Origin of the sequence: Achromobacter kerstersii, from assembly GCF_902859595.1 — a bacterium.
In the GTDB taxonomy this organism is placed as follows: Bacteria; Pseudomonadota; Gammaproteobacteria; order Burkholderiales; family Burkholderiaceae_B; genus Achromobacter; species Achromobacter kerstersii.
In genome coordinates, this window is record NZ_CADIJQ010000012.1 from 114527 (window position 1) to 200914 (window position 86388).

General features: G+C 64.6%; 79 protein-coding genes, 1 tRNA gene and 1 riboswitch (1 of these 81 running past the window's edge). Of the genes, 29 read left to right on the top strand and 51 right to left on the bottom strand.

The features are described from left to right. A protein-coding gene (gene hemA / locus HV765_RS27160) for a glutamyl-tRNA reductase (protein WP_175171567.1) crosses the window boundary here: on the bottom strand, positions 1–163 show its 5' portion. It extends 1112 nt beyond the left edge of the window; 163 of the gene's 1275 nt are visible here — the first part of the coding sequence; the start codon lies at positions 161–163; its stop codon lies beyond the left edge, outside the window. A gap of 294 nt (positions 164–457) precedes the next feature. Here hemA and HV765_RS27165 point away from each other — a divergent pair. The 9 genes from HV765_RS27165 (at position 458) to HV765_RS27205 (ending at position 10732) form a co-directional block, all read left to right on the top strand. Then, positions 458–533, top strand: a tRNA-Phe gene (locus tag HV765_RS27165). Between the two features lie 241 nt (positions 534–774). Beyond that, the gene (locus HV765_RS27170) at positions 775–2109 is read left to right on the top strand and encodes a Fic family protein (protein WP_254600742.1); all 1335 of its coding nucleotides are present in this window, start codon (positions 775–777) and stop codon (positions 2107–2109) included. 41 nt (positions 2110–2150) lie between these two features. Further along, positions 2151–2242: riboswitch (TPP riboswitch) on the top strand. 69 nt (positions 2243–2311) lie between these two features. Beyond that, entirely contained in the window at positions 2312–3394 is a 1083-nt protein-coding gene (locus HV765_RS27175; RefSeq protein WP_175171569.1) for a LuxE/PaaK family acyltransferase, read from the top strand. Continuing rightward, a complete protein-coding gene (locus HV765_RS27180) occupies positions 3391–4851 on the top strand; it encodes an acyl-CoA reductase (RefSeq protein ID WP_175171570.1) in 1461 nt (486 codons plus the stop codon). The genes HV765_RS27175 and HV765_RS27180 overlap by 4 nt, the downstream gene beginning before the upstream one ends. A 14-nt stretch (positions 4852–4865) precedes the next feature. Beyond that, positions 4866–5612 (top strand): ABC transporter ATP-binding protein, encoded by a 747-nt coding sequence (locus HV765_RS27185; protein WP_175171571.1) that lies wholly within the window; start codon positions 4866–4868, stop codon positions 5610–5612. Continuing rightward, entirely contained in the window at positions 5609–6373 is a 765-nt protein-coding gene (locus HV765_RS27190) for an ABC transporter permease (RefSeq protein ID WP_175171572.1), read from the top strand. The genes HV765_RS27185 and HV765_RS27190 overlap by 4 nt, the downstream gene beginning before the upstream one ends. A gap of 20 nt (positions 6374–6393) precedes the next feature. Continuing rightward, positions 6394–7407, top strand: a complete 1014-nt coding sequence (locus HV765_RS27195; protein WP_175171573.1) for an ABC transporter substrate-binding protein — start codon at positions 6394–6396, stop codon at positions 7405–7407. A gap of 1 nt (position 7408) precedes the next feature. Further along, positions 7409–8188: an SDR family oxidoreductase gene (locus HV765_RS27200; protein WP_175171574.1), complete on the top strand. Its 780-nt coding sequence runs from the start codon at positions 7409–7411 to the stop codon at positions 8186–8188. Between the two features lie 45 nt (positions 8189–8233). After that, entirely contained in the window at positions 8234–10732 is a 2499-nt protein-coding gene (locus HV765_RS27205) for a mechanosensitive ion channel family protein (RefSeq protein ID WP_175171575.1), read from the top strand. Here the strand turns inward: HV765_RS27205 and HV765_RS27210 are convergent. Further along, on the bottom strand, positions 10729–11901 hold the full coding sequence (locus HV765_RS27210; RefSeq protein ID WP_175171576.1) for a M20 aminoacylase family protein: 1173 nt from the start codon (positions 11899–11901) through the stop codon (positions 10729–10731). The genes HV765_RS27205 and HV765_RS27210 overlap by 4 nt on opposite strands. A gap of 151 nt (positions 11902–12052) precedes the next feature. Between HV765_RS27210 and HV765_RS27215 the strand changes: the two genes are divergently transcribed. Next, entirely contained in the window at positions 12053–12976 is a 924-nt protein-coding gene (locus HV765_RS27215; protein ID WP_054426999.1) for a LysR family transcriptional regulator, read from the top strand. A gap of 226 nt (positions 12977–13202) precedes the next feature. Beyond that, complete coding sequence (locus tag HV765_RS27220; protein WP_175171577.1) at positions 13203–14210, top strand: Bug family tripartite tricarboxylate transporter substrate binding protein; 1008 nt, start codon at positions 13203–13205, stop codon at positions 14208–14210. A gap of 119 nt (positions 14211–14329) precedes the next feature. On the opposite strand, the gene HV765_RS27225 is transcribed toward HV765_RS27220, so the two are convergent. Next, positions 14330–14794: an Lrp/AsnC family transcriptional regulator gene (locus HV765_RS27225; protein WP_054426997.1), complete on the bottom strand. Its 465-nt coding sequence runs from the start codon at positions 14792–14794 to the stop codon at positions 14330–14332. Positions 14795–15032: 238 nt separating this feature from the next. Between HV765_RS27225 and HV765_RS27230 the strand changes: the two genes are divergently transcribed. Both HV765_RS27230 and HV765_RS27235 read left to right on the top strand, forming a co-directional pair. Next, entirely contained in the window at positions 15033–15677 is a 645-nt protein-coding gene (locus tag HV765_RS27230) for a LysE family translocator (protein WP_082387239.1), read from the top strand. 63 nt (positions 15678–15740) lie between these two features. Then, positions 15741–16679, top strand: coding sequence for an EamA family transporter (locus HV765_RS27235; RefSeq protein WP_054426996.1), 939 nt, complete (start codon positions 15741–15743; stop codon positions 16677–16679). 175 nt (positions 16680–16854) lie between these two features. Here the strand turns inward: HV765_RS27235 and HV765_RS27240 are convergent, their stop codons facing one another. The 10 genes from HV765_RS27240 to HV765_RS27285 all read right to left on the bottom strand — a co-directional run bounded on the left by HV765_RS27240 (position 16855) and on the right by HV765_RS27285 (position 28836). Continuing rightward, a complete protein-coding gene (locus tag HV765_RS27240; protein ID WP_054426995.1) occupies positions 16855–17874 on the bottom strand; it encodes a Bug family tripartite tricarboxylate transporter substrate binding protein in 1020 nt (339 codons plus the stop codon). 36 nt (positions 17875–17910) lie between these two features. Then, positions 17911–18696 carry a 2-oxo-tetronate isomerase gene (otnI, locus tag HV765_RS27245; RefSeq protein WP_054426994.1) on the bottom strand — a complete coding sequence of 262 codons (786 nt, stop codon included), beginning with the start codon at positions 18694–18696 and terminating at the stop codon, positions 17911–17913. Between the two features lie 80 nt (positions 18697–18776). Then, positions 18777–19718: a hydroxymethylglutaryl-CoA lyase gene (locus tag HV765_RS27250; protein ID WP_054426993.1), complete on the bottom strand. Its 942-nt coding sequence runs from the start codon at positions 19716–19718 to the stop codon at positions 18777–18779. Positions 19719–19729: 11 nt separating this feature from the next. Beyond that, the gene (locus HV765_RS27255; protein WP_175171578.1) at positions 19730–20920 is read right to left on the bottom strand and encodes a CaiB/BaiF CoA transferase family protein; all 1191 of its coding nucleotides are present in this window, start codon (positions 20918–20920) and stop codon (positions 19730–19732) included. A gap of 10 nt (positions 20921–20930) precedes the next feature. Continuing rightward, a complete protein-coding gene (locus tag HV765_RS27260; RefSeq protein WP_175171579.1) occupies positions 20931–21653 on the bottom strand; it encodes an ABC transporter ATP-binding protein in 723 nt (240 codons plus the stop codon). Between the two features lie 11 nt (positions 21654–21664). After that, positions 21665–23437 carry a branched-chain amino acid ABC transporter ATP-binding protein/permease gene (locus tag HV765_RS27265; RefSeq protein ID WP_175171580.1) on the bottom strand — a complete coding sequence of 591 codons (1773 nt, stop codon included), beginning with the start codon at positions 23435–23437 and terminating at the stop codon, positions 21665–21667. Then, positions 23434–24348 carry a branched-chain amino acid ABC transporter permease gene (locus HV765_RS27270; protein ID WP_082387238.1) on the bottom strand — a complete coding sequence of 305 codons (915 nt, stop codon included), beginning with the start codon at positions 24346–24348 and terminating at the stop codon, positions 23434–23436. Before HV765_RS27270 ends, HV765_RS27265 begins: the two co-directional genes overlap by 4 nt. Before the next feature lie 121 nt (positions 24349–24469). Next, positions 24470–25672 carry an ABC transporter substrate-binding protein gene (locus HV765_RS27275; RefSeq protein WP_156336971.1) on the bottom strand — a complete coding sequence of 401 codons (1203 nt, stop codon included), beginning with the start codon at positions 25670–25672 and terminating at the stop codon, positions 24470–24472. Between the two features lie 41 nt (positions 25673–25713). Next, a complete protein-coding gene (locus HV765_RS27280) occupies positions 25714–27348 on the bottom strand; it encodes a GMC family oxidoreductase (protein WP_175171581.1) in 1635 nt (544 codons plus the stop codon). Positions 27349–27366: 18 nt separating this feature from the next. Continuing rightward, on the bottom strand, positions 27367–28836 hold the full coding sequence (locus HV765_RS27285; protein WP_175171582.1) for an NAD-dependent succinate-semialdehyde dehydrogenase: 1470 nt from the start codon (positions 28834–28836) through the stop codon (positions 27367–27369). A 187-nt stretch (positions 28837–29023) separates the two neighbouring features. Here HV765_RS27285 and HV765_RS27290 point away from each other — a divergent pair, with 187 nt between their 5' ends. Then, positions 29024–29914 carry a LysR substrate-binding domain-containing protein gene (locus HV765_RS27290; RefSeq protein ID WP_054427090.1) on the top strand — a complete coding sequence of 297 codons (891 nt, stop codon included), beginning with the start codon at positions 29024–29026 and terminating at the stop codon, positions 29912–29914. A 22-nt stretch (positions 29915–29936) separates the two neighbouring features. On the opposite strand, the gene HV765_RS27295 is transcribed toward HV765_RS27290, so the two are convergent. The 9 genes from HV765_RS27295 to HV765_RS27335 form a co-directional block, all read right to left on the bottom strand. Further along, positions 29937–31133: an ABC transporter substrate-binding protein gene (locus tag HV765_RS27295; protein WP_054426986.1), complete on the bottom strand. Its 1197-nt coding sequence runs from the start codon at positions 31131–31133 to the stop codon at positions 29937–29939. 129 nt (positions 31134–31262) lie between these two features. After that, positions 31263–32573 carry a pyruvate dehydrogenase complex dihydrolipoamide acetyltransferase gene (locus HV765_RS27300; RefSeq protein WP_175171583.1) on the bottom strand — a complete coding sequence of 437 codons (1311 nt, stop codon included), beginning with the start codon at positions 32571–32573 and terminating at the stop codon, positions 31263–31265. Positions 32574–32585: 12 nt separating this feature from the next. Beyond that, the gene (locus HV765_RS27305; RefSeq protein ID WP_054426984.1) at positions 32586–33287 is read right to left on the bottom strand and encodes a GntR family transcriptional regulator; all 702 of its coding nucleotides are present in this window, start codon (positions 33285–33287) and stop codon (positions 32586–32588) included. Positions 33288–33299: 12 nt separating this feature from the next. Beyond that, entirely contained in the window at positions 33300–34022 is a 723-nt protein-coding gene (locus HV765_RS27310; protein ID WP_054426983.1) for an SDR family NAD(P)-dependent oxidoreductase, read from the bottom strand. Then, entirely contained in the window at positions 34006–36213 is a 2208-nt protein-coding gene (locus HV765_RS27315) for an alpha-ketoacid dehydrogenase subunit alpha/beta (RefSeq protein WP_175171584.1), read from the bottom strand. Before HV765_RS27315 ends, HV765_RS27310 begins: the two co-directional genes overlap by 17 nt. An 87-nt stretch (positions 36214–36300) precedes the next feature. Then, positions 36301–37071 carry an SDR family NAD(P)-dependent oxidoreductase gene (locus HV765_RS27320; RefSeq protein ID WP_156336969.1) on the bottom strand — a complete coding sequence of 257 codons (771 nt, stop codon included), beginning with the start codon at positions 37069–37071 and terminating at the stop codon, positions 36301–36303. Between the two features lie 238 nt (positions 37072–37309). Continuing rightward, positions 37310–39322, bottom strand: a complete 2013-nt coding sequence (locus tag HV765_RS27325) for a TonB-dependent receptor domain-containing protein (protein WP_156336975.1) — start codon at positions 39320–39322, stop codon at positions 37310–37312. Between the two features lie 220 nt (positions 39323–39542). Beyond that, entirely contained in the window at positions 39543–39830 is a 288-nt protein-coding gene (locus HV765_RS27330) for a type II toxin-antitoxin system RelE/ParE family toxin (RefSeq protein WP_054426979.1), read from the bottom strand. Then, entirely contained in the window at positions 39817–40113 is a 297-nt protein-coding gene (locus HV765_RS27335) for a type II toxin-antitoxin system RelB/DinJ family antitoxin (protein WP_054427089.1), read from the bottom strand. Before HV765_RS27335 ends, HV765_RS27330 begins: the two co-directional genes overlap by 14 nt. A 226-nt stretch (positions 40114–40339) precedes the next feature. Between HV765_RS27335 and HV765_RS27340 the strand changes: the two genes are divergently transcribed. Next, on the top strand, positions 40340–40819 hold the full coding sequence (locus HV765_RS27340) for a VOC family protein (RefSeq protein WP_054426978.1): 480 nt from the start codon (positions 40340–40342) through the stop codon (positions 40817–40819). 273 nt (positions 40820–41092) lie between these two features. On the opposite strand, the gene HV765_RS27345 is transcribed toward HV765_RS27340, so the two are convergent. From HV765_RS27345 to HV765_RS27385, 9 genes are all read right to left on the bottom strand, one after another. Next, positions 41093–42142: an ABC transporter substrate-binding protein gene (locus tag HV765_RS27345; protein ID WP_054426977.1), complete on the bottom strand. Its 1050-nt coding sequence runs from the start codon at positions 42140–42142 to the stop codon at positions 41093–41095. A 92-nt stretch (positions 42143–42234) separates the two neighbouring features. Then, the gene (locus HV765_RS27350; protein ID WP_175171585.1) at positions 42235–43230 is read right to left on the bottom strand and encodes a CobW family GTP-binding protein; all 996 of its coding nucleotides are present in this window, start codon (positions 43228–43230) and stop codon (positions 42235–42237) included. Position 43231: 1 nt separating this feature from the next. Then, complete coding sequence (locus HV765_RS27355; RefSeq protein ID WP_054426975.1) at positions 43232–44902, bottom strand: amidohydrolase family protein; 1671 nt, start codon at positions 44900–44902, stop codon at positions 43232–43234. A 5-nt stretch (positions 44903–44907) separates the two neighbouring features. Next, positions 44908–46155, bottom strand: coding sequence for a metal-dependent hydrolase family protein (locus HV765_RS27360; RefSeq protein ID WP_054426974.1), 1248 nt, complete (start codon positions 46153–46155; stop codon positions 44908–44910). Positions 46156–46180: 25 nt separating this feature from the next. Then, complete coding sequence (locus HV765_RS27365) at positions 46181–47062, bottom strand: ABC transporter permease (protein ID WP_054426973.1); 882 nt, start codon at positions 47060–47062, stop codon at positions 46181–46183. A gap of 8 nt (positions 47063–47070) precedes the next feature. Next, the gene (locus HV765_RS27370) at positions 47071–48117 is read right to left on the bottom strand and encodes an ABC transporter ATP-binding protein (RefSeq protein ID WP_054426972.1); all 1047 of its coding nucleotides are present in this window, start codon (positions 48115–48117) and stop codon (positions 47071–47073) included. A gap of 3 nt (positions 48118–48120) precedes the next feature. Further along, the gene (locus HV765_RS27375) at positions 48121–48984 is read right to left on the bottom strand and encodes an ABC transporter permease (protein ID WP_054426971.1); all 864 of its coding nucleotides are present in this window, start codon (positions 48982–48984) and stop codon (positions 48121–48123) included. Between the two features lie 264 nt (positions 48985–49248). Further along, positions 49249–50346 carry a M14 family metallopeptidase gene (locus tag HV765_RS27380; protein WP_175171586.1) on the bottom strand — a complete coding sequence of 366 codons (1098 nt, stop codon included), beginning with the start codon at positions 50344–50346 and terminating at the stop codon, positions 49249–49251. Next, on the bottom strand, positions 50343–51737 hold the full coding sequence (locus HV765_RS27385; protein WP_175171587.1) for an MFS transporter: 1395 nt from the start codon (positions 51735–51737) through the stop codon (positions 50343–50345). Before HV765_RS27385 ends, HV765_RS27380 begins: the two co-directional genes overlap by 4 nt. A gap of 236 nt (positions 51738–51973) precedes the next feature. Between HV765_RS27385 and HV765_RS27390 the strand changes: the two genes are divergently transcribed. Both HV765_RS27390 and HV765_RS27395 read left to right on the top strand, forming a co-directional pair. After that, positions 51974–52924: a LysR substrate-binding domain-containing protein gene (locus HV765_RS27390; protein WP_175171588.1), complete on the top strand. Its 951-nt coding sequence runs from the start codon at positions 51974–51976 to the stop codon at positions 52922–52924. Between the two features lie 42 nt (positions 52925–52966). Further along, positions 52967–53674, top strand: coding sequence for a FadR/GntR family transcriptional regulator (locus tag HV765_RS27395; RefSeq protein WP_054426967.1), 708 nt, complete (start codon positions 52967–52969; stop codon positions 53672–53674). Here the strand turns inward: HV765_RS27395 and HV765_RS27400 are convergent. From HV765_RS27400 to HV765_RS27465, 14 genes are all read right to left on the bottom strand, one after another. Further along, on the bottom strand, positions 53655–55004 hold the full coding sequence (locus HV765_RS27400) for an amino acid permease (RefSeq protein WP_175171615.1): 1350 nt from the start codon (positions 55002–55004) through the stop codon (positions 53655–53657). The genes HV765_RS27395 and HV765_RS27400 overlap by 20 nt on opposite strands. 115 nt (positions 55005–55119) lie before the next feature. Beyond that, on the bottom strand, positions 55120–56373 hold the full coding sequence (otnK, locus tag HV765_RS27405) for a 3-oxo-tetronate kinase (protein WP_175171589.1): 1254 nt from the start codon (positions 56371–56373) through the stop codon (positions 55120–55122). After that, complete coding sequence (gene ltnD, locus HV765_RS27410) at positions 56370–57278, bottom strand: L-threonate dehydrogenase (protein WP_175171590.1); 909 nt, start codon at positions 57276–57278, stop codon at positions 56370–56372. The genes otnK and ltnD overlap by 4 nt, the downstream gene beginning before the upstream one ends. A 43-nt stretch (positions 57279–57321) precedes the next feature. After that, on the bottom strand, positions 57322–58296 hold the full coding sequence (gene denD / locus HV765_RS27415; RefSeq protein ID WP_175171591.1) for a D-erythronate dehydrogenase: 975 nt from the start codon (positions 58294–58296) through the stop codon (positions 57322–57324). A 10-nt stretch (positions 58297–58306) separates the two neighbouring features. After that, on the bottom strand, positions 58307–59092 hold the full coding sequence (gene otnI, locus HV765_RS27420) for a 2-oxo-tetronate isomerase (RefSeq protein WP_175171592.1): 786 nt from the start codon (positions 59090–59092) through the stop codon (positions 58307–58309). Between the two features lie 25 nt (positions 59093–59117). After that, positions 59118–60449 carry an MFS transporter gene (locus HV765_RS27425; protein WP_175171593.1) on the bottom strand — a complete coding sequence of 444 codons (1332 nt, stop codon included), beginning with the start codon at positions 60447–60449 and terminating at the stop codon, positions 59118–59120. A 107-nt stretch (positions 60450–60556) separates the two neighbouring features. Next, on the bottom strand, positions 60557–61195 hold the full coding sequence (gene otnC / locus HV765_RS27430) for a 3-oxo-tetronate 4-phosphate decarboxylase (RefSeq protein WP_054426960.1): 639 nt from the start codon (positions 61193–61195) through the stop codon (positions 60557–60559). A gap of 144 nt (positions 61196–61339) precedes the next feature. Continuing rightward, a complete protein-coding gene (locus HV765_RS27435; RefSeq protein ID WP_175171594.1) occupies positions 61340–62569 on the bottom strand; it encodes an MFS transporter in 1230 nt (409 codons plus the stop codon). Positions 62570–62601: 32 nt separating this feature from the next. Then, positions 62602–63507, bottom strand: coding sequence for an amidohydrolase family protein (locus HV765_RS27440; protein WP_217483400.1), 906 nt, complete (start codon positions 63505–63507; stop codon positions 62602–62604). Positions 63508–63666: 159 nt separating this feature from the next. Further along, entirely contained in the window at positions 63667–64116 is a 450-nt protein-coding gene (locus HV765_RS27445; RefSeq protein WP_175171595.1) for a hypothetical protein, read from the bottom strand. 189 nt (positions 64117–64305) lie between these two features. Continuing rightward, positions 64306–65229 (bottom strand): glycerophosphodiester phosphodiesterase, encoded by a 924-nt coding sequence (locus HV765_RS27450; protein ID WP_254600743.1) that lies wholly within the window; start codon positions 65227–65229, stop codon positions 64306–64308. 43 nt (positions 65230–65272) lie between these two features. Further along, the gene (locus tag HV765_RS27455) at positions 65273–66877 is read right to left on the bottom strand and encodes a hypothetical protein (RefSeq protein ID WP_175171596.1); all 1605 of its coding nucleotides are present in this window, start codon (positions 66875–66877) and stop codon (positions 65273–65275) included. Position 66878: 1 nt separating this feature from the next. Next, positions 66879–67775 (bottom strand): hypothetical protein, encoded by an 897-nt coding sequence (locus tag HV765_RS27460; protein WP_175171597.1) that lies wholly within the window; start codon positions 67773–67775, stop codon positions 66879–66881. 202 nt (positions 67776–67977) lie between these two features. Then, positions 67978–68439, bottom strand: coding sequence for a hypothetical protein (locus HV765_RS27465; RefSeq protein WP_054426956.1), 462 nt, complete (start codon positions 68437–68439; stop codon positions 67978–67980). Positions 68440–68613: 174 nt separating this feature from the next. On the opposite strand from HV765_RS27465, the gene HV765_RS27470 reads away from it, so the two are divergent. The 5 genes from HV765_RS27470 to HV765_RS27490 all read left to right on the top strand — a co-directional run bounded on the left by HV765_RS27470 (position 68614) and on the right by HV765_RS27490 (position 72605). Next, on the top strand, positions 68614–69204 hold the full coding sequence (locus tag HV765_RS27470) for a hypothetical protein (protein ID WP_175171598.1): 591 nt from the start codon (positions 68614–68616) through the stop codon (positions 69202–69204). 111 nt (positions 69205–69315) lie between these two features. Further along, the gene (locus HV765_RS27475) at positions 69316–69981 is read left to right on the top strand and encodes an RNA polymerase sigma factor (protein WP_054426954.1); all 666 of its coding nucleotides are present in this window, start codon (positions 69316–69318) and stop codon (positions 69979–69981) included. Between the two features lie 2 nt (positions 69982–69983). Continuing rightward, the gene (locus HV765_RS27480) at positions 69984–70592 is read left to right on the top strand and encodes an anti-sigma factor (protein ID WP_175171599.1); all 609 of its coding nucleotides are present in this window, start codon (positions 69984–69986) and stop codon (positions 70590–70592) included. Between the two features lie 8 nt (positions 70593–70600). Further along, positions 70601–72154 carry a caspase family protein gene (locus tag HV765_RS27485; protein ID WP_254600744.1) on the top strand — a complete coding sequence of 518 codons (1554 nt, stop codon included), beginning with the start codon at positions 70601–70603 and terminating at the stop codon, positions 72152–72154. 61 nt (positions 72155–72215) lie between these two features. Next, entirely contained in the window at positions 72216–72605 is a 390-nt protein-coding gene (locus HV765_RS27490; protein ID WP_054426951.1) for a SecDF P1 head subdomain-containing protein, read from the top strand. A gap of 35 nt (positions 72606–72640) precedes the next feature. On the opposite strand, the gene HV765_RS27495 is transcribed toward HV765_RS27490, so the two are convergent. From HV765_RS27495 to HV765_RS27515, 5 genes are read right to left on the bottom strand one after another with little or no spacing between them, the layout of a single operon-like run. After that, entirely contained in the window at positions 72641–73846 is a 1206-nt protein-coding gene (locus HV765_RS27495) for an acetyl-CoA C-acyltransferase (protein WP_054426950.1), read from the bottom strand. Positions 73847–73862: 16 nt separating this feature from the next. Continuing rightward, positions 73863–75440, bottom strand: coding sequence for an aldehyde dehydrogenase family protein (locus HV765_RS27500; protein ID WP_175171600.1), 1578 nt, complete (start codon positions 75438–75440; stop codon positions 73863–73865). A 20-nt stretch (positions 75441–75460) separates the two neighbouring features. Next, positions 75461–75922 carry an acyl-CoA thioesterase gene (locus HV765_RS27505; RefSeq protein ID WP_175171601.1) on the bottom strand — a complete coding sequence of 154 codons (462 nt, stop codon included), beginning with the start codon at positions 75920–75922 and terminating at the stop codon, positions 75461–75463. Next, complete coding sequence (locus HV765_RS27510) at positions 75919–76794, bottom strand: SDR family NAD(P)-dependent oxidoreductase (protein WP_175171602.1); 876 nt, start codon at positions 76792–76794, stop codon at positions 75919–75921. The genes HV765_RS27505 and HV765_RS27510 overlap by 4 nt, the downstream gene beginning before the upstream one ends. Positions 76795–76799: 5 nt before the next feature. Further along, positions 76800–77279 (bottom strand): MaoC family dehydratase, encoded by a 480-nt coding sequence (locus HV765_RS27515; protein ID WP_175171603.1) that lies wholly within the window; start codon positions 77277–77279, stop codon positions 76800–76802. A 214-nt stretch (positions 77280–77493) separates the two neighbouring features. Here HV765_RS27515 and HV765_RS27520 point away from each other — a divergent pair, with 214 nt between their 5' ends. After that, positions 77494–78135 carry a TetR/AcrR family transcriptional regulator gene (locus HV765_RS27520; protein ID WP_054426947.1) on the top strand — a complete coding sequence of 214 codons (642 nt, stop codon included), beginning with the start codon at positions 77494–77496 and terminating at the stop codon, positions 78133–78135. Positions 78136–78274: 139 nt separating this feature from the next. Here HV765_RS27520 and HV765_RS27525 read toward each other — a convergent pair whose 3' ends face one another. After that, positions 78275–79897, bottom strand: coding sequence for an AMP-binding protein (locus tag HV765_RS27525; protein WP_175171604.1), 1623 nt, complete (start codon positions 79895–79897; stop codon positions 78275–78277). Positions 79898–80068: 171 nt separating this feature from the next. Between HV765_RS27525 and HV765_RS27530 the strand changes: the two genes are divergently transcribed. The 6 genes from HV765_RS27530 (at position 80069) to vapC (ending at position 86086) form a co-directional block, all read left to right on the top strand. Beyond that, the gene (locus HV765_RS27530) at positions 80069–80800 is read left to right on the top strand and encodes an enoyl-CoA hydratase/isomerase family protein (RefSeq protein ID WP_175171605.1); all 732 of its coding nucleotides are present in this window, start codon (positions 80069–80071) and stop codon (positions 80798–80800) included. 76 nt (positions 80801–80876) lie between these two features. Further along, positions 80877–82085, top strand: a complete 1209-nt coding sequence (locus tag HV765_RS27535) for an ABC transporter substrate-binding protein (protein ID WP_054426942.1) — start codon at positions 80877–80879, stop codon at positions 82083–82085. 418 nt (positions 82086–82503) lie between these two features. Then, the gene (locus tag HV765_RS27540; protein ID WP_175171606.1) at positions 82504–84603 is read left to right on the top strand and encodes a PhoX family protein; all 2100 of its coding nucleotides are present in this window, start codon (positions 82504–82506) and stop codon (positions 84601–84603) included. A gap of 205 nt (positions 84604–84808) precedes the next feature. Continuing rightward, entirely contained in the window at positions 84809–85309 is a 501-nt protein-coding gene (locus tag HV765_RS27545; RefSeq protein ID WP_175171607.1) for an ankyrin repeat domain-containing protein, read from the top strand. A 148-nt stretch (positions 85310–85457) separates the two neighbouring features. Further along, entirely contained in the window at positions 85458–85688 is a 231-nt protein-coding gene (gene vapB, locus HV765_RS27550) for a type II toxin-antitoxin system VapB family antitoxin (RefSeq protein ID WP_175171608.1), read from the top strand. Beyond that, complete coding sequence (vapC, locus tag HV765_RS27555; protein WP_175171609.1) at positions 85688–86086, top strand: type II toxin-antitoxin system tRNA(fMet)-specific endonuclease VapC; 399 nt, start codon at positions 85688–85690, stop codon at positions 86084–86086. Before vapB ends, vapC begins: the two co-directional genes overlap by 1 nt. Positions 86087–86388: the final 302 nt, after the last annotated feature.

The window sequence follows — 86388 nt, forward strand, 5'->3', positions numbered from 1 at the left end:
TACAGGTGGACAGGATGGCGGCTTCGCGGACGGAACCGCCGAATGCCGAACGCAGACCTTCCAGCGCGGGCTTGACCAGATCGACGGGCATAGACACGCGTTCGCGAACCGAAACCGGCGCGGACGTGTGATTCAGACCGAAGGCAAGGACAGCTACCGACATGAGTTAGCGTTAAGAACTGCCACTAAGAACAAGGCGTTACGTCAGGGCCACCTTAAGCAACCGGGGCGGAACCCGGGCCGGGAATTTTCCGGAAACGTAACAGCGAACTGTCGAAGATTATACCCCTGCGGGTTATCCCCAGGCCAATTCACGCCCCGTCCGCGACCCTGCGTCGCACCCTGGCGTGCCATTCACCCAACACTTTGGCTCTGGCCCCTTAACCAGAAATTGTCGCGATTTTTTCTACTTGGCTGGCACAGGCAGAAAAAATTGTGTATAGTTGCGGACTTCGTTGGCCTGGTAGCTCAGTCGGTAGAGCAGAGGATTGAAAATCCTTGTGTCGGTGGTTCGATTCCGCCCCAGGCCACCAACAGATTCAAGCATTGAGCCCCGCCTTGGCGGGGCTTTTTGCGTTTGGCGCTGCCCTGCTTTCTAGCGCCGTCTTTCTTATCACTACGCCCTAATCTTGTCGAAATCTTATCGAAATCTTGTCAGGTGATAAGATTTGAGCCTTAATCTTGTCACCCTGACAAGATTAGCCCCCTCCATAGGCAAGTCTCGCCCAGATGACCCCACCTAGCCTCGCCAGCCTGTCACTCCGGCATGAAGCCATGCTGCGTCAGATTCTGGCCGCCAGACGACCCATAGAACCTGGCGCACTCGAGCAAATCCTTCAAGCCTCCCGGCCCAGCATCAACCGGACCTTGCGGGACCTCGTGGCCGCCGGCTTTCTGGAAAAACTGGGCGCGGGCCGAGCCACCCGCTACGTGGCCACCGATGCGGGCCAGTCTGCCCTGGCTGCGTTGCCGTCACTCGCAACCGTGCCACCGCTCACTGGCCACCTGCATTGGTCACCGGCAGCCTTGCCATTGGTTCAAGCGCTACGCGCACCTTTGGGAACCCGCACTCCAGTGGGCTACGAAAGGAGCTTCGTCGCTAACTACGTTCCAAATCAGTCCAGCCTGCTGCCACCGACACTCGCCACGGACTTGTACAACGCAGGCCGAAGCCAAGATCAGCAACCGGCGGGAACGTACGCCCGCGAGGTGCTGGAGCAATTGCTTATCGACTTGTCCTGGTCATCGTCGCGCCTGGAGGGCAACAACAAAAGCTTGCTGGACACCAAGGAACTCTTCGAGCTCGGCGAGCAAGCTGGCCCCCTCGACGAAGACGCCCTGATGTTGCTGAACCACAAGAACGCCATTGAGTTCCTTGTCGACGCGGTGCCTACCGAGGGCATCACTGTGCCGGTCATCGTCGACCTGCAGGCCAAGTTGATGAGGGATCTCTTGCGGGACTCACGCGACATCGGCAGCTTCCGTCGACGTCTGGTGAATATAGATGGCTCTGTCTATACACCGAGCAACATTCCCACGTTCCTGGAAGAATCGCTGAATGACATCGTCGACAAGGCCCGCCACATTCACAACCCCGTTGAAGCGGCATTCTTCCTTTGGGTCCACGTGGCTTATCTACAGCCCTTCGCGGACGGCAACAAGCGCACAAGCCGCCTGAGCGCCAACATGCCGCTCTTGCTGCACAACTGCGCGCCCCTGTCTTTCCTGGATGTAGAGCGCACGGACTACGCCGTGGCCATGCTGGGCGTCTATGAACAGCGCAACGTCGCCGCCGCGGTGGAGTTGTTTGAATTCATTTATCGCCGATCCATTCGGAAATACAGCGTACTGCGCGCCTCTCTATCCGTCCCCGACCCGCTTCGAGCCCGGTATCGGCAGAGCCTCAATGAGATCATGCAGTTCGTCGTCTTCTATCGCCGAACGCTGGCGGACGCGTTGCCGGAGGTTTCGGTCCAGTCTGCCGACGTTGAGGCATTGCGCGCCATCGCGAACACGGAACTGGACCACCTCGAGCAATACAACTGCGCCCGCTATAACCTGGCTAGAGGCATGACGCAGAAGTGGATTGACGCTGGGCGGCCACGATAGCCGGCAAGCCCGAAACTTCCACCCCATTGCGGGTTAACATTGCCTCTGCTCCGGGGTGCACGCCAGTGCTGAGAATCAGACCCGCGAACTTGACCCGGTTCATGCCGGCGTAAGAAGAGCATTCGCCTTGACCTGCCGCGCCTTTGCGCCGCTTGCGCAGGCGGGCTTCGGAGCTTCCCTGTACAGGAATCATCGAACGCCCATGAACAACGTCGCACCGCCGGTCGCGGAACTACTCGAATTCATCGCCCAGGACGGCTGCACCGACGAGCAGTTTGATCAGCTCGCGCTGCGGCTTTTTGCCTATCAATATGGGGCCAGCGCGCCCTACCGCAGCTTCTGCCAGCGCCGTGGCGCAACCGTGCGCAATGTGAAGACGTGGAGCGATATTCCGGCCGTGCCGATCGACGCGTTCAAGGCGATGGAGTTGCGCTGTGAACCCGCGCGGCCCGACGAGCGCGTGTTCATGACCAGCGGCACGACGCGCGCCGACATGCGCGGGCGGCACTTCCATCCGCATCTGGCCGTCTACGACCTGTCCATGACGCGCAACTTCGCGGCCCGCGTCATGCAAGGCACGGCGCAACTGCCGATGGGCATCTTGTTTCCAGACGAAGTGGCGATGCCGAATTCGTCGCTGGCGCATTATCTGGCGCTGGCCAAATCCGCCTTTGGCAGCGAAGGCAGCCGCTATTTCATGTCACCGCAGGGTATTGATCTTGACGGTTTGTGGCGCCAGCTGGAAGACGCCGAGCGCAGCGGCGAGCCTTATGCGCTGCTGGGCGCAAGCTTCAGCTTCGTGCATGTGATTGACGCCTTGCGCCGCGAAGGCCGCAAGTTCCGCCTGCCGCCGGGCAGCCGCATTCTGGATACGGGCGGCTACAAGGGCCAATCGCGCGAGCTGCCGCTGGACACGTTCTATGCGGAGCTCTCTGCGCTGCTGGGCGTGCCGCGTTCGCTGTGCATCAACATGTACGGCATGACCGAACTCAGCACGCAGTTCTACGACAACGGCAACGCCGCCGTGCCGTCGGTGAAATCGGGGCCGCACTGGATTCGGTCGCGGCTGGTGGACCCCGCCACGGGCCGCACCGTGCCGGCGGGCGAACGCGGCATCCTCGCGCATTGCGACTTGGGCAACTTCAATTCGGTCAACACCATCCTGACGGAAGACGTGGGCGAACCCGCCGAGGGCGGCTTCCTGCTGCTGGGCCGGGCCGAAGGCGCGCAGGCCAAGGGCTGCTCGCTGGCGGTCGAAGAGTTCATTCAGTCGGCGCGATCATGAACGTGCAACGGGTCGAGGCGGGATACCTGCCGGGGCTCGCCTCGGCTGATGTCCAATGGCATACGCTGCCGTTCGAGCAGGACGGGCAACGCGTGGACGTCGCCGTGCCGGTGCTGACGGCCGCGCAGATGCAAGCGCTTGCCCAGCGCGTCAAACGCGCCAGCGCGCAGCATCTGAAGACGATGACGGTGTCGGAAATCATCACCATCATCGACCGCGCCATCGGCCGCCTGCTCGACCCGAACGACCCGCTGCGCCGCCAGGCCGATACGCTGCTGCCGGTCGTGACCGGCTACGACGCCGACATGGTTCGTCTGGGGCTCACCGGTTTTCTAAAGACATTCCGCGCCCCGCAGCTGCATCGTTTTGTGGCCGAAGACTTCGCCAACCCCAAGGTGCTGGACAGCTTCCAGCCTGCGATCAAAGGCGGCGCCGTGCGCGCATACGGCCCGCAACTACTGGTGCACAGCTGGGCCGGCAACGTGCCCGCACTCGCGTTGTGGAGCTTGATCTGCGGCCTGCTGGTGAAGGCCGGCAACATCGGAAAACTGCCTAGCGCCGAGCCGCTCTTCGCCGGCTGGTTCGCGCGTTTGCTGGCCGACGTGCACCCGCCGCTGGCTGACTGCATGGCGGTCGTCTGGTGGCGTGGCGCAGGCGATGACGACGCGTCGGCGCTGTATGCACAGGCCGATACCGTGGTCGCCTATGGCGGCAACGACGCGCTGCACGCCATCCAGCGCCGCCTGCCGGTCACGACACGCTTTCTGGCGCACGGCCACAAGCTGGGCTTTGGCGTTGTCAGCGCAATGGCGCTGGATACACAGAAAGCCCCTGCGCTGGCGCGCCGCGCGGCGTGGGATGTCATGCGTTATGACCAGCAGGGTTGTTATTCCCCGCATGTGTTTTACGTGCAGCGCGGCGGCCGGGTGTCGCCGCGCCAATTCGCCAGCTATCTGGCGGGCGAACTGTCGAATCTGCAACGCCGCTTTCCCCGGCGCGCGATGGACCTGGAAGAATCCGCTGCCGTGGCGAAGTGGCGGCAGTCGATCGAATGGCAGTTGCCTGCGGATGGCGCCAACGCGCTGATCGGCGACCCCGACACGGCGTGGAGCGTCGCCTATGCCGACGCGGCGCAGCCTCTGATGCCGACCGCCCTGCAACGCAGCATCGTGGTGGCGGGCATCGACACGCTGGACGACGTTGCGCCGCTCGTGGCCGCCCATCACGACTATCTGCAAACGGCGGGCGTCGCGGCGACGCCCGAAGAACTGTACCGGCTGGCCGAGCAACTGGGCGCAGCGGGCGTCACCCGCATCAGCGCCATCGGCTCGATGAGCCTGCCCGAAGCGGGCTGGCATCACGACGGCCGCTTCAATCTGCTGGACCTCGTGCGCATGACGGAAATTGAACAATCCGCCGAAACCGCCGCCGACCCGTTCGCCCCCTACGAGCCATGAGCGCGGACCGGGCCATGCCTTTTCTGAACCTTGAACAGGTGGTGTACACCTACCCCGGCCGGCCGCCCATTGTGGATGGCGTCGACTGGCGGCTGGAGGCCGGTGGCGTGCATTGCCTGGTGGGGCGGAGCGGTTGCGGCAAGACGACACTGCTCAAGCTGGCTGCGGGCCTGCTGGCCCCGCAGTCGGGCCGCGTCCAGCTGTGGGACGGCACGCCCGCCACGCCCGGCCCGCAACTGGGCTATGTGTTTCAGGCGCCGACGTTGCTGGAATGGCGCCGCGTCATCGACAACGTGCTGCTGCCCGTGTCATTGCAACGCCGGCCCCTGCCTGAAGACATCGAACGCGCGCATGCCCTGCTTGCGATGCTGGGCTTGTCCGACTACGCACAGCGCTATCCCCGCCAACTGTCTGGCGGCCAGCAAAGCCGCGTGGCGCTGGCGCGCGCGCTGATTCTTGAGCCCGCGCTGCTGCTGCTCGACGAGCCCTTCGCGGCGCTGGACGCCATTACGCGCGGCGAGCTGCAAGACGACTTGATGCGGCTGTGCCGCCTGCGCAAGACGACCGTGCTGTTCGTCACGCACGACATCAGCGAAGCCGTGTACCTGGGCGACCGCGTCGCCGTCATGCACCAGGGCCGCATGGCTGCCGACCTGCCGATCGGCCTGGCCGCGCCGCGCACGCAATCGATGCGCCACGGCGCCGCCTTCAACGCCTATTGCGCGCAGGTATTTGAATTCATGAACGGAGCGCGCGCATGAAGCCCGCCATCTCCTCCCGCCTGCTGTCGTTGGCGCTGCTGGTGTTGCTGGTGGGCGCATGGGAAGTCACCGTGCGGCAGGCCGGTATCTCGGCACTGGTGCTGCCCGCCCCCTCGGCCGTTGCGAAGACGCTGTGGACGAGTCTTGCCACCGGCTACCTCTGGCCGCACATCGGCGCGACGCTGGCCGAGATGCTGCTGGGCTTGGCGCTGGGCGGCGCCGCCGGCCTGGCGATGGGGGTGGCGCTGGCTGAATCCGCCTTGCTGGACCGCGTGTTCAAGCCCTACGTCATCGTCAGCCAGGTGGTTCCCAAGCTGGCCCTCGCGCCGCTTTTTGTGTTGTGGTTCGGCTTTGGCATGGCGCCCACCATCGTCATGACCGCGCTGATCTGCTTCTTTCCGTTGATGGAAAACACGCTCACCAGTTTGCGCCAGGTGGACCCCAACCGGCTTCAACTGTTTCGCATGCTGGGCGCATCACGCGCACAGACCTTGCTGCGGCTGAAGCTGCCCGCAGGCCTGCCCGGCATCCTGGCCGGCCTGCGCGTGGCGTTGGTGCTGGCGCTGGTGGGCGCCGTCGTCGGCGAATTCATTGGCGCCAGCCGCGGGCTGGGCGCCGTCATCATCGCCGCGCAAGGCATGATGGACACGCCGCTGATGTTCGCCGCGCTCACCGCCATTGCCGCCATCGGGCTGCTGGGCTACCAAGCCACGCTGATGCTCGAACGCCGCCTGCTGCGCCCCTACGCAGATCAATCATGACCCCTATCAGGACCTTACCCATGCTCCCGTCCCCTACCCGCCGCGCGTTGTTGACGGCCGCCGCCGGCCTTGCCGCCACGTCGCTCGTGCCCATGGCGGCGCGCGCCCAAAGCAAGCAAGCCGACCCTGCCACCGGCACGGTCACACTGGCCGGCTGGAGCAAGCCCATCAGCGAAATCACGAACCTGCTGGTCGAACCCGACAAGGGCTTCTTCAAGGCGCAGGGCGTGAACCTCGTCTACCTGCCTGGGGCGGGCGGCGGCGACGCCATCCGCAATATTCTTAGCGGCCAGGCTGACGTGGCCTTCACCGACCCCGGCTCGTTCTTCATGGCGCTGGACAAGGGCGAGAAGCTGCGCGCCATCTACGACATTTATCCGCAGAACGTTTTCAACGTGGTGTCGCTGAAGTCGGCGAACATCACGCGGCCAGCGGACCTGAAAGGCAAGCGCATCGGCGTCTACAGCCTGGCAAGCGGCACGCGCCAGAATCTGCTGGTGATGCTGCATCAAGCCGGCCTGACCGAAGCCGACGTTGAAATCGTCGTGACCGGCGTGCTGAACTTTGCGCCGCTGTTGCAGGGCCAGGTCGACGCCACTGCCGCCACCGACACCGGCCTGCTGGTCGGCCGCCGCCGTGGCCTGGGGGAGGTCAACGTGATGGAAGTGCGCGACACCCTCAACGTATCCAGCGACCTGTTCGTGGTGCGCGAATCGGTCTATCAGCAAAAGCAGCCGCTGCTGCGCGCGTTCCTCAAGGCGTATCGCGACAGCGCCACGTGGATGATCGCCCAGCCGGAAGAAGCCGCCACGCTGGCCGGCAAACGCGCCATCGACGGCACCGACCGCAGCATCAACCTGGACGTGATCCGGCTGCGCAATGCCGCGTCAATATCGCCTGCCGGCCGGCCGCTGGGCGCGTTTGATCTGGATCTGTTGCAGAAGGCCGCTGACGCCTACCGCGCGCTGGGTTTGATTCAGCACCCCATCGATGTCGCCGCCGTCGTCGACGCCAGCCTGTTGCCCGGAGCCTGACATGACCGCCGCCCTGAAGTTTGCAGGCAAGGTGGTGCTGGTGACCGGCGCCAGCCGCGGCATCGGCGCCGAGATCGCGCGCAGCTTTGCGCGGGAAGGCGCCACCGTCGTCGTCAACTACCTGAGCAACACCGAAGCCGCCAACGCCGTCGTGGCGCAGTGCGTGGCCGCGGGCGGCGACGCCTGGGCCGTGCAGGCCGACGTGGGGTCGGCGGACGCCGTGCAAGCCCTGGTTGACGGCATTGTGCAGGACGCCGGCCGGCTTGATATCGTCGTCAACAACGCCCTGCGCCATTACGCGTTTGATCCGCGCACGCGCACGGCGTTCGATGATCTGTCATGGCAGCAGTACCAGTCGCAATTCGACGGCTCGGTCGGTGCGGCGTTCAACGTCTGCCGCGCGGCGCTCCCGCATTTCAAGCAACGCGCGCAAGGGTGCATCGTCAACATCGTCAGCAACCTGGTTGAACATCCGGTCGTGCCGTATCACGACTACACCACCGCGAAGGCCGCGCTGGTGGCGTTCAGCCGCAACCTGGCAGCGGAACTGGGCCCCTTCGGCATCCGGGTGAACTGCGTCGCGCCGGGTCTGGTGTACCCCACCGAAGCCAGCGGCGGCACGCAGGAAGCCTTCCGCGAACAATTGATTGCCGCCACGCCGTTGCGCCGCATCGCCCAGCCGGAAGACGTGGCCGGCCCCGTGCTGTTCCTGGCGTCCGGCTGGAGCAGCTTCATGACGGGGCAAGTCCTGTTCGTGGACGGCGGACTGGTGATGCGCTAGAGTGGGTAGCCCCCCAGCTTCGCAGCATTCCCCCGGAGCCGCCCCATGCGCGTCCGAGCACGAATTTTCGCCTGCCTGTTCGGATTGATCCTTGGCTTGTTGAGCCTGGCCCAGGCACGGCTCGCGCTGGCCGACCCGCCCCCCCCCACAACCGCCCCGCCGCTCGCCGCCATTCAGATGGGCGACATTCCGCTGCGCGCAGACAGCGACACGCGCTACGCCGAAGGCGTGTTGCAGCGCGTCGCCACCGCTGACCCCGAGGCCAAGCTTGGCCCGCTACTGGAAGCAATCGCCAAGTCCGCCGACGAAAAGCTCTACGAATTTCAACCGGCCCAACTTCGCACCCTGCCCATCATGCGGGTCGAGAGCCTGGAGCGGCATTGGATCTTTGACGCTCGCCGGCTGGCGCGCTGGCAGGCGGATCTGCGCCAGGCCACCGCCTGGTACGCCAGCGATGCGGCCGAACTGCTGCGCCGCCGCGATGCCTGGCAGGCCATCAAAAGTTCAGCCTTCGCCGCCAGTCTGCCGCCCGCGCTGGCCGACCGCGTGGATGCCGTTCTGGCGCAGTTGACGGGCGCCGCGCAGGCGCTGTCCGGCCCGCTGTCGCGACAGGCCGACCTTGAACAACGCGCCAACGCCGTCGAAGAACGCATCAAGGCGGGCCAGCGTTCCGTGGCCGAAGCCATCAACGACATCGACGCGCGCCTGATGCGCGTGGATTCACCGCCGCTCTGGGATCTGGGCAAGACGCAAGATACAAGCGAAGACACCATGGCCTTGCTGCACACGGGCGTCGACATCGAAGCCCGCTTCGCGCGCGAATACAGCGCGTCGGGCAGTGGCAACCAACGCGCGCTGCATGTGATTCAGATCGCGCTGCTGGTGCTGATGCTATGGCTGGCCCGGAAGAGCCGCGACGCGATCCGCGCGGGCGTCATGAGTGAAACCGCGGCGGGCGTCCTGGGCCGCCCGTTGTCCACCTGGCTGCTGCTGTCGATGCTGGCCGTGCTGGCGTTGGAACCCGATGCGCCGCTGATGGTGCAGCAAGTGGCGCTGGTGCTGGCGGCGGCGCCGGTGCTGCGTTTGCTGCCGCCTTCTGCGCGCCGGCAACTGGACCTGTGGCCCTACGCCATCACCGCCCTGTTCCTGGCGGAGCGGCTGGGCTTTTTGTTCTTGGCCAACACCTTGTTCTACCGCCTGTCCACCGTGGCGCTGACCGCGGTGTCGCTGGCCGCCATCCTGTGGTTGCTGCGGCGCGGCCGGCGCCAACCCCAGTCGCCCGCTCCCACCCGCCTGGCGGGTATGCTGCGCGGCATTGCCTGGGTCGCGGTTGCGTTGCTATGCGTGTCGCTGGCGTCCAACCTGTTCGGCAATGTCTCGTTGGCGGAAATGTTGACCAGCGCCGTCATCGGTTGCGGCTACTTCGGGTTGGTGCTCTACGCCGGCGTCACCGTCATCATCACACTGGTGCAAGTGTTGTTGGCGCGCCAAGGCATATCGCGTTTCCGGCTGGCGCGCGAACATGCGCCGCCGCTGGTTCAGTTGCTGATCCGCCTGCTGACATTCGCCGCCGTCGTCGGCTGGGCGGTCTACGCGATGGACCGATTCCGCATCCTGCGCGCCACCTATGCATACGCTACCCAGATACTGTCCTACACCCTGACCGTGGGCGAAGTGTCCATCAGCCTGGGCAACGTGCTGCTCTTTCTGATTTCCGTGGTGATTGCATTCTGGGCCGCGCGCACCATCCGCCTGATCCTGCGCGACGAGGTGCTCACGCGTATGGCGCTGCCGCGCGGCGTGGGCAACAGCATCGCGTCGCTTTCGTACTACCTGGTGCTGCTGCTGGGCCTGGGCATCGCGCTGTCGGCAGCGGGCTTTGAGACCAGCCAGTTAACCATCGTGTTCGGCGCGCTGGGCGTGGGCATCGGTTTCGGCCTGCAAGGCGTCGTGAACAACTTCGTGTCCGGCTTGATCCTGATGTTCGAACGTCCGATACAGCCTGGCGACGTGGTGGAAATCAGCGGCACGTCCGGACAGGTTCGCGACATCGGCATGCGCGCCACCCGGATCAAGACGTTCGACGGCGCCGATGTCATCGTGCCCAACGGCACATTGCTGTCCGAAAAGCTGACCAACTGGACGCTGCTGGACCGCAGCCGCCGCATCGAAGTCAGTATCGGCCTGGCCTACGGCACCGAGCCCAACCGGGCGATCGACGTGCTGGATGCCGTGGCCCGGGAAACGGCCGGCGTCGTCACCGAACCGGCGCCCACGGTGCTGTTCATGGGCTTTGGCGCCAGCACGCTGGACTTCAGCATTCGCGCCTGGACCCACGACTTCGACAATTGGATCAACATTCGTAGCGACTTGATGGCGCGCATGTACGACGCGCTGCGCCAGGCCGGCATCGAGATCGCATTTCCGCAGCGCGATCTGCATCTGCGAACGGTGTCGGATGAAGCCAGCGCCGCGCTAGGCGTCGGACGCAGAACCGGCGCGCCCGGTTCCAACGCACCCGAGTCCGACACCCCGGCGCGTTAGACCGGCATCGCCGCCTTCACCAGCTCCACCCAGTAGTGCGCGCCCAACGGCAAGATATCGTCGTTGAAGTCGTAGTACGGGTTATGCACAGGCGGGTTGTCTTGCCCCGGACGCGCCGCGCCAATGAACACATAAGCGCCCGGACGCTGCTCCAGCATGTACGCGAAATCTTCCGACCCCATGCGCGGCGTGCAAGCCGTATCCACCTTGTCTTCACCCACCACGCGCGCGGCGGCGCGAGCGGCCAGCGCTACCTCGGCTTCCGTGTTGACGCATGCCGGATAGCCGCGAAACACCTGCACGTCGATCGCGGCGCCCGACGTCAACGCCACCCCCGCGCACACCTCACGCAAGCGGCGCTCGGCCAGGTCGCGCGTGGCGGCGGTCAGCGTGCGGCAGCTGCCGCGCAACATCACGCTGTTAGGCACCACGTTCCAGGTGTCGCCCGCGTGAATCTGCGTCAGGCTCAACGCCAACGAATCGGTCGGTTTCACGTTGCGGCTGACGATGGTCTGCATGGCCGTCACAAGCTGCGCCGCCGCCACGATGGGGTCCACGCCATGCTCGGGCTGGGCCGCGTGGCAACCCTTGCCGGTGACGTTGATTTCATAGGTGTCGCAGTTGGCCATCACCGTACCCACGCGCGTGGACACCGTGCCGAAGGGCAGATTGGGCGAGTTATGCAGCGCGAACACGGCGTCGCACGGGAACTGATCAAACAGCCCGTCCTGCACCATGGCGAGCCCTCCGCCCGCGTGTTCTTCGGCGGGCTGGAAGATCAGGTGCAAGGTGCCACGCCACCCCGGGTCGGCCGCCAGATGGCGGGCCGCGCCCAGCAACATCGCGGTATGGCCATCGTGCCCGCAGCCGTGCATCTTGCCGGGGATGGTTGAACGGTGCGACGCATCGCCCAATTCCTGCATGTCCAACGCATCCATGTCGGCGCGCAGTCCAATGACGGGCCCGCCGCCGCGCGTCAGCGTGCCGACCACGCCCGTGCGTCCCAAGCCGCGATGCACCGTCGCGCCAGCCCGTTCCAGCTCGCGCGCCACCACGTCGGCGGTGCGAAATTCACAGAAGGCGGTCTCGGGATGGGCGTGCAGGTCGCGGCGCCATTCGCGCATAAGGCGCAGCAATTCCGGGCTGACGGGCGATTCGACGATGGCCATGGCGGTGTCTCCGTAGGGCGGGCTTGGGGGAAATACGCCTATCGACTATAGACAGGCGCGGGTACAAAGCCGATAGCAATGATCACGCCTTATCGATGCGGTTTTTGCAACGATTCAATCCCACGCCACGACCACGGCAAGGAACCCCGTCATGGACGATGTCCTGGAATTCAAGCGCACCTTGTGCCTGCTGCAAGTGATCGAGACCGGCACCTTGCGCGCCGCCGCCGATCAGCTGAACACCGACCCCTCCGCCATCAGCCGCGCCATCGCCCGCCTGGAGGCGGACACGGGGCTGACGCTCTTGGAACGCCGTGGCCGCGGCGTGGTGCCCACGGATGCGGGGCGGCTGGTAGCGCTGTTTGCGCGCCGCCAGCAAGATCTGAACGAGTCTTTCCAGGCTGAGGTCAACAACCTGAAAAGCGCCACGCGCGGCCATGTGGAGCTGGCGCTGGGCGAAGGCTTTGTCGACATGCTGCTGGAACCCGTGCTGCTGACCTTCGTGCGCAAGCACCCGGACATCACCTACAGCATCCACGTGGCCGGCACCAATGAAACCGTGCGGTGCATCGTCGAGGAACGCGCGCAGATCGCCCTGGCGTTCCAGCCCCCTAACGACGTGCGGCTGCGTTCGCATTATTCGCGCCCCGCGCCGATGCGCGTGCATGTACACAAAGACCATCCGCTGGCGCGATCGCGCCGGGCCTTGCGCCTGTCGGACCTGGCGCCTTACGGCTGGGCCGCGATGGACGAATCGTTCGGCGTGCGCCAGCACATCCAAGCCGCCGAACTGGATGAAAACGTCAAGCTCAAGCCCGCGCTGCTGACGAACTCGTTCAAGATCCTGTGGGAATTCGCCAGCCAAGGATTGGGCTATGTGGTGAACCCGTTGTCGATGCCATTGAAGGGCGCGCAGTTTCGCCAGATGGTGTCGCTGCCGCTGGCCAACCCCATTCTTAACAACAGCCGCACGCATGTGATCAGCCTGGCGGGCCGCCATCTGCCGCCGGCCACGGCCAGCATGCTGCGCCATATCCTGAAGACATTTCCCGCGCTGGAATCCCGGCGGGCCTGATCAGGGTTGTTGGGGGGGATGGCGGGTTTGAGGGCGGGGTTGATGGTGAGGTTGATGGTGGGTTTGAGGGCGAGTTTGGACGAGTTTTGCGCCTCCATCGTTGCGGTTTTCACAATGATCCAACCTGCGCCGCGTCATTGATGCGGGCAAACGCCGCTGCCTAGACTGCATGCAGCAGTCACGATATCCGGCTGCTTCACAACAGCAATGACAAGGGAGAAGCAGCATGCGTTGGACCCTACCGCCCCTCCTCGCCCGGGCCGCCGCGCTAGGCGTGTTATGCATTTCCGCGTTCAGCGCCGCGTCGCTGGCGCAGGCCGCGGACTACCCCGCAAAGAAGCCGCTGAGCCTGATCGTTCCCTATCCCGCCGGTGGCGCCAGCGACGCGTCCGCGCGGCAGTTCGGCGTGCACATCGCCCATGCGCTCAAGCAACAAGTGGTGGTGGAAAACGTGGGCGGCGGCGCGGGCATGCTGGGCGCGCGCCGCGTCTTGACCAGCGCGCCTGACGGCTACACGTTCCTGCATGGCTCCGCCAATGAAATCATCCTGAGTCCCTTCCTGAATGCGGCGGCGCATTACAAGCCCGAAGACTTCCGGCTGACGCAACCCATCAGCGAAGCCACTATCGTGCTGCTCGCGCGCGCCGACCTGCCGGTGGACGACGTCGACGCGTTCATCGCCTACGCCAAGCGCCCGGGCGCCAAGCCGCTGACCTTCGGCAGCGTGGGCGTGGGCTCGCTGTACCACATCATGACCGAGTACCTGGGCCGCCGCGTCGGCGCGGAATTTTTGCACGTGCCGTATCGGGGCGCAGCGCCCGCGCTGCAAGACCTGATCGGCCGCCAGGTGGATTTCGCCGTGCTGCCGTACCAGCAAGCCATGGAAGGCATGGCGGCGCAAGGGCAGCTGAAAATCCTGACCAGCTTCTCCGACACGCTGCCCGCCCCGTTGGCAACGCTGCCGCTCATCTCGCGCAGCAAGACCATTCCCGATTTCGTCTACACGATTGCGGGCGGCTACTACGTTCGCCAGGACACGCCTGCGCCCGAAGTCGACACCCTGCGCCGCGCCGTCGGTTATGCGCTGGAGCAGCCCGAGCTACGCACGCGCATGGAGGCCGAAGGGCGCTTGCTGCTGCAACCGATGAGCCAGCAGGATGCCGACGCCTACGCCGTGGCGCAGGTGGCCAAGTATCAGGAAATGATCCAGGCGCTGGGGCTGAAACCGATGTAGCGGCTGCGCGGCCTGTCCCTGCCGAAACATCGGCGGGGGCCTCGTCAGGCCAACGCCGTCGATCCGCTCAAACGCGATGCGTCCCGCAGGGAATGCCAGACCGCGTAGCCCTGCAATGGTTAAACCGGCACCGGAACGGTCAGCCCGTTCTTCACGCGGTTCATCACCACCAGCGTCGAAAACCGTTTGACGTTGGGGTTGCCCCAGAAGTGGCGTTGCGCGAAGACTTCGTATTCCGCCATGTCGGCCATGGTCAGGGTCAGCACAAAATCGACTTCGCCCGTGACCGACAGGCACTGCATGATTTCCGGCGCGCCCTGCATGGCGCGCTTGAAGAGGTCCAGCTTGTCGGCGCGCTCGCTTTCCAGCGACACCAGCACCACCATCATGATTCCGCGCCCCACCGCGGCGGGGTCCACGACCGACACGTCGGCCGTCACCACCTTGGCTTCACGCAGCCGCTTCATGCGGCGCAGGCACGACACGGGCGACAGGTTCACGCGCTGGGCGACGTCCTGGCTGGTGCGCTGGTTGTCTTCTTGCAGGCTTTGCAAGATCTGAAGGTCGAAGTCGTCTAGTTCCATGAGGGTCTCGGAACGCAGGGGAATCAGGCCAGAGGCGAAGCCAAATGGGGGGCAAAGTTCCGGCGAAATGCCGGCAAATGCGGTCACCGGCAGATTCTAATCCTGGCCGCGACGCAACCCGGCCCCATTTCGACGGGAAACTTCATTTCGCCCCCTCCGGACGCAGGAATTCATCAAGCCGCTTGCTTACACTGGGAACCCACCCCCCGCGCTGCGGGATTTCCAGCCGTATCCCGCAATGCCGTCACTCCAGTTGTTCCTGCTTTTCCTCGCCGCCGACGCGGCGCTTAAACTCACGCCCGGCCCCGACATGGCGCTGACGCTGTCGCGGGGCATGACCCAAGGGTTCCGCCCGGCGTTCCACAGCGTGCTTGGCAACGTGGCGGCCGGTTTCATCCAGGTGCCGGCCGTGGTGCTGGGGCTGGCGTCGGTGCTGCAAGCCTTTCCGACGCTGTTCGTGGGCATCAAGGCGGCGGGCGGCCTGTATCTGGGTTACCTGGGCGTGAAAGCCATCATTCGTTGCGCGCAGTCGGCCGACGTGTCGTTGTCGGCCCGCCCCGGCGATGCGCGCGACGCCTTCTGGCAAGGCTTCATGACGAACCTGCTGAACCCGAAGGTGCTGCTCTTCATGATCGCCTTCCTGCCGCAGTTCACCACGCCGGACAACGGGCCGGTGTGGATTCAGATGCTGGTGCTGGGCGTCACCATGAAGGTGCTGAGCCTGCCGTACGGCAGTTGCTTTGCCTACGGCGCGTCGCGCATCCGGGGTTGGGTCGGGCGCAATCCGTGGTTTTTGCGGATGCAGCAAGGCCTGCTGGGCGCCATCATGCTCGGCCTAGCGCTGTATGTGCTTTACTCCACGGCCGCGAACCCCATCCCCTGATCACTGGGCAACGCCCATTTGATCGTTGCACCGCCCCAACGTTTTGAGCTTCACCCCGCTTCCATGACCGCCGCCACCTTGAACTCCGGGCAAAACGCCTCGGCCTCCACCCTGCTCCCCACGCTGTCGCTGATCGGCGCGATGGCGTCTTTGTGCATCGGCACGTCGTTTGCCAAGTCGCTGTTCCCCGAAGTGGGTGCGCAAGGCACGACGGCGTATCGCATCGTCATCGGCGCCATCATCCTGATTGCGTTCTGGCGCCCGTGGCGGTTCCCGCTGACCCGTCAAAACGCCGGCAAGATCGCGCTGTACGGGGTGACGCTGGCATGCATGAACCTGCTCTTCTATATGGCGTTGCAAACGCTGCCGCTGGGGGTGGCCATCGCCATCGAATTCACCGGGCCGCTGACGTTGGCGGTGGTGCTATCGCGGCGCGCGATCGACTTCTTGTGGATCGCCTGTGCGCTGGCCGGCTTGGTGCTGCTGATTCCCACCGGCCAATCCGTCCATGACCTGGACCCCACCGGCATTGCCTATGCCTTGGCTGCGGCGGTGTGTTGGGCGCTGTACATCATCTTTGGCAAGATGGCCGGCAATGTGCACGGCGGCCAGGCGACATCGCTGGGCCTGCTGGCGGCCGCCATGGTCGCGCTGCCCGTCGGCGCGGCGCATGCGGGCATGGCCTTGCTGGACCCGAAGCTGATTTTGGCCGGCATCGGCGTGGGCATCCTGTCCAGCGCGCTGCCGTACTCGCTGGAAATGGTGGCGTTGCGGCGCTTGCCGCAAAAAACGTTTGGTGTGCTGCTCAGCATGGAACCCGCGATGGGCGCGCTGGCCGGCGTCATCGTGTTGAACGAACATCTGAGCCAGACGCAATGGCTGGCCATCTGCGGCATCGTCATTGCATCGGCCGGTTGCGCGGCAACGGCGCAGCGTGGGAAAAAGCGCGCGGCGTCGGCGCAACGCGGGAAGAAACGCGCAGGCGCGACGGCGCGGGATTAAGCGCCGGGGTTTGACGGCTTGGCTTGATCGCTGGACCAGGCGCCGGGGTTTGACGGCTTGGCTTGACCGCTGGACTAGGCGCCGGGGTTTGACGGCTTGGCTTAACTGCCGGACTAGGCGCCGGGGTTGCGCGTCTGGATATCGCGCCAGCGCCACCTGCCGACCAGGCCTGGCGTTACTCCGCCGAAATGCCCTTATGGCGGATCACCGCGCCCCAGCGCTCGTATTCCTCGCGCGTGAACGCCGCGAATTCCCGTGGCGTGCTGCCCGTGGGTTCCATGCCTTGCAGGGTCAGCTGCTTGACCACATCGGGCGACTTCAACGCGGCAACAATCGCGCGGCTGAGCTTGTCGACGATGGGTGCGGGCGTACCGGCCGGCGCCACGACGGCTTGCCACGCCGCAGCTTCAAACGTGTGCCCGCCCGCTTCGGCGAACGTCGGCACGTCGGGTAACTGCGCGGAGCGCTTTGCGGCGGGCACCGCAATCGCACGCAGCTTGCCCGCCTGAATCAACGGACGCGCCGCGGCCAAGTCGGCCATCATCAGCGGCACCACCCCCGAAGCCACATCCTGCAACGCGGGCGGCGTGCCCTTGTACGGAATCGCGGTGGCGCGGCCGCCAATGGATTCCAGAAACAATTCCATCGCCAGATGATGCGGGCTGCCCACGCCCAGAGACGCATAACTGCCCGGCTGCGCGCTGCGCAGATAGTGCATGACGGCGGGCAGATCGGTCAGGTCGGAACCCGGCGACGTCACCAGCACGATCGGCAAGGACACCAGCGTCGAGACCGGTGTGAAATCGCGGCCCGCGGCGTACGGCAGCTGCTTGTACAGCCACGGGTTCAGCGCCAGCGTGCTCATGCCCGCCGTCATCAGCGTGTAGCCATCGGGCGCGGCGCGCGCGGTCTCTTGGGCCGCGACGATGGTGGCCGCACCGGGACGGTTTTCAACGACGATCGGCTGCCCCAGCGATTCGCCCACATGCTTGGCGACGATGCGGGTGGCGATATCGCTGCCGCCGCCCGCACTGAACGGCACCAGCCAACGGATGGGGTGATCGGGATATTCCGCCGCGCAGGCGGCCGCGGCGGCGCCCGTCAACGCAACGGCCATCAAGGCGCGAGACACCGTGCGAGACAAGGCACGGGACAACGCAAGCGCCGCAACGCGCGGCAACAAACTTCGGGTCATGTCAGATTTCCTGGACTTATTTTTTGATGAACCGCATCAGGCGCGCGCGGCGTTCAGCCATCGCAAACCGGCCGAGGTGGAACCGGCCGGCCGGTATTCGCAGCCGATCCAACCGGCGTATTCCAGCTCGCGCAGCACGCTGAACACCCAGCCGTAATCGAGTTCGCCGCGATCCGGTTCCTGACGCTGCGGCACACCCGCAATCTGCAAATGCCCCACGCGGCCGGTCGGCAAATATTCCCGCAGCTTGGTGGTGACATCGCCCTCGACGATCTGGCAATGATAAAGGTCCATCTGCACTTTCAGATTGGACGCGTTCACCGCCTGCACGATCGCATGCGCATCGTCTTGGCGGTTCAGGAAATATCCGGGGATGTCGCGGGTGTTGATGGGTTCGATCAGGACGGTGACGCCCACCGACCGCGCCTGGCGCGCGGCCCAGTCCAGATTCTCGTAGTAGCAATCCAGCAAGGTCTGGCGCGAGGCATCAGCGGGCGCAATGCCCGCCATCACGTGCACATTCGAGCAGGACAGCGTGGTGGCGTACGCCAGCGCCTGCTCAACGCCTGCGCGAAATTCCGACTGCCGTCCCGGCAATGCGGCCAGCCCGCGATCACCCTGGCTTGCCACGCCCGGCGGCGCGTTGAACAGCACCTGCGACACGCCGGCCGCGTCCATGCGTTCACGCACGAAGGCGGCGGGTTCCTCATACGGAAACATGCATTCCACACCGGTATAGCCGTCAGAGGCGGCGGCGGCATAGCGGTCCAGGAACGCGTGTTCCTGATACATCATCGACAGATTGGCGGCGAATTTCAGCATGGCGGGGCTCCGTACCGGGCGGCATTCCGGCAACTTAGCACACCGCCGCGCGGTCCGCGCGCCCTGCGTTACCCCTCGCGCTACGCCGGGGCGTCAGGCGCCGGATGCAAGGTCAGCCGAGGGCCGGCTTTGAGGATCTGGCTGGGAATGTCGTGCCCGACCAATGCGGGCAAGGTCGCCGCGATACCCAGGATGCGCGTCAGGTCCACGCCCGTGTCGTAGCCCATCAGCTCCAGCATGTGCACAAGCTCTTCCGTACACACATTGCCGCTTGCGCCCGGCGCGTAAGGGCAGCCGCCCAGGCCGCCCAAGGACGCATCGAAGCGGTCGATACCCGCCTCCAGCGCCGCCAGCGTATTGGCCAGCGCCATGCCGCGCGTGTTGTGAAAGTGCATGGTGGTTGTCAGGTCGGGGAACAGCTTGCGCACCTCGCGCCCGATCTTGCCGACTTGCGTGGGGTAGGCCATGCCCGTCGTGTCGCACAAGGTCACGCCGTCCACGCCCAGCGCGGCAAAGCGCCCCACCAGCTCCAGCACGTCGAACGCGTTGATGTCGCCTTCCATCGGGCAGCCAAACACCGTGGACAACGACACATTGATCGCCACCCGGCTGCCGCGCACCGCGTTCACTACGTCGCTCAATTGTTCGAACGACTGCTCGCGCGTCATGCGCAGGTTGGCGCGGTTGTGCGTTTCGCTGACCGACATCACCAGATTGACCTCGTCCACGTTGCACTCCAGCGCCCGCTGCGCACCGCGCACATTGGGCACCAGCACCGTGTAGATCACATCCGGATTGCGCTCGATCTCGTGCATGACGACTTCGGCATCGCGCAGCGCGGGAATCGCCTTCGGTGATGTGAACGACGTGGCCTCGATCTTCGCAAAGCCGCTTTGCGACAGCGCGTTGATGAAGTCGATTTTGTCTTGCGTCTCGATGAACTGCTTTTCGTTCTGAAAGCCGTCCCGCGGCGCGACGTCCTGGATGTACAGCTTCTTGCGGTTTGCGCTCGGTTCGTTCATGCCCTTCCTTATCAGATGATGCCGCGTGCGCGCCAATCGGCGCGCTTTGCCTCGTCTACGCCCAACCCGGCCAGCACGTCGTCGGTATCCTGGCCCAGCGCGGGTGCGGCGCTGCGCACTTCGCCCGGCGTCTCGGACAACTTCGGCACAATGCCCGGCAGCTTGATCGGCGTGCCGTCCGGCAGCGCGCCGTCCAGGATCATGCCGCGCGCCTGGTAGTGCGGGTCGGCCGCGATGTCGGCCACGTCGTAGATCTTGCCGGCGGGAATCTGCCCTTCATTCAAGCGCGCCAGCACCACGTCCAGCGGATGCTGGCCCGTCCATTGCGAGATGGCGTCATCCAGCATCACCACGTGCTTCACGCGGCCCGCGTTGTTGGAAAGCTCCGGCGATTCCGCCAGATCCGGCCGGCCGATCACGCCCATCAAGCGCTTGAAGATGCTGTCGCCATTACCGGCCACCAGCACGTACTTGTTGTCCTGGCAGCGGTAGGCATTGCTGGGCGCGATGCCCGGCAGGCTGCTGCCTGCGGGCTGGCGCACCTCGTTGAACACGGCATATTCAGGCAGCAGGCTTTCCATCATGTTGAAGACGGACTCGTACAGCGCCACGTCGATCATCTGGCCCTGGCCGTTCTGATCACGTGCCCGCAGCGCCAGCAGGATGCCAATCACGCCATGCAGCGCCGACAGCGAATCGCCAATCGAAATGCCGACTCGCACGGGCGTGCGGTCTGGCTCGCCGCTCAGGTGGCGCAGGCCACCCATGGCTTCACCAATTGCGCCAAAGCCCGGCAGGTCGCGATATGGCCCGGTCTGGCCGTAACCCGACACGCGCAGCATCACCAGACGCGGATTGATCGCGCGCAGGTCTTCCCAGCCCAGGCCCCAGTTTTCCATCGTGCCCGGCTTGAAGTTCTCGACAACAACGTCGATGTCCTTGACCAGTTCACGGATCAGGTCCTGCGCTTCGGGCTGGCGCAGGTCCAGGCTTACCGACTTCTTGTTGCGCGACTGCACTTGCCACCACACGGACGTGCCGTCGTGGATCAGGCGCCAGTTGCGCAGGGGGTCGCCCTTGCCGGGCGGCTCGATCTTGATCACCTCGGCGCCAAATTCGCCCAGCATCTTGGCGGCGAACGGCCCGGCGATCAGCTGGCCCAACTCCAGCACACGGATACCGCTCAAAGGTTTGGATGACATGATTGCCTCGTCAGCTCTTGTGTTTTCCCAGATAGGCCTCGCGCACGCGCTCGCTGGCCAGCAATTCCTGGCCGGTACCTTCCATCACGATGGAACCCACCTCCAGCACATAGGCGCGGTCTGAAATGGACAGCGCCTGATTGGCCATCTGCTCGACCAGCAAAATCGTCATGCCGCGTTCCTTCAGCGACTTGATGATCTTGAAGATCTCGGCCACGATCAACGGCGCGAGCCCCAGGGAAGGTTCGTCCAGCATCAGGATGCGCGGCTTGCTCATCAGCGCGCGGCAAATGGCCAGCATCTGCTGCTCGCCGCCCGACAACGTGCCAGCGTACTGATCCCGGCGCTCTTTCAGGCGCGGGAACATTGCAAAGCAGCTTTCAATCTCAACGGCCAACTCCGCCGGCGTTTCGCGGCGCAGAAAGGCGCCCAGCATCAGGTTGTCGAACACGGTCTGGTCGGGAAACACCTGGCGCCCTTCCGGCACGTGTGCAATGCCCAGCCCCACGCGCTTGTGCGCGCTCACGCCGCCCAGGTCCTGCCCCGCAAACGCGATGGACCCAGTCGACTTTTCGATGCCCGACAACGCGCGCATCATCGTGCTTTTGCCCGCGCCGTTGCCACCGATGATGGTCACGATTTCGTTCGTGTCCACATGCAGCGACACCTGCTTCAAAGCATTGACGGCGCCGTAGCTCACCGCCAGGTTCTTGATGTCCAGTAATCGGCTCATGGTGGTGTCTCCTATGCGGGCGCGCCCAGGTAGGCTTCGATCACTTTCGGATTCTCCTGGATATGGTTCGGCAGGCCGGAGGCGATCTTCACGCCATAGTCCAGCACAACGATATGGTCCGAAATCGCCATGACCAGGTCCATGTGATGCTCGATCAGCAGGATGGTCAGGCCCATGTTCTTCAACTTCACGATCAGGTCGGTCAGCTGGTCGGTCTCGGCCGGGTTCAGGCCGGCGGCGGGTTCATCCAGCAGCAGCAAGTCCGGCATGGCGGCCACCGCACGGGCAATCTCCAGCCGGCGCTGCAAACCGTACGGCAAGCTGTTGGCCGCGTCGTCCGCATAGCGGTCCAGCTCAAAGAACTTCAGAATCGCAAACGCTTCGCGGCGCATGCGGCGCTCTTCAAGCAAGCTTGCGGGCAGGCCCAACAGGTTCGAGAAGAAGCCTGATTTCTGCACCCGGTAAAAGCCCACCATCACGTTCTCAAGCGCCGTCAGCCCATCGAACAGCTTCAGGTTCTGGAACGTGCGGCCAATGCCCGAGGCCGCGATTTCGTTGGGCGACAGGCCCACCATCTGCTTGCCCTTGAAGCGGATGCTGCCGGCGTCCGGCGCAACCAGACCCGACAACAGATTAAGCGTCGTCGTCTTGCCCGCACCGTTGGGGCCAATCAGCGACACAATAGACCCTTGCGCCAGCGAGAACGACACCTTGTTGGTCGGGATCACGCCGCCGAAGGCTTTGTACAAGTCCTTCACTTCCAGGAAGTCGGAAGCCCCCCGCTGCGCAGACGACGAAGCCGCACGCTCGGGCGTCCATTCGGCCGCCGCCGCGCTACGCGCCAGCGCATCACGCTGACCGCGTTGCGGCAACACCCGGCGCAACAGGCCGGCCAGGCCTTCCGGCATGGCGTACAACGCAAACAGCAGGATCAGGCCATAGGCGAAATGCTGCACTTCAGGCCAACGCGCAAGCATCGCGTCCAGCACCGTCAACACGACGGCGCCCAAGAACGAGCCTACCGGCGTGCGGCCGCCAAACAGCACCAGCACCAGGAAGAACACCGACAGGTTGAAATTGACGAAGTCCGAGTTGATGTATTGGTTCTGCTGCGCCACCAAACCTCCGGCGATGCCGCAGGTGATGGCGCTGATGGCAAACGCCAGAATCTTGAAACGGTAGACGCTGATGCCCACGCTTTCAGCGGCGATCTCGGACGTGCGCACGGCGGCAAAGCCCCGGCCAAAGCGCCCGTTCAACAACAGCGACGTCATCGCATGCAAGGCCAAGCCCAGCACCACCACCACGACCACCCATTGGCGGCTATCCAGCGTGGCGCCGTTGAACGTCAGGCCGGTGATGCCGTAGAAGCCTTCCTGCCCCTTGAACACATCCGTCCATTCGGACACGATCTTTTCAATCAAGAGGCCGAACGCGATGGTGACCATGGCCAGGCTCGGCCCCTTCACCTTCAATGCCGGAATGGCGATGGCCACGCCGAACACCGCTGACACGCCCGCCGCGCACAACAGCGCCAGCCACGGGTTGACCTGGTAGTTCACCGTCAGCAGCGCCACTGTGTAGGCGCCCACGCCGAACAGGCCGGCATGACCCAGCGACTTCTGGCCGGTCTGGCCGACCAGAATATTGAAGCCAGTGGCGGCAATGTAATAGACCCCGATGTTGAACAGGATCAGCAGATAAAAATCGTTCAGCCCCGAATAGGCGAACCCTACGGCAAGCGCCGCGATGACAAGCGGAATAAGCAGTTTGGACATGTTCACACCTTCTCCGCATGCACGCGGCCGAGGATGCCCGCCGGGCGGAAATACAGCACGACGATGATCAGCGCAAACACCGCGATCTCGCGCAGGTTCGAATACCACAGGCCGATCAGCGACTCCAGCAGCCCGATCAGGAAGCCGCCAAAGATGCAGCCGCGCGGGTTCTCAAGCCCGCCCAGGATGGCGGCCGAAAACGCTTTCAGCGACAGCAGCGTGCCCACGAACACGGATGCCGTGGCAATCGGTGCGATCATCACGCCGGCAATCGCCGCCAGCGCCGAGCTGATGACAAACACCGCCACCGCCACCGCATTCGCGTTGATGCCCATCAGGCTGGCGGTGGACTTGCTGAACGCCACCGCACGCACCGCCTTGCCCATCTTGGTCTTGTGCAAGGCCCAATCGAACACGATCATCAGTACAAGCGTCGTGCAGAACACCAAAATCTCCTGCGGACGCACGCCCGTGCCGAAGATCGTGATGATGCCTTCGCCCAAGGGCGACGCCACCGCGATCGGCGCGGGGCCCCAAATCAGCAGCGCCAGGTTCTGGATGATGATGCCAAAGCCGATGGTGCTCATCACCCACGACAAGCCGGCCTCACCCACAAAGTGCTTGATGGCCGTGATGTACAGCACGAAACCCAGCAGGCCCAGGATGAGCATGGCGGCTAGCAGCGCGAACAGGAACGATCCCCAGGTCACGTCTTCCGGGTTGGGAAAGCCGATCAGCTTGCCCTGCGTCACCAGCAGAATCGCGCTGATGCCGATCAGGCTGGCAAGCGCCAGGAACGCGCCCTGGCCGAAGTTGAACGTCTTGGTCGTGGTGTACGTGATGCTGAACCCGAACGCGACCAGGGCATAGACGCTGCCCATGGCCAATCCACTCAATATGGCTTGTAGTATTTGCATGCTGAAGGCCCCCTTTTGACGACTCCCGCGCAGCGGTGGCGCCGCGCGGGAGAGATCCTTGATGTCCTGCTGACTGACGTGATTGCCGCTATGCGTTAGCGCTTCGCGTTACAGCTTCGCGTTACAGCTTCAAGTCTTCCGGCTTGATCGCGCGCGTCACCTCGTCATCCACCGTCACCACCTTGCCGTCGATCCAGCGCACCAGGCGGAAGTCCTTCACCGACAAGGCTTCGTGGTTGTCCGCCGAGAACGGCTGCTGATAGCTCTTGATCACGCCTTGCGCCTGCTGCAATTGCTGCAAGGCGGCCTGCACCGCCGCGCCGTCGGTGGACTTGGCCTGCTCCATGGCGGCCGCAATCAGCTTGACCGAGTCATAGGCCTGCGCCGCCATCACGTAGGTGGGTACGCGGCCATCGCGCTTCATCAGCGTGTCGTACAAGGCCTTGGATTGCGGTGACGAATCTTCGGTAATCGACGCCGTGAAGATCATCTTGCCGGCCAGTTCCGGGCCGGCAATGCGCAGGAACGGCGAGCTCAGGTTGGCCCACGAGGCCAGCGTCGTCGGGAAGTAGTTGATCTTTTCCAGGCTGCGCATCACGTGCGCGTTGGAATCCGCCAGCGCGTAGACGATCAGCGTGTCTGCGCCCGATGCCTTGATCTTGTTCAGCTGCGAGCTCATGTCGGTATCTTTCGGACCGAACTTCTCGTTCGCCACCGGCGTGACCTTGTGCAGCGCCAGGATTTCCAGCGCGTCTTTCGCGCCTTGCTGGCCGTAGCCGGTGGTGTCGGCAATGATGGCGATCTTGCCCGACTTGCTGGCGCGCGCCGCGTAGGCGGCCAACAGCGCGATCTGGTCGCGGTCGCGCATGGACACGCGGAACACGTAGTTCGGCGGCGTCTTGGCGTAGCGGCCCGTGATGTCGGTGGCGGTGGCCACCGGCGAGATCGTCGGAATCTTCTTCTGCTGCACGATGTGCAGCCACGCCAGCATGTTGCCGGAGTTCACGCCGCCCAACATCGCGTTGACCTTGATGTTGTCGACCAGCTCATTGGTGTTCTGAATCGCCTTGGGCGGAGCGCCCACGTCATCGCGTTCGACGATGACGACCTTCTTGCCCAGCACGCCGCCGGCTGCGTTAAGGTCGTCGGCTGCCTGGCGCGCGCCAGCCAGCGCCGAAATGCCGAAGTCGGCCGAACCGGTAGCCGACATATCGCTGTTGAAGCCGATCTTGATGTCGTCGGCCTGCGCGCTTGCGGCCGCGCCCATCAGCGCCGCCGACAGCAGCAGGGCCTTCATCGTCTTGGGGAAATGCTTGGTGTACACGTTGTCTCCTAGGGATCACTCAAGTGATCACGATGGCTTATTCAGGCTTTCCTGATCAGATCGGCCGCCTTGTTGCCGATCATCATGGTTGCGGCGCAGATGTTCGCCGACGGCATGGATGGCATGACCGACGAATCGATCACACGCAGGTTCTGCACGCCGTGCACGCGCAGCTGCGCGTCCACCACGGCATATTTGTCGTCGGCCGGACCCATGCGGGCCGTACCGTTGACGTGATAGGACGACACGCCAAAACGGCGCGCGAAATCCAGCAGTTCGGAATCCGATTCGCACAACGGGCCGGGCAGCGCTTCGCCGTCCGAAAACGGCGCCAGCGCCTGCGATTGCAGCAACCGGCGCGCAAGGCGGATGCCGCGCACCAGCGTGACTTGATCGCGTTCATCGGCCAGATAGTTGGCCAGGATGATGGGGTCTTGCAGCGGGTCGGCCGACTGAATGCGGACCTGGCCGCGGCTGTCGGGGCGGTGTTGCCAGACGCCTGCGGTCATGCCAGGGAAGTCATCCAGCACGCCCACATAGCCTTCCTTGTAGCTGGCGGGCGTGAACACGCCTTGCAGGTCGGGCGCAGTGAGTTCGGGCGTGGACTTCCAGAAGTAATGCAGCAGCGACGGGCTCAGCGCCATGATGCTCGGCCGCTTCATCATCCAGCGGCTGATCTGGCCGGCCAGGCTGAAGCCCTTCACCAACTCGTTCATCGTCTTGCTGTTCTTCACGCGCGCCACGATGCGCACGGAGTAGTGGTCGCTCAGGTTCTCGCCCACGCCGGGCAGGTCGCGCACGACGTCGATGCCATGCTGGCGCAGCAGATCAGCTGGGCCAATGCCCGACAGCTGCAGCAGCTTGGGCGTGTTGATCGCCCCACACGCCACGATCACTTCGCGGCTGGCGCGCACCGCGCGTAAGCGGCTGGGATGCGCGGGGTGGCAATAGGCCACGCCCACGGCGCGCGTGCCGTCGAACAGCACGCGGGTCGCTTGCGCGTAGGTGCGCACGTCCAGGTTCTTGCGCGCCATCGCGGGCTTCAGGAAGCACTTGGCCGTACTCATGCGCCAGCCGTTGCTGATGGTGCGCTGGAAGTAGCCGACGCCCGCCTGCTCCGCGCCGTTGTAATCGGGGTTGCGCGGAATGCCCTGCTCGACCGCGCCCGCGATGAACGCTTCGCACAGCGGATGAATCCAGTCGATGTCGGTGACGGGCAGTTCGCCCTGGCGTCCGCGGTAGCGGTCGTCGCCACCCACGCGGCGTTCCATCGACTTGAAGTACGGCAGCACGTCCGCATACGCCCAGCCCGGGTTGCCCAGGCTGGCCCAGTGGTCGAAGTCGGCCGCCTGGCCACGGTTGTAGACCAGGCCGTTGATGGACGTGGAGCCGCCCAGCGTGCGGCCCTGCGGGATCGGCACGCGCCGCCCGTTGGTTTGCGCCGTGCCTTCGCTGGAAAACTGCCAGGCGTATTTCTTGTTGAAAACGGCCTTGATGAAGCCGGCCGGGATGTGCAGAAAGGGGCTGTTGTCGGGCGGGCCCGCTTCCAGCACACACACGGTGGCGCCATCGGCCGACAAGCGGTTGGCCAGGATGGACCCGGCCGCGCCGGAACCGACAATCACATAATCGAACGTATCGGCATCGCGCAGGGATGCTTGCTGTGCTGGGCTCATGTCAGGAATCCGGAAGGCTTAGCGCGGGGCGTTGAACGACTTGCCGCCCAGGCACACGTATTTGATTTCAAGGAATTCTTCGATGCCGTACTTCGAACCTTCGCGGCCCACGCCCGATTCCTTGATGCCGCCAAACGGGCCGACCTCGTTGGAGACCGCGCCCGTGTTCACACCCACGATGCCGTATTCCAGCGCTTCCATCACGCGCCACACGCGTTCCAGATTGGCCGTATAGAAATAAGCGGCCAGGCCCGAGGCGCTGTCATTGGCGCGCGCCAGCACGTCGGCTTCGGACTCAAAGGTGCTGATGCCCACCACCGGCCCGAAGATTTCTTCGTGCGCCAGTTCCATGGCGTCGGTGATGCCGGCGAGCAGCGTCGGTTCATACAACAAGGTGCCCGCCTGGCGCAGCTTGCCGCCTGCCAGCAGCGACGCGCCGTGCGCGGTGGCGTCCGCCACCAGACGCGTCACCTTGTCGACGGCGCGCTGATCGATCAGTGGGCCTTGCGTGACACCCGCTTCCAAGCCGCCACCCACCTTCATGCGGCGGATTTCGGCCAGCAGCTTGTCGTTGAAGGCACCGGCCACGCTGGCGTGCACGTAGACGCGGTTGGCGCAGACGCAGGTCTGGCCGGCGTTACGGAATTTGGAGAGCACCAGCCCGGCCACCGCCTCGTCCAGATCGGCGTCTTCGAACACGATGAAGGGCGCGTTGCCGCCCAGTTCCAGCGACAGCTTCTTGATATTGGATGCGCTTTGCTGCATCAACAGGCGGCCCGTCTGCGTGGAGCCGGTGAACGTCAGCTTGCGCACCGTGGGGTTCTGCGTCAGTTCGGTGCCGATGGGAGCCGGGTCGCCAATAACCACGTTCAGCACGCCCGGCGGGATGCCGGCCTGCTCGCCCAGCCAGGCCAGCGCCAGCGCGGTGAACGGCGTCAGTTCAGACGGCTTGAGCACCACCGTGCAGCCGGCGGCCAGCGCCGGGCTGACCTTGCGCGTTACAAGCGCCGACGGAAAATTCCACGCAATGATGGCCGCGCACACGCCCACGGGCTGGCGGATCGCCATCATGCGCTGGTCGCAGCGCGTGGACGGCAGCACGTCGCCATAGACGCGCTTGGCTTCCTCGGCGAACCACTCGACGAACGACAGCGCGTAGTTCAGTTCGCCCCGCGCTTCGGCCAGCGGCTTGCCCTGCTCAAGCGTCAGCAGCAGCGCCAGGTCGTCGCTATTGGCTTCGATCAGCGCGTGCCAGCGGCGCAGAATGGCGCCCCGCTCCTTGCCGGTCTTGGCGCGCCACGCGGGCAGCGCGGCATCGGCCGCCGCGATGGCGCGGGCGGTTTCGGCCTGACCCAGGTTGGGCACGGTGCCGAGCACGCTGGCATCAAAGGGATTGCGCACCGTGATGGTGGCCTGATTGTCGGCGTCGCACCAGGCGCCGCCAATGTACGCCTGCTGCCGCAGCAGCTGGCTGTTTTGCAAATGCATCGTCGTCTCGCTCCATCCACCATTCTTGCGCCGTCCGCGCAGGGCGGCCGGTCACTATTTTTCGTGAGGATAGCGCCGGGCTTGCCGTCCCCAATAGCAGTCATTAACGATGCCGCCATCGCCAAACGCGATGGCAAGCCCGCGCGTGGCTACAATGGCCCGTCCCGTCCGTTGCCCGCCCGCCACCATGCGTTTAGACCCCACTTCCCTCAAGCTTTTCATCAGCGTGGTCGAGCAAGGCACCATCGCGGCGGCGGCCGAACACGAGCACATTGCCGCGGCCGCCATCAGCAAACGCATCAGCGAACTTGAAGACAACCTGAAGATCCGGCTGCTGATCCGCACCAACAAGGGCATACGCCCCACACCGGCAGGCGTTGCGTTATCCACCATGGCGCGGCGCGCGCTGCACGAGCTGGACGAAATCTCCGTGCAGATGCGCGACTACTCGCGCGGGCTGCGCGGCTTCATCCGCGTCTACGCCAACATTTCCGCCATCACGCAGTTCCTGCCGCAAGACATCAAGCTGTTCCTGAACGACTACCCTAACGTGCAGGTGGACCTGGAAGAGAAAATCACGTCCACCATCATCAAGTCGGTGGCCGAGAACGCGGCGGACGTGGGCATCTTCTCGGGCGACGCGCCCGATACCGACGTTGAGATCCGCCCCTACCGCGAAGACACGCTTGCGCTCGTCGTGCCCGCCGATCACCCCTTGCGCGACAAGCCCGGCTTTCGCTTCGCGGACGCGCTGGAACACGACTTCATCGGCCTGCATCGCGGCAGCGCCATCAACCGCATCCTGTCGGCCGCCGCCGACGACGAGAAGCGCAACATCCGCTTGAAGGTGCAGGTGACCGGCTTTGACGCGCTGTGCTTCATGGTCAATTCCGGGCTGGGCATAGGCGTGCTGCCGCTGGACATTGCGCGCCGCTACTCGGTCATGTTCGACCTGCGCATCATCCCGCTGGCCGAACCCTGGGCGCGCCGCAAGATCCAGATCTGCGTGCGGTCGTTTGATTCGCTGCCCACCGCCGCCAAGCTCTTCGTCAACCACCTGAGCCGCGGCCAGGCCTGAACAGGCCCGGCCGCGCGCCGCCTTATTGCTTCAGGTCTTCGGGCTTGATGGCCTGCGTGACGGCGTCGTCCACCGACACCACCTTGCCGTCCACCCAGCGCACCAGCCGGAAGTCCTTGTACGACAGGGCTTCGTGGTTGGCCTTGGTGAAGGCCGGCGCGTAGGCCTTGATCACGCCATCCACCTTGCCCAGGTTCTCCAGCGCCTGCTGCACCTTTTCGCCATCAGTGGACTTCGCCTGCGTCATCGCCGCCGCCAGGATCTTCACCGAGTCATAGGCGTGCGCCGCGAACACATAGGTGGGCAGCTTGCCCTCCTTTTTCATGATGGTGTCGTACAGCGCCTTGGATTGCGGCGTGGAGTCTTCGGTAATGGACGCCGAGAAGATCATCTTCTTGGCCAGCTCCGGCCCCGCAATGCGCAGGAACGGGGGGCTCAGGTTCGACCACGAACCGAGCGTGGTCGGGTAGTAGCCGATTTTTTCCTGGCTGCGCATCAGGTGGCCGTTGGAATCCGCCAGCGCGTAGACGATCAGCGTGTCCGCGCCCGACGCCTTGATCTTGTTCAGCTGCGAGCTCATGTCCGTGTCCTTCGGACCGAACTTCTCATTAGCCACCGGCGTGATGCCGTGCAACTGCAAGACGGCGGCCGCGTCTTTCGCGCCCTGCTGCCCGTAGCCCGTCGTATCGGCAATGATGGCGACCTTCTTGTTCTTCGTCGCGCGCGCCGCGTAGGCTGCCAGCAGCGTGATCTGGTCCAGGTCCCGCATGGAAACGCGGAAGATGTAGTTGGCCGGTTCCTTGCTGTAGCGGTTGGTGATTTCGGTGGCCGTGGCCGAGGGCGAAATGGTCGGAATCTTCTTCTGTTGCACGATGTGCAGCCAGGCCAGCATGTTGCCCGAGTTCACCCCGCCCAGCATCGCCACGACTTTTTCGTTGTCGACCAGCTCGTTGGCGTTCTGAATGGACTTGGGCGGCGAGCCCACGTCATCACGCGGCACGATGACGATCTTTCTGCCCAGCACGCCGCCTGCGGCGTTGATCTCTTCGGCGGCCTGCCGCGCGCCCGACAACGCCGACACGCCAAAGTCGGCCGAGCCGCTGGCGGACATGTCGCTGTTGTATCCGATCTTGATATCGCTCTGCGCCCAGGCGCCCTGCGCGGCAACCACCAGGGCGGCGGCGCAGGCAAGGCGCGTCAGCGGATTCTGCTTGTTCATTGCTTTGTCTCCAGACTTTATGTAATGGTGCTTCGACTTACCTGCCGCCATCGGTCTGTGCGCCGTTCGCGGTCCACCCTGCGCGCTGCTGATGTGGACACTGACTAGAACAACCTTCCACTCAACACGCTAGAGAATCAATTCGATGGGATGTTCCAGCAAATGCCGGACGTCCTTCAAAAATCTTGCGCCCACTGCGCCATCCACCACACGATGGTCTGCCGACAGCGTCAGGCTCATCACGTGGCCGATGGCCAGCGCATCGCCGTCCACCACCGGCTGACGCGTCACCGCGCCCGCCGCCAGAATGACGGACTGCGGCGGGTTGATGATGGCGGCGAACGACTTCACGCCATGCATGCCCAGATTCGACACCGTCAGGCTGCCGCCTTCGTATTGCTCTGGGCGCAGCCGTCCCGCGCGCGCCTGCTCGGTCAGCTGGCGGACTTCTGCGGAGAGTTCACGCAGGCCTTTGCGATCAGCGTCGCGCAAGATGGGTGTGATCAGGCCCGAGTCCAGCGCAACGGCGAAGCTCAGGTCGACCTGATCGTGGCGCAGCACGCCGTCGTCCGTCCATTGCGCGTTAATGTCCGCCACGCGTGCGGCGGCACGCGCCACGGCCAGCAGCAGCAAGTCGTTCAAGGAATAGCGGACGGGGTCCGGGCTGGCTTGCGCGCTGGCGTTCAACGATTCGCGCGCCGCCATCATCGCGTCCATACGGCAGTCCACCGTCAGGTAGAAGTGCGGAATCTGCTGCTTGGACTGCACCAGCCGGCGCGCGATGGTGGCGCGCATGGGCGTGTGGGGGGTGAGCGTTCCCAGGCTTGCGGATGCGCTGGGGTTCGCGGGCCGCGCGGAGTCCGTTGCCGGCGCGGACTTGGTGTCCACGGCGGGACGCTGTTCTGCGGCATGTTCGATATCCACCCGCACGATCCGGCCGTTCGGACCGCTGCCGGCCAACGTGTGCAGGTCCACGCCCATCAGGCGCGCCAGCCGACGCGCAGACGGACTGGCGAAGAGGCGATGCGCGGGGGGCTCGGCCGCGAAAGGCGCGGACACCGGGGCAGGCGCAGAGGCAGGAGCAGAGGCAGGAGCAGAGGCAGAGGCAGGAGCAGAGGCAGAGGCAGACGCAGACGCAGGTGCAGACTCAAGCGCTTCTTCGGCGCGCGCCGGAACGGGCGTTTGCACCTGGTTCGCGCCCTCTGCCAACATCGTCGCGATGACGTCACCCACCGGCACGGCGGTGTCGCCTGCCGCAACATGGATGCGGTCGAGCACGCCGCTATCCACGGCTTCCAGTTCAATGACCGCCTTGTCCGTTTCGATTTCGGCCAGGATATCGCCCACCTTGACCGTGTCGCCGGACTGCTTCAACCATTGGAGAATTCTGCCCTGCGTCGTGCCCGCGCCAATCGCGGGCATTACGACCTCGATATCCATGTCTCACTCGCTTCAGGTTTGAGTCAAATTGCCCGTCTTCTCGATGAACGCCGCCGCATCGGAAATGTCTGCCACCACGGCATCGCGCGCGCCATCCGGATCACGGCGGCGCAGCGCCTGCAGCAGCGTGTCGTGATGGCTGAACGATTCCCAGCTTTCCGACTTGCGGTCTTTGCTGCTCATGCTCAGCGAAAACAGCGGCGCGATTTGCAGCCAGATGTTCTCGATCATCGTGACCAGCAACGGCATGCCCGCCGCTTCATACAAGGTGAAATGCAGATTGCGGTTGGCTTCAATCGTCTTCAGGGTGTCGATCTTGCGCTGGTGGCCCAGCTTGTCGAACTCGTGCGCATAGCGTTCGATGCGCGCCACGGTGTCGTCAGTGATGACCTTCACGGCTTCCGCCGCCGCAAAGCCTTCGAGGCAGCAGCGGATGCGCACCACTTCGCGAAACTTCGGCAGGCTGGGTTTGGGCACGCGCACGCCCCGGCTTGGCAGCATTTCCAGCGCGCCTTCGGCCACCAGCTTGTTCACCGCTTCGCGCACCGGCATCGGGCTGGTGTTCAAGGCGGCGGCCAGGCCGCGCAGCGTGACCTTTTCGCCGGGCGGCACCGCGCCGCTCATCAGGAGCTGACGCGTGCGCTGATAGATCTGATCCGCGACGGTGACGCGTTCCTGCTTTTCCAGCAGCCCTTCCAGGATGGTGTTGTCCATGTATGTGTACGCCTATGTCATGTAGACGCCACCGTTCACGTCCAGCGTGGCGCCGCATATGTAGCTTGCGCCATCCGAACACAAAAACGCGATGGGCAAGGCGATTTCGCGGGGCTGGGCCATGCGTCGCAGGGGAATTCTATTCGCATCCAGCGGCGCGCCTTGGGTCATGCCCGTGTCGGTGGCGCCAGGCGCCACGCTGTTGACCGTCACGCCCGAATCGGCCGCCTTGCGCGCCAGCCATTTCACGAACGCGTGCGTGCCGCCTTTGGCCGCCACGTAATGCGGGCTGGCCGCCAGACCGCCCATACGCGCCGCCACGGACGACACCAGCACCATGCGCCCCGCGCCCTGTGCCGCCATCTTGGCCAGCGCCGCGCGCGTCAAGTGCATGACGCCCAGCAGATTGATGTCGATGACCTGGTGAAACACCTGGTCCCAGCCGTCCGCGTTCCAATCGTCCCACGGGCAATAGCCCGCGTTGGCGACCAGCGCGTCCAGGCGTTCGATGCTGGCAACCGCAGCTTCGGCCGCGGCGCGGTCGGTCACGTCGAACGCGAGCGCACGCGCCGTCACGTTTTTCGCGCGTAATTCGGCCGCCAACGCTTCCGGCGCTTCGCGGTCCGCCAACACCAGCGATGCGCCCTGCTCTGCGCACACGCGCGCGGTTTCGCTGCCGATGCCGCCAGCCGCGCCCGTGATCAAGATGGTTTTGCCTTCAAGCGCGCAGGGCATGAACGTTTCCTGGTTGGGCGGTCAATCCGCTTTCCTGAAGCATGGCGGCCAGACGTGTGCGGATATCGTCTTCGCTCGCCAGCGCCGCGCGTTCCAGCGCTTGCGACACCGTAGGCGGCGCCCAGCGGCCCGTCACACGCTGCACCGGCTGATCCAGATAATCAAAATAGCGGCGTTGAATCTCGTCAGCGATCAATGCGCCCAGGCTTGCGCCGCGCGTGGTTTGCTCAACGATCGCGACGCGGCCCGTCTTCATGACGGAGGCGCCGATGGTGTCGTAATCAATATCGCGTTGCGACAGCGTGCGCAGGTCGATGATGTCGGCGCGCACGCCCATCTCGGCGGCCACCTGCACGCAGCGCTCCACCATGCTGAGCGTGGCCAGCAGCGTGATCTGATCCCCTTCCTGCACGCGCTTCGCGCGGCCAATGGGAATGTAGTAGTCCAGCTTCTTTGGCACCAGCGTCTTGCGCTTGTGCAGTTCTTGCGGCTCGATCACCAGCACCGGGTCTTCGCAGCGCAGCGCCGAATTCATCAGGCCCACGTAGTCGAAGGCATTTGACGGGGCAACGATGCGCCATCCGGGAAACAGCGCAAACACGCCAGCCGGGTCCATTGAGTGCTGCGATCCATACCCTTCCGCGCCTGGAATCCGGGTGCGCAACACCAGCGGCACGCTCGCCGAGCCGTTGAACAGATGGCGGATCTTGCCCGCCTGGTTCAGCAGCTGGTCGCCCGCCACCAGGAAGAAGTCGCTGTACATCAGTTCAACGACAGGCTTAAGGCCCGACAGCGCTGCGCCGGTTGCCAGGCCGCAAAAGCCGTTCTCGGTGATTGGCGTATTGATGAGCCGGCCCGCGTAGGTTTCCGTCAGGCCGCGCGTGGCGCCTACCGTGCCGCCGCCCATGTTGGCGACGTCTTCACCGAAGACGTAAATGCGCTCGTCCTCAGCCATGCGCGCGCCCATCGTGCGCGCCATGGCTTCGATATAGGACAGCGTTTCCATGTCTTCTGCGGCGTAGTCTTCGGCCTCGGCAAACTGCACGCCGTCGAATTCGCGCATGTCGCTGTTCAGGTTGGCGTCCACGCTGGACGCCTCCGGCCAGAGTTCGGGGCGGATACGCGCGGATGACCCCGCGCCTTCCACGCAAGAAGCCGCCGCGGCGTCCATGGCATCGGTCACCGCGGCGTCGATGGCCGCCAGTTCATCAGCATTCAGAATGCCGCGTCCGGTCAGCTCACGTTGCAGGAACAGCCAGGGGTCGCGCGCCTTCCAGGCGTTTTCTTCGTCGCGCGTGCGATAGCCAAACGCGCTGCCGGGAATGGACGAGCTCTGGTGGTAGTAGCGGTAGACCTCGGCCAGAATGAATGCCGGCCGGCCTTCGCGTTCAATATATTCTTGCGCCCAGCGCGTGGCCAGCCACACGGCGAAGGGGTTCATGCCGTCGACCTTGACGGCCGCGATGCCGTGGCCCTGCGGACGCGTCAGCAGTTCGGTCTGAAAGGTGGATTGCTCCACGCTCATCGACACGGCGTACTTGTTGTTTTCCAGGAAGAAGATCATGGGCAGGCCGTACAGCGCCGCCAGATTCATCGCTTCATGGGTGGCGCCCTGATGCACGGCGCCGTCGCCAAAGAAGGTCACCATCAGCTTGCCCGACTGCCGCTGCTTTTCCGCAAAGGCATGGCCGCAAGCGATGGGAATACCGCCCGCCACGATGGCGTTCGTGCCCATGATGCCCAGGTCCGCACGGCGTAAATGCATGGAGCCGCCGCGCCCGCCGGTCCAGCCATCCTTCAAGCCCAGGATCTCGTGCATCAAGCCCTGGATCTCTTGCCGCATGCGCAGGCTGAGTCCGCTTGCCACCGGGTCCATGCCGTCTTCATAGAGGGCGTTGACCGCCTTGGCGACGCATTGGTGGTGCGCGCGATGTGTGCCATTCATCAAGGTGTCGATGGGCAGCGCCGCAATGCAGCCGGCCGCGCCGCCTTCCTGGCCGATGCTGGAGTGTGCCGGCCCGTGCACCAGGTTCAGCTTGTCCAGCATCAGGATCTTTTCTTCGAAGCGGCGCGCCGCCAGAAACAGCGTCGTCAGGCGCATGGCGTCGGTGCGGCTCAGCTGCTCCCAGTCGCTGTCTTCCACGACCAGGGTGCGGGCTGGCGTCGTCTGCCCGATGTCCTCGAATTGCATGTCTCCTCCTTATGGCGGGCCGGCTCTGTGGGGCCGGCTCTTTGCGTTCAACCCTGCGCGGTCAGATAGGTGCGCCAGATTGGTTCGTCAAATATGGGCGGTCACGCCGCCATCGACCACCAGGCTTGCACCCGTCACGAAATCGGACGCGGCGCTGGCCAGGAACAACGTCGAACCGATCAGGTCTTCGGGTTCGCCCCAGCGGCCCAACGGAGTCGTGGCCACCACGCGTTCGGCATGGCCGGGGATGTCCACTCGCGCCTGCCGCGATAGCGCGGTGTCGATCCAGCCGGGCTGGATCACGTTGACGGTGATGCCGTCCGCCGCCCAGGCGCAAGCGAGCGATCGCGTCAGTTGCAGCACCCCGCCCTTGCTGGCCGAATACGCGGCCGTGACGGCGTTGGACGCCAGCGCCAGGATCGACCCGATGTTGATGATCTTGCCCTTGCCACGCAGGCTCATCGGAGCGTGCACCGCCTGGCACATGTTGAAGGTGCCCTTCAGGTTGATGTCCACGATGCGGTCCCACACGTCTTCGGCGTAGAGCTCTGGCCGCATGCGGGTGTTGACCCCGGCGCAATTGATCAGCACATCGACGCCGCCGTACTTGGCAACCGCGTCGGCGACCGCATTGGCGCAAGCCTCGCGGTCTTCGACTTGCAGCGCGATGGCTCCGGTCTTCACGCCGGATTCGCGCAGCTCGGACGCCAACGCGTCCAGCTTTTCCCCCGCCAGGTCGGCCAGCACCAGCGTCGCGCCGCCTTGAGCGAAAGCCCGGCTAAGCGCAGCGCCAATGCCGCCCGCGGCACCGGTAATCAAAACGACTTTGTCTCGAACACTGAATAGTTGTTGGGTCATGCTCTGCTTCGCCGCTGCCCGCGCGCCGGCGGATGCCGGGCGCTATTTCTGATATGTGATCACAAATTGGATTCTAGAAACCCAAGGTGGCGAGCGTCAACAAGATCGGCATCGGGGTCTACCCGGGGGTGGTCGACGCGTGGAGAGCATGGCGCGGCGCAACAAAAAAGCCGGGGCGCTAGGCCCCGGCGTGGTGCTTGCTGGCGGGCGGGCGTCTTGCCGCCACGCCCTACCCTTGTCAGTACGTCAGTCGCACGCCCAGCATCACGCTGCGGCCGGGCAGCGGCGCCACCGATGAGATAAACGACGCGTGGTTGTAGGCCAGTTTGTTCAGCAGGTTGGTGCCGCGCAGATAGACTTCGTAGCCCGTCTCGCCGTAGCGGCCGCGGTAAGCGACCACGGCGTTGACCAGGTTGTAGCCCGGCGTGCTGTCTTCATACGATGCGATGTCTTTTTGCGAGAACACGCGTGCGTATTCCACGCCGCCCGACCATTGATCCCACTTCACATTGCCGCGCACACCCGCGCGCGCTGCCGGAATGCGCGGCAAGTTGCCGTCGCCGCCCGTCAGCTTGCCGCGCACGTAGTCGCCGAACACGGCGGCCGAGAACACCGGGGTGAACTGGTGGCGAAGCTCGCCTTCCACGCCCGTGAATTCTGCGTCGCGTTGCGTATATTCGATCAGGCGGAAGTCTTCGTAGCGGTCCAGCGTATTGGCGTAGATATAGTTCTTCACGCGGTTGTGGAACACGCTGGCCGAGAACGTGGTGTCGCCCGAATGCTTGCGCAAGGTCAGGTCAATGTTGTGTGACGTTTCGCGGCCCAGGTCGGCGTTGCCGAGTTCGTAGGTGTTGGTGGCCAGGTGCACGCCGTCTGCGTAAAGCTCTTGCGCATTGGGCAGGCGTTGCGAACGCGACAGCGACAGCGCCACCGAGTACTGCGGCGCGAAGTCCCAGATGGCTGCCGCCGACAAGGACGTACCAGACAAGCTGCTGCGCGGCGCGCCGCCTTCCGGCGAAATGCGCTGCCAGTCCTGACGCGCGCCCACTTCAAAACGCCAGTCGTTCAGCTGATATTCCTCGAGCACGAACAAGCCGTTCGAACGCGTGCGGCTGCGCGGCAAAAAAGCCTCTTCGCCGTCGGCGCGAAAATCGCTGTAGGCGTTCTGCAAACCCACCACGCCGCGCCAGCCGGCGATCGGCTTGTGCTGCAATTCCACGCGCAAGTCGTAGCCCTTGTTCTTGAAGCGCGTGCCAACTTCGCCGCCTTCGATCTCGTCGTGCTGATAGTCAGTCAGGCCACCGCGCACGCGGATCTTTTCGAAGCCGGCGAACGGGTCTTGATATTCGGCGCGCAGATCCAGGCGGTTGCTGCGCAGCTTCACGTACGGCACGCCGCCGTGTTCGTGATCATGATCGTGGTCGTGGCCTTCTTCTTCGTGATCATGGTCGTGGCCGCCGCAATGCAGGTGCGTGCCGTGCGGGTGGCAGCCTTCGTATTCGTGGTTGTGTCCCGGCAAGCCGTACTTGCTTTCCAGATGCGTGAACGCCAGGCCGACGTAACCGCGCGGGGTGATCCACGACATGCCGACGGAGCCCTGCGTGGATTCGCTGTACGAGCCTTCAAGCTTGCCGCCCGGCCAATCGGGCACGTCGTAATCGCTGGTGCGCCGCTTCATGCCTTCAACGCGCACGGCGAACTGACCTTCGCCCGCCGTGATGCCCACCGCGCCTGAACGTTCCTTGGTGCCCGTCGCGCCGCGCAATTCGGCTTCGGCCTCGATGCCCTTTTCCGGCACCGCGGTCGGAATCTTCTTGTCCACCACGTTCACCACGCCACCAATCGCGCCGCCGCCGTAGAGCAAGGTCGCGGGGCCGCGCAGCACTTCAATGCGCTCGGCCAGCAGCGGTTCCACCGTCACCGCGTGATCAGGGGAAATGCTGGAAGCGTCCATCACTTCGGACCCATCAGACAGCACCTTCACGCGCGGTGCGCTTTGACCCCGGATCACCGGTCGGCTTGCGCCGCCGCCAAACGTGTCGCTATTCACGCCCGGCAGATTCTTCAGGGTTTCACCCAACGTGCCAGTGCGCTGCTCAATCAGCGCGTCGCCCTCCAACACAGAAGCGGGCAGCGTGGTGCTGTTCAAGTCCAACCCCAAGGGATTGGCGGACACGGTAATGGGCGCCAGCGTTTTCGCGCGTTGCGGATCGGTTTCCGTCTCGGCCTGCGCCACCGGCGCAATCAGCATCAACGAGCAGACCAGCGGTTTCAGACTGCCCCCACGCGGCTTGCGGCCCCCCGTCACGTTGCGGCTTCCCTTGTTGAACCCCAGCTTCTTGCCTTTCATCTACGTTCTCTCGGATGTTATATCATTACAAATCGCTGACGAATGATATAACATTTCATAATTGGTGCGATGAAGTTTTGGAGGATGAAGTCTGAAGAATGTCGATTCAGACCAAACGACGTCAGGCGCTGTCGCGGGGCCATTGTTGCGCGGCGTGAAGCACGCGCAATATCGTCACGGCACGAGGCGTGTGGGCATAGACCACGACGTAATTCGGCCGTACCACCATCTCTCGCGTTCCTGGCACGCGGCCAGCGCGATACAAACGCGGACGCTCACGCAGCTTGGAGATTTTCAAGTTTATGTCTTGCACCAGGCGCAGCGCGGCTGCTGGGCTATCGTCCGAAATGTAGTCAACAATTGCCAGCAAATCCTCGCGGGCAGTTTCGCGCCACTCAAGAATCGGCACGACGTTTCTTGGCGATCAGCGCATGCGCCTCGTCCATGACCTGTTGATGGGCAACCGCTGGGCGTGTATCGCTCAAAGCCTCGTGGACCTTGGCGCGAAACCATGCGTCGTGACTAGCGGCGTCGACAGTCAAACCCGCCGGCAAGCCCCCTTCCTTCGCCACTCTCGTCAGCAAAATACGCACCGCGTCGGAAATCGTCAGCCCGACGTTGGCGAGCTTTTCCGCCGCTTCCGCCTTGAGTTGATCGTCAACCCGGACGTGCAACATTGAAGTCTGTGCCATGAGGAAAACTCCCGTAATGAGGCAGCCATTATGTCTCTCAATTGAGAGACACACAAACTGCCGGCCCATTCCAGGCAGAACCTGACAGTTGCAACGAGGATTTCACGTGGCCGAATTGCACAATCCGACCGAGTATCCTCAACAGCACGAAACCCCGCACGTCAAGGCGCGCCGGTTGTTCGGGCGCCCAGCGTCGATGGGTTTTCATCTCACGAGGAGACCCCCGATGATTCCCAAGAACACGATTTGCCTCTGGTTCGATGGCACCGCGCTGGAGGCCGCGCAGTTTTACGCGAAGACGTTCCCCAATAGCTCCGTGGACGCGGTTCACAAAGCGCCGTCCGACTATCCCTCAGGCAAGGAAGGCGAAGTGCTGACGGTGCAATTCACCGTGATGGGCATACCGTGTCTGGGCCTGAATGGCGGTCCGGCGTTTCAGCACAACGAGTCGTTTTCATTTCAGGTCGCCACCGACGATCAGGCAGAGACTGACCGCTTGTGGAACGCCATTGTCGAGAATGGCGGCCAGGAAAGTGATTGTGGCTGGTGCAAGGACAAGTGGGGCTTGTCGTGGCAGATCACGCCGCGTGTGCTGACCGAGGCATACACGGGCGCTGACCGCGCGGCCGCCAAGCGCGTCTTCGAAGCCATGATGACGATGGGCAAGATCGACGTCGCGAAGATCGAGGCGGCGCGCCGGGGCTGATCGGCGCGCGGCAGGAGCTAGACGTTTATCTGGAGTCAGACTGCAATTTTTTATTGGAGTCTGACTGCAATTTTTCGACTGCTATTTTTCATTGGAATCAGACTGCAATTTCGCAGCATACGTGCATAAGAAGTGCAGTCTGACACCTTAAAAAATGGAAAAAATGCAGTCTGAGTCAACTCTCGAACAATTGCAGTCTGACACCCAAAAAATGCAGTCTGAATCAATCCGCCCAGCCTGAATCAATCCGCCAGAATCAATCCGCCTAGCTCATCAACCCGCCTTGAATTCCTTGTTCCAGAATTCCAGCATGTCGGCTTTGCCTTCGGTCAGGCCCTTCAGGTCGTAGGCATGCAAGAGCTTCACTTCGGCGTCGGTGAAGCCCACGCGCTTCAGGTTTTCCGGCAGCGTTGCGTTGGTCACGGTCGGCGCGTAGCCCATTTTTTCGGCGAAGCCGATCTGGCCTTGCGGGTCGAGCATGGCGTTCAGGTATTCCCAGGCCGCGTCCTTGTTGCGGCTATTTTTGGCCACACCCGCTTCGAACGACACCGGCACCGAGCCTTCCTTCGGGATCACAAAGCCCAGCGGCAGGCCGCTGTCTTTCCATTGCAGCGCGCGGGCTTTCCACATGCAGGCGATGGCGATTTCGCCGGATTTGAATGCCGACGCCACGGCCTCGTTGGACGGATAGATGCGCGGCGCGTTGGGCTTTAGCTTCGCCAGGAAGCGCTTGCCGCCATCAAACGTCTTGGTGTCGCCACCCGCGCCCAGGCCGACGAAGACGGCGTTGTACAGGTACAGAATGTCGGAGAAGCCCACCTGGCCCTTCCACTTCGGGTCCAGCAGCACTTCCAGCGAATCAGGCGGCGTGGGGAATTTTTCGGTGTTGTAGACCAGCGTCATCGCGCTGAAGATGTGCGGAATCGAGTACGGCGTTTTCAGCGCGGCAATGGCGTGCGCCAGATTCGGCAACTTCTTTACATCGATGGGTTCCAGCGTGCCGGAGCGTTCGGCGTCGTACATGTCGACTTCGCCCAGCAACGCCACGTCCATGCTGCCGCGACGCGAGTTCTTCTCGGCGCGCAGCTTGGTGACGCGGCCCACCGCGTTGCCGGTGTCGTACACGACCTTCACGCCCTTTTTCTCGACGATGGGGTTGATGATCTGTTGCAGCAGGTTTTGGTAATCGCCGCCCCACGTGCCCACGACGAGTTCTTTTTCAGCGGCGTGCGCCATGCCCGGCACCCAGCCCAGCGCAGGTGCCAGCGCCAGGCCAGAGGCGGTCTTGATGAAGCCACGGCGAGTCAGGTTTTTCTCTTGCATAACAACCTCGTATCGAAGGGGGACTGACGACTTGCTACGGTGCGGGTGCGCAGGCGGCTGTGCCCGCCGCGCGCCCGGGTTTCTAAAAAAATTCAGGCGAGCATCTCGACCGGCGCATCGGGCGCGGACGCGCGGATGTCGTCCACCTCGATATCGCGCGCGATGACGATGATGGCGTCGCGCGCATCGGGTTGACGCGTCAGCCGCTGCGGCGCGCTGAAGGTGGTGCCCACCGACTGGATCAGGATGGGCTCGGCGCATTCGGTCACGCGCACCACGGCTTTCACCCGCAGGAGGCGTTCGCCGCACAAGCCGGCCAGGTTATCCAGCCATTCTGAAAAGTCCGTCCAGCTGATGCCCTCGCGGGCGCGTGCCGCCATGACGCGGATGCGCGGGTGCGCGGCGGTGTCGGCAGCGCTTTTGCCGGACCCACCCGCGATCAGCATGCGCGCGGCCAGCCCGGCCAGGTCCGCCACGCCTTGCGACGGCGCGAAAGCGGCTTGCACGGCACGGCTGCGGTCAGGGTCGGCGATGACAAGCGCCAGCGGGTTCAATACGGCAGCGCGCGCGGCGCGGCCTTCAAGTTCGGCTGCGGGCAAGAGATCGGTCTTCGTCAGCACGATGCGATGCGCCGCGCCGAACTGCGCCATGGCCTCGTCTATCTCGGCCAGCGCATCGGGATCGCGCGCGCAATCATCGGTGCAGACGACCGTCAGCCGCAGCCCCCGGCTGGCCAGTTCAGGATCGGCCAGCGACGCAATGATGGGGCCGGGCCGCGACAGGCCGCTGCATTCCAGGATCACGCGCTGCAATGGCCCCGCGCCTTCGGGGCGCGGCGCGTCCAGCAAGGCGCTCAAGGTATAGACCAGGTCGCTGCGCAACGAGCAGCACACGCAGCCGTTGGCCATCAGCGTCATCGGCACGTTGTCGCTGTCATTGGCGACGATGGCGCCGTCCACACCGATCTCACCCGCCTCGTTGACGATCACGCCCGTATCGCGCGACGACGGATCGCGCAGGTAATCCACCAGCAGCGTGGTCTTGCCGCTGCCCAGAAAACCGCACAAGAGGAACAGGTCGACGGCCATATCAAGCGGCCTCGTCGGCGCTGTCGCAGGGTGAACCGGCAAGCGAACCACCGGGTGACCCACCAACGGGAGGACGCTCGCCATCGGGGTCTTCCGCCCAGCTGTCCTTGACCATCTTGCGCACGTCCGCCAGCAGCTCGGCGGTGTCGTACACCACGCCCGACTTGATGGTGGTGCGCAGGCAGCGCTGCCATTCAACCTTGGCCGTGTCGTCGTTCAGGCGCATGGCGCCGGTGCCGAACAGCAGCTTGAAATCGGTCAGCGGGTTTTGATCGTGAATCAGCAGGTCGGCGCGCTTTTGCACGTCGATGGAGCCGGTGTCGTCATCAATGCCCAGCAACGCGGCGCTTTGCGACGTGGCCGCGCGCAGCACTTCAATGGGGTGGAAGCCGGCCTCTTGCAACAGTTCCAGTTCACGCACAAAGCCAAAGCCGTAAATCTGGAAGATGAAACCGGAATCGCTGCCGGCGCAAACGCGGCCGCCCAGGTTCTTGTATTCGTTGATGAACTGCATCCACAGCCGGTAGTTCTGCTTCCACTCGATCTCGTTGGTGGTGCTCCAGCGATACCAGTACGCGCCGTGCCCGCCGCGCTGCGGCTGGAAGTACTTCCACACCGCCTTCCACGTGTAGTCGTCGTGCCAGTCGGCGCGGCGTGCGCGCATCAGGTCGCGGTTGGCGTCGTAGATGTTGAAGGTGGGGACGAAGGTGTGGCCGAGTTCCAGGAATTGGTCCATGACCTGACGCCACTTGGCCGAGCCCGGTTGGGCGGCCTGCATGAAGGTCTGGCCGGCGACGGCGAAGCGGTAGTACTCGTCGCTGTAGTTGTAGTCGGTGGGAAAGGACTGCACCACGCGGTCTTCGAACAACGCTTCGGGCAGGCCGTAATAGTGTTCGGAACTGGTCAGCCCCCAGCGCGCAGACTTCAACGCGTTCACGCGTGTGACGGCCATCTGCGCATGGTGGCAGCCCGAGCGCAGGCCCTGTTGCGCGGCTTCGTCCAGCGCGGCTTCCATGATGGCGGGCGGCGCCCCAAAGAACTTGATACCGTCGGCGCCGCGCGCGGCCAGCTTGCGCACCCATTCGCGGCCCTGCTCCGGCGTGTGGATGGTTTTGACGCGGTCGTTCACGGCGGGGAAGACGCTATGCACGATCATGCGCGGCGCGGCGATCTTGTTGGCGGCGGAAAGCTCGCGCTGCTCCAGCGTCCAGCCCAGCCCGCCCATCGCGCCCATCTCGCGCACCGTGGTCACGCCGTGCGCCAGCCACAGTTTGTAGATGTAGTCAGCGGGCGGCACGATGCCGCTCATGGCGTGATACGGCGTGCCGATGTGCGCGTGCGCATCCACAAAACCGGGGGTGACGAACTTGCCGTGGCAATCGATTTCGTGGTCGCCCGGACCCGGGCGGCGTTTGGGGTCGATGGCCTTGTGCGGCGTACCCACGTTGACCAGTGCGGTGATGCGTTCGTTTTCGATCACGATGTCGACCGGCCCCCAAGGCGGAGCGCCCGTGCCATCGATGATCGTCGCGCCGCGCAGGATCAGCCGGGGAAACGGCCCCAGCCCGCGGTCGCGCGACACCGGCGCCGTCGGCGGATGCCAGCCCTTGGCGGCGTTGACGTCGCGGGATTCCTCACCGACTTCCGACTGTGAAAACGTGGGATCGCTCATGGCGCTTACACCCCCAGCCCGTTATGTTCGATGACGCCGCCCTTCATGATCAGCGCCAGATGTTCGCCCTGCCCCAACAGGCAGGACAAGTCGCGGTACGGGTTGCCGTCCACCAGCAGCACGTCCGCCAAGGCGCCCGGCTGAATGCGGCCCAACTGGCCGACCTGGTTCAGCACTTCGGCCGCAGTTGTTGTGGCGCACTGAATGACTTCCTGCGCGGACAAGACTTCGTTGCGGATGCGGAATTCATCGCTTTGCAGGCGTTGCGACGGGCCGAGCAAGTCCGAGCCATAGCCGATCTTCACGCCCGCCTTCTTGTAGATTTCCAGCGAATGCAGGCCCGCGGTGCGCACCGTGGCGATCTTTGCGACCGAGTCGGGCGGCAGGCCGTAGTCGGCGCCTTCGTTGGCCAGGGCTTCGTAGGTCACCAGCGTGGGCACAACAAACGCGCCCTTCTCGGCCATGAAGCGCGCCACGCGCTCATCCACCAGATTGCCGTGTTCAATCGTGCGCACGCCGTTGCGGATGGCGCGTTCGATGGCGTCGGCGGTGTAAGAGTGCGCCATCACGTAAGTCTGACGGCTGGCGGCTTCTTCGACGATGACGCGAATTTCTTCTTCCGAATAGCCATAGGACGCGATGGGGTCGGTGGGCGATGCGACGCCACCCGAGGCCATCATCTTGATCTGATCCGCGCCCATTTGCAGTTCCTGGCGCACGGCTTTGCGCACGTCGTCGATGCCGTCGGCCACGCGGCCGATGTCGCCCGCGCGGAAGCAGCAGCCGCAGAAGCTCATCGGGCGCAGATGGTCGGAACGGGGACGCGGGTCGCCATGGCCGCCCGTCTGGCTGATGGCGCGGCCCGAGATGAACAGGCGCGGCCCCTTCACCGTGCCTTCGTTGACGGCGCACTTCAGGCCCCAGCCCGCGCCGCCCGCGTCACGCACGGTGGTGAAACCCCGGCGCAGCATCGCCGCCATGATGGGCACGGCGCGCATCATCACCAGCGCGTCGGGCAACACGCCTTGCGTGCTCAGGTTCAGCTGCGTGGCCAGCACGTGTACGTGCAGATCGATCAGGCCGGGCATGAGCGTGCGGCCCGCCGCGTCGATGACCTGCGCGGACGCGCTGGTAATGGGCTTGTCTGACACTTCCTTGATGACGCCGTCCTCGACCAGCACGTGGTGGCCTTCCAGCAGGTCGGCCTGCAAGGGATCAAGCAGGTTCGCGTTCTTGAACAATACGGATGCCATGAATATTCCTTGAGGGGGAGTCGGGTCAAGACGCCATGGTCTTGATGTAGCGCCGATGAATCAGCCAATTCGAAATCAGTGCAATGACCAGCGTGCCGCAGACCAGAATGACGGCCAGCGCCGCGCCAAACGGCCAGTTCGATGCGCGCGTGATCTGGTCATAGAGCGCGGGCGCCATCATCGTCAGGCCGGAGCCGCCCAGCAGCACTGGCGTGGCGTAAGCGTTCATGCACAAGATGAACACCAGCATCGTGCCCGCCGCCACGCCGGGCGCGGCAATGGGCAGCACAATGCGGCGAAACGTCGTGAAGAAATTCGCGCCGACGTTGCGGGCGGCTTCCTCGACCGACAGGTCCATGCCTTCCAGCACGCTTTGCAAGGTGAGGATCAGGTAGGGCATGACGACGGCGGTAGTGCCGATGACAACCGCCGTGGGCGTATACATCAGCGTGATGGGTTTATCGACCAGCCCCAGCCCCAACAACACCGCGTTCACCACGCCCGCGTTGCCCAGCGCCACCATCCAGCCCGCCGCGCGCACCACGTTGCCCACCATCAGCGGGAACACCAGCAGAATCACGAACAGGCTCTTGTATTTGCTTTGCGTGCGCGCCAGGAAGTACGCCACCGGAAAGCCCAGCACCAGCGCCAGCACGGTGCACAGCGCGGCCACCCAAAGCGTCGTGAAGAAGATGTCGCGGTAGTAAGGGTCGCCGAAAAACTTGGCGTAGTTTTCGAAGGTGAAGGCGGTTTGCATCAGCTCCGCCGGATCGAAATGATTGAAGCTGTAGCGCGCCAGTTGCAGGATGGGGACCAGGATGATCACCAGCACCACCAGCGACGCCGGAAACGCCAGCCCCGGCCCCAGCCACCGGCTGGGCCGCCCGTCTTGTGTTGCAGTCGTCATGGCGGCTCCTATTGCGTGAAGGCCACGCAGTCTTCGGGCTCGAAGCACGCGTACACGCGCGCGCCCGGCGCCGGTTGCGCGCGGCTTGCGCCACCATTGACGATCTGGCTGATCATGCGGTTGCCGCCTTCCAGCTGCACGCGCACTTCCAGCACCGATCCCAGATACAACGACGATTCCACCACGCCCGCCAAGGCGTTGCCGCCCGAAGGCTGCTCGGACAGCCGCACGCGTTCCGGCCGCACGCCCACGTGCGTTGCCCCCGCGCCGCCCGGCGTGGCGATGCGCTGGCCCGCGTCGGTGTGAAACTGGTTGTCGGCCTGGCCCCGGCCCGTGAAGACGTTCATCTTGCCCAGGAAGTCGGCCACGAAAAGATTGGCGGGGCGCTCGTACAGCGTGTCGGGTGCGCCCACCTGCTGCACGATGCCGTCATGCATGATGGCCATGCGGTCGGCAATGGCCAGCGCTTCTTCCTGGTCGTGTGTGACGAACACGGTTGTCAGGCCAAGACGCTGTTGCAAGGATCGAATCTCTTCGCGCACTTCCAGCCGCAGCTTGGCGTCCAGGTTGGACAAGGGCTCGTCAAGCAAAAAGACTTTGGGTTCGATTGCCAGCGCTCGCGCAATCGCCACGCGCTGTTGCTGGCCGCCGGACAGCTGGCGCGGATAGCGGTCACGCAGTTCGGTCATGCGCACCATGTCCAGCACGCGGCGGATCTTGGCGTCGCGATCGGCCTTGGGCACCTTGTGCATTTCCAGCCCGAAGGCCACGTTCTCGGCCACCGTCATGTGCGGAAACAGCGCATAGCGCTGGAACACCATGCCGGTATCGCGCTTGTGCACGGGCAGCCGGGTGACGTCGGTGTCGCCAATGCGGATGCGGCCTGCGGTGGGGGTGATGAAGCCGGCAATCATGCGCAGCGTGGTGGTCTTGCCGCAGCCGCTGGGGCCCAGGAACGTCACCAGCTCGCCTTCCGCGATCTCCAGGGAAAAGTCGGATACCGCCACCGCCGAGCCGAATTGCTTGCGGATATTCTCGATTGAGACCTTCGCCATTTCTTACACCACCTGACTGAGTTTCACGTAGCGGTCGGTCACAAGCATGATGATCCCCAACAGCAAGATTTGCACCGATGCCACCGAAGCGATGGTCGGGTCCAGATTGAATTCCAGGTACTGCATGATGGCGATCGGCAGCGTGGTGCGGCCCGGACCCACCAGCGACAGCGACAGCTCCAGGTTTTCGAACGACACCACGAAACTGAACAGCGCCGCAGCCACAATCGACGGGCGCAGCATGGGCAAGGTCACACGCAGAAAGGCCACCGGTGCGCTTGCCCCCAGGTTGCGCGCGGCTTCCTCGATGGAGCCGTCCAGCCCGGCCATGCCGGCCGTGACCAAACGCACGGTCCAGGGAATCGTCAGGCAGACGTGCGCAATGACGAGCCCGCCAAAGGTGCCGATGATGTCTTGGTCCAGCACCTCTTCAGCGCGCAGGTAGAACAGGTAGATGCCCACGCCCGCCACGATGCCGGGAATCAGCAGCGGCGACAGCAGCAGCGTATTGACGCCCTTGCTGCCCTGGAAGCGGTAGCGCGCGATGCCGACGGCGGCCAGCACGCCCATCACGACGCCAATGGCGGCGGCCACCAGCGACACTTGCAGGCTGAACAGAAAGCCATTGGCGAACGCGGGGTTCTGCCACGCTTTCACGTACCAGGACAGCGTGTAGCCGGACGGGGGGAAGTAGAGGATGGCGTCCTTGAAGAAGCTCAGCCAAACCACCAGCACGATGGGGCAGAGCATGAACGCATACATCAGGACGACGAAGACCCGGTGCAGCCACGTTGCCCACGGGATCACGCGGATGGGCGTAACCCGGGTGGCCGCAACGGCCGGGTCCAAAGGAGGCGCGCTATGCAAATCCAGATTCCTTGTCAGCGAGGTGCCGGCTCGGTTTGAAACTCCTCCTGGAACTCTTCGGTTCACTTGGTTAACCGAAGCATATCTATGGGTTGCTGCTCGGCTCAACTAGGGATAACCCACGCGCTTTGCAACTCGCGGGTAATCCCTGAAATCAAGCGAAAACAGGTGCAACCTGCCGCAGTGCAGCACCTTAAATAGGTGCAACCCGGTGTGTTGGACCGGGTTGTTGAACCGGATTGTTGCGCGATCAAAACACGGGCGTTACTTCGCCGCTTCCAAGCCACACAACGCTTGCAGTACCGCGACCCGGCTTTGCCCCAGCACCATGCCGTGCCAGTCATACGCGTGGCAATAGAACGCGTCTTGCGTGGCTTGCAGGATGTCGCGCCGCAATGCAGGCGGCGCATCGGGATTCGCCCGCAGCCAGTTGCGGCCGCGCAGCGCCAGCACGATGTCATCGAACGGCACCGTGCCGTATTCCAGCGCCATCAGCGTGGGCGAGGCATCGGGGCACGCTTGATAGATCAAGCCGGCCAGATGCCCGGTAATGTCTACCGACGCCGAGCTGCCCTGATACGGCACCGCAATATCCGCGCCCCACCACTGCCGCGCGCGCGCGACTTCCGCATCGTTGCGCCGCCCTGCGTAGATTTTTTCGCCGTGGCCGCGCGGGCCCAAGCCGGTATGCACGTCGATCCAGCCGATGTGCGCGTAGCGGCTTGCGTGCGTTTCCAGGATGCGGCGCAGGTTCAACAGCGACGCCGCCGGGCGCGCGCCGCCGTAGAACAGCCCGTCGGCGTGCGTGTACTGGCCGCGCGACACAGCCTGCGCGAAGGCGGGCTGCCCGTGCTCGGCGACGTAGCGCGCGATGTCGCGCTGGTTGCTTTCGGAAGGCGGCCATTCTGCGGGCAACAGCAGCGGATGCAGCGCGGCATAGCCCGGGTTTGTGGGCAGCGGCGTGCCGTCAAAGGGCTGGGCGTTGCGGTTCAGGTCGACGTTGCCTTCATCGGTGCGCGCCATCCACGAGAAGCCATACGGGTTCACTGCGTGCACCAGCAGCAAAGCCACGCCGGCTTGCGCCGCGCGCTTGATCATCGCGGCGTCATCCATCAGCGAAAACTGGCAGCCCGCGCCGCAGAACCCTTCCACGCCGTGCGTCGCCGACGTCATGATCAGCAGCCGTTGCGCGTCCGGCGCGCCCAGCAGCGCCACGTCGGTGGCCAGGGCTTCGCCCTCGCTGCCCACGTCCGAAATGGGGTAGGACTCGACGGTGGCGCCCAAACGCGCAGCGTCGGCCAGGAAGCGGTCGCGGGACTCGGCGTAGCTGCGGGGGAAGTAACTCGTGCTGCTGGGCATCATGGCTCCTGCGTATCGATGACGTGGCCGGTGCGGTCCTGAATCCAGAACAGCACCACGGTGGAAAGCGTCACCGTCACCATCAAGTACCAGGCAGGCGCCATGGGATTGCCGGTGACGTGCAGCAGCCAGGTCACGAAGAACTGGGCGAAGCCGCCAAAGACCGAGATGCCCAGACCATACACGACCGACATCCCCGTGGTGCGCACGGCCTTGGGAAAGAGTTCGGGCAACATCGTGATGACGGGTGCGGTCTGTAACGCCAGCAGAACAGCCAGCAGCGCAATCACCGTCATCAGCCGTTCGGTGCTGGGTGCGGATACCAGCCATTGAAAGCACGGCAGCAAGGCGCACACCGTGGCGGCGCGCGACCAGAAGATGACCTTCTTGCGCCCCACGCGATCGGCCAGCATGCCGACAAATGGCGCGATGACAAAGCCGATGGCGCCCAGCACCACGCTGGCAAACAGCGTGGAGGTGGCCGGCAGGCCCAATTCCTTATTGGCATAGGCCGGCATGTAGAAGCCGATGATTTGCGCACACACCATGCCGCCGATCACCAGCAAAATGCCTTTGACGATTTGCGCCTTGTGTTCGGCAAAGACCAAACGCAGCGGCTGGTGTTGTGCTGTGCCTGCCGAGGGCTTCGAGGGGTGCGAGGTGTGCGAGGTGTGCGGAGTGTGCGGGGTGCGCGGGTTCTGCGAGGATGTGGAGGTTTTCGCGGGCTCCAGCGTCTCTTCCAGATTGCGGCGGATGTACGCGCCCACCGGCACGGTCAGAATGCCGATCACGAACGGCACGCGCCAGCCCCAGGCCTGCATCTGTTCCTTGCTGAGCGCCGCCGTCAGCAGCGCCACCGTCAGCGCGCCCAGCATCACGCCCAGCGACTGGCTGCCGAACTGCCAGCTGGAATAAAACCCGCGCTTGTCCGCGGGTGCGTGCTCCACCAGCAAGGTGGTGGACGCACCGACTTCGCCGCCTGCGGCAAAGCCCTGAATCAGCCGCGCCAGCACCATCAGCACCGGGCCGGCGACGCCCATCTGGGCGTACGTGGGCGCGGCAGCAATCAGCGCACAGCCCAGCCCCATCAGCCACAACGTCAAGGTCATGGCGGCGCGGCGGCCGTGGCGGTCGGCATAGGAACCAATCAGCATGCCGCCCACCGGGCGCATCAGAAAGCCCACACCGAACGTGGCGGTGGTGAGCAGCAGCTGGCCGTACCCCGAGGCGGCCGGAAAGAACAGCGGCCCGATCACCAGCATCAGAAACGTGAAGACAGTGAAGTCGAAGAATTCCAGCGCGTTGCCAATGGTGGTGCCGGCGATCACGCGCCGGCGCATGGCGCTCGAATGCAAATCCTGCCGGCCAGGCGCGGCGGCAATGGCGATAGACATGTTTTCCCCTTGATGTCCGTTTTTCCGGGCGGCCGGTCCGTTAACCGGACGCTGTGGCCGCCCTGACTGGATGAACATACGGATGGCGCACGATAAGGAAAAGACAGTATTTTTGTTCCAGTGAAACCTTTTTCTTATATCCCCCCAGTTCGCTGACCCGTGATCCGCCACCCGGCCCTATCTCTGGCCGCGGCCACGGCTGCGGCTACGTCCGACCCCGTCTTGAGACCTCGCTCATGAACCTGCGCCAGTTGCGCGCCTTTGTCTTGATTGCCGAACACCGCAGCATCCGCGCCGCGGCGCGCGCCCTGTTCGTGACCCAGCCCGCCGCCACGCGCAGCCTGCGCGACCTGGAGCAAAGCGTGGGCGCGGAGCTCGTGCGCCGCAGCGCACGCGGGGTCGAGCTCACCACTTACGGTGAAGCGCTGTACAAACGCGCCGTCATCATCCTGCAAGAGACGCGGCGCGCGCAGGAAGAGATCGGCCAGATGCTGGACGGCGAAGGCGGCACGTTGAATCTGGCCATCAGTTCGTCGGCGCTGACCGCGCTGCCCGCCGCGTTGATGGCGTTTCGCGCGCGCATGCCGCGCGTGGCCGTGTCGTTCAACGAAGTCGCCCCGCCCTATAGCCACGAGCAACTGGAATCGGGCCGCTACGACCTGCTCGTGCAAACCGAGTACGACGGCGACATCGAAGACGGCTTCGCGCGCCGCACCCTGTTCACGCTGCCGATGGCGATTGGCGCACGCGCCGGCCACCCCTTGCGCCATGCACGCAGCCTGGCCGACCTGCACGGCGCGCTGTGGCTGCTGCCGGGCAATATCCAAGCGCCGTCGAACCTGCTGCGCCTGGCGTTCGACGCGCATGGTTTGCCGCCGCCGCGCGACGTCATCCCGTGCCAGTCCATCGCCATTGCGTTGGCCATCATGGCCGAAAGCGATGCGCTGGGCATCTTTGTGCGCGCCTTGTTCGACCATCAACTGATGCCCCGGCCCCTGCGCATGATGCCGCTCTCGCACGAGCTGCCCGCCGCCCGCGTATCGATTCTGACGCGGGCCGATTCGCCGCCCACACCGGCGGCGCAATGTTTTATCGACTGCCTGATGGCGGCGCGTTCCAGTCCGGCGGGCAAGCGTCCAAAGGCCGCCGACAGACCGGTTATCATTGGCGCCGGGCCACGCCGATGACGTCCCTTCCGGCCAGTCGCCCACACTCTGCGGTTCTCATCCATGGCGTTTCCACGACTTCCCTCCCCGCCCACCTTGACCGATACGGTCGCCAAGCGCCTGCTCGCCGAAATTGACGAGGGCCGCGTGCTGCCCGGCGAAAAGCTGCCCACCGAAGCCGCGCTGGCGGAACAGTTCGGCGTCAGCCGCACCGTTATCCGCGAAGCCGTGTCGCGGCTGCGGCAGGATGGCATCGTTGAAGCGCGGCAAGGCAGCGGCGTCTATGTCACCGGCTTGACGGGCAACCGTGCGCTGCGCATCGACGCCGCCGACCTGAGTTCGCTGGACGCCGTGCTGCACATCGTGGACCTGCGCCGCGCGCTGGAAACCGAAATCGCCGCCCAGGCCGCCGCCATGCGCAAGAAGCGCGACATGGCCGAGATCGACGCGGCGCTCGCCGCGATTTCACAAGCGGTGGCCAACGGTGGCGACGGCGTGAAGGAAGACGTGGCGTTTCATCGCAGCATCGCACGCGCCACGGGCAACCCGTACTTTCTGACGACGCTGGCCTTTGTCAGCCAGTTTCTGGAAGCCGCCACACGCGTGACGCGCGGCAACGAAGCGCGCCACGCGGACCTGATGCGCGACGTGCTGCAAGAGCACAATGCCATCGTTGAAGCCATCCGCCGCCAAGATGTGGAAGGCGCCCGCGAAGCCGCCCGCATCCACATGGTGAATGCGGCCAAGCGGCTTAGCCGGGCGCACCGCTGACTTGCAAGCCGCGCCTGCGCGTACCGATTTCCCAGCGCTGCGCGACCAGACCCATCACGACGATCACCCCCGCCAGCAATGACGTGTAGGCGACTTCGTTGCGGTACGTGCCTTCGACCACCATGGTGATCAGCGCGGCGATGATGCACACAATGACGGCATAGGTCAGCCACGGAAACAACCACATCTTGAACGTCAGTTCAACGCCTTGCGCCTGCAACCGGTAGCGCATGCGCAGCTGCGACAACGCAATCGCCAGATATACGAACAACGCAATGGTGCCCGTGGCCTGCATCAGCACGTCGTACAGATCCATCTTCGACGTCGCCATCATCCAGATCGCCACGAACGCGAACACGCTGGATACCAGCACCCCGACATATGGGGTGCCGGTGCGCCGCCCCGTCACTTGCATGATGCGGTGCGCGTCGCCGCGCCGCGACAGCGAATACAGCATGCGCGACGCCGTGTACAACGCGGAATTGAAGCAGCTGCACACCGAGGTCAACACGATGAAGTTGACGATGGCCTGCGCATGCGGCACGCCCAGCCTGCTCAGCGCCACGTTGTAGCTGCCGTGGGTGGGTTGCGACAGCAACGGGTCGTTGTACGGCACCAGGCACACAATCAGGAAGATCGAGCCCACATAGAATAGGCAGATCCGCCACACCACCGACCGCGTGGTCTTGATGATTTCGCGGGCGGGGTCGGCGGATTCGGCCGCGGCCACCGTGACGATTTCCGCGCCAATGAACGCGAACATCACGCCCAACATGGCCACCACCACCGACTTCACGCCATTGGGCATGAAGCCCTGCGCGGTCAATTGCGACACGCCGCGCGCTTCACCCCACGGCCACAGATGCACCACGGCCAGGCTGCCGATGATCAGGAACGCCACGATGGCGATCACCTTGATCAGCGCGAACCAGAATTCAAATTCACCGTAGTTTCGAACGTTCATGAAGTTGACGATGATGAGCGACACGGTGATGAACAGCGCGTAGCCCCAGTCCGGCACCTGCGGAAACCAGCCGTGCAGGATCTGCCCGGCCACATAGGCTTCCCAGCCCATCAGAAACGCCCAGAAATACCAGTACAGCCAACCGATGGTGAAGCCCGCCCACCGCCCGATAGCGCGGTCCGCATAGGTGGAAAACGAACCCGTGTCGGGCTGCGCAACGGCCATTTCTCCCAGCATGCGCATCGCCAGAATGACCAGAATGCCGCCACCCAGATAGGCCAGGATGACGGCCGGGCCAGCCAGTGCGATCTGCTTGCCCGAGCCGACGAACAGCGCCGCCCCGATGACCCCGGCGATGGACATCATCGTCAGGTGGCGCGATTTCAAACCGCCTTTAAGCGTATTTTTCGGGGTGGTCGTGTGGTTCTGGTTTCTGGACAATGCCCTGTCTCCTGCCTGTCTGAATAGCGGAATCGCGTCGTCAGCGAAACGCCTTGATGAAGAAGTCCTGCGTGCCGAAGTTGCCCGACTTCAGTGCGATGCTGACGTCCGCATTCGCCACCGGCGTGTAGCCCGCGCACCACGGCACGCCAGGGTCGATCTGTTCGCCAATGGCGATCTGCTCCAAGCCCAGCGCCTGCACCACTGCGCCCGACGTTTCTCCGCCAGCCACGATCAACTGGCGCACGCCGCGTTCGACCAGGCCCACCGCAATGCGCGCGATGGCCGCTTCGATCATTGCCCCCGCGCGTTCCACGCCCAACTGCCCTTGTGCGGCCTTGACCTGATCCGGCTGCGCGGTGGAATAGACCAGCACGGGGCCGTCTTGCATGCGCGGCTCGGCCCATGCCAACACGTCCGCCACCACGTCATCGCCCGACGCCAAGCGCATCGGGTCCAGCGCGTAGGCCGGCCGGCCGCTGTCGATGAATGCGGCGACTTGCCCGTTGGTCGCGGTGGAGCAGCTGCCTGCCACCACGGCCTGCAAGCCCACTGAACGGGTTTGCGTCACGGCCTGCGCGGCGCTCAGCCCCCAGTTGCCCGGCAGCCCGATCGCCACACCCGAACCCGCGGTGACCAACGGCATGCCGCGCAGCGCCGGCCCCAGAGTCAGCAGATCCTGGTTCGACACGGCGTCCACGATGGCGATCTCGACGCCGTCTTCCTTCAACGCTTGAATGCGTGCGCGGATCGCGTCAGCGCCCGCCGCCACCACGGTGTAATCGATCAGGCCGACTTTGCGTGAGGTCTGCGCAGACAAGACGCGCACCAGGTTCGGGTCCGTCATCGGTGTCAGCGGATGATGCTGCATGCCCGATTCGTTCAACAGCACATCGCCCGCGAACAAATAGCCCTTGAAGACCGTGCGCTTGTTGTCGGGGAAGGCGGGCGTGGCGATGGTGAAGTCCGTGCCCAGGCGCGTCATCAGCGCATCGGTCACGGGGCCGATATTGCCCTGCGCCGTGCTGTCGAACGTGGAGCAGTACTTGAAGTAGATTTGCTCGGCGCCCTGCTGTTGCAGCCATTCCAACGCCGCCAGCGATTGCGCGACGGCCTCGTCGGCAGGCAACGTGCGCGTCTTCAGCGCGACGACCACCGCGTCGGCGTCATCGCGCAGCGGTGCGCCGGGAATGCCGATGGTCTGCACCGTGCGCATGCCCGCGCGCACCAGGTTGTTGGCCAAGTCGGTGGCGCCCGTGAAGTCGTCGGCAATACAGCCCAGTTTGATGCTCATTTTTCCTCCGGCAGCGTGATGCCCGGGAATATTTTGATGACGGCGCTATCGTCTTCGCGGCCATGCCCGGCGGTGGACGCCTGCATGAACATCTGATGCGCGGTGGACGCCAGCGGCAGCGGAAATTTGGTGTGGCGTGCGGTGTCCAGCACCAGCCCCAGGTCCTTCACGAAGATGTCCACGGCGGACAGCGGCGTGTAGTCGCCCGCCAGCACGTGCGCCATGCGGTTTTCGAACATCCAGCTATTGCCCGCGCTGTGCGTGATGACTTCGTACAAGGCGTCGGCATTCACGCCTTCGCGCAGGCCCAGCGCCATGGCCTCGGCGGCGGCCGCAATGTGCACGCCGGCCAGCAGCTGGTTGATGATCTTGACCTTGCTGCCCGCCCCCGCGCGGTCGCCCAGGCGGTAGACCTTGCCCGCCATGGATTCCAGCACCGCGCCGCAGGCGTCGTACGCCGCCGCGCTGCCTGCCGTCATCATGGTCATCTGGCCCGACGCCGCCTTGGCCGCGCCGCCCGAAATCGGCGCATCCAGATACAGGACGCCCTGCTCGGCCAGCCGCGCTTCCAGCGCGACAGACCAGTTGGGGTCCACGGTGGAGCACATCACGAACACCGCGCCGGGGCGCAGGGCCGCGGCAATGCCGCCATCGCCGTACAGCACGGCTTCGGTCTGCTGCGCGTTGACGACCACGCTGATGATGATGTCGCACGCGGCGGCCAGTTCGGCCAGCGTGGCGCAGGCCACGCCGCCCTGCGCGGCAAAGGCGGCGGCCGCTTCGGCGCGGATGTCGTAGACGTGTACGTCGTGGCCCGCGCGGCGCAGGCTTTGCGCGATGCCCGCGCCCATGGCCCCCAGGCCAATGACGCCAACGCGGCGGGAAGTCGATTGCGAAGAGTTCATGTTGGGTTCGTCCGGGTAGATCGTCGGGGCGCGAGCGCTGCGCTTAACGCGTCAGGTCGTCGGCCATGTAGGCGCGGATGATGTCGGCGAAGTCCTTGTCGCCCGCCAGGCCCAGACGCGCCGCGCGCGTGGTGTCCCAGCGGCCCGGCCAACTGCCAACGATGCGTTCGACGCGCTCGTCGCGTTGCCACGTAATGCGGTCGGCCACGGCGTCGCCCGCCACCTCGCGCAGCGCCTGCGCCATCTCGGCAACAGAAACGGATACGCCGGGCAGGTTGATCGGTGCGCGGTCAGCGACAGCGTCTGCCGGCAATTCGCAACCGGCAATCAAGGCCTGGATCGCGCCGCGCGGCGACAACAGCCACAAGCGCGTGTCGGCGCCCACGGGGCACACGGCGGGTTCGCCGTTCAACGGTTCGCGAATGATGCCGCTGGCAAACGATGACGCCGCGGCGTTCGGGCGGCCCGGCCGCACGCTGATGGTAGGCAGGCGCAGCACACGGCCGTCGACAAAGCCGCGCCGCGTGTAGTCGGCCAGCAGCAATTCGGCGATGGCCTTTTGCGTGCCGTAGGACGACTGCGGATTCAGCGCGGTGTCGTCCTGCACGGTGTCCGGCAACGCGCCGCCGTACACCGCCACCGAGCTGGTGAAGATGACGCGCGGCTGGTGACCCAGCGCCCGGCATGTTTCCAGCAAGGCGCGCGAGGCGTCCAGGTTGATGCGCATGCCCAGATCGAAATCCGCCTCGGCTTGCCCGCTGACAATGGCTGCCAGATGGAAGATGGCGCGCGTGTTCTTGTCGATGGCCTGGCGCAGCACGGCGGGGTCAGCGATATCGCCCACCAGCGAGTGCACACGCGGGTCGGTGAAGGCATCCGTCTTGACCACATCCAGCAGATCGATCTGCGTGATGGGTTGCGGCCCGATGGCGTCCAGCGTCAGCGAGCCTTGCTCCAGCAGTTTGCGGGCCAGCCGCTGGCCCAGGAATCCGGCGCCGCCGGTGATCAGGATCTTCATGATGGGATGCTCATTGATTGTGTAGGTAAGGACGGGCCCAGCCCAGGCCGGCGGAGGTGCCGGCGCGCGGCCGGTATTCGCAGCCGATCCAGCCCGTGTAGCCCAACGCGTCGATGCGCTCGAACAGATACGGATAGTGCAATTCGCCAAGATCAGGTTCGTGCCGGTCTGGCACGCCCGCGATCTGGATATGGCCGATGCCTGCGATGTCGCGCTGCAACTTCACGGCGATATCGCCTTCAACGATCTGGCAGTGATAGCAGTCGAACTGCACCTTCAGATTGTCGGCGCCGACCTCTGCGCAAATGGCTTGCGCGTCGTCTTGGCGGTTCAGGAAGAAGCCAGGGATGTCACGCGTGTTGATGGGTTCGATCACGATGGTGATGCCGGCGGATGCCGCGGCAGCGGCGGCGCGCGCCAGGTTCTTCAGATAGACCTCGCGATGCGCCGCGCGGTTCTGGTCAGCGCGAATCAGCCCCGCCATGACGTGCAGGCTGCGGTTGCCCAGCTGCGCGGCGTATTCCAGCGCTTGATCCAGCCCGCGCTGGAACTCGGCCTCGCGGCCGGGCAAGGACGCAATGCCGCGTTCGCCAGCCGCCCAGTCGCCCGGCGGCGCATTGAAGAGCGCTTGCGTCAGACCGTTGTCTTGCAAGCGCGACTTCAGGTCCGCGGCCGCGAACTCATACGGAAACAAAAACTCCACGCCTTGGAACCCGTCGCTGGCGGCCGCCTTGAAGCGGTCCAGAAAGGCGTGTTCGGCGTACATCATGGTGAGGTTGGCGGCCAGGCGCGGCATGGCGATTCCTTATGAATAATGCGGTTCAGCGGTTGACCAGCTTGGCTGGCGTGAACCAGACCGCGATGGCGCCCACCACCAGCACGGCGGCCAGCACGTACATGCCGGACGCGGTAGAGCTGGTGACGTCTTTCAGGTAGCCGATCATGTAGGGGCTGGCGAAGCCGGCCAGGTTGCCAACCGAGTTGACGATGGCGATGCCTGCGGCAGCGGCGGTGCCAGACAGGAAGGCGGTGGGCAAGGACCAGAACAACGGCGCGCACGTCAGCACGCCGGCCGCGGCCATCGACAGGCAGACCAGCGAAATCACGGTGTTGTCGGCAAAGGACGCCGCCGCGGTAAAGCCCACGGCGCCCGCCAGCGCCGGCACGATCAGGTGCCAGCGGCGTTCGCGGCGTTTGTCGGCCGAGTGGCCCAGCAGGTTCATCACGACAATGGCGCACAGGAACGGAATGGCGCTAAGCAGGCCGATGTTGAATGCACCGGTCACGCCCGTGGATTTGATCAGCGTGGGCATCCAGAACGTCAGGCCGTACTGGCCAGCGACGAAAGCAAAGTAGATCAAGCACATCCACCACACGCGCGCGTCCGCAAACACGGCGCGCAGCGAATGCTTTTGCGTGCCGGTCTGCTTCTGGTCTTGTTCGATCTCGCGGGTCAGGATCTGTTTTTCATCGGCGGTGAGCCACTTGGCGCTGGAGATGCCGTTGTCCAGATACATGACGGTGACGACGCCGATGAGCAGCGCCGGAATGGCTTCAATCAGGAACATCCACTGCCAGCCTTGCAGGCCGTGCGTGCCGTGAAACGCTTCCATGATCCAGCCCGACAGCGGGTTGCCGAAAATGCCGGCCACCGGAATCGCCGACATGAACAGCGCAATGATCTTCGCGCGGCGATGCGCCGGATACCAGTAGGTCAGGTACAGGATGACGCCGGGGTAGAAGCCCGCTTCAGCCAGACCCAACAGGAAGCGCAGGATGTAGAAGCCGGTGGGCGTCTCGACGAACATGAACATGCCCGACAAGATGCCCCACGTGATCATGATGCGCGCAATCCAGATACGCGCGCCCAGGCGGTGCATCAACAGGTTGCTGGGCACTTCAAAGAGGAAGTAGCCGATGAAGAACACGCCCGCGCCCAGGCCGAAGACCGTCTCGCTGAAGCCCAGGTCTTGCGACATTTGCAGCTTGGCGAAACCGACGTTGACGCGGTCCAGATAGGCGATCACATAGCAGAGCATCAAGAACGGCACGAGCCGCCAGAACACCTTGGCATAAGCGCGGGCGGTCTCGCGGGATTCAGGCTGTGAGGCCGCAGCGGGTGCGGCGGTCGACGCCAAGTCCATCGGGGGCATGAAAAGTCTCCAGGGATGCGCCGTGCGGGTCCGCGCGTGTTGGCGTGGCGGCCTGCCGGCTTTGTACGGGTATGGGGAGTAATGCGAGGGTTGTCAGTACGGCGAAATCAGTAGCGCGCGCCGAAGGTCACGCGCAGGTCTTCGATGGCTTCGGCGGACAGCGGCGCGGGGCGCGGGTTGGACATCAGCCACAAGCGCGCGGTCTCTTCCAGTTCTTCCAACGCATACGAGGCGTGGGCGACCGAACGTTCCCATACCACCGGGCCCAGCCGCTCGAACAACGCGCCGCGCACCTGGCTTGCGACCGCAGCCACGTCGGCCGCCGCTTGCGCGTCGCCGGGCCGGCGATAGCCGATCAGCGGAATGCGGCCCACCTTCATCACCTGATACGGCGTGATGGGCGGCAGCACTTCATCTGGCCGCCACACACCCGCCAGCGTCAACGCAACCAGATGCGTGGAATGCGTGTGAATGATGCCGCGCGACTCGGGGCTGGCGCGGTAGATGCCTTGATGCAGCACGAGCGTCTTGGACGGCTTGGCGCCCGACACCCAGTTGCCGTCCAGATCCACCTTGGCCAACTCGGCCGGATCTAGCCGGCCCAGGCAGGCGTCGGTGGGCGTGATGAGCCAGCCGTCGTCCAGGCGGGCGCTGATATTGCCCGCTGCACCAACGGTGTAGCCGCGGTTGTAAAGGCTGGCGCCGACGGTGCAGATTTCTTCGCGGACGCGGTTTTCGGCCTGCATGATGATGTGTCTCTTGAGTAAAAGTTATCGGGTCATCATACAAATTTTGGCTTTGCCTGCCATACCGGGTAAACCCTAGTCAGACATAAAAAAGGCCCGGACTGCTGCCCGGGCCTGACCTGCTTTCCAGATGACAAACGACGTTTATTCGAGCACGCGCCCCTTGGTTTCAGGCAGCAGCAACGCGGTCACGATCACCACCGCATACGCGCCCGTGGCGAACGCGCCGATGGCCCAGCCCAGCCCATGCGTCTGGCTCAAAAAGCCCACCAAGCTTGGGAACAATGCGCCAATGCCGCGCCCGAAGTTGTACGCGAAGCCTTGGCCCGATGCGCGCACGCCAGACGGGAACAGCTCGGTCAAATAAGCGCCGATACCGCTGAAGATGCCCGACGCCGCAAAGCCCAGCGGAAAGCCCAGGAACAACATCTGATGATCGGTCAGCGGCAGCTGCGTGTAGGCGTAGACGCTGATGGTGGACAGCACCGAGAAGATCAACAGGTTTGCACGGCGGCCCAGGCGGTCGGCCAGATACGCGCCCGCGATGTAGCCGCAGAACGAGCCGAAGATGATGACCATCAAGTACCCGCCGGTGTTCAGCACCGACAACTGGCGCTCCACCTTCAGGTAGGTCGGCAGCCAGGTGGTGATGGCGTAATAGCCGCCTTGCACGCCCGTGCACAGGATGGCGGTGATGACCGTGGTTTTGATCAGCGCGGGCGAGAAGATCGTCCAGAACGAGGCGCGCGCCTCACCCGCCTGCACCTTGGCCTGCGCACGCTGGAACACTTCGGGTTCAGGCACGTTCTTGCGGATGTACAGCACCAGGAAGGCGGGCAACACGCCAATCCAGAACAGGCTGCGCCACGCCCATTCGGACGGCAGCACCGAGAACGCCACGGTGTACAGCACCGCCGCCGCGCCCCAGCCCACGGCCCAGCCGCTTTGGACGGTGCCGACCGCTTTGCCGCGATGTTCCGCGCGCACGATTTCGCCCATCAGCACCGAGCCCACGGCCCATTCACCGCCAAAGCCCAGGCCTTGCAACGCGCGCAGCATGAACAGCTGTTCGAAGCTCTGCGCAAAGCCAATGGCCACGGTGCACGCCGAGAACCACAGGATGGTGTATTGCAGCACGCGCACGCGGCCGTAACGGTCGGCCAGAATACCGGCCAGCCATCCGCCAATGGCGGAGAACAGCAGCGTGACCGTACCCAGCATGCCCGCCTGGCCCTTGTCGATGCCCCACAGCGTCATCAGCGTGGCGATCACGAAGGTGAACACCATGAAGTCCAACGCGTCGATCGCCCATCCGCCAAACGCCGCAATAAACGTGCGGCGTTCGGTTTTGTTCAATTCTCTGTACCACTGCATGATTTGCCTCGTTCGTTGTTGTTGTGAGGGGCTTATTTCGACGGCGCGAAGCCGTACAAGCGTTCCGGATTGCTGACCAGAATGCGGTGGCGGATGTCAGCATCGGGCGCCCACAGCGCCAACTGGTTGCGCAATCGGCCCGTGTTGACCATGCGCGTCAGATGCACGTGCGGCCAGTCGCTGCCCCAAAGCATGCGGTCGGGTGCGGTGTCGATCAGCGCTTGCGCCCACGGCACGACATCGCTGAAATCATCGAAGCGTTCGCTGATGCGATACGCGCCCGACAACTTCACCCACCAGCCGTGATCCTGCACCAGATGCTGCAAGGCCTGGAACCCGGCGCTGTGAATGCCTTCGGCAACCGGCATGTGGCCCATGTGGTCGACCACGCCCGGCACCGGCAGCTTGCGCATGCGCGGCAGCAGCTCGGGCAGTTGGCGCGCGTCCAACAGAAACTGCATGTGCCAGCCAAAGTCTGCAATGCGGTGCGCCAGCGTTTCCATCGCATCAAAACCGATGCCGCCGCCAAACAACACGTTGATGCGCAAGCCGCGCACGCCCGCGGCATGCATGGCTTCAAGCTCGGCATCGGTGACGGTGGGTGCGACCACGCCTATGCCGCGCAGCTGGTCGGGATGACGGCGCAGCACCTCAAGCATGTAGCGGTTATCGGTGCCGTAAACGCTGATCTGCACCAGCACACCGCGCGACATGCCGGTTTGCTTCAGCATGGCCAGATAGGCGGATTCGGAAGCCGGCGGCGGCGTGTAGCTGCGTTCTGGCACCAGCGGATAGGCGGTGGCGTCGGTGGCGATGACGTGCGCGTGCGTGTCGCAAGCGCCTGCGGGAATATCGAACGTGGCCGCGTCCATGTCGGGCAGCGGCGCAAGGCAAAGGGGCGGTTCCTGCTGAGGCAGGCCAGAGGGCGTCGAGGTCATGCGTTTGTCTCCTTGATTCTCAATCGCAACATGATCATGCCAGCAGGCATGCCCTGCGCGATAGAGGCAAGACGCACTTTCCTTATGCCTGAAGCCCGGCGACTGACGCCGGGCGGTCAACGCAAAACCGCCGCGCCGGCATGGCCGGGGCGGCGGTCTTTAAATCGAGTAGTGGTATTCGCAGGTCAGCGTCGCCTTGAGCGGGCTGTTGGTTTGCGCACCCGCCGCCGAGCGCGGGCGAGGCGCCGTCAGCTTGGCCTGGAACGTGCCGGCGACTTCGCCATCGGCCTTCTTTTCAATCGCCACGCTGGACGGCAGCGCGTACAGCGTCAGCGCGACGCCCTCGGCGGGCACCAACAGCGTGAACACCGATTGCGGGAAATCTGACACGACATAGCTGTTGGAATTCGTGTCCGACGTGAACGCCAGATTCGCGTCGAAATAACGCAGGGTCACGTTCAGGTCTTCCGACGACGGCGACGGGATGACGCCTTTCAACGCGACGTTGCCGCTTTCCGATACGCAAGACAGTTCGGCCGGCGCGGAGCCGGCGTGGGCGACGCCCGCCAGCAGCATGCAGGACAGGAACCAGGTGGCGCGTGCAGTCATGGGCGTTTCCTTGCGAATGGGTAGCGGGAAGAAGGCGCCCAGTTTATGCGGAAACGGCGGCCGCGCACGAGGGCGAGATTCCGCGACGTTCAGCCCCGATCAGCCCCGTTCAACCGCGTTCAGCCGCGTTCAACCGCGTTCAACCGCGTTCAACCGCGTTCAACCGCATGCAACCGCATTCAGCCGCGTTCAGCCACCCATGGCCCGGCAAAACGCCTGCGCGTCGCCATCGATGATCACGCCCGACGGCAGATAGCCTTCGCGCTGCTTCGTGGCCCGCAGTTGCTGCGCCAAGGCCGCATCCCCGCCCACCGCGTAGACGAAGACGCGCACCGATTGGGCAGCCGCGTCGCGCAACAGTTGCGGGTTGGCGGCCAGCGTCATTGCGTCCACATGCACGCCCACGGGCGCGCCCACATTGGCCGCCAGGTTGGCCAGCCATTGCCGCGTGAGCTTGGGCGCAGTGGCGCGTTGCGCCACGTACTTGCCCAGCGGGTTGGCGCTGACCGACTCCGCATGGCGCGGGTCAAAGACGATCAGGCCCAGATAGCCCTGGCGATCGGTGCCGCGCACGCAGCGCAGCGCCTCGGGAAAGGCCGACGTGATCATCCAGTTGCCATGCGGCAGCGCCTGCTTCATGCCCGCCACCAGTTGCCCCACTGGCGCGCAGTCGCGATACACCACCTTGAGTTCCGCATTGAACGTCTTGGCGGGCTGCGCCGCCGCCACGCGCAACGCGTCATCCAGGAACGGCGGTGGTGAACCCCCGCCCTGCCCCAATAGCTTGGCCCCGCGCCAATCCGCGCTGCTTAGTTGCAGCACCGCCTTGCGCCCGACGCCGCCCACCGTGCGGCCCGTCAGCATGTCGTGATGCAGCACCCAGCGGCCGTCCTTCAGCCGTTGCATGTCGATCTCGACACCGTCCCAGCCGCCCGCATACGCCGCGCTGATCGACGCCAGCGAATTCTCTGGCAGCGTGGGCGCGCCCCGGTGCGCGTGCACCTGCATGCCCAGGCACGCGGCGCTTGCGCCCGACCACGGCAGCGCAGCGGCAAGCCCCACCGCGATCACGCGCTTGGCCCGCGACGCCGCGGCAAAACGCTTAGCCCGCATCGCCGCAAGCCAATGCTTAGCTCGCACCGCCGCAAGCAAGTACTTAGCTCGCATCGCCGTGATATCCGTACTTGATGCCGCCCAACACGCGCGTGCGCACCGTTTCGTTGAACGGGTAGGTGTAGGCCTGGCCCACCACCACCACGTGCGCCACATTGGCCAGCACGCGGCGGCGCAGCGCCTGGCCGATCGATTCATCATCGCGGCCGGATTCCACCCGCGACATCTGCTGAAAGAGTTCGCTCTTGGTCACCCCGTTCTGCATGAACGAGAACGCCGTCCACACGCAGGCGAGCGTCAACACCAGCGCCAACCCGGCCGCGCGCGTGGCGGTGCGGCCCGGCTCCTGGCCGGCCGGCGTACGCCACCACACCACCAGTTTCGCGATCAGGTACAGCAGCTTGGCGAAGTGGCCCACCGCGCCCAACAGCGAGAACAACAACGCCACCGGCGGCACGATGGCCGCGCGCGCCGCGTCTTCACCCAGCTTGTAGTGCTGGCCGCCGCGTGCGAAGTCGGCATTCGTGGCCGAGAAGCGCGGCATCGCTTCGTCCACCGCGCGGTCCAGCATGCTGTCGTACAGGCGTTTGAAGCTGGCGGCATCCGTGTAGTTCGACGCGACAGGCATGTTGACCGGCACCATCAAGGTTTGGCGCAACAGTTTCTGCACGCCGGGGCGCCCCACGAAATCCTCGTACGACAGGCCCGGCGGAATGGCGTCGCCTTCCACATGCACGGTGCGGCTGCGCATCGTCTTCCAATACTGCTGCGCAACCGCGGCATTGAAGGTGGCGCGGTCATGCGGCTGCCAGTCGCCCGGCACCGGAATGCGCTTGCGCACGTCTTGCACGACCCGGCCTTGATAGCGGGCAGGCACGTTTTCCGGCGTCCAGCCGCGGCGCGACAGGTTGCGGCGGTAATCGCTCCAGGCGCTGTCCTGCTCGCGCGCCAGACCGATATCGGACGCAACCGGCACGCCCGCGTATTTCTTCCAGCGGTCAGCCACCGACTGCATCACGCTGGTGTAGACCTGGTGATAGCCCCGAATGCCCGGCGCCGTCATGCGGACTTCGCGGTCATCGAACGTGAAGGTCTTCATCTGGCGTTGCAGATCGGTGCGGATGACCTGGCGCTTCTTGGGCTCGACCTTCTCGTCCAGGTTCTCGATGTTGGACAGCAGCACCTGGAACACCGCCAGGAACGCCTTGCCCTCGGGCCGCGCATAGACCTCGTCGTCGACCAGCCCGTCCAGATGCAGATCGCCCTGGACCAGCGAACGTTGCAGCAAGCCGGAATTCGTGGCGATGCGGCGGAAGTCGCCATCACGCGTATCGACCAGCACATTCACAATCAGCTTGATGGCGCTGAACACCAGCAGCGCGGTCACGGCGCAAGCGACGGCGATCTTCAGATACGACGGCTGGCCACCCGTACGCAAGCGCCGGGTCAGCAGCAGTTGCAGCACGACCAGGGCGGCCGCGATGCCGGACAGCGTGCGGCCGAAGAATTCGAGTTCTTCGATGTCGTGCGGCGTGGCGCGGCTGCCCACCACGTCCAGCAAGCGGGCGTTGAATCCCAATTCAAAGCTGAGGTAAATCACCGTCAGCACGATCAGGAAAAGAATCTGGCGAATCTGAGCTTGGCGCACGTCAATCCCTCAGATCAAGGCGAGTCGAGGTGATTTCCTCGTCAGGCAGATCCAGCTTGGCCGGCGTGCGCGATGCGCTGGCGCTGCGGGAAGAGGCTGCACCGGTGGCGGCGGCCGTCGGCGCATCGCCGCCCGGCACGCGTTGCGGTGGCGGCGGAATGACCCGGCCTGCGGATTGGGTGCTGGTCTGCATCGGCGCAGGCGCATCGGGCGTGGCCGAACGCGACGGCGCGGCAGATGGCGTTGACGTTCCCGGCTTGCCAGGCTTTCCCGATTTGCCCGATCGGCCCGATTTCGCGGCGGGCGCGGCCGGTGGCGGATACACCCCATACAGGCGCAGCGAATCCATGTACCCCGGCGGATACAACGATTCGTCGGCAAAGGGCTTTGCGCGCGGGTTCATGCCCGCCACGGTCTTGACGTCGCCCCGGCGCATGCGGCCGTCCTGCGTGTAGACGAAACGCTCGATGACCGAGCCCTTCGGGAAGTCGAACGTCAACGCGCTGCGGTCGTCCTGCACCAGCACGGCGGGCCGGTCGCGGCAGTTGCCCAGGTCCCACGACAACACGTCGGACCCTTCAATCGCCAGCACGGTGTAGCGGTAGTCGCAGTTACGCCGCTGCGTTTCGATGACGACAACGGTGCGCGGCCCCACGTTCTCGGTACGCGCGATGCGGGCCGAATCCACATTGTTCAAGGGCACCACGCGCTGGTTGCCCGACAGCTTGACCGAGAAGTTCTTGCCCTCGCGGCGCAGCGTGCCCAGCCCCCCGTCCTGCAAGGGGAACTGGCCGATCTCGGTGCCGAACAAGGCGGCGGTATCTACGCCATAGACCAGCCCGCCCCGCGAATTGGTCTTGACCGCGCAGGCGCTCACCGTCCCCAGCAACAGCAGCATGGTCGCAAGGCGCAGGAGCAGAGAACGGGAAAAGAACTGCGGAGACAAAGGCGAACGGGATAAGGGCAGGCGCATCGACATCATCGTGGTGGCGGGAAATCCGGCGGCGGCAAGGCGCAATTTCCGTCAAAGCCCTGCAATGTATCGCAAAGTTACAGCGCAGGGCCAGGGCTGTTTCAATTCCGCCTTGCCGGTTTGGCCTTTATTGCGAGGCCGCTTGCTTGAGCTCCAGCGCGTCCTTCACCAACTCGCCAGCGCTGTGGCGGATGACCGACACGCAACGCGCCACGATGGCGCGCAGCAGCGCTTCGGCGGGCAAGGTGTCAGGCGCGGCCACAAAGCTTTCCAGCGAGGCCGACACGCGGCCGGCCTTGCCGCCACGGTCTTGTTGCAGGCTCAGCTTGACGGCCTTGCAGCGGTTGTTCACCGCGTTGATGACTTCCAGCAGCTGAACGCGGGTCATGCCCAGTTCCTCGGCGTCGACAAAGCTCGGGTAGACCAGGCGCAGGAATTCCGGGTCCGACTCGCTCAGGCTGAAGAACATGGTGCCCAGGTCGGGATAACGGAACTGCACGTCGCCGTCGTCGTCAACGCGGGCGACCAGGCCCAGTTCTTCTTGCACGACGGTCTGGTACAGGGCGGCAAGCGGGGTGGGGTTCGACATGATTGGACTCTCCGGGTGGATGGTTGGCGGCGGGAATTGCGCGCCCTTGTCCCCTGCTACGCGCCAGCCGCGAAAAGGTTCGAAAAATTTTTATCGAAAAATAAATCGAACCTTTTTCGCCGCCATGCATAGCTAGGGGTACAGGCACCCCGCCACCACTAATAAGGAAAGACCATGCAAGAAGCGAAAGAGCCGCGCGACGTACTGACCCAGGCCAAGGCGCACGGCGCCCGCTGGGCATCCCTCTTCGTCCAGCGCGTGAACCGGGGCGACGCCGTGGGCGCCGTCCTGTTCCTGCTGGCCACCACGATGTTCTCGGTGATTTCCGTGCGCATGATGGGGTCGAACGCCAGCTTGAGCTTCTATGACCTGCTGCGCTTGCAGAATGGCGGCAACGTGCAGGGCGCAATGGCCGGTCAAGGCTCGGGCGCCGGCATCTATGCGCTGCTGTGGCTGCTGGCGGTTGTGGGCCCGTTGCTGCCGTCGCTGTTGAACCATCGCGCCGGCCGTCTGGGCTATTTCGCCCCGCTCGTGTTGTGGCTCATTGCGTTGGCCGGTGTGGTCTCGCAAGTGCGTGAAGTGATGAACGCCACGCGCCAGTTCGCCGGTTTCATGGGCAATTCGCGCGCCAGCCGCAACCTGGCGGGCGACATGGCGTCGAACCTGTGGAACAGCATGAGCTTCGGTTTTGGCTTCTACCTGTCGCTGGCGATCGTCATTGCGTTTACCGTCCGCGGCGTCGCCGTGCTTCGGCGCCGCGCTTGATTTTCCGCCCCTGCACGGCTAAGGTGCCGCAGCCCTCGCCCTGGAGGGCTGCGGCATTTTCCGCCGATGGGCTGACGTTCCGCGTCCAGTTCGACACCAAGAATCTGAACCATGAACACGCTCGATCCCAAGCGCTACGTCATCAACAACGTCGACGCGTTGCTGCGCATCATGCATGCCGACCCGCGCTACGCGCTGGAATTCCGCAACAAAGCCGAGCAGCACATCACGCTGAAGCTGCGCAAGAAGTTCTTCAACACCTCGCCGGAAGGCGTGGTGGACGCCTTCAATAATGCGCTGATGAAGTTCCTGCAAACGCGCACGTTCAAGGACGAAGGCTTCCAGCATGGCCAGCCGCCGGGCGGCTGGGCCGCGCATGAGCTCGCGGTCAGCAAGCTGGGCGGCTACCTGTATCGGGGGTCGCTGCACGAGCTGATCCAGATGCATCGGCGCACCCGGCACGAAGTGCGATGGACCGGGGCGGACGGTGACGGCGGGCCCGACGACACCGCCTTCGACGACGCGGAAGACGTGGGCGACCCGTCGCCCTTTGCCGACCCCGCGCACGCCTACGAGCATCTGTCGCTCGTCAAGCGCATGCGCGACTGCCTGAACAAACTCAGCGATACCCTGCGCGCCACGATGTTCCTGTATCTGGACGAAGTCCCGATGGAGCAGATCGCCAAGCAGCAGGACCTGCACGTGCCTACCGTCAAGAGCCGCTTGCATGCCGCACGCAAGCTCGTGGCCGAGTGCACGCGCAAAGGAATGGACTGATCATGTCTGAAGACCGAGTGCTGTCCTATTTGTCGGGCGAGCTCGACGACGACGCCCGCCGCGCCTTCGAAGCCGACATGGCGCGCGACCCCGCGCTGCACGCCGAAGTCGAAGAATGGCGCACGCTGTCCCAGGCGCGCCAGCTGGCCCACAACGAAATCGGTCAGGCCGACCGCGACTCCGCGTTCCTGCGCGCGCTGGCCGAACGCCCGCAGCCTGCCCCCGCCGCGCCTTCGCGCGCGCGCCGGCTGTGGCAATGGCTGTGGCCCACGCCCGCCAGCCCGCTGATGCCGTTGGGCTGGGCGCTGGCCATCATGTTGTCGGTCATCGTGGTGCAACAAGCCCCGCTTGACGTCGCCGCGCCGGACGGCGTGCTGACGCGCGGCGGCGGCTCCTGCCCACGGCTTGTCGTGGACCTGCCTGACGCGCTGAGCGCCAAACAGCTGCGCAACACCTTGTCCCAGTACGACGTGTCGATTGTGGACGGCCCCGACGCCGATGGCCGCTACGTGCTGAGCGCCGCGCGCGAGTCCTCGTTGCAAGATGCCGCCCGCGCGCTGGGCGTGCTGTCCGCCACCCCCGGCCCGGCCGGCGTTTGCCCCCGTCCCTGAGGTCCGGCATGAAGACGAATCCGCTTCCGGTTGCGATGCCCTTGCCTATGCCTTGCTCTGTGCCTTTGACGCGCCGGCGGCTGCTTGCCGCCATGCTGGGCGCGGGGTTGTTGCCGCTGCATGCTGGTGTATTGGCCAACCCGGCCGGGGCAGACTCGCCCACACCCTCGCCCATACCCGCGACCAAACCCTCGCCCATACCCGCGACCACAAACGCGACCACACCCGCTCCCAAAGCCGCGCCTACACCCACCGCCGCCAAGCATCGCTACGCGCTTGTCATCGGCAACGCCCGCTACGCGGTGCCGGCCAACGCGCTGGTCAACCCGGTCAACGACGCGCGCTTAATTGCCGAGTCGCTGCGCAAGCGGCAATTCGACGTCACGCTGCTGACCGACCTGACCACGGCGCAAATGGAAGACGCCGTCGACGAGTTCGCCACGCGCGCAACGGGCGCCGACCTTGCGCTGGTGTATTTCGCCGGCCACGCGGTGGCGGTGGACGACGTGAACTATCTGTTTGGCGTGGACCTGGCGTTGCCGTTGGGCGAAGTCCGCATCCGCACCGCGCAGCAAAGCTCACTGAGCCTGAAGCGGGTATCGCAAGCGATGCGCCGCGCCAACGTGCGCGCGCGGCTGATGGTGCTGGACGCCTGCCGCACGAACCTGACGCGTGGCGCGTCTTCGGCCGGGCTGGTCCACACCGTGCCGGCCGGGGGTGAACTGATCGCCTTCTCCACGCAGCCCGGCGCCACGGCCGAAGACGGCTTTGGCAACGACGGCCCGCGCCATAGCCCCTACGCGTATTACTTCGCGCAGGGCTTGGACGACCTGCCCGCCTCCGCCCCGGTCGAGAACTTCTTCAAGCAGCTGACGGGCGACGTGCAAGTCGCCACCGCTTACCGCCAGATTCCGCACTACGCCAGCAGCCTCGTGGGCACGGTCACGTTCACGACCCTGGCCGACGGGCAGACGCCCGCTGTGCCGGGCGGCAAACCCGGGCAAGCCGGCCGCGGGCCGTCGCCCACGCTGGGCCGCGACTTGATCAAGGCGCGCATGAGCGCGTGGGAATTCGAAATTGAACGGGGCGCGAAGTACCTGGACGAGCCCCGCCTGGCCTCGCTGCAAGCGCGCGCCAAGGCCGGTGACGTGGTCGCCATGACCACGTTGGGCCTCATCGCCGAAAACGGCGAACACGTCGAGCAGGACTACAAGGCGGCGGCCCGCTGGTATCAACGCGCCGCCGACCAGGGCTTCGCACCCGCGCAAACGTACCTGGGCGAACTGACCGGCATGGGCCGCGGCGTACCCAAGAACTACAACGTGGCCGAACGCCTGTTCCGCGAAGCCGCGGAAGCCGGCCACCGCCGCGCCGCGCTGGATCTGCTGGATGTGCGCGCGCGCATGGGTGAGCCGATGGACCCGCGCGAATGGATGACCGTGCTGCAAGACGCCGCGCTCAACCCCCTGGGCATGCCCACGCCGGGCATGCCGCAGATCCAGGGGCTGCCCGATATGCCATGGATGCGCGCGCCGGTCATGCGAGCGCCCGGCCGGCCCTGAATTCGTCGGCGCGGCGCACTTCGGCTAGGATGGAGCACTTGTCCCGCCAAAGGAAACCGCCATGCCCTTGATGAAACATCTGGCCTGCGCCGCCGCCCTGGCCCTGTCGCTGCCCTTGGCCGCGCACGCCGAAACCGTCACCCTGCAAGCCGCCAGCGCCACGCCCAGCGCCGACCCGCACACCGGCGCCCGCGTCGTCGATGTGGCCTTGAAACCCGAAAGCCAAAAGGCCCTGGCCGACTTCACGCGCAACCGCGTGGGCAAACGCATTCAGCTGCGTTCGAATGGCGTGCTGCTTACGTCCGCCACCTTGCAAAGCCCGCTGGAAGGCGACAGCTTTCGCATCACGGCAGGCGAACACGGCTTTGCCGGCAAGAGCGCCGAAGACATCGCGCAAGGCATCATGAAAGACGGCGGCCTGACTGTGGACGACGAGAACACGGCCAAGTAGCCCTTGCAGTCAACGCTGGCAGGCGGGCAGCGGGTTCAGTTCGTGATTTCGAACAAGCCCGCCGCGCCCATGCCGCCACCCACGCACATCGTGACGACCGCGTAGCGCACGCCGCGCCGGCGGCCTTCGATCAGCGCATGCCCTGCCATGCGCGCGCCTGACATGCCGTAGGGGTGGCCAATGGCAATGGCGCCGCCGTTCACGTTCAAGCGGTCGTCCGGAATGCCCAGCTGATCGCGGCAGTACAGCACCTGGCAGGCAAACGCTTCATTCAACTCCCACAAGCCGATATCGTCGATCTTCAGGCCATGGCGCGCCAGCAAGCGCGGCACCGCAAGCACCGGGCCGATGCCCATTTCCTCGGGGCCGCAACCGGCGACCGCCATGCCCCGGTACGTGCCCAACGGCGTGAGTCCGCGCCGGCGCGCCTCGGCCGCGTCCATGATCACGCAGGCCGACGCGCCATCGGACAGCTGCGACGAATTGCCCGCCGTGATGTGTTCCCCGGTCTGAAGCCGCTGGCCGTTCTTGAACACCGGTTGCAGCTTCGCCAGACTTTCCAGCGACGTGTCCGGGCGGTTGCCTTCGTCACGCGCCAGGGTCACGGCTTGCGTGGACGTCTGGCCCGTGGCGCGGTCAGTCACTTGCATCACGGCGGCAAGCGGCACGATCTCATCATCGAAACGCCCCGCGGCTTGCGCTGCAGCGGTGCGCTGTTGCGAACGCAGCGCGTAGGCGTCTTGCGCGGCGCGCGGAATGCCATAGCGGCTGGCCACGATCTCGGCCGTTTCCAGCATGCTCATGAAAATTTCGGGTTGCTCGCGCATCAACGCATCATCAAACCAGCGGTGGCGGTTCATCGTGTCGTTCTGCACCAGCGAGATGGATTCCAGGCCGCCCGCCACCACGATGTCCATACCTTCCTGCGTGACTTGCCGCGCGGCCGTGGCAATGGCCATCAAGCCGGACGCGCACTGGCGGTCCAGCGTCATGGCGGCCACGTGCGCGGGCAAGCCGGCGCGCAATGCCGCCTGGCGCGCCACATTCATGTGGGTCGTGCCTTGCTGCAGGGCCGCGCCCAGGATCACATCTTCCACCTCGCCGGGCGCAATGCCCGCGCGCGCCACCGCATGTGAAATCGCGTGGCCGCCCAAGGCAGGCGCGGTGGTGTCGTTGAACGCCCCGCGATAAGCGCGGCCAATCGGCGTGCGCGCGGTGGAAACGATGACGGCTTCTCTCATGATTGGGTCCTGTGACTTAGCGATGCCAGACGGTGTGGCTTTGTTCACGTGCGAATTGGGCGACGTAGTACGGCCCCAGGCCGCCCTTGCCGGTCATGCCTGAACCCTTCCAGCCGCAAAACGTCTGGATGCCCGGCCACGCGCCGGTCGTCGCGCCGCTGGCCCGGTTCACGTACAGCGCGCCGGCTTGGGCGCGATTCAGGAACAGGTCGATCTCGTCCTGCTCTTGCGCGTAGCAGCCCGCCGTCAGGCCGTAGTCGACGTTGTTGCCGTCGTCGATAGCGGCATGCAGGTCGGTAAACGGCAGCACGGAGACGAAGGGCAGGAAGAGTTCCTTGCGATTCAAGCGGTGATCAGAGGGCAATCCGGCCGCCACCGCAGGACGCACGTAGTGGCCATAGGCCAGTTCGCCCGCGCTCAATCGGCGCCCCCCGGCCAGCAGCCGGCCCGCGGCGCTGACGTCTTCGCACGCCGTGCGGTAGCGCCGCCAGGCGGCTTCATCGATCAGCGGCCCCATGAACACGCTGCGGTCGCGCGGGTCGCCCACCGACACGGCTTCGGTCGCGGCGCACAGCCGTTCCAGGAAGGCGTCGTGCACGGACGTGTGCGCATAGACCTTCGAGCCCGCCGAACACTTTTGCCCTTGCAGCCCAAAGGCCGATCGCACAACGCCTTGCACGGCCACATCCAGATCGGCGCTGGCCGTGACATAGGTGGGGTTCTTGCCGCCCATCTCAGCAATCACGGGCCGCGCATGGCGGCCTTGGGCCACGGTTTGCAGCAAGTCCATGCCCACTTCCAGGCTGCCGGTGAAGGCATAACCATCCACGTCCGCGTGATGCGCCAGCATCGCACCGGTCTGCGCGCCGCCGAATACGCCATTCACGCAACCCGGCGGCACGCCCGCCGCATCGCAGGCGGTGAGCAGCAGCGCGCCCGTCAAGGCGGCGCGGGGCGACGGTTTGTAGACGACCGCATTGCCCGCCAGCAAGGCCGCGCACACCATGTTGACCGACAAAGCCAAGGGAAAATTGAAGGGCGCAATCACGGCGAAGACGCCATAAGGGCGCAACACATCGTGCGTGCTTTCATTGTCGAAGGCGCGCGCAAGCGGCTGGCGATAGCCGTCGCTGCGTTCGGCCTGATCGCAGTAATAGCGGATCAGGTCCACCGCTTCTTCGGCTTCGCCCAGCGCTTCCATGCGCGACTTACCTATCTCGATCATCGTCGCCATGGCAAAGTCGTACTTGCGTTCAGACAGCACCATCGCCAAACGCCGCAACACGGCGATGCGCGCCGTCCAGCCTTGCCCGGCCCACGCCGGCTGCGCGTGGCGGGCGCAGGCGATGGCCTGGTCGACGGTGTCTGCGCCCGCGCTGGGAAAGCGGCCGATCAGCAGCCAGTGATCTATCGGCGAATACGATTCCTGCAACGGCTCGCCCGCCACCGCGCGGCCATCGAAGCGATGGCGGTAATCCAGGCCCAGCATGCGAGATTCAAAATCGGGCAGGCGCTGGTCCAGCACGTTGTGCACCGCTGAAAAGTCGGTATGGATGTTCGAGTACGTGACGCGAGGCAGGGTGTGGTCGATCACAGTCGCTCCCGAAGCGGCGTTCAGGCCGAGGCGCGCACCAGCGGTTCCAGCGCGCGCCGCAAGGCCGGCGGCAATTCGACGGGCCGGCTGCTGGCGCGGTCGACATAGGCGTGCGTGTAGCTGCCTTGGGCGGCGGCGCTGTCGTCGTCGCCGCGGAACAACGCGAATTCATACGTCACGCTAGTGCGGCCCAGGCGGCCCACGCGCAGGCCCAGCACGACTCGGTCGGGGAATGACACCGGGCGGAAGTACGACGTCTGGCTGTGCACCACCAGGCCAATCACGTCGCTCTTTTCCAGGTCCAGCACGCCCAGCTCGACGAGTGTCTGGTTGACCGCCGTATCAAAGTACTCGTTGTAGACCACGTTATTCATGTGGCCGTAGACATCGATATCGCGCAGCCGCGTGGTCATCGGCAGCAGGCGAGGATAGTCGGCGCGCACGTGCGGCGCGGCGCGTTGGGGTTGGGCGTGCTCGCTCATGCAGCCTCCTGTGCGCGCTTCAAGATGCGCGCCACATGCGCCAGGCCTTCGGGCGGTTCGATGTGGCGGGACAGGCTGGCGATCTCGTCAAAATTCGCAGCGATGTTCTCCGGCGTGCGTTCGCCTTCGGGGAAATACATGCCCTCGCTTTCGACGATGGCCAGGCGCGCGTAGGTGCCCGCGCCCGCCAGCAACGCCGTGCGGCTGGGCGCGCCCTCGCCCACCAGGAACAAAGCGGCGGGGGTAACGAACGCCGGGTCCAGCGCCCGCAGCGCATCGGCATCAAACATCTCGGCCGTCATGCGGGTGGCGGCGGTAGGCACCAGTGCGTTGACGTGGATGCCGTGCTTTTGCCCTTCCAGGTGCAGCACGTTCATCAAGCCCACAACGCCCGCCTTCGCCGCGCCGTAGTTCGACTGGCCGAAGTTGCCGTACATGCCAGACGTGGAGGTCGTCATCAGGATGCGGCCGTAGCGCTGCTCGCGCATGATCGGCCACACGGCGCGCGCGCAATTCGCCGAGCCCAGCAGGTGCACGTCGATCACGGCGTTGAAGTCGTCGGCGCTCATCTTGGCGAAGGTCTTGTCGCGCAGGATGCCGGCGTTGTTGATCAGGATGTCGACGCGGCCCCAGGCGTTCATGGCGCGCGCCACCATGGCGTCCACGTTGGCGCTGTCGCACACGTTGCCGTCGTCAGCAATGGCCTGGCCGCCTGCGGCCACGATCTCGTCCACCACGGTTTGTGCGGCGCCGCCAAAGTCGTTGACCACAACCCGGCAGCCGCGCGCGGCCAGTTGCAGTGCATGGCTGCGGCCCAGGCCTTGGCCGGCGCCCGTCACGATGGCGACGCGTTCATCGAAGCGAATGCTCATGGAGTTCATCCTTGAAGAATGGTCATGGTGATCCAGTCGGCCACCAGCGCGGGGCGCGGGGCGCCCTCGATCTCGACGGTGACGGCGTACCGGGTCGTGAATTCTCGCGCGTTGCGCGGCGTGAATTCGCTCAACACGAAGCGGCCCCGCACGCGCGCGCCCACCGGCACTGGCGTCAGGAAGCGGACTTTGTCGAAACCGTAGTTGATGCCGATGGCGCCCTCGAACGCGGGCAGCACTTTCTGGCTCAAGGCCGTCAACAGCGACAGCGACAAGAAGCCATGCGCGATGGGCCCGCCAAAGGCGCTTTCGCGTGCGGCGCGCGCCGGGTCCACGTGGATGAACTGGTGGTCATCGGTGGCGTGGGCAAATAGATCCACCTGCGCCTGCGAAATGGTCACCCATTCCGATACGCCGATTTCCTGCGACACCTGATCGGCCAGGGCTTGGGGGCTTGCGGGAGCGTGAACAAGGTCTGTGGTCATGGGCTGCTGGGAGTCGAATGCGAAGGGGATGGCAGGCTGAAAGGCAAAAAACATACCGAGTAGTATAAACTTCGGTTTTCTGATTTGTACAGCCATTCGGCCACACGGACGAGGCCGCCCCCCACCACGCGTTCAAGCCAGGGGTTCGGCCATGTATCGGCGGGCAATTGGCTAAACTGGCGCTTTGCCGTAACGCATGGATGGAGGAAGGCGCATGAAGGGGGAACCTACGGTGACGGCTGCACGCGATGACGGCATGGGCAACATTGAACTACTGACCGCGGCGGCTGAATGCTTCATGGAGCAAGGGTTCCACGCATCCAGCATCGACGACGTCGCCCGCCGGCTGGGGGCTACCAAGGGCCGCGTCTACCACTACTACCGGTCCAAGACCGATCTGTTCTTCGACGTGCACCGCGAAGGCATGCGGCGCAACTTCGAAGCCGTGCGCCCAGTCATGAAGGAAAAAGGCACGGCCGCCCACCGGCTGGCGCTGATGCTCAAGCACCACGCGCTGTCGATGATGGAGAACCTGGCGTTCGAGACGGTCGTGGTGCAAGGCGTGCATATGCATCGCCTGGGCGCGACCACCCCGGCCCAGCGCCAGACGCTGGCCGAACTGATGACCATCCGGGATGACTTCGAAGCGCTGTTCAAGCGCGTGGCGTACGAAGGCGTGGAAGATGGGTCGTTGGCTATTGACGACGTTTCCGTGGCGGTAAAGGCGGCGCTGGGCGCCATCAACTGGCTGGCCGTGTGGTATCGCCCGCGCCTGGGCGAAACGCGCGATGACCGCGAGATCCTGGCGGGCAAGGTGGTTCACACCATCATCGCGGGCTTGGGCACACGCGGCTGAGGCAACACGGCGCGCTTCTCGTTGAAGCGCGCCGCACACTATTGCTATCGCTTTCAGGCCAGCCGTTTCCGACCAACCGTTTCAAGTCAGCCGCTTTCTGGCCAGCCGCTTTCTGGCCAGCCGCTTCAAGCCAGCCGCTTCAAGCCAGCCGCTCTCGGCGCAACCGTATCCCCGCCGCGTCACGGTCCCACGTGCCATCGGCCAGCCCCTCGCTGCGCAGCACATGCTTTTGCAGCTTGCCGCTGGCGGTCTTCGGCAGTTCTTCCACCACCCGCACGTAGCGCGGCACCATGTAATGCGGCACGCGTTCGGCCAGCCAGTTCACCAGCGCGCCAGGTTCGATTTCCGCACCGTCCACCGCCGTCACCACCGCCAGCACTTCGTCTTCGCTATGTTCGCTGGGGACCGCCACGGCAACCGCTTCGCGCACGGCAGGGTGCGCGCAGATTTCTCCTTCCAGCTCGAACGACGAGATGTTCTCGCCCCGCCGGCGGATGACGTCTTTCAGGCGGTCCACGAAAAAGAACGTGCCGTCTTCGTCGCGCCGGAACGCGTCGCCCGTGTGGAACCAGCCGTTGCGCATGGACGCAGCGGTGGCCTCGGGGTTGCGGTAGTAGCCCGAGAACAGCGCCCAGGGCCGATGCGAGCGGATCAGCAGTTCGCCCACCTGGCCGTCTGGCACCGCGCGGTCTTGCGCGTCGCCCACGCGCAGTTCAAACCAGGGGCGGGGCTTGCCGCAGCGCCCGGCTTCGGTGAGCCCGGGGCCCGCGCTTAACGGACTGGCGATTTCGGTCATGTTGTAGACCGTGTACAAGTCCACGCCAAAGCGCGTCTTGAACGCCGGCGCGTCTTCGCCGAAGGGCACGATGAACGCCTTCTTCAAGGTGTGCTCGTGGTCGCGCGGCGATGGCGGCTGCTTGAGCAAAAAGTTCGCCATCACGCCCAGCAGCAGCACGACCGTGCTCTCGGTGTCGCGGATGGCGTCCCAGAATTCGGCCGTACGGAACTCCGGCACCATGGCGATCGAGCCGCCATAGGCCAGCATCGCGTACACGTACAGCGTGCTGCCGCAATGGAAGATAGGGCCCGCGATCATGCAGCGGTCATCCGGCGTGATGCAGTCAAACGCGTCCGGCCCCATGGTGTAGATCTGCACGTATGACGTGACGACGCCCTTGGACAGCCCGGTGGTGCCGGACGTGTACATGATGGATTGGGTATCCCAGGGTTCGATGGGCGTTTCGGTGGCCAACAAGTCCGCCCCCGGTTCGCCCGATGCATCCACCAGCGCGGCAAACGACACGCCCGCGGGCGCCGCAGGGGGAGCTTCCCCTTCACCCGTCAGCAGCACGCGGCTAAGCGCCCCCGGCGACAGATCCTGCAAACGCCCGACCAGCGCGCGGTGCGCGAGCATCAGCTGCGCCTGCGCGTTGTCCAGCACATGCTCCAACGGCCGGCCGCGCAAAGCGGTGTTCAGCGGCACATACACCGCGCCCAGGTAATTGATGGCGAACCAGTTGGTCAGCAGCTCTGGGCCGTTGCCCATCCAGCACAGCACGCGGTCGCCCTGCTTGACGCCTTCGCGACGCAGCGTGGCCGCGCGGCGGCGAACCTGCGCCAGCGTTTGGTCATAGGTCCATGTGGGTCCCCCATGGAAACGGACAAAGATTCTGTCCGGTATCTTTTTCGCCTGGCTTTCCAGCAGATAGCGCAACACGCACGCCTGGCGGTCGGGAACGGCCGCCCGAGCCTCGTCGTTCATCAACTGTCTCCTCGCTTTGTTATTTCGCTTATTTTTCATGACTTTTCCGCCGCCATCCAGCGCGGGCAGATGCGGACTTACCCGCACACCCCCTGCCAGACGCCCCGCGGAGTCTTGCGACTTTCAACATACTTGGTAGTATATCCACGAAATAAACCTGAAGGACAGCGGATGAGCATGGTTTCAATCGAGCGCGATGACGGCGTGGCGGTGGTGCGTTACGACCGGGGCGGCAAGGCGAACGCGCTGAATCTGGCGGCTATCGAAGCGTTGATCGACGCCGCGCACGAACTGGCGCGCGATGACCGCATCCGCGCCGTGGTGCTGACAGGCACGCCCGCCATCTTCAGCGCGGGCATCGACCTGAAAGACCCTGCGCTCTGGCTGCAGGGCGACCCCCTGGCCACGCAACGCGCGCTGGCGCGTGGCGAAGCGCTGTGCCGCGCCTGGAGCGAACTGCCGCAGGTGACCATCGCCGCCATCGAGGGCGCGGCGGTGGGCGGTGGTGCGGTGCTGGCGCTGGCGTGCGACTGGCGCGTGCTGGGCGCCGATGCGTTTCTGCGTTTGCCGGAAGTGCGCCTGGGGCTGCCGCTAGCCTGGGGCGGGCTGCCGCGCCTGGCCAGCCTGGTCGGCCCGGCACGCGCGAAGCGGGCGCTGTTCACGGACTTGCAGCTGGATGCCGCCACGGCTGAAGCGTGGGGCCTGGCTGACGGCGTCGCCCCCAAAGGCGAAGTCGTTCACGCCGCGACGGCACTGGCGCGGGACGCCGCCGCCTGCCCGACGCTGGCGCTGCGCCTGACCAAGCGCGCCATCGACGCGCAATTCGACGCGAGCCCACACGCGCACGCGCAGACCGATCAATTCCTGTTGTGCCATTTGCTGTCCCCCGCTGCGGCGGTGTAGCGCCACCTTGTAGCTCCCACTTTTAGATACGCCATTCAGACCCGATCAAAACGGGCACCCATCCTGGAGGAAAGACATGAAACCACTGCTTAGCGCCCTGCTTGTGGCCGGCGCCTTCGCGCTGCCGGCTGCGCACGCCCAATCCGACAAGCCCATCCGCATCGGTGTTCTGACCGACCTGTCCGGCATGAACGCCGACCTGTCTGGCCCGGGCTCGGTGGAAGCCGCCCGCATGGCGGTGGAGGACTTCGGGCCAACCGTGCTGGGCCGCAAGATCGAAGTCATCGTCAGCGATCACCAGAACAAAGCGGACGTGGGTTCGGCCACCGCACGCCGCTGGATCGACCAGGACAACGTGAAGGCCATCGTGGATGTACCGACGTCTTCCGTTGCGCTGGCCGTGCAAGAGATCACGCGCACCGCCAACATCGCGTTCCTGGCATCCACCGCCGGCACGTCGGACCTGACGGGCAAGGCGTGTTCGGCGTCAACCGCGCAATGGACCTACGACACCTACGCACTGGCCAACGGCACTGGCCGTGCGCTGACCGAATCCGGCATCAAGAAGTGGTACTTCCTGACGGCCGACTACGCGTTCGGCCACGCCTTGCAGGCCGACACGGAAAACGCCGTGAAGCAAGCGGGCGGGCAGACCTTGGGCGCCGTCAAACACCCCCGCGCCTCGAACGATTTTTCGTCGTTCCTGCTGCAAGCCCAGGCCTCAAAAGCCGAGATCGTGGCGCTGGCCAATTCGTCGGGCGACACCACCATGGCGATCAAGCAAGCCAATGAATTCGGCCTGATCAAAGGCGGCCAGAAGCTGGCCGGCCTGCTGATGTTCATTACGGATGTCGATGGCGTGGGGCTGGACCAGGCGCAAGGCTTGGTGCTGACGACCGGCTTTTACTGGGACATGGACGACCGCACGCGCGACTGGAGCAAGCGCTACGCCGAACGCATGAAGGGCCGCGTGCCGACGATGGCGCAAGCGGGCGTGTATTCGTCGGTGCTGACCTTTCTGAAGGGCGTGAAGGAAAGCGGCAAGCTGGAAGGCGATGCGGTGATGAAGCAGATTCGCGGCATGAAGATCGACGACATGTTCGCGCGTAATGCCTATCTGCGCGAAGATGGCCGGCTGGTGCACGATATGTACCTGGTCGAAGTGAAGAAGCCGTCGGAATCCAAAGCGCGCTGGGACTACTACAAGATTCTGCGCACCATCCCCGGCGACAACGCGTTCCGCCCGCTGAACCAGGGCGGCTGCCCGTTGGTGGCTGCGAAGTAACCTTTCACTCGCGCGCCCAACGCTAGAGGCTGCGAAGTAACCTTTCAAACGCGCGCCCAACGCTGGTGGCTGCGAAATAGCCTTTCGCTCGCGCGCCCAACGCTAGAGGCTGCGAAGCAACCTTTCGCTCGCGCGCCCAACGCTAGAGGCTGCGAAGTAACCTTTCACTCGCGCGCCCAACGCTGGTGGCTGCGAAGTAACCTTTCGCTCGCGCACCCAACAAAAGGCCGGCCCGTGCAAACGGTGTCGGCCTTTTGCTGGGCGCGCGCCATCGTTTGGCGCCGTGCGCGCCGCGCCCGTCGCCCTTAATCTAATCGTCAAATCTTCCACGCATTCAGCTGACTGTCATTAACCTTTCATTTGCGACTTCTAGCATTGCTCGTCCCTTCAAGGCACAGCCCCCAAGCCAGGAATCCAAATGAGCAAATCCATTTCCGACAAGACCGTCCGCAACCCCAGCCAGAACAGCCCGTTCAGCGACATTCTGGAAAAGAACATGTCGCGCCGCATGGTGATGCGTGGCGGTCTGGCGGCCGCCTTCGCCACCATGACGACGCTGGGCCTGGCGGGCTGTAACAGCAGCGACGACGATGACGACATCTCGGGCGGCGGCACGCCGCCGACGCAACCGCCTGAAGTGCCCGGTGGCGGCACCGAGCCGCCCGCCGCGCTGAAGCTGGGTTTCGAATCGCTGCCCAACTCGATGACCGACGGCTGCGTCGTGCCCAACGGCTACGTCGCTCACGTGTTCGCGCCCTGGGGCACGCCGCTGAACGACAACGCCCTGCCCTGGGACCAGAACGGCAACAACTCGTCGAACGACCTGCTCAACTCGATGGGCATGCATCACGACGGCATGCACTTCTTCCCGATCGAAGGCAGCTCCACCGAAGGCCTGCTCGCCATCAACCACGAGTACATCGACCCGGCTGCGCTGCATCCGAACGGCCCGACCACGGTTGCCGGCAAACGCCCCGCCGAAGAAGTGCGCAAGGAAATCAACGCGCACGGCGTGGCCATCGTCCACGTGCGCCGCGAGAACGGCCGCTGGAACATCGTCAACAATTCGCGCTTCAACCGCCGCTTCACGTCGGCCACCGCCATGAAAATTGCCGGCCCCATCGCCGGCACCGACTGGGTCAAGACGCCGTTCTCGCCCAACGGCACGCAAGTGCGCGGCACCAACAACAACTGCGGCAACGGCTACACGCCGTGGGGCACCTACATTACCGCCGAAGAAAACTGGGCGGCCTGCTTCGTGAACACCGGCACGCGCCCTGCGCACCAGCTCCGCGTGGGCGTGTCCGCAGGCCCCGCCGGCCGCTACCAATGGGAAACCGCGCAAGGCGATCCGTCGGAAGTGCTGGGCGAATTCGCGCGTTTCAATGTCACGGAAACGGGCGCCAGCGCCACGCAAGACTGGCGCAATGAAGTCAACGGCTTCGGCTACCTGGTTGAGATCGACCCCCACGACCCCGCCAGCATCGCCACCAAGCGCACGTCGATGGGCCGCTTCGCCCACGAAGGCTGCGCCTACAGCAAGCCCGAAGCCGGCAAGCCGCTGGCCTTCTACAGCGGCGACGATTCGCGCTTTGAATACATCTACCGTTTCGTGTCCGAAGCCGTGTGGGACCCGAAGGACGCCGAGCGCACCGACCGCCTGGCCGTGGGCGCCAAGTACCTGGACAAGGGCACGCTCTACGTTGCGCGCTTCAACGAAGACGGCACGGGCGAATGGCTGCCGTTGATTGGCGCCACCAAGGGCACGGGCGGACGCACGCTGGCCGATGAATTCGGCAGCCTGGACGCCATCCTGATCAACACGCGCGGCGCCGCCGACTTCGTGGGCGCCACCCCGATGGACCGCCCCGAGTGGACGGCCACGCACCCGACCAACGGCGACATCTACCTGACGCTGACGAACAACAGCAGCCGCAACGCCACCAGCGGCACCAACCCGCCCAACCCGCGCCTGAACAACGTCAACGGCCACATCATCCGCTGGCACGACGAAGCCGGCTCGACCCAATTCGAGTGGGACATCTTCGTCTTCGGTTCGAACGCCGCCGCCAACGCCGACACCAACCGCTCGGGCCTGACCACGCTGAACCAGCTGGCCAGCCCCGACGGCCTGGGCTTCGACCCCCGCGGCATCCTGTGGATTCAAACCGACAACGGCATCGATGGCGGCCGCAACAACGACGTGGCCCGCGCCACCAACGACCAGATGCTGGCCGTGATCCCCGGATCGCTGGCCGACAGCACCGGCACCGGCCCGGCCATCAACGCGTCCAACCAGGCCGACCTGCGCCGCTTCTTCGTTGGCCCCAACGAAGCCGAAGTTACCGGTTTCGCCTTCACGCCGGACTACACCAGCATCTTCCTGAACATCCAGCACCCGGTGAACTGGCCGGCATACGGCACGGATGACGCCACCGTTGCAAGCGCAGGCACGGTACGCCCGCGCTCATCCACGGTGGTGATCCAGCGTGCCGATGGCGGGCCGATCGGGGTGTAACCCACACGGCCACCGTTCAGAAAGAGAAGCCGCCGCAAGGCGGCTTTTCTTTGGAGGCGGCGCGGGGGTTCCGCTGCGATCCGCCGCGATCTGTGCCACGCGATTCGAACCGGGCCAGCCGCCTGGCGCCGGGGTCACACGCCACCGTGGTAACGCACCACCGTGTATCGTTCGCCTATCCGTTTTCCTGACATCTACATCCCCTATGACTCCAGACCAACAACTCCTGCACGCGGCAAGCAAGAACGACACCGCGGCCATCGAACAGGCGCTGGCGCTGGGCGCGTCCGTGAACACCCGCAACGACTTCGGCGGCACCGCGCTGTTCTGCGCCGCCACAGACGGCGCGGCCGATGCCGCCCGCGTCCTGCTCGCGCACGGCGCCAGCCTATCCAGCCGCGCCGGCCACGGGCTGACCGCCCTGCATCAAGCGGCAAGCTGGGACCGCGAAGCCGTGGTCGCCCTGCTGCTGGAGGCAGGCGCCGACGTCGACGCCGTCATGGATGACGGGGGCACGCCCTTGATGGCTGCCGCGGCGCGCGGCAATCTGAAGATCGCGCAACTGCTGCTCGCCCGTGGCGCCCAAGCAGACCTGCGTGACAACGAAGGCTGGAACGCCTGGGCCTGGGCTACCGAAAAAGGCGCCGAAGAACTTGCCGATCTTCTGGAAGAGGCAGGCGCCGAACCTGCGTTTCCGGGGGAGTAAACGGAAAGCCGGCGCCTCGGATCGACATGCAGATGTTTACATTCGAGGCGAACAAAAGCTGATCCGTTTTTGAATCTCGGGGGCATGAGGGGTAAGCACTTATTCGGTACAATGGCATATCCCATACGTATATCCCCAGGAGATCAACATGGAACAAGGCTCCATCTTCAAGAGCAATCGCAGCCAGGCCGTGCGGCTGCCTAAAGCAGCCGCTTTTCCTGACGACGTCACGCGCGTGGATATTGTGACGGTCGGCCGCGCGCGACTCTTGGTCCCCGCTGGGGAATCCTGGGACACCTGGTTTGCCGGCGATTCAGTGACGCCGGACTTTTCTAATGATCGCGATCAACCCGCAGATCAAAGGCGCGAGGACTTGTAATGCTCAAGTTCATGCTCGACACGAACATCTGCATCTTCACTATCAAGAACAAGCCAGACGTGGTTCGGCAGGCATTCAACCAACGACACGCGCAACTCTGCGTCAGCGCAATTACTGCGATGGAACTCGCCTATGGCGCCGAAAAATCGGCAGCTGTTGCACGCAATCAAGCCGTTGTTGAGGGCTTTCTGGCGCGACTGGATGTTCTTGACTATGACTTGGCCGCAGCAGACAGCACGGGGCAACTACGCGCAGAGCTGGCCCGAGCAGGGACTCCTATCGGACCTTATGACGCAATGATTGCCGGGCACGCGCGTTCTCGGGGTTTGATTCTTGTCACGAACAACACGCGTGAGTTCGCTCGCGTGCCAGGACTGCGTCTGGAAGATTGGACCTGACATCGAACCATTAACCCGTAGCCTTCGCGCATTTTCTTTGTATTAATCGCGCATGATTGAACAGCCCGATTGAATATCAATCAGATAATCTTTAAATAAAAAATTTCGTCGAAATTTATTTAAAAAAAGATAATCTTCGTTGACCGCCACCCATCGATTAAGTAATCTTCAAATGTGAGTTAAAGCTCACTATATTTACAAAGCTACCCTCATCCTTAGTACGATTAGGAGCTCGACCATGAAGAAGCAGCTTTTGATGATTGGCCTTATCGGTTCGATGGCCTTTTCGGGGGCCAGCATTG

Excerpts from the sequence above, each read along its gene's own strand:
- HV765_RS27170 (WP_254600742.1), top strand. The coding sequence starts at position 775 with ATGCTGCGTCAGATTCTGGCCGCCAGACGACCCATAGAACCTGGCGCA.
- HV765_RS27175 (WP_175171569.1), top strand. The coding sequence starts at position 2,312 with ATGAACAACGTCGCACCGCCGGTCGCGGAACTACTCGAATTCATCGCC.
- HV765_RS27180 (WP_175171570.1), top strand. The coding sequence starts at position 3,391 with ATGAACGTGCAACGGGTCGAGGCGGGATACCTGCCGGGGCTCGCCTCG.
- HV765_RS27185 (WP_175171571.1), top strand. The coding sequence starts at position 4,866 with ATGCCTTTTCTGAACCTTGAACAGGTGGTGTACACCTACCCCGGCCGG.
- HV765_RS27190 (WP_175171572.1), top strand. The coding sequence starts at position 5,609 with ATGAAGCCCGCCATCTCCTCCCGCCTGCTGTCGTTGGCGCTGCTGGTG.
- HV765_RS27195 (WP_175171573.1), top strand. The coding sequence starts at position 6,394 with ATGCTCCCGTCCCCTACCCGCCGCGCGTTGTTGACGGCCGCCGCCGGC.
- HV765_RS27200 (WP_175171574.1), top strand. The coding sequence starts at position 7,409 with ATGACCGCCGCCCTGAAGTTTGCAGGCAAGGTGGTGCTGGTGACCGGC.
- HV765_RS27205 (WP_175171575.1), top strand. The coding sequence starts at position 8,234 with ATGCGCGTCCGAGCACGAATTTTCGCCTGCCTGTTCGGATTGATCCTT.
- HV765_RS27210 (WP_175171576.1), bottom strand. The coding sequence starts at position 11,901 with ATGGCCATCGTCGAATCGCCCGTCAGCCCGGAATTGCTGCGCCTTATG.
- HV765_RS27215 (WP_054426999.1), top strand. The coding sequence starts at position 12,053 with ATGGACGATGTCCTGGAATTCAAGCGCACCTTGTGCCTGCTGCAAGTG.
- HV765_RS27220 (WP_175171577.1), top strand. The coding sequence starts at position 13,203 with ATGCGTTGGACCCTACCGCCCCTCCTCGCCCGGGCCGCCGCGCTAGGC.
- HV765_RS27225 (WP_054426997.1), bottom strand. The coding sequence starts at position 14,794 with ATGGAACTAGACGACTTCGACCTTCAGATCTTGCAAAGCCTGCAAGAA.
- HV765_RS27230 (WP_082387239.1), top strand. The coding sequence starts at position 15,033 with ATGCCGTCACTCCAGTTGTTCCTGCTTTTCCTCGCCGCCGACGCGGCG.
- HV765_RS27235 (WP_054426996.1), top strand. The coding sequence starts at position 15,741 with ATGACCGCCGCCACCTTGAACTCCGGGCAAAACGCCTCGGCCTCCACC.
- HV765_RS27240 (WP_054426995.1), bottom strand. The coding sequence starts at position 17,874 with ATGACCCGAAGTTTGTTGCCGCGCGTTGCGGCGCTTGCGTTGTCCCGT.
- otnI (WP_054426994.1), bottom strand. The coding sequence starts at position 18,696 with ATGCTGAAATTCGCCGCCAATCTGTCGATGATGTATCAGGAACACGCG.
- HV765_RS27250 (WP_054426993.1), bottom strand. The coding sequence starts at position 19,718 with ATGAACGAACCGAGCGCAAACCGCAAGAAGCTGTACATCCAGGACGTC.
- HV765_RS27255 (WP_175171578.1), bottom strand. The coding sequence starts at position 20,920 with ATGTCATCCAAACCTTTGAGCGGTATCCGTGTGCTGGAGTTGGGCCAG.
- HV765_RS27260 (WP_175171579.1), bottom strand. The coding sequence starts at position 21,653 with ATGAGCCGATTACTGGACATCAAGAACCTGGCGGTGAGCTACGGCGCC.
- HV765_RS27270 (WP_082387238.1), bottom strand. The coding sequence starts at position 24,348 with ATGCAAATACTACAAGCCATATTGAGTGGATTGGCCATGGGCAGCGTC.
- HV765_RS27280 (WP_175171581.1), bottom strand. The coding sequence starts at position 27,348 with ATGAGCCCAGCACAGCAAGCATCCCTGCGCGATGCCGATACGTTCGAT.
- HV765_RS27285 (WP_175171582.1), bottom strand. The coding sequence starts at position 28,836 with ATGCATTTGCAAAACAGCCAGCTGCTGCGGCAGCAGGCGTACATTGGC.
- HV765_RS27290 (WP_054427090.1), top strand. The coding sequence starts at position 29,024 with ATGCGTTTAGACCCCACTTCCCTCAAGCTTTTCATCAGCGTGGTCGAG.
- HV765_RS27295 (WP_054426986.1), bottom strand. The coding sequence starts at position 31,133 with ATGAACAAGCAGAATCCGCTGACGCGCCTTGCCTGCGCCGCCGCCCTG.
- HV765_RS27300 (WP_175171583.1), bottom strand. The coding sequence starts at position 32,573 with ATGGATATCGAGGTCGTAATGCCCGCGATTGGCGCGGGCACGACGCAG.
- HV765_RS27305 (WP_054426984.1), bottom strand. The coding sequence starts at position 33,287 with ATGGACAACACCATCCTGGAAGGGCTGCTGGAAAAGCAGGAACGCGTC.
- HV765_RS27310 (WP_054426983.1), bottom strand. The coding sequence starts at position 34,022 with ATGCCCTGCGCGCTTGAAGGCAAAACCATCTTGATCACGGGCGCGGCT.
- HV765_RS27315 (WP_175171584.1), bottom strand. The coding sequence starts at position 36,213 with ATGCAATTCGAGGACATCGGGCAGACGACGCCAGCCCGCACCCTGGTC.
- HV765_RS27320 (WP_156336969.1), bottom strand. The coding sequence starts at position 37,071 with ATGACCCAACAACTATTCAGTGTTCGAGACAAAGTCGTTTTGATTACC.
- HV765_RS27325 (WP_156336975.1), bottom strand. The coding sequence starts at position 39,322 with ATGCTGATTGCGCCGGTGGCGCAGGCCGAGACGGAAACCGATCCGCAA.
- HV765_RS27335 (WP_054427089.1), bottom strand. The coding sequence starts at position 40,113 with ATGGCACAGACTTCAATGTTGCACGTCCGGGTTGACGATCAACTCAAG.
- HV765_RS27340 (WP_054426978.1), top strand. The coding sequence starts at position 40,340 with ATGATTCCCAAGAACACGATTTGCCTCTGGTTCGATGGCACCGCGCTG.
- HV765_RS27345 (WP_054426977.1), bottom strand. The coding sequence starts at position 42,142 with ATGCAAGAGAAAAACCTGACTCGCCGTGGCTTCATCAAGACCGCCTCT.
- HV765_RS27350 (WP_175171585.1), bottom strand. The coding sequence starts at position 43,230 with ATGGCCGTCGACCTGTTCCTCTTGTGCGGTTTTCTGGGCAGCGGCAAG.
- HV765_RS27355 (WP_054426975.1), bottom strand. The coding sequence starts at position 44,902 with ATGAGCGATCCCACGTTTTCACAGTCGGAAGTCGGTGAGGAATCCCGC.
- HV765_RS27360 (WP_054426974.1), bottom strand. The coding sequence starts at position 46,155 with ATGGCATCCGTATTGTTCAAGAACGCGAACCTGCTTGATCCCTTGCAG.
- HV765_RS27365 (WP_054426973.1), bottom strand. The coding sequence starts at position 47,062 with ATGACGACTGCAACACAAGACGGGCGGCCCAGCCGGTGGCTGGGGCCG.
- HV765_RS27370 (WP_054426972.1), bottom strand. The coding sequence starts at position 48,117 with ATGGCGAAGGTCTCAATCGAGAATATCCGCAAGCAATTCGGCTCGGCG.
- HV765_RS27380 (WP_175171586.1), bottom strand. The coding sequence starts at position 50,346 with ATGATGCCCAGCAGCACGAGTTACTTCCCCCGCAGCTACGCCGAGTCC.
- HV765_RS27385 (WP_175171587.1), bottom strand. The coding sequence starts at position 51,737 with ATGTCTATCGCCATTGCCGCCGCGCCTGGCCGGCAGGATTTGCATTCG.
- HV765_RS27390 (WP_175171588.1), top strand. The coding sequence starts at position 51,974 with ATGAACCTGCGCCAGTTGCGCGCCTTTGTCTTGATTGCCGAACACCGC.
- HV765_RS27395 (WP_054426967.1), top strand. The coding sequence starts at position 52,967 with ATGGCGTTTCCACGACTTCCCTCCCCGCCCACCTTGACCGATACGGTC.
- HV765_RS27400 (WP_175171615.1), bottom strand. The coding sequence starts at position 55,004 with ATGATGTCCATCGCCGGGGTCATCGGGGCGGCGCTGTTCGTCGGCTCG.
- otnK (WP_175171589.1), bottom strand. The coding sequence starts at position 56,373 with ATGAGCATCAAACTGGGCTGTATTGCCGACGACTTCACGGGCGCCACC.
- ltnD (WP_175171590.1), bottom strand. The coding sequence starts at position 57,278 with ATGAACTCTTCGCAATCGACTTCCCGCCGCGTTGGCGTCATTGGCCTG.
- denD (WP_175171591.1), bottom strand. The coding sequence starts at position 58,296 with ATGAAGATCCTGATCACCGGCGGCGCCGGATTCCTGGGCCAGCGGCTG.
- otnI (WP_175171592.1), bottom strand. The coding sequence starts at position 59,092 with ATGCCGCGCCTGGCCGCCAACCTCACCATGATGTACGCCGAACACGCC.
- HV765_RS27425 (WP_175171593.1), bottom strand. The coding sequence starts at position 60,449 with ATGCCCCCGATGGACTTGGCGTCGACCGCCGCACCCGCTGCGGCCTCA.
- otnC (WP_054426960.1), bottom strand. The coding sequence starts at position 61,195 with ATGCAGGCCGAAAACCGCGTCCGCGAAGAAATCTGCACCGTCGGCGCC.
- HV765_RS27435 (WP_175171594.1), bottom strand. The coding sequence starts at position 62,569 with ATGCAGTGGTACAGAGAATTGAACAAAACCGAACGCCGCACGTTTATT.
- HV765_RS27440 (WP_217483400.1), bottom strand. The coding sequence starts at position 63,507 with ATGACCTCGACGCCCTCTGGCCTGCCTCAGCAGGAACCGCCCCTTTGC.
- HV765_RS27445 (WP_175171595.1), bottom strand. The coding sequence starts at position 64,116 with ATGACTGCACGCGCCACCTGGTTCCTGTCCTGCATGCTGCTGGCGGGC.
- HV765_RS27450 (WP_254600743.1), bottom strand. The coding sequence starts at position 65,229 with ATGCGGGCTAAGCGTTTTGCCGCGGCGTCGCGGGCCAAGCGCGTGATC.
- HV765_RS27460 (WP_175171597.1), bottom strand. The coding sequence starts at position 67,775 with ATGCTGCTGTTGCTGGGGACGGTGAGCGCCTGCGCGGTCAAGACCAAT.
- HV765_RS27465 (WP_054426956.1), bottom strand. The coding sequence starts at position 68,439 with ATGTCGAACCCCACCCCGCTTGCCGCCCTGTACCAGACCGTCGTGCAA.
- HV765_RS27470 (WP_175171598.1), top strand. The coding sequence starts at position 68,614 with ATGCAAGAAGCGAAAGAGCCGCGCGACGTACTGACCCAGGCCAAGGCG.
- HV765_RS27475 (WP_054426954.1), top strand. The coding sequence starts at position 69,316 with ATGAACACGCTCGATCCCAAGCGCTACGTCATCAACAACGTCGACGCG.
- HV765_RS27480 (WP_175171599.1), top strand. The coding sequence starts at position 69,984 with ATGTCTGAAGACCGAGTGCTGTCCTATTTGTCGGGCGAGCTCGACGAC.
- HV765_RS27485 (WP_254600744.1), top strand. The coding sequence starts at position 70,601 with ATGAAGACGAATCCGCTTCCGGTTGCGATGCCCTTGCCTATGCCTTGC.
- HV765_RS27490 (WP_054426951.1), top strand. The coding sequence starts at position 72,216 with ATGCCCTTGATGAAACATCTGGCCTGCGCCGCCGCCCTGGCCCTGTCG.
- HV765_RS27495 (WP_054426950.1), bottom strand. The coding sequence starts at position 73,846 with ATGAGAGAAGCCGTCATCGTTTCCACCGCGCGCACGCCGATTGGCCGC.
- HV765_RS27505 (WP_175171601.1), bottom strand. The coding sequence starts at position 75,922 with ATGAGCGAGCACGCCCAACCCCAACGCGCCGCGCCGCACGTGCGCGCC.
- HV765_RS27510 (WP_175171602.1), bottom strand. The coding sequence starts at position 76,794 with ATGAGCATTCGCTTCGATGAACGCGTCGCCATCGTGACGGGCGCCGGC.
- HV765_RS27515 (WP_175171603.1), bottom strand. The coding sequence starts at position 77,279 with ATGACCACAGACCTTGTTCACGCTCCCGCAAGCCCCCAAGCCCTGGCC.
- HV765_RS27520 (WP_054426947.1), top strand. The coding sequence starts at position 77,494 with ATGAAGGGGGAACCTACGGTGACGGCTGCACGCGATGACGGCATGGGC.
- HV765_RS27525 (WP_175171604.1), bottom strand. The coding sequence starts at position 79,897 with ATGAACGACGAGGCTCGGGCGGCCGTTCCCGACCGCCAGGCGTGCGTG.
- HV765_RS27530 (WP_175171605.1), top strand. The coding sequence starts at position 80,069 with ATGAGCATGGTTTCAATCGAGCGCGATGACGGCGTGGCGGTGGTGCGT.
- HV765_RS27535 (WP_054426942.1), top strand. The coding sequence starts at position 80,877 with ATGAAACCACTGCTTAGCGCCCTGCTTGTGGCCGGCGCCTTCGCGCTG.
- HV765_RS27540 (WP_175171606.1), top strand. The coding sequence starts at position 82,504 with ATGAGCAAATCCATTTCCGACAAGACCGTCCGCAACCCCAGCCAGAAC.
- HV765_RS27545 (WP_175171607.1), top strand. The coding sequence starts at position 84,809 with ATGACTCCAGACCAACAACTCCTGCACGCGGCAAGCAAGAACGACACC.
- vapB (WP_175171608.1), top strand. The coding sequence starts at position 85,458 with ATGGAACAAGGCTCCATCTTCAAGAGCAATCGCAGCCAGGCCGTGCGG.
- vapC (WP_175171609.1), top strand. The coding sequence starts at position 85,688 with ATGCTCAAGTTCATGCTCGACACGAACATCTGCATCTTCACTATCAAG.